This window comes from Streptomyces sp. NPDC060035, from assembly GCF_042736635.1.
GTDB lineage: Bacteria > Actinomycetota > Actinomycetes > Streptomycetales > Streptomycetaceae > Streptomyces.
The window spans coordinates 1-112,662 of record NZ_JBHWVO010000021.1 but is presented as its reverse complement, the minus strand read 5'-3'; the positions used below and the strand labels follow the sequence as shown (position 1 = coordinate 112,662).

Annotated in this window: 101 protein-coding genes and 3 pseudogenes (1 of these 104 only partly in view); 48 read left to right on the top strand and 56 right to left on the bottom strand. The window is 70.7% G+C overall.

Annotation, left to right across the window (positions count from 1 at the left end):
• Window positions 1-883 carry the 5' portion of a polyprenyl synthetase family protein gene (locus ACFWBQ_RS28520; RefSeq protein WP_385501570.1) on the bottom strand. The gene continues 128 nt to the left of window position 1, outside the view, so only the first 883 of its 1,011 coding nucleotides appear in the window; it begins with the start codon at window positions 881-883; its stop codon lies off the left edge, out of view.
• A 442-nt stretch (window positions 884-1,325) separates the two neighbouring features.
• Here ACFWBQ_RS28520 and ACFWBQ_RS28515 point away from each other — a divergent pair.
• The 12 genes and pseudogenes from ACFWBQ_RS28515 to ACFWBQ_RS28460 all read left to right on the top strand — a co-directional run.
• Window positions 1,326-1,487, top strand: a pseudogene (locus tag ACFWBQ_RS28515) (MFS transporter); the annotation flags it as partial.
• 9 nt (window positions 1,488-1,496) lie between these two features.
• Window positions 1,497-3,491, top strand: a complete 1,995-nt coding sequence (locus ACFWBQ_RS28510; protein ID WP_385501567.1) for a CocE/NonD family hydrolase — start codon at window positions 1,497-1,499, stop codon at window positions 3,489-3,491.
• A gap of 126 nt (window positions 3,492-3,617) precedes the next feature.
• Window positions 3,618-4,847: a fumarylacetoacetase gene (fahA, locus tag ACFWBQ_RS28505; protein WP_385501564.1), complete on the top strand. Its 1,230-nt coding sequence runs from the start codon at window positions 3,618-3,620 to the stop codon at window positions 4,845-4,847.
• Entirely contained in the window at window positions 4,844-5,011 is a 168-nt protein-coding gene (locus ACFWBQ_RS28500) for a GPP34 family phosphoprotein (RefSeq protein ID WP_385501561.1), read from the top strand. Before fahA ends, ACFWBQ_RS28500 begins: the two co-directional genes overlap by 4 nt.
• The gene (locus tag ACFWBQ_RS28495) at window positions 5,011-5,472 is read left to right on the top strand and encodes a GPP34 family phosphoprotein (RefSeq protein ID WP_385501559.1); all 462 of its coding nucleotides are present in this window, start codon (window positions 5,011-5,013) and stop codon (window positions 5,470-5,472) included. The genes ACFWBQ_RS28500 and ACFWBQ_RS28495 overlap by 1 nt, the downstream gene beginning before the upstream one ends.
• A 190-nt stretch (window positions 5,473-5,662) precedes the next feature.
• On the top strand, window positions 5,663-6,433 hold the full coding sequence (locus tag ACFWBQ_RS28490) for a GntR family transcriptional regulator (RefSeq protein ID WP_385501557.1): 771 nt from the start codon (window positions 5,663-5,665) through the stop codon (window positions 6,431-6,433).
• A gap of 33 nt (window positions 6,434-6,466) precedes the next feature.
• Window positions 6,467-6,694 carry a ferredoxin family protein gene (locus ACFWBQ_RS28485; RefSeq protein ID WP_266533934.1) on the top strand — a complete coding sequence of 76 codons (228 nt, stop codon included), beginning with the start codon at window positions 6,467-6,469 and terminating at the stop codon, window positions 6,692-6,694.
• 15 nt (window positions 6,695-6,709) lie between these two features.
• Complete coding sequence (locus ACFWBQ_RS28480) at window positions 6,710-8,080, top strand: ABC transporter substrate-binding protein (protein WP_385501550.1); 1,371 nt, start codon at window positions 6,710-6,712, stop codon at window positions 8,078-8,080.
• Window positions 8,077-8,934, top strand: a complete 858-nt coding sequence (locus tag ACFWBQ_RS28475; RefSeq protein WP_385501540.1) for an ABC transporter permease — start codon at window positions 8,077-8,079, stop codon at window positions 8,932-8,934. The genes ACFWBQ_RS28480 and ACFWBQ_RS28475 overlap by 4 nt, the downstream gene beginning before the upstream one ends.
• Window positions 8,931-9,677 carry an ABC transporter ATP-binding protein gene (locus ACFWBQ_RS28470; RefSeq protein ID WP_385501533.1) on the top strand — a complete coding sequence of 249 codons (747 nt, stop codon included), beginning with the start codon at window positions 8,931-8,933 and terminating at the stop codon, window positions 9,675-9,677. Before ACFWBQ_RS28475 ends, ACFWBQ_RS28470 begins: the two co-directional genes overlap by 4 nt.
• A 5-nt stretch (window positions 9,678-9,682) precedes the next feature.
• A complete protein-coding gene (locus tag ACFWBQ_RS28465; RefSeq protein ID WP_385501528.1) occupies window positions 9,683-12,418 on the top strand; it encodes a fumarate reductase/succinate dehydrogenase flavoprotein subunit in 2,736 nt (911 codons plus the stop codon).
• An 85-nt stretch (window positions 12,419-12,503) separates the two neighbouring features.
• A complete protein-coding gene (locus ACFWBQ_RS28460; protein ID WP_385501606.1) occupies window positions 12,504-13,109 on the top strand; it encodes a Uma2 family endonuclease in 606 nt (201 codons plus the stop codon).
• Between the two features lie 23 nt (window positions 13,110-13,132).
• On the opposite strand, the gene recQ is transcribed toward ACFWBQ_RS28460, so the two are convergent.
• From recQ to ACFWBQ_RS28385, 15 genes are all read right to left on the bottom strand, one after another.
• Window positions 13,133-15,175, bottom strand: coding sequence for a DNA helicase RecQ (gene recQ, locus ACFWBQ_RS28455; protein WP_385501521.1), 2,043 nt, complete (start codon window positions 15,173-15,175; stop codon window positions 13,133-13,135).
• 120 nt (window positions 15,176-15,295) lie between these two features.
• Window positions 15,296-16,963, bottom strand: a complete 1,668-nt coding sequence (gene nuoN / locus ACFWBQ_RS28450; RefSeq protein WP_385501515.1) for an NADH-quinone oxidoreductase subunit NuoN — start codon at window positions 16,961-16,963, stop codon at window positions 15,296-15,298.
• Window positions 16,960-18,531, bottom strand: coding sequence for an NADH-quinone oxidoreductase subunit M (locus ACFWBQ_RS28445; protein WP_385501508.1), 1,572 nt, complete (start codon window positions 18,529-18,531; stop codon window positions 16,960-16,962). The genes nuoN and ACFWBQ_RS28445 overlap by 4 nt, the downstream gene beginning before the upstream one ends.
• 4 nt (window positions 18,532-18,535) lie before the next feature.
• Window positions 18,536-20,431 (bottom strand): NADH-quinone oxidoreductase subunit L, encoded by a 1,896-nt coding sequence (gene nuoL, locus ACFWBQ_RS28440; RefSeq protein ID WP_385501502.1) that lies wholly within the window; start codon window positions 20,429-20,431, stop codon window positions 18,536-18,538.
• Window positions 20,432-20,443: 12 nt separating this feature from the next.
• Window positions 20,444-20,743 (bottom strand): NADH-quinone oxidoreductase subunit NuoK, encoded by a 300-nt coding sequence (gene nuoK / locus ACFWBQ_RS28435; RefSeq protein WP_307539564.1) that lies wholly within the window; start codon window positions 20,741-20,743, stop codon window positions 20,444-20,446.
• A complete protein-coding gene (locus ACFWBQ_RS28430; protein WP_385501493.1) occupies window positions 20,740-21,576 on the bottom strand; it encodes an NADH-quinone oxidoreductase subunit J in 837 nt (278 codons plus the stop codon). The genes nuoK and ACFWBQ_RS28430 overlap by 4 nt, the downstream gene beginning before the upstream one ends.
• The gene (nuoI, locus tag ACFWBQ_RS28425) at window positions 21,573-22,169 is read right to left on the bottom strand and encodes an NADH-quinone oxidoreductase subunit NuoI (RefSeq protein ID WP_385501489.1); all 597 of its coding nucleotides are present in this window, start codon (window positions 22,167-22,169) and stop codon (window positions 21,573-21,575) included. Before nuoI ends, ACFWBQ_RS28430 begins: the two co-directional genes overlap by 4 nt.
• Complete coding sequence (gene nuoH, locus ACFWBQ_RS28420) at window positions 22,162-23,562, bottom strand: NADH-quinone oxidoreductase subunit NuoH (RefSeq protein ID WP_385501486.1); 1,401 nt, start codon at window positions 23,560-23,562, stop codon at window positions 22,162-22,164. Before nuoH ends, nuoI begins: the two co-directional genes overlap by 8 nt.
• The gene (locus ACFWBQ_RS28415) at window positions 23,559-26,066 is read right to left on the bottom strand and encodes an NADH-quinone oxidoreductase subunit G (RefSeq protein ID WP_385501480.1); all 2,508 of its coding nucleotides are present in this window, start codon (window positions 26,064-26,066) and stop codon (window positions 23,559-23,561) included. Before ACFWBQ_RS28415 ends, nuoH begins: the two co-directional genes overlap by 4 nt.
• Window positions 26,063-27,430 (bottom strand): NADH-quinone oxidoreductase subunit NuoF, encoded by a 1,368-nt coding sequence (gene nuoF, locus ACFWBQ_RS28410; protein WP_385501471.1) that lies wholly within the window; start codon window positions 27,428-27,430, stop codon window positions 26,063-26,065. Before nuoF ends, ACFWBQ_RS28415 begins: the two co-directional genes overlap by 4 nt.
• A complete protein-coding gene (gene nuoE, locus ACFWBQ_RS28405) occupies window positions 27,427-28,242 on the bottom strand; it encodes an NADH-quinone oxidoreductase subunit NuoE (RefSeq protein WP_385501603.1) in 816 nt (271 codons plus the stop codon). The genes nuoF and nuoE overlap by 4 nt, the downstream gene beginning before the upstream one ends.
• 29 nt (window positions 28,243-28,271) lie before the next feature.
• Window positions 28,272-29,648, bottom strand: a complete 1,377-nt coding sequence (locus ACFWBQ_RS28400) for an NADH-quinone oxidoreductase subunit D (RefSeq protein WP_385501466.1) — start codon at window positions 29,646-29,648, stop codon at window positions 28,272-28,274.
• Window positions 29,648-30,364, bottom strand: a complete 717-nt coding sequence (locus ACFWBQ_RS28395) for an NADH-quinone oxidoreductase subunit C (RefSeq protein WP_385501461.1) — start codon at window positions 30,362-30,364, stop codon at window positions 29,648-29,650. Before ACFWBQ_RS28395 ends, ACFWBQ_RS28400 begins: the two co-directional genes overlap by 1 nt.
• Window positions 30,361-30,915, bottom strand: coding sequence for an NADH-quinone oxidoreductase subunit B family protein (locus ACFWBQ_RS28390; RefSeq protein WP_145804190.1), 555 nt, complete (start codon window positions 30,913-30,915; stop codon window positions 30,361-30,363). The genes ACFWBQ_RS28395 and ACFWBQ_RS28390 overlap by 4 nt, the downstream gene beginning before the upstream one ends.
• 18 nt (window positions 30,916-30,933) lie before the next feature.
• The gene (locus ACFWBQ_RS28385) at window positions 30,934-31,293 is read right to left on the bottom strand and encodes an NADH-quinone oxidoreductase subunit A (RefSeq protein ID WP_003992243.1); all 360 of its coding nucleotides are present in this window, start codon (window positions 31,291-31,293) and stop codon (window positions 30,934-30,936) included.
• Between the two features lie 881 nt (window positions 31,294-32,174).
• On the opposite strand from ACFWBQ_RS28385, the gene ACFWBQ_RS28380 reads away from it, so the two are divergent.
• Window positions 32,175-32,984, top strand: a complete 810-nt coding sequence (locus ACFWBQ_RS28380) for a C40 family peptidase (RefSeq protein ID WP_385501446.1) — start codon at window positions 32,175-32,177, stop codon at window positions 32,982-32,984.
• Window positions 32,985-33,099: 115 nt separating this feature from the next.
• Here ACFWBQ_RS28380 and mptB read toward each other — a convergent pair whose 3' ends face one another.
• A complete protein-coding gene (gene mptB, locus ACFWBQ_RS28375) occupies window positions 33,100-34,575 on the bottom strand; it encodes a polyprenol phosphomannose-dependent alpha 1,6 mannosyltransferase MptB (RefSeq protein WP_385501438.1) in 1,476 nt (491 codons plus the stop codon).
• 66 nt (window positions 34,576-34,641) lie between these two features.
• On the bottom strand, window positions 34,642-35,928 hold the full coding sequence (locus ACFWBQ_RS28370; protein ID WP_385501431.1) for a geranylgeranyl reductase family protein: 1,287 nt from the start codon (window positions 35,926-35,928) through the stop codon (window positions 34,642-34,644).
• A gap of 99 nt (window positions 35,929-36,027) precedes the next feature.
• On the opposite strand from ACFWBQ_RS28370, the pseudogene ACFWBQ_RS28365 reads away from it, so the two are divergent.
• Window positions 36,028-36,581 (top strand): annotated as a pseudogene (locus tag ACFWBQ_RS28365) (GNAT family N-acetyltransferase).
• A 56-nt stretch (window positions 36,582-36,637) separates the two neighbouring features.
• On the opposite strand, the gene ACFWBQ_RS28360 reads toward ACFWBQ_RS28365, so the two are convergent.
• Window positions 36,638-37,330 carry a demethylmenaquinone methyltransferase gene (locus ACFWBQ_RS28360; protein ID WP_385501426.1) on the bottom strand — a complete coding sequence of 231 codons (693 nt, stop codon included), beginning with the start codon at window positions 37,328-37,330 and terminating at the stop codon, window positions 36,638-36,640.
• Window positions 37,331-37,454: 124 nt separating this feature from the next.
• On the opposite strand from ACFWBQ_RS28360, the pseudogene ACFWBQ_RS28355 reads away from it, so the two are divergent.
• Both ACFWBQ_RS28355 and ACFWBQ_RS28350 read left to right on the top strand, forming a co-directional pair.
• Window positions 37,455-37,964, top strand: a pseudogene (locus ACFWBQ_RS28355) (SigE family RNA polymerase sigma factor); the annotation flags it as partial.
• A gap of 186 nt (window positions 37,965-38,150) precedes the next feature.
• Entirely contained in the window at window positions 38,151-38,717 is a 567-nt protein-coding gene (locus ACFWBQ_RS28350; RefSeq protein WP_385501600.1) for a DUF3152 domain-containing protein, read from the top strand.
• A 27-nt stretch (window positions 38,718-38,744) separates the two neighbouring features.
• On the opposite strand, the gene ACFWBQ_RS28345 is transcribed toward ACFWBQ_RS28350, so the two are convergent.
• The 4 genes from ACFWBQ_RS28345 to ACFWBQ_RS28330 all read right to left on the bottom strand — a co-directional run bounded on the left by ACFWBQ_RS28345 (window position 38,745) and on the right by ACFWBQ_RS28330 (window position 43,614).
• Window positions 38,745-39,377 (bottom strand): hypothetical protein, encoded by a 633-nt coding sequence (locus tag ACFWBQ_RS28345; protein ID WP_385501424.1) that lies wholly within the window; start codon window positions 39,375-39,377, stop codon window positions 38,745-38,747.
• 7 nt (window positions 39,378-39,384) lie between these two features.
• Complete coding sequence (mqnC, locus tag ACFWBQ_RS28340) at window positions 39,385-40,584, bottom strand: cyclic dehypoxanthinyl futalosine synthase (protein WP_385501419.1); 1,200 nt, start codon at window positions 40,582-40,584, stop codon at window positions 39,385-39,387.
• 72 nt (window positions 40,585-40,656) lie between these two features.
• Window positions 40,657-42,378: a serine/threonine-protein kinase gene (locus ACFWBQ_RS28335; protein ID WP_385501415.1), complete on the bottom strand. Its 1,722-nt coding sequence runs from the start codon at window positions 42,376-42,378 to the stop codon at window positions 40,657-40,659.
• 357 nt (window positions 42,379-42,735) lie between these two features.
• Entirely contained in the window at window positions 42,736-43,614 is an 879-nt protein-coding gene (locus ACFWBQ_RS28330) for a menaquinone biosynthetic enzyme MqnA/MqnD family protein (protein WP_385501410.1), read from the bottom strand.
• A 307-nt stretch (window positions 43,615-43,921) separates the two neighbouring features.
• Between ACFWBQ_RS28330 and ACFWBQ_RS28325 the strand changes: the two genes are divergently transcribed.
• The 3 genes from ACFWBQ_RS28325 to ACFWBQ_RS28315 all read left to right on the top strand — a co-directional run bounded on the left by ACFWBQ_RS28325 (window position 43,922) and on the right by ACFWBQ_RS28315 (window position 47,835).
• Window positions 43,922-44,125 (top strand): cold-shock protein, encoded by a 204-nt coding sequence (locus ACFWBQ_RS28325; RefSeq protein WP_003967102.1) that lies wholly within the window; start codon window positions 43,922-43,924, stop codon window positions 44,123-44,125.
• Between the two features lie 348 nt (window positions 44,126-44,473).
• On the top strand, window positions 44,474-47,431 hold the full coding sequence (locus ACFWBQ_RS28320) for a BTAD domain-containing putative transcriptional regulator (protein ID WP_385501399.1): 2,958 nt from the start codon (window positions 44,474-44,476) through the stop codon (window positions 47,429-47,431).
• 194 nt (window positions 47,432-47,625) lie between these two features.
• The gene (locus ACFWBQ_RS28315) at window positions 47,626-47,835 is read left to right on the top strand and encodes a hypothetical protein (protein ID WP_385501392.1); all 210 of its coding nucleotides are present in this window, start codon (window positions 47,626-47,628) and stop codon (window positions 47,833-47,835) included.
• Between the two features lie 172 nt (window positions 47,836-48,007).
• On the opposite strand, the gene ACFWBQ_RS28310 is transcribed toward ACFWBQ_RS28315, so the two are convergent.
• Window positions 48,008-48,541: a hypothetical protein gene (locus ACFWBQ_RS28310; protein WP_385501387.1), complete on the bottom strand. Its 534-nt coding sequence runs from the start codon at window positions 48,539-48,541 to the stop codon at window positions 48,008-48,010.
• Window positions 48,542-48,755: 214 nt separating this feature from the next.
• Between ACFWBQ_RS28310 and ACFWBQ_RS28305 the strand changes: the two genes are divergently transcribed.
• Window positions 48,756-49,406 carry a hypothetical protein gene (locus ACFWBQ_RS28305; protein WP_385501383.1) on the top strand — a complete coding sequence of 217 codons (651 nt, stop codon included), beginning with the start codon at window positions 48,756-48,758 and terminating at the stop codon, window positions 49,404-49,406.
• Between the two features lie 58 nt (window positions 49,407-49,464).
• On the opposite strand, the gene ACFWBQ_RS28300 is transcribed toward ACFWBQ_RS28305, so the two are convergent.
• Together ACFWBQ_RS28300 and ACFWBQ_RS28295 are read right to left on the bottom strand one after the other, a co-directional pair.
• A complete protein-coding gene (locus tag ACFWBQ_RS28300) occupies window positions 49,465-51,852 on the bottom strand; it encodes a PQQ-binding-like beta-propeller repeat protein (RefSeq protein WP_385501379.1) in 2,388 nt (795 codons plus the stop codon).
• A gap of 178 nt (window positions 51,853-52,030) precedes the next feature.
• Window positions 52,031-52,840 carry a VOC family protein gene (locus ACFWBQ_RS28295; RefSeq protein WP_385501377.1) on the bottom strand — a complete coding sequence of 270 codons (810 nt, stop codon included), beginning with the start codon at window positions 52,838-52,840 and terminating at the stop codon, window positions 52,031-52,033.
• A 392-nt stretch (window positions 52,841-53,232) separates the two neighbouring features.
• Here ACFWBQ_RS28295 and ACFWBQ_RS28290 point away from each other — a divergent pair, with 392 nt between their 5' ends.
• The 3 genes from ACFWBQ_RS28290 (at window position 53,233) to ACFWBQ_RS28280 (ending at window position 56,010) form a co-directional block, all read left to right on the top strand.
• Window positions 53,233-53,880: a TetR family transcriptional regulator gene (locus tag ACFWBQ_RS28290; protein ID WP_385501372.1), complete on the top strand. Its 648-nt coding sequence runs from the start codon at window positions 53,233-53,235 to the stop codon at window positions 53,878-53,880.
• 154 nt (window positions 53,881-54,034) lie between these two features.
• On the top strand, window positions 54,035-54,700 hold the full coding sequence (locus ACFWBQ_RS28285) for a pyridoxal 5'-phosphate synthase (RefSeq protein ID WP_385501370.1): 666 nt from the start codon (window positions 54,035-54,037) through the stop codon (window positions 54,698-54,700).
• A gap of 119 nt (window positions 54,701-54,819) precedes the next feature.
• Window positions 54,820-56,010 (top strand): flavin-containing monooxygenase, encoded by a 1,191-nt coding sequence (locus ACFWBQ_RS28280; protein WP_385501367.1) that lies wholly within the window; start codon window positions 54,820-54,822, stop codon window positions 56,008-56,010.
• Window positions 56,011-56,194: 184 nt separating this feature from the next.
• Here the strand turns inward: ACFWBQ_RS28280 and ACFWBQ_RS28275 are convergent, their stop codons facing one another.
• On the bottom strand, window positions 56,195-57,532 hold the full coding sequence (locus tag ACFWBQ_RS28275; protein ID WP_385501364.1) for an MFS transporter: 1,338 nt from the start codon (window positions 57,530-57,532) through the stop codon (window positions 56,195-56,197).
• Window positions 57,533-57,618: 86 nt separating this feature from the next.
• Window positions 57,619-57,996, bottom strand: a complete 378-nt coding sequence (locus ACFWBQ_RS28270) for a DUF2809 domain-containing protein (protein WP_385501361.1) — start codon at window positions 57,994-57,996, stop codon at window positions 57,619-57,621.
• A 98-nt stretch (window positions 57,997-58,094) separates the two neighbouring features.
• Between ACFWBQ_RS28270 and ACFWBQ_RS28265 the strand changes: the two genes are divergently transcribed.
• Entirely contained in the window at window positions 58,095-59,090 is a 996-nt protein-coding gene (locus tag ACFWBQ_RS28265; RefSeq protein WP_385501358.1) for a GlxA family transcriptional regulator, read from the top strand.
• 36 nt (window positions 59,091-59,126) lie between these two features.
• On the opposite strand, the gene ACFWBQ_RS28260 is transcribed toward ACFWBQ_RS28265, so the two are convergent.
• The 3 genes from ACFWBQ_RS28260 to ACFWBQ_RS28250 form a co-directional block, all read right to left on the bottom strand.
• On the bottom strand, window positions 59,127-59,588 hold the full coding sequence (locus tag ACFWBQ_RS28260; protein WP_385501355.1) for an ATP-binding protein: 462 nt from the start codon (window positions 59,586-59,588) through the stop codon (window positions 59,127-59,129).
• 641 nt (window positions 59,589-60,229) lie between these two features.
• Window positions 60,230-60,760, bottom strand: a complete 531-nt coding sequence (locus ACFWBQ_RS28255) for an EF-hand domain-containing protein (RefSeq protein WP_385501351.1) — start codon at window positions 60,758-60,760, stop codon at window positions 60,230-60,232.
• A gap of 83 nt (window positions 60,761-60,843) precedes the next feature.
• Complete coding sequence (locus ACFWBQ_RS28250; protein WP_385501347.1) at window positions 60,844-61,218, bottom strand: STAS domain-containing protein; 375 nt, start codon at window positions 61,216-61,218, stop codon at window positions 60,844-60,846.
• A 290-nt stretch (window positions 61,219-61,508) separates the two neighbouring features.
• Here ACFWBQ_RS28250 and ACFWBQ_RS28245 point away from each other — a divergent pair, with 290 nt between their 5' ends.
• Window positions 61,509-62,105: an RNA polymerase sigma factor gene (locus tag ACFWBQ_RS28245; protein WP_385501346.1), complete on the top strand. Its 597-nt coding sequence runs from the start codon at window positions 61,509-61,511 to the stop codon at window positions 62,103-62,105.
• Window positions 62,102-63,343 (top strand): zf-HC2 domain-containing protein, encoded by a 1,242-nt coding sequence (locus ACFWBQ_RS28240; protein ID WP_385501344.1) that lies wholly within the window; start codon window positions 62,102-62,104, stop codon window positions 63,341-63,343. The genes ACFWBQ_RS28245 and ACFWBQ_RS28240 overlap by 4 nt, the downstream gene beginning before the upstream one ends.
• A gap of 6 nt (window positions 63,344-63,349) precedes the next feature.
• Here the strand turns inward: ACFWBQ_RS28240 and purU are convergent, their stop codons facing one another.
• Together purU and ACFWBQ_RS28230 are read right to left on the bottom strand one after the other, a co-directional pair.
• Window positions 63,350-64,252 (bottom strand): formyltetrahydrofolate deformylase, encoded by a 903-nt coding sequence (gene purU, locus ACFWBQ_RS28235; RefSeq protein WP_385501342.1) that lies wholly within the window; start codon window positions 64,250-64,252, stop codon window positions 63,350-63,352.
• A 28-nt stretch (window positions 64,253-64,280) separates the two neighbouring features.
• The gene (locus ACFWBQ_RS28230) at window positions 64,281-64,727 is read right to left on the bottom strand and encodes a hypothetical protein (RefSeq protein ID WP_385501597.1); all 447 of its coding nucleotides are present in this window, start codon (window positions 64,725-64,727) and stop codon (window positions 64,281-64,283) included.
• A gap of 174 nt (window positions 64,728-64,901) precedes the next feature.
• On the opposite strand from ACFWBQ_RS28230, the gene ACFWBQ_RS28225 reads away from it, so the two are divergent.
• Window positions 64,902-66,173, top strand: coding sequence for an ABC transporter substrate-binding protein (locus ACFWBQ_RS28225; protein WP_385501339.1), 1,272 nt, complete (start codon window positions 64,902-64,904; stop codon window positions 66,171-66,173).
• A 54-nt stretch (window positions 66,174-66,227) separates the two neighbouring features.
• Here ACFWBQ_RS28225 and ACFWBQ_RS28220 read toward each other — a convergent pair whose 3' ends face one another.
• Together ACFWBQ_RS28220 and ACFWBQ_RS28215 are read right to left on the bottom strand one after the other, a co-directional pair.
• Window positions 66,228-67,715 carry a hypothetical protein gene (locus tag ACFWBQ_RS28220; RefSeq protein ID WP_385501337.1) on the bottom strand — a complete coding sequence of 496 codons (1,488 nt, stop codon included), beginning with the start codon at window positions 67,713-67,715 and terminating at the stop codon, window positions 66,228-66,230.
• 160 nt (window positions 67,716-67,875) lie between these two features.
• The gene (locus ACFWBQ_RS28215; protein WP_385501335.1) at window positions 67,876-69,258 is read right to left on the bottom strand and encodes a transcriptional regulator; all 1,383 of its coding nucleotides are present in this window, start codon (window positions 69,256-69,258) and stop codon (window positions 67,876-67,878) included.
• A 255-nt stretch (window positions 69,259-69,513) separates the two neighbouring features.
• Between ACFWBQ_RS28215 and ACFWBQ_RS28210 the strand changes: the two genes are divergently transcribed.
• Genes ACFWBQ_RS28210 through ACFWBQ_RS28200 form a run of 3 tightly spaced genes read left to right on the top strand, consistent with a single transcriptional unit; the run spans window position 69,514 to window position 72,703 of the window.
• Window positions 69,514-70,191, top strand: a complete 678-nt coding sequence (locus ACFWBQ_RS28210) for a bifunctional DNA primase/polymerase (RefSeq protein ID WP_385501333.1) — start codon at window positions 69,514-69,516, stop codon at window positions 70,189-70,191.
• A gap of 38 nt (window positions 70,192-70,229) precedes the next feature.
• Entirely contained in the window at window positions 70,230-71,063 is an 834-nt protein-coding gene (locus tag ACFWBQ_RS28205) for an ABC transporter ATP-binding protein (RefSeq protein WP_385501332.1), read from the top strand.
• Window positions 71,060-72,703: a transporter gene (locus ACFWBQ_RS28200; protein WP_385501330.1), complete on the top strand. Its 1,644-nt coding sequence runs from the start codon at window positions 71,060-71,062 to the stop codon at window positions 72,701-72,703. Before ACFWBQ_RS28205 ends, ACFWBQ_RS28200 begins: the two co-directional genes overlap by 4 nt.
• Before the next feature lie 33 nt (window positions 72,704-72,736).
• Here the strand turns inward: ACFWBQ_RS28200 and ACFWBQ_RS28195 are convergent, their stop codons facing one another.
• Both ACFWBQ_RS28195 and ACFWBQ_RS28190 read right to left on the bottom strand, forming a co-directional pair.
• Window positions 72,737-73,630 carry an alpha/beta fold hydrolase gene (locus ACFWBQ_RS28195; protein WP_385501594.1) on the bottom strand — a complete coding sequence of 298 codons (894 nt, stop codon included), beginning with the start codon at window positions 73,628-73,630 and terminating at the stop codon, window positions 72,737-72,739.
• A gap of 625 nt (window positions 73,631-74,255) precedes the next feature.
• Complete coding sequence (locus ACFWBQ_RS28190) at window positions 74,256-74,948, bottom strand: metal-dependent transcriptional regulator (RefSeq protein ID WP_385501328.1); 693 nt, start codon at window positions 74,946-74,948, stop codon at window positions 74,256-74,258.
• A gap of 189 nt (window positions 74,949-75,137) precedes the next feature.
• On the opposite strand from ACFWBQ_RS28190, the gene ACFWBQ_RS28185 reads away from it, so the two are divergent.
• Window positions 75,138-75,893 carry an SIS domain-containing protein gene (locus ACFWBQ_RS28185; protein ID WP_385501325.1) on the top strand — a complete coding sequence of 252 codons (756 nt, stop codon included), beginning with the start codon at window positions 75,138-75,140 and terminating at the stop codon, window positions 75,891-75,893.
• A gap of 128 nt (window positions 75,894-76,021) precedes the next feature.
• Here ACFWBQ_RS28185 and ACFWBQ_RS28180 read toward each other — a convergent pair whose 3' ends face one another.
• Both ACFWBQ_RS28180 and pdxH read right to left on the bottom strand, forming a co-directional pair.
• Window positions 76,022-77,413 (bottom strand): PAS domain-containing protein, encoded by a 1,392-nt coding sequence (locus tag ACFWBQ_RS28180; protein WP_385501321.1) that lies wholly within the window; start codon window positions 77,411-77,413, stop codon window positions 76,022-76,024.
• Window positions 77,414-77,788: 375 nt separating this feature from the next.
• A complete protein-coding gene (pdxH, locus tag ACFWBQ_RS28175; RefSeq protein WP_385501316.1) occupies window positions 77,789-78,421 on the bottom strand; it encodes a pyridoxamine 5'-phosphate oxidase in 633 nt (210 codons plus the stop codon).
• Window positions 78,422-78,680: 259 nt separating this feature from the next.
• Between pdxH and ACFWBQ_RS28170 the strand changes: the two genes are divergently transcribed.
• Together ACFWBQ_RS28170 and ACFWBQ_RS28165 are read left to right on the top strand one after the other, a co-directional pair.
• Window positions 78,681-79,790 (top strand): citrate synthase 2, encoded by a 1,110-nt coding sequence (locus ACFWBQ_RS28170; protein ID WP_385501313.1) that lies wholly within the window; start codon window positions 78,681-78,683, stop codon window positions 79,788-79,790.
• Between the two features lie 178 nt (window positions 79,791-79,968).
• Window positions 79,969-80,871, top strand: a complete 903-nt coding sequence (locus tag ACFWBQ_RS28165; protein WP_385501308.1) for an isocitrate lyase/phosphoenolpyruvate mutase family protein — start codon at window positions 79,969-79,971, stop codon at window positions 80,869-80,871.
• Here the strand turns inward: ACFWBQ_RS28165 and ACFWBQ_RS28160 are convergent.
• Window positions 80,817-81,353 carry a DUF4145 domain-containing protein gene (locus ACFWBQ_RS28160; RefSeq protein ID WP_385501302.1) on the bottom strand — a complete coding sequence of 179 codons (537 nt, stop codon included), beginning with the start codon at window positions 81,351-81,353 and terminating at the stop codon, window positions 80,817-80,819. The genes ACFWBQ_RS28165 and ACFWBQ_RS28160 overlap by 55 nt on opposite strands.
• A gap of 294 nt (window positions 81,354-81,647) precedes the next feature.
• Here ACFWBQ_RS28160 and ACFWBQ_RS28155 point away from each other — a divergent pair, with 294 nt between their 5' ends.
• On the top strand, window positions 81,648-83,657 hold the full coding sequence (locus ACFWBQ_RS28155; RefSeq protein ID WP_385501300.1) for an Ig-like domain repeat protein: 2,010 nt from the start codon (window positions 81,648-81,650) through the stop codon (window positions 83,655-83,657).
• An 87-nt stretch (window positions 83,658-83,744) separates the two neighbouring features.
• On the opposite strand, the gene ACFWBQ_RS28150 is transcribed toward ACFWBQ_RS28155, so the two are convergent.
• Window positions 83,745-83,960, bottom strand: coding sequence for a hypothetical protein (locus ACFWBQ_RS28150; RefSeq protein ID WP_385501298.1), 216 nt, complete (start codon window positions 83,958-83,960; stop codon window positions 83,745-83,747).
• Window positions 83,961-84,480: 520 nt separating this feature from the next.
• On the opposite strand from ACFWBQ_RS28150, the gene ACFWBQ_RS28145 reads away from it, so the two are divergent.
• Complete coding sequence (locus ACFWBQ_RS28145) at window positions 84,481-85,479, top strand: MarR family transcriptional regulator (RefSeq protein WP_385501295.1); 999 nt, start codon at window positions 84,481-84,483, stop codon at window positions 85,477-85,479.
• Between the two features lie 21 nt (window positions 85,480-85,500).
• Here the strand turns inward: ACFWBQ_RS28145 and ACFWBQ_RS28140 are convergent, their stop codons facing one another.
• The 12 genes from ACFWBQ_RS28140 to ACFWBQ_RS28085 all read right to left on the bottom strand — a co-directional run bounded on the left by ACFWBQ_RS28140 (window position 85,501) and on the right by ACFWBQ_RS28085 (window position 97,936).
• Window positions 85,501-86,214, bottom strand: a complete 714-nt coding sequence (locus tag ACFWBQ_RS28140) for an HAD family hydrolase (protein ID WP_385501293.1) — start codon at window positions 86,212-86,214, stop codon at window positions 85,501-85,503.
• Window positions 86,211-86,351, bottom strand: a complete 141-nt coding sequence (locus ACFWBQ_RS28135; protein ID WP_385501290.1) for a hypothetical protein — start codon at window positions 86,349-86,351, stop codon at window positions 86,211-86,213. Before ACFWBQ_RS28135 ends, ACFWBQ_RS28140 begins: the two co-directional genes overlap by 4 nt.
• A 136-nt stretch (window positions 86,352-86,487) precedes the next feature.
• Window positions 86,488-87,081, bottom strand: coding sequence for a TetR/AcrR family transcriptional regulator (locus ACFWBQ_RS28130; protein WP_385501289.1), 594 nt, complete (start codon window positions 87,079-87,081; stop codon window positions 86,488-86,490).
• Window positions 87,069-87,803, bottom strand: coding sequence for an enoyl-CoA hydratase family protein (locus ACFWBQ_RS28125; RefSeq protein WP_385501287.1), 735 nt, complete (start codon window positions 87,801-87,803; stop codon window positions 87,069-87,071). The genes ACFWBQ_RS28130 and ACFWBQ_RS28125 overlap by 13 nt, the downstream gene beginning before the upstream one ends.
• Entirely contained in the window at window positions 87,800-89,377 is a 1,578-nt protein-coding gene (locus ACFWBQ_RS28120; protein ID WP_385501285.1) for a 4-coumarate--CoA ligase family protein, read from the bottom strand. Before ACFWBQ_RS28120 ends, ACFWBQ_RS28125 begins: the two co-directional genes overlap by 4 nt.
• A 130-nt stretch (window positions 89,378-89,507) precedes the next feature.
• Window positions 89,508-90,707, bottom strand: coding sequence for an acyl-CoA dehydrogenase family protein (locus ACFWBQ_RS28115; protein WP_385501283.1), 1,200 nt, complete (start codon window positions 90,705-90,707; stop codon window positions 89,508-89,510).
• Entirely contained in the window at window positions 90,704-92,692 is a 1,989-nt protein-coding gene (locus ACFWBQ_RS28110; RefSeq protein ID WP_385501281.1) for an acetyl/propionyl/methylcrotonyl-CoA carboxylase subunit alpha, read from the bottom strand. Before ACFWBQ_RS28110 ends, ACFWBQ_RS28115 begins: the two co-directional genes overlap by 4 nt.
• Window positions 92,693-92,809: 117 nt before the next feature.
• Complete coding sequence (locus ACFWBQ_RS28105) at window positions 92,810-94,408, bottom strand: acyl-CoA carboxylase subunit beta (RefSeq protein ID WP_385501279.1); 1,599 nt, start codon at window positions 94,406-94,408, stop codon at window positions 92,810-92,812.
• Entirely contained in the window at window positions 94,405-96,108 is a 1,704-nt protein-coding gene (locus ACFWBQ_RS28100) for an acyclic terpene utilization AtuA family protein (RefSeq protein ID WP_385501278.1), read from the bottom strand. Before ACFWBQ_RS28100 ends, ACFWBQ_RS28105 begins: the two co-directional genes overlap by 4 nt.
• A complete protein-coding gene (locus tag ACFWBQ_RS28095; protein ID WP_385501277.1) occupies window positions 96,105-96,911 on the bottom strand; it encodes a TIGR03084 family metal-binding protein in 807 nt (268 codons plus the stop codon). Before ACFWBQ_RS28095 ends, ACFWBQ_RS28100 begins: the two co-directional genes overlap by 4 nt.
• Before the next feature lie 118 nt (window positions 96,912-97,029).
• The gene (locus ACFWBQ_RS28090; protein ID WP_385501276.1) at window positions 97,030-97,425 is read right to left on the bottom strand and encodes a cupin domain-containing protein; all 396 of its coding nucleotides are present in this window, start codon (window positions 97,423-97,425) and stop codon (window positions 97,030-97,032) included.
• Window positions 97,426-97,564: 139 nt separating this feature from the next.
• Window positions 97,565-97,936, bottom strand: coding sequence for a signal peptidase I (locus ACFWBQ_RS28085; RefSeq protein ID WP_385501275.1), 372 nt, complete (start codon window positions 97,934-97,936; stop codon window positions 97,565-97,567).
• 118 nt (window positions 97,937-98,054) lie between these two features.
• Here ACFWBQ_RS28085 and ACFWBQ_RS28080 point away from each other — a divergent pair, with 118 nt between their 5' ends.
• From ACFWBQ_RS28080 to ACFWBQ_RS28070, 3 genes are all read left to right on the top strand, one after another.
• Entirely contained in the window at window positions 98,055-98,582 is a 528-nt protein-coding gene (locus ACFWBQ_RS28080) for a hypothetical protein (protein ID WP_385501273.1), read from the top strand.
• Window positions 98,583-98,680: 98 nt separating this feature from the next.
• Window positions 98,681-98,923, top strand: a complete 243-nt coding sequence (locus ACFWBQ_RS28075) for a ribbon-helix-helix domain-containing protein (RefSeq protein WP_385501270.1) — start codon at window positions 98,681-98,683, stop codon at window positions 98,921-98,923.
• On the top strand, window positions 98,920-99,354 hold the full coding sequence (locus ACFWBQ_RS28070) for a PIN domain-containing protein (protein ID WP_385501267.1): 435 nt from the start codon (window positions 98,920-98,922) through the stop codon (window positions 99,352-99,354). The genes ACFWBQ_RS28075 and ACFWBQ_RS28070 overlap by 4 nt, the downstream gene beginning before the upstream one ends.
• Window positions 99,355-99,362: 8 nt before the next feature.
• On the opposite strand, the gene ACFWBQ_RS28065 is transcribed toward ACFWBQ_RS28070, so the two are convergent.
• The gene (locus tag ACFWBQ_RS28065) at window positions 99,363-99,530 is read right to left on the bottom strand and encodes a hypothetical protein (RefSeq protein WP_385501266.1); all 168 of its coding nucleotides are present in this window, start codon (window positions 99,528-99,530) and stop codon (window positions 99,363-99,365) included.
• Window positions 99,531-99,546: 16 nt separating this feature from the next.
• Window positions 99,547-100,512, bottom strand: coding sequence for a DMT family transporter (locus ACFWBQ_RS28060; RefSeq protein WP_385501265.1), 966 nt, complete (start codon window positions 100,510-100,512; stop codon window positions 99,547-99,549).
• 141 nt (window positions 100,513-100,653) lie between these two features.
• Between ACFWBQ_RS28060 and ACFWBQ_RS28055 the strand changes: the two genes are divergently transcribed.
• Both ACFWBQ_RS28055 and ACFWBQ_RS28050 read left to right on the top strand, forming a co-directional pair.
• The gene (locus ACFWBQ_RS28055) at window positions 100,654-101,550 is read left to right on the top strand and encodes a LysR family transcriptional regulator (protein ID WP_385501264.1); all 897 of its coding nucleotides are present in this window, start codon (window positions 100,654-100,656) and stop codon (window positions 101,548-101,550) included.
• A gap of 69 nt (window positions 101,551-101,619) precedes the next feature.
• Window positions 101,620-102,789 (top strand): serine hydrolase domain-containing protein, encoded by a 1,170-nt coding sequence (locus ACFWBQ_RS28050; RefSeq protein ID WP_385501263.1) that lies wholly within the window; start codon window positions 101,620-101,622, stop codon window positions 102,787-102,789.
• Window positions 102,790-102,834: 45 nt separating this feature from the next.
• Here the strand turns inward: ACFWBQ_RS28050 and ACFWBQ_RS28045 are convergent, their stop codons facing one another.
• Window positions 102,835-104,643 carry an LCP family protein gene (locus tag ACFWBQ_RS28045; RefSeq protein ID WP_385501260.1) on the bottom strand — a complete coding sequence of 603 codons (1,809 nt, stop codon included), beginning with the start codon at window positions 104,641-104,643 and terminating at the stop codon, window positions 102,835-102,837.
• Window positions 104,644-105,080: 437 nt separating this feature from the next.
• Here ACFWBQ_RS28045 and ACFWBQ_RS28040 point away from each other — a divergent pair, with 437 nt between their 5' ends.
• The 8 genes from ACFWBQ_RS28040 (at window position 105,081) to ACFWBQ_RS28005 (ending at window position 112,522) form a co-directional block, all read left to right on the top strand.
• Window positions 105,081-106,586 (top strand): sensor histidine kinase, encoded by a 1,506-nt coding sequence (locus ACFWBQ_RS28040; RefSeq protein ID WP_385501252.1) that lies wholly within the window; start codon window positions 105,081-105,083, stop codon window positions 106,584-106,586.
• Window positions 106,583-107,035 carry a roadblock/LC7 domain-containing protein gene (locus ACFWBQ_RS28035; protein WP_385501248.1) on the top strand — a complete coding sequence of 151 codons (453 nt, stop codon included), beginning with the start codon at window positions 106,583-106,585 and terminating at the stop codon, window positions 107,033-107,035. Before ACFWBQ_RS28040 ends, ACFWBQ_RS28035 begins: the two co-directional genes overlap by 4 nt.
• A complete protein-coding gene (locus ACFWBQ_RS28030; RefSeq protein ID WP_351165367.1) occupies window positions 107,032-107,403 on the top strand; it encodes a DUF742 domain-containing protein in 372 nt (123 codons plus the stop codon). The genes ACFWBQ_RS28035 and ACFWBQ_RS28030 overlap by 4 nt, the downstream gene beginning before the upstream one ends.
• A complete protein-coding gene (locus tag ACFWBQ_RS28025) occupies window positions 107,384-108,046 on the top strand; it encodes an ATP/GTP-binding protein (protein WP_385501242.1) in 663 nt (220 codons plus the stop codon). The genes ACFWBQ_RS28030 and ACFWBQ_RS28025 overlap by 20 nt, the downstream gene beginning before the upstream one ends.
• Window positions 108,043-109,278 (top strand): cytochrome P450, encoded by a 1,236-nt coding sequence (locus ACFWBQ_RS28020; protein ID WP_385501241.1) that lies wholly within the window; start codon window positions 108,043-108,045, stop codon window positions 109,276-109,278. Before ACFWBQ_RS28025 ends, ACFWBQ_RS28020 begins: the two co-directional genes overlap by 4 nt.
• On the top strand, window positions 109,275-110,483 hold the full coding sequence (locus tag ACFWBQ_RS28015; protein ID WP_385501237.1) for a cytochrome P450: 1,209 nt from the start codon (window positions 109,275-109,277) through the stop codon (window positions 110,481-110,483). The genes ACFWBQ_RS28020 and ACFWBQ_RS28015 overlap by 4 nt, the downstream gene beginning before the upstream one ends.
• 97 nt (window positions 110,484-110,580) lie before the next feature.
• A complete protein-coding gene (serC, locus tag ACFWBQ_RS28010) occupies window positions 110,581-111,699 on the top strand; it encodes a phosphoserine transaminase (protein ID WP_385501230.1) in 1,119 nt (372 codons plus the stop codon).
• Between the two features lie 451 nt (window positions 111,700-112,150).
• Window positions 112,151-112,522: a hypothetical protein gene (locus ACFWBQ_RS28005; protein WP_385501224.1), complete on the top strand. Its 372-nt coding sequence runs from the start codon at window positions 112,151-112,153 to the stop codon at window positions 112,520-112,522.
• The last annotated feature ends 140 nt before the right edge of the window (window positions 112,523-112,662 follow it).

Here is a 112,662-nt window from a genome sequence, read left to right as displayed (position 1 = left end):
CCAGCGCGGGGTGGGCGCGCAGCCTGCGCAGCGCCTCCGCGAGCCGGTCATCGTCGCCGAGGTCGCCGTCCAGGAGCTCGACGAGCTCCAGGTCGTCCGGCTTGCCCTCGGCCGCCGCCTGCGCGCGCAGCAGGAGTACGGGGAGCGTGGGGATGCCTTCGCGCAGGTCCGTGCCGGGCGTCTTGCCCGACTCGTGGGAGTCGGAGGCGATGTCGAGTACGTCGTCGGCGAGCTGGAAGGCGATGCCGAGCCGCTCCCCGTACTGGGTGAGGATGTCGACGACCGACTCGTCGGCGCCCGCCATCAGCGCGCCGAACCGTCCGGACACGGCGACCAGCGAGCCGGTCTTGCCGCCGAGCACGTCCATGTAGTGGTCGACCGGGTCGCGGCCGTCGCGCGGGCCCGCGGTCTCCAGGATCTGGCCGGTGACCAGCCGTTCGAACGCCTCCGCCTGGATGCGTACGGCTTCGGGTCCCAGGTCGGCCAGGATGTGCGAGGCGCGGGCGAAGAGGAAGTCACCTGTCAGGACGGCGACGGAGTTGCCCCAGCGGGTGTTCGCGCTGTCCACCCCGCGGCGTACGTCCGCCTCGTCCATCACGTCGTCGTGGTACAGCGTCGCCAGGTGCGTCAGCTCGACGACCACGGCCGCGGGAACGACTCCCGGCGCGTCCGGGTCACCGAACTGGGCCGCCAGCATCACCAGCAGCGGACGGAACCGCTTGCCCCCCGCGCTCACGAGGTGCTGTGCGGCCTCCGTGATGAAGGGGACCTCGCTCTTGGTGGCGTCCAGCAGCCCCGCCTCGACACCGGCCAAACCGGTCTGGACATCGGCCTCAAGAGCCTGGTCCCGCACGCGCAGTCCGAACGGCCCGACGACGGTCACGAGGGGATCTCCTGTCTGCTGACGATCACACGGAATGTCGATGTGTCGCTGTCCTCACTCAACTCAGCGTATCCGGTCGCGTTTGGATCACCGTGGGCGCCTTCCCGCCATCGCCGGTATGTTCGGGATCAGGTCATACGATCAGGAGTTGTCGCTTTGTCCCACACCGCGACCGACGTCGAGCCGGCCCCGCCGCCGCCCGGGGACGACCACGCCTTCTTCGGCCATCCTCGGGGCCCGATGACCCTGTCCGGACCGGAGGTCCGGGAGCGGTTCTCGTTCCTCGGGACGCAGGCCGTCCTGGTCGTCTTCTTCGCCGACACGGTCGCGAACGGCGGCATGGGCATGAACCCGGGCACCGCGGCCTCGGTGTCCGCCGCCTGCGGCACACTCGCGGTGGGCCTCGGCCTGATCAGCGCGGGAACGGGCCCGCTCGAGCCCACTGGCCCTCGCCAACGGCATCCAGGCACAGATCGTGAAGCTGTACGGCGAGGTCTCCAACCCCGCCTACTTCGGTGTCAATGGCGCAATCGCGGTGGCAGCCGGTGTGGCCGTCATCGCCGCCGCTCCCTGGCTCAAGCGCACCATGCACCCCGTCCACTGAGGTACCGCCATGCAGATCCGCACCGAATTCCCGTACGAGACGACACACGAGGACCTCTACATCCCTCTGTCGGACGGCACCCAGCTGTACGCGCGGATCTGGCGGCCGGTCACCGACGAACCGGTGCCCGCGCTGCTGGAGTACCTGCCCTACCGGCTGAGCGACTGGACGGCCCCGCGGGACCGGCAGCGCCACCCCTGGTACGCGGGCCACGGCTACGCCTCCGTACGGGTCGATGTGCGCGGGCACGGCAACAGCGAGGGCATGCCGGGCGACGAGTACGACGCGACGGAGCTCGCCGACGGGGTGGCCGTGGTGCACTGGCTCGCCCAGCAGGAGTGGTGCTCGGGCCGGGTCGGTATGTTCGGCATCTCCTGGGGCGGCTTCAACTCCCTCCAGATCGCCGCCCTGGCCCCGGAGCCCCTGAAGGCGATCGTCACCGTCTGCTCGGCCGACGACCGCTACGACAACGACGTCCACTACATGGGCGGCTCCGTTCTCGCCGTCGACATGCACGCCTGGGCCGCCACCATGCTGGCCTTCGTCTCCCGTCCGCCGGACCCGGCGGACGTCGGCGACGACTGGAAGGACATGTGGCTGAAGCGGCTCGAGACCGTCGACCCGTTCATCCATACGTGGCTGGCGCACCAGACCCGTGACGACTACTGGAAGCACGGCAGCGTCTGCGAGGACTACGGCGCCATCAAGGCCAGCGTCCTGGCGGTCGGCGGCTGGCACGACCCGTACCGCGACACCGTCCTGAGGCTCGTGGAGCACCTGGACCCGGCGAAGGTGCGCGGGCTGATCGGCCCCTGGTCGCACCAGTACCCGGACCGGGGGCTGCCCCCGGGGCCCGCGATCGGCTTCCTGCAGGAGACCCTGCGCTGGTGGGACCAGCACCTCAAGAACAAGGACACCGGGGTGATGAACGAGCCGCTGCTGCGGTCCTGGATCAGCGGCTCGCACCGTCCCGCCACGGTCTACGAGACGCTGCCCGGCCGGTGGGTCGGCGACGCGCAGTGGCCTTCGGAGAACGTCGTGCCGGTGGCGTACGCCCTCCAGGGCGGTCCGCAGATCGTCCGCTCGCCGCAGCAGACCGGGCTGGACGCGGGCCGTTTCTTCCCCTTCGGCAACGATGCCGACCTGCCCCCCGACCAGCGCGACGAGGACGCCAAGTCGGTGTGCTTCGAATTCCCCGTCGCAGCCGCCCCCATCGAGATCCTCGGCAGGCCCCGGGTGAAGCTCCGCATCCTGATGGACGTGCCGCGCGGCCAGGCGATCGCCCGGCTGTGCGACGTGGCCCCGGACGGCGCCTCGACCCTGGTGACCCGTGGCGTCCTGAATCTGTCGGCGCGCCACGGGCGGGACCGGTCGGAGGACTGGCCCGTCGGCGAGACCGAGGACGTGACCTTCGAGCTGAACGGCGTCGGGCACACCTTCCCGCCCGGCCACCGGATCAGGCTCGCCGTCTCGTCCTCGTACTGGCCGTGGATCTGGCCCCAGGCCGGCTCGGCGGGCTTCACCCTCGACGCGGACGGCAGCCTCGTCGAACTCCCGGTGCGCAGGCACACCGAGGACCCGGCGATCACCTTCGGCGAACCGGAGCAGTCGGAGCCGCTCGGTGTCGTCTTCCCGGTCACCCTCGACGAGCAGCGCCCGGAGCGTGTGGTGGTCCGCGATGTCGCCAAGGGCGAATGGCGCCTGGACGTCGACCCGCGCTACGGCGGTACGCGTGTCTACCCGGACGGACTCGAGTTCACCGAGGAAGCGGTCGAGACGTACACGATCCGCGAGGACGACCCGCTCTCGGCCGGTGCCAGATCGGACTGGAGGATCCGGCTGCACCGGCCGGAGATGTCCTGGGACGTGCGGATCGAGTCGCGTTCGGAAACGAGCGCGGACGAGGACGACTTCATCACGTCCAACGAGGTGGTGTGCAAGGACGGGGACGAGATCGTCTTCCACCGGACCTGGGAGAAGAGGATCCCGCGCACGGCAGGGTGAAGGTGGCGGCCATACGGGAGTACGACGGAACTTTCCGGGCATTACGCACAGTTGAGACACTGCCGTCGGGTGTCACCGCCGACGTAACGTGTCCCCCAAGCGACCTGGAAAGCGAGGCAGCAACAGATGCCCGAGCAGAGCAGCCCGCTCGAACTGGCCGAGGGTGACCCCTTCGGTCCGCACAACCTTCCGTACGGAGTGTTCTCCACCCCCGAGCACCCGGACGACCGCAGGGTCGGTGTCCGCATCGGTGCCCATGTGCTGGACGCCGGAGCCGCCGCGCACGCGCTCGGTTCGCCGTATGCCCAGCTGCTGGCCAGGCCCAGCCTGATGCCGCTCCTCGCGGCGGGCCGCACCGCCTGGCGGGACGTGCGCCGCGCGCTCACCGCCTGGGTGACGGTCCCGGCGCACCGAGCGGACATAGAGCCCCTGCTGCACCCGGTGGACGCGGTGACGATGCACCTGCCGTACGAGGTCGCGGACTACGTCGACTTCTACGCCAGCGAGCACCACGCCACCAACGTCGGGAGGATCTTCCGGCCCGACGGTGTGGCCCTCACCCCCAACTGGAAGCACCTGCCGATCGGTTACCACGGGCGGGCGGGCACGGTCGTCGTCTCCGGTACGGAGGTGGTGCGCCCCTGCGGGCAGCGCAAGGCGCCCACCGACCCGGCCCCCGTCTTCGGACCTTCGGTGAAGCTGGACATCGAGGCCGAGGTCGGTTTCGTCGTCGGCGTGCCCTCGCAGCAGGGCGCCCCGGTCGCACTCGCCGACTTCCGCGAGCACGTCTTCGGTCTCTGCCTGCTCAACGACTGGTCGGCGCGGGACATCCAGGCCTGGGAGTACGTGCCGCTCGGCCCGTTCCTGGGCAAGTCCTTCGCCACCTCCGTCTCGGCGTGGGTGACCCCGCTGGAGGCCCTGGACGCGGCCCGTACGACGCCGCCCGCCCGGGACTTCGAGCTGCTCCCCTACCTGGACGACGCGGGCGACGAGGAGCCGGGCGGCTTCGACATCCGCATCTCGGTCGCGATCAACGGACAGCCGGTCTCCGAACCGCCGTTCTCCTCCATGTACTGGACCGCGGCCCAGCAGCTGGCGCAGATGACGGTGAACGGCGCGTCTCTGCGCACGGGTGACCTGTACGGCTCCGGCACCGTCAGCGGCGCCGAGCCCGGCGAGCGCGGCTCCCTGCTCGAACTCACCTGGAACGGCCGCGATCCGCTGGACCTCCCCGAGGGCAAGCGGACGTTCCTGGAGGACGGCGACACGGTCACGCTGACCGCATGGGCCCCCGGGCCGCACGGAACGCGCGTCGGCCTCGGGGAGGTCACCGGCCGGATCGTGCCCGCGCTGTGAACGACCGGCCGACGCTCCCCGAGGAACTGTTGCTGCTCGCCCTGGACCCCGTGCGGGGCAAGCCGCTGCGCTCCGGGAAGTTCCTGGAGTACGGCATGGCCGGTGCCGTTCCGGCCGAGCTGGAGCTGCAGGGACGGATCACGGAGGAGCGCGGCCGGGTGTAATGGTGAATCCGCCGGACCCGCTGCTCGCGGTGTTCCTGCGCAGCCTGCCGCCGCCGGGCAGGAGCCGGTTCCGCGCGGGCCTGTCCGCCAGGCGCCGGGTCCGGCGGTCCGGGCGGCAGGCCGAGGGCCTCTGTCTCGACGACCTGGTCGAGCGCGGCGTCCTGCGCAGACAGACCCGCCGGTTCCTCGGGCTGCTGCCGTACCACCGCCACCCCGCGGGCCCCGGAGGCCTGTCGGCACACATACGGGAACACTTCGCAGCGGCCGGCGAGGCGGGCTGCCCCGACCGCCGCGACAGGCTGCCGGCGGCTCCGGCCGCGGCGGTCGGGCTGCCGTCGGTGGTCGCGCGCGGGGAGCGACGGGCCCGCTCGGCGACGCGGGCACTGGCCCGCCAGTGGTGTCCGGCACTGGCCGTGTACCGCAATGCAAGCCAGGACAAGGCCGGTCGGAACGCGGGCTGAGGTGCGGCGACGGAGGCCGGGGCGAGGACCGCGACTGACGCCCCGGGTGTCCGAGGGGTGGTCGTCCCGGGTGGCAGATCTTCGTCACCCAGGAGAAAAGCCACAGGTCACAGCCTTACGCCCCGACGTCCCAAGTGGCGCAACACTGCGGCAACACCATCGCGTGGACCCCGTCGGTATGGTCCAGCGCATGCCAGCCGATCGCATCCGTGAGCACACCGTGCCCGTCGCCGCCGCCCGCCGGCGCCGGCTGCGCGCGGACCATGCCCGGCTGCTGGCCGACCTGCTGCGCCACCAGGTGCGCACCGGCGGATTTCCCGGTGGCGTGCTGCCCTTCGAGGACACCATCGGCGCCGACTACCGCGTCTCCCGCAACACCGTCCGCCAGGCCCTTGATCTGCTGCGCGCCGAGGGTCTGGTGGAACGGCAGCCCGGCGTCGGCACCGTCGTCGTCAGCGAGAAGTACTCGCACGGCCTGGACCGGCTCCAGGGTCTGGCCGAGACCCTGCACGAGCACGGCCGGGTCACCAACGAGGTCCGTACCGTCGGCCCTGTGGCCGCCCCCGGACCCGTCGCGCGGCGGCTCGGGATCGCCGAGCACACGGACGTTCTCTACATCGAGCGGCGCCGGCTTCTGAACGGGCTGCCGCTGTCCCTCGACCTCACGTACATCCCGATGGACATCGGCGCCGGGCTGCTCGGCTGCGACCTGGAGAACACCGACGTCTTCCGGCTGCTGGAGTCCCTGACCGGCCAGGCGCTCGGCACCGCCGAGATCACCCTGGAGGCCGTCAACGCCGACGCGCACTCCGCCGCCGTCCTGGAGACGCCGCACGGCGCCGCCGTCCTGATGCTGGAACGGCTCACTCATCTCTGTGACGGGCGGCCCGTGGACCTGGAGTTCATCCGGTTCCGCGGTGACCGCATCAGCATGAGCGGCCTGCTGCACAGGTCCGACTGAGACCCCTCCTCCCCTTCCATCCTGGAGACCGCCATGCCTTTGGCGCCCCAGCGGGCCGACGTGCCCGTGACCATCGACGAGTCGAAGTGCATCGACGGCTGCACCCTCTGCGTCGACATGTGCCCCCTCGACTCCCTGGCCATCAACCCGGACAGCGGCAAGGCGTTCATGCATGTCGACGAGTGCTGGTACTGCGGCCCGTGCGCGGCCCGGTGTCCCACCGACGCGGTCACGGTCAACATGCCCTATCTCCTCCGGTGAAAGGCCCCTCCTCCCATGCGAAGCACGGTAATCCGCGCCGGCGCCCTGCTCACCACCACCCTGCTCGTCCCGCTCACCGCGGGCTGCGGCGGCGAGGCGAGCGCGGGTGACGGCGACACGGTCACGGTGACCGTCGGCTATCAGTCCAGGACGATCAACACCGTCACGGCCGGCACCCTGCTGCGGTCCCTCGGCTACTTCGAGGACGAACTCCGGGCCCGCGGCGAGCGGGACGGTGTCACGTACAAGGTGAAGTGGCAGGACTACGCGACCGGCGCGCCGATCACCGCCCAGATGACCGCCGGGAAGATCGACATCGGCTCGATGGGCGACTTCCCCCTGCTGATCAACGCGGCGCGCGGCAAGCAGCTGAAACGCCCCACCAAGCTCGTCTCGGTCACCGGGTACAACCTGCGCGGCGGCCTCAACACCGTGGTGACCGCGCCCGGTTCGGACCTCGACTCGCTGGAGGACCTGCGCGGCAAGAAGGTCTCCACGAGCGTCGGGTCGGCCGCGGACGGGACCCTCGTCCGCGCGCTCCAGCAGGCCGGGATCGACGCGGAGAAGGACATCCGCAAGCTCAACCAGCAGCCTGCGGTGGGTGCGTCCGCCCTCCAGGCAGGCAGCGTGGACGCCCTGTCGCAGTTCGTGGCCTGGCCCGGACTGCTGGCCTTCCAGGGCCGGGCGAAGGCCCTCTACGACGGGGCGGAACTGAATCTTCCGACCTTCCACGGGGTCACCGTCCGCGAGGAGTTCGCGAAGAGCCGGCCCGCCGTGCTCGAGGACTTCCTGCGGGCGCAGGGCCGGGCGACCGACTACCTGCACGAGCACCCCGTGGCGTCGTCCGAATCGGTCGCGAAGGCCACCGGACTGCCGGCCGAGGTCGTGCACCTCTACAACGGCTCCCAGGGCATCGCGACGTTCGACACGACGGTGAAGCCCGCACTGGTGGCGGCGCTCAAGAAGGACGTCCCCGTGCTGCGCTCGGCGAAGCTGGTCGGTGACGTGGACGTGGACGACTTCGTCGACGAGCAGTACGTGAAGCGGGCGTACGGCTCCGCCTACGCGAAGGCGCGGGCGGCCGGTCCGCCCGCCGCGCGGGGCGGCGAGGTCTGGCTGAAGGGCAAGGACACCACGTCGGCGTTCGCCACCCCCACGGAGGTCCTGCGGTTCGCCGCCGCACACCGGGGGCAGGTCCGCGCCGCGTACGTCCCCGACGCGTCGACCGGGACGCTGTGGTTCGCCGACCGGGCGGTCTGGGTGTCCGAGGGCGACGGACTGCGGCCGTACGTCACCGGGTCCGCGGCCCGCGCCGACATCGCCGCGCACCCCGGCGCCCGGATCGTCCCGTACGCCGCCGCGCTCGAACGGGCCCGCGTCTCATGAGCGGCCGGTGGTCGATCGTGCTGCGGGCCCTGTCGCTGGTGGCCGCACTGGGGATCTGGCAGCTGCTGACGGCCTACGACATCAATCTGTGGCTGCGCTTCGAGCAGTTCCCGACGGTCACCGATGTGGCCCGCGCCTTCGGCGACCGGCTCGGCAGCGACGCGTACTGGCAGGACCTCACCGACAGCCTGACCCGGATCGTCACCGGCTTCGCCCTGGCCGCCGTCCTGGGCATCACGGTCGGTACGGCCGTCGCCCGCTCCCGGCTGGCCTCCGATCTTCTGGGCCCCGTCCTCGAAGTGATACGCCCGGTCCCGGCCATCGCGCTGGTGCCGGTGGCGATCCTGCTGTTCCCCAGCAACGAGCAGGGGATCGTCTTCATCACGTGCACCGCGGCGTTCTTCCCCGTCATGGTCTCCACCCGGCACGCGGTGCGTGCGCTCACCCCGGTGTGGGAGGAGGCGGTCCTGACGATGGGCGGCGGCCGGTGGCGGATCCTGGGATCCGTCGTCCTGCCCGGCGCGCTCCCCGGCATCCTGGGCGGGCTCTCCGTCGGCATCGGGGTGTCGTGGATCTGTGTGATCTCCGCCGAGATGATCTCCGGCGAGTACGGAGTCGGGTACCGCACCTGGCAGGACTACACGGTCGTCGACTACCCGGGTGTCTTCGTCGGCATGGCCACGATCGGCCTGCTCGGCTGGATCACCTCGACGGCGGTGGAACTGCTGGGCCGCAGGCTCACGCGGTGGCTGCCGCGTACGGAGGGCCGTCCCCCGTCCCCCGTACGGCACCGGCCGGCCCTTCCCCCGGCGGCCGCGCCGTCCCCCCTGGCGAAGGAGCGGGTGCACCCATGACCACCACCACGTCCCCGGGCGTCAGGCTCACCCTGCGCGGTGCCGTGCTCGGCCGGGCCGGCGCCCCCGTGCTGGAGGGGATCGACCTCGATGTCGTACCCGGTGAGATCCTCGCCGTCGTCGGCCCGTCCGGCTGCGGCAAGTCCACACTGCTGCGCACCCTCGCCGGGCTGCTGCCCGCGCTGGGCGGCGAGGTCACCCAGGACGGCGAGGCGATCACCGCACCGCGCGCCGAGCGGGCCCTCGTCTTCCAGGACGACGCGCTGCTGCCGTGGCGCACGGTGCGGGCCAATGTCGAACTGCCCCTGGCCATCCGGGGCGTCGCCCGCGCCGAGCGCAGGCGCCGGGCCGAGTCCTGGCTGGCCCGGGTCGGCCTGGACGACCACGGGGCGAAGCTTCCGCACCGCGTCTCGGGCGGCCAGCGCCAGCGTGTGCAGCTGGCCCGCGCGCTGGCGGCCGAGCCTCGCGCGGTCCTGATGGACGAGCCCTTCGGCGCGCTGGACGCCCAGACCAGGTCCGGGATGCAGCAGCTGCTCGTCGACGTCCTGCACGGTACGGGCGCCACCGTCGTCTTCGTCACGCACGACGTGGACGAGGCCCTGTTCCTCGGCGACCGGGTGGCGCTGCTGCCCACCGGGCGCGTCCTGGACGTACCGCGTCCGCGCGAACGCGCCGCGCATGCCGACCCGGCGACCGTCGCGCTGCGCCGCGAGGTCCTCGAATCACTCACTCCCGCCCACTGAAAGGCATGACCGTGCAGATCCCCGCCCTCGCCGACGCCGAGGAACTCTCCTGCGACGTACTGGTCGTCGGGGGCGGCACGGCCGGCACCATGGCAGCCCTCACCGCCGCCGAGCACGGCGCGTCCGTCGTGCTGCTGGAGAAGGCGCACGTCCGGCACTCGGGCGCCCTCGCCATGGGCATGGACGGCGTCAACAACGCCGTGATCCCGGGCCGGGCCGAACCCGACGACTACGTCGCCGAGATCACCCGCGCCAACGACGGCATCGTCGACCAGTCCACCGTCCGCCGGACGGCGGAGCTCGGCTTCTCGATGGTGCAGCGGCTGGAGTCGTACGGGGTGAAGTTCGAGAAGGACGAGCACGGGGAGTACGCCGTCCGCCAGGTGCACCGCTCCGGTGCGTACGTGCTGCCGATGCCCGAGGGCAAGGACGTCAAGAAGGTCCTCTACCGGCAGCTGCGGCGCCGCGAGATGCGGGAGCGGATCCGGATCGAGAACCGGGTGATGCCGGTCCGGATCCTCACCGGCGACGACGGCCGGGCGATCGGGGCCGCGGGCTTCAACACCCGTACCGGAGCGTTCGTCACGGTCCGCGCCGGGGCCGTCGTCCTGGCCACCGGGCCGTGCGGACGGCTCGGACTGCCCGCGTCCGGCTATCTCTACGGGACGTACGAGAACCCCACCAACGCCGGTGACGGCTACGCGATGGCCTACCACGCGGGCGCCGAGCTGACCGGTATCGAGTGCTTCCAGATCAACCCGCTGATCAAGGACTACAACGGCCCGGCCTGCGCCTACGTCGCGAATCCGTTCGGCGGCTACCAGGTGAACCGGCACGGCGAACGCTTCGTCGACTCCGACTACTGGTCGGGGCAGATGATGGCGGAGTTCGCGGCGGAGGTCGCCTCGGACCGGGGGCCGGTGTACCTGAAGCTGAGCCACCTCCCCGAAGAGTCCGTCAGCGCGTTGGAGGACATCCTGCACACCACGGAACGGCCGACCCGCGGCACGTTCCACGCGAACCGGGGCCATGACTACCGCACCCACGACATCGAGATGCACATCTCCGAGATCGGCCTGTGCGGCGGCCATTCCGCCTCCGGCGTCCGGGTCGACGACCACGCCCGTACGACGGTGCCGCGCCTGTACGCCGCCGGGGACCTGGCCTGCGTCCCGCACAACTACATGATCGGCGCCTTCGTCTTCGGCGACCTCGCGGGGGCCGATGCCTCGCAGTTCACGGCGTACGAGGGTGAGCTGCCCGCGGAGCAGCTGCGCGAGGCCCACGACCTGATCTACCGGCCGCTGCACAACCCGGAGGGGCCGCCGCAGCCCCAGGTCGAGTACAAGCTGCGCCGCTTCGTGAACGACTACGTTGCCCCGCCCAAGTCGGGGGCGCGGCTCTCGCTCGCGCTGGAGGCGTTCGAGCGGATGCGGACCGACATCGCGGAGATGGGCGCGACGACCCCGCACGAGCTGATGCGGTGCGCCGAAGTGAGCTTCATCCGGGACTGCGCGGAGATGGCGGCGCGCTCCTCGCTGGCCCGCACGGAGTCCCGCTGGGGTCTGTACCACGAGCGTACGGACCATCCCGAGCGTGACGACGCGGACTGGTTCCACCACCTGGACCTGCGTAAGTCCGCTTCGGGGGCGATGGAGTTCACGGCCCGGCCGGTGGCTCCCTACCTCGTGCCCGTGGAGGGCTTCGCCCCGGTGGGCGGGGCCTCACGCGAGATCGGCGAGGTGGAGCCGGAGCAGGTCGCCACGGCGGGGCGGCGGGACGTGGCCCCGTCGTCCGGCTCCCGGACCGAGGCGGCCCCGGCGCCCTCCGCCACTGCCCCGGCGCCGTCCGGCCCCTCCCCCCGCATCCTGGAACTCCTCGCGCTCGCCGACGACCAGCCGGACCTGCCGGCCCTCGCCCCGTACCTGGCCGACGCGGACCCGGCGGTCCGCCGGGCCGCCGTGGCGGCGCTCACCGAGTCGACGCCACAGGGTGCGGGTCCGGCGCTGGCCGTGACACTCGCCGACCCGGCGCCGTCGGTGCGTGCGGCGGCCGCCGCCTCACTGCGGGAGCTGGTCGAGGTACTGCAGGCCGAACCGGCCCTGCGCGAACCGCTGGTGACGGCGCTGGGCTCGGACGACCCGGTCGTACGGTCCACCGCGCTGGACACCCTGCGGGCGCTGCGGCTGGGGGACGCGGACCTGTACGCGCGCACACTCGACGACCCGGTCATCGACGTGCGGCTGCACACCGTCCGGGCTCTCGTCTCGGTGGACGCGGTGGAGGCCCTGGCGGCGGCTGCGGCCGATCCGTCCCGCGAGGTCCGGGTGGCCGTCGCGAAGGGGCTGGCCGCCACGCACTCCCCCGCCCCCCAGCCGCTCGCCCCGCTGCTGGAGGACGGGGACGCGCTGGTCCGCGCCGCCGCCCTGGCCGCGCTCGCGGCGACGGGGTGCCCGGCGCCGTACGCCGCGACGGCGGTCACGGCCCTCTCCGATCCGGCCTGGCAGGTCCGCGCGGGGGCGGCGACGGCGCTCTCCTCGGCGGACCCGGGTTCCGCGATCGCCCCGCTGGCCGGGGCCCTGGGCGACCCGAACGCCGACGTACGCAAGGCGGCTGTGCTGGCTCTGCTCCACCACACGGTCCACGACGCCGCCCGGGAGGCCCTGGCCGGAGTACTCACCGACCCGGACGCGGACGTGCGCGCCTACGCGGCGAGGGGGGCGGTGGTCAACGACGCGTGAGTCGTGCACACGTTTGGGCGGCCTTGATCGGTTCCCGCCGGATACTCTGGACGGGCCCGCGAGACTCCTTCGCATGGGAGCACTGATGAGCGTCGAACCCGAGGCGTCCGAGCCGCGGTGGGCGGTCCCGCCCGCAGGCGGCTGGACCGCCGATGACCTGGACACACTCCCGAATCTGCCTCCCCACACGGAGCTGATCGACGGGAGCCTGGTTTTCGTGAGTCCGCAGACCGTTTTCCATGAGCGTGCGATCGACTACCTGAAGTGGCAGCTGCAGTCGCTCGCACCACCCGACCTGGAAGTCTTTCGCGAATTCACCATCGACGTCGACTTCCAGAACCGCCCCGAGCCCGATGTTGTCGTCGTGCATGCGGAGGCGGTCGAGAGTCTGCGGCAGACACGTTTCCCTTCGCACAGTGTGGTGCTGGCCGTCGAGGTCGTGTCCGACGAGTCCGTCACCCGTGACCGGGAGACCAAGCCCGTGAAGTACGCGCGGGCGAAGATTCCGCACTACTGGCGGGTGGAGAACCAGGACGGCCGAGCAGTCGTGTACGTCTTCGAGCTGGAACCCGCCACTGGCGCGTACACCTCCACCGGCATCTTCCACGACCGGATGAAGGTCTCCGCGCCCTTCTCCGTCGATCTCGACCTGACCGCGATCGTCACACGCCGCCGGGCGACGCCGGAGTAGACCCGTCGCCGCCCGTCACGCGCTCACTCGAACTCGGGCGGCTCCTCGTCCCAGCCGAAGTGCGTGTCCGTGTCCTGCTCCGCCCGTGCAGCCTGCACCGCCTGCGTCGGCTCAGCAGCCCGCGCGGCTTCCGGCCGCGGCGCGACCACGGCGGGCCGGGCAGCCGGTTCCGGCGCGGCGGGGGCAGGGTGGTCCGCGTCGGCGGCGACCGGCTCCGCCTCTCCCAGCCCGGCCAGCACCTCCAGGACGCCCTCCCCGTACGTCGCCAGCTTCTTCTCGCCCAGGCCGCTGATGCCGCCCAGCTCCGCGAGCGAACCGGGGCGCAGCGCGGCGATCTCCCGCAGTGTCGCGTCGTGGAAGATCACGTAGGCCGGGAGGCCCAGCTCCTTCGCCTGGGAACCGCGCCAGGCGCGCAGCGCCTCGAAGACCGGGACGGCCTCCGCCGGAAGGTCGGCCACCGCGGCGGCGGACTTGCCCTTGCGCTCGCCGCTCCTGGCCGACTTGGTCGTCGGCTTCTTCGGCTCCTTGCGCAGCAGTACCTCGCGCTCCCGGCCGAGCACGGAGCCGCTCTCCTCGGTCAGCACCAGCGTGCCGTACTCACCCTCCACCGCGAGCAGCCCCTGGGCCAGCAGCTGGCGCACCACGCCACGCCACTCCGCCTCGGCCAGCTCCTCGCCGATGCCGAAGACCGAGAGCTGGTCGTGGTCGAACTGGATGATCTTCGCGGTCTTGCGGCCCAGCAGGATGTCGATGATCTGGCCGGCCCCGAACTTCTGCCCGCGCTCCCGCTTCAGCCGGACCACGGTGGACAGCAGCTTCTGCGCGACCACCGTGCCGTCCCAGGTCTCGGGCGGGGTGAGGCAGGTGTCGCAGTTGCCGCAGCTCTCGGAGCCGGGCTCCTGGCCGAAGTACGTCAGGAGCTGGGCACGGCGGCACTGGACGGTCTCGCAGAGCGCCAGCATCGAGTCGAGGTGCGAGGCGGCCCGGCGCCGGAACGCCTCGTCGCCCTCACCGCCCTGGATCAGCTTGCGCTGCTGGACGACGTCCTGGAGTCCGTACGCCATCCAGGCCGTCGACGGCGCACCGTCACGGCCGGCACGTCCTGTCTCCTGGTAGTAGCCCTCGACGGACTTCGGCAGGTCGAGGTGGGCGACGAAGCGCACGTCGGGCTTGTCGATGCCCATGCCGAAGGCGATGGTCGCGACGACGACCAGGCCCTCCTCGCGCAGGAAGCGCGACTGGTGCTCCGCACGCATCGCCGCGTCCAGGCCGGCGTGGTACGGCACGGCCTCGATGCCGTTGCGGCAGAGGTACTCGGCGGTCTTCTCCGTCGAATTGCGCGAGAGGCAGTAGACGATGCCCGCGTCCCCCGCGTGCTCCTCCTTGAGGAAGGTGAGCAGCTGCTTCTTCGGGTCGGACTTCCCCACGACGCGGTACTGGATGTTGGGCCGGTCGAAGCTGGCCACGAAGTGCCTGGCCTCGGGCATGCCCAGGCGCTGGGTGATCTCCTGGTGGGTGGCGTCGGTCGCCGTGGCCGTGAGCGCGATGCGCGGTACGTCGGGCCAGCGCTCGCCCAGGACGGACAGGGCCAGATAGTCGGGGCGGAAGTCGTGGCCCCACTGGGCGACACAGTGCGCCTCGTCGATCGCGAAGACGGAGATCTCACCGCGGGCCAGCAGCGAGAGGGTGGAGTCCAGGCGCAGCCGCTCCGGGGCCAGATACAGCAGGTCCAGCTCGCCCGCCAGGAACTGGGCCTCCATCGAGCGGCGCTCGTCGAAGTCCTGCGTGGAGTTCATGAAGCCGGCACGGACGCCGAGCGCCCGCAGGGCATCCACCTGGTCCTGCATGAGCGCGATCAGCGGGGAGATCACGATGCCGGTACCCGGCCTGACCAGGGCGGGGATCTGGTAGCAGAGGGACTTGCCGCCGCCGGTGGGCATGAGCACGACCGCGTCGCCACCGGCGACCACATGGTCGATGACCGCACCTTGCTCGCCGCGGAACGTCTCGTACCCGAACACCCGGTGCAGCGTCTGCTGCGCCGCGCTCTCGGTCGTCACACCCATGGTTCCGCCCGTCCGTTCCGTCCTGCACCCGTCCACAGCAACCATAGGCGCCACCTACGACAACGCCGGACGGGCTTGACTTCCAGGGCCCGTCCGGCGTTGTCGTACTGCTCCTGTGCGCTACCGCACGAAGACTCCCGCCTGGCTCGCCAGGTCCAGGAAGTACTGCGGGGCCAGGCCCAGCACCAGGGTGACCGCGACACCGACCGCGATCGTCGTCATCGTCAGCGGGGACGGGACGGCGACCGTGGGGCCGTCGGCCTTCGGCTCGCTGAAGAACATCAGGACGATGACGCGGATGTAGAAGAACGCGGCGATGGCCGACGAGATCACACCCACCACCACCAGGCCGCCCGCACCGCCGTCCGCCGCCGCCTTGAAGACGGCGAACTTGCCGGAGAAGCCCGAGGTGAGCGGGATACCGGCGAAGGACAGCAGGAACACGGCGAAGACCGCCGCGGTCAGCGGCGAGCGCCGTCCGAGCCCGGCCCACTGCGACAGGTGCGTCGCCTCGCCCCCCGCGTCGCGCACCAGTGTGACGACGGCGAAGGCGCCGACGGTCACGAAGGAGTAGACGCCGAGGTAGAAGAGGACCGAGGAGATGCCCTCCGGGCTGGCCGCGATGACACCCGCGAGGATGAAGCCCGCGTGCGCGATCGAGGAGTAGGCCAGCAGCCGCTTGATGTCGGTCTGGGTGATCGCGACGATCGCCCCGCCCAGCATCGTGACGATCGCGACGCCCCACATGACGGGGCGCAGGTCCCAGGTGAGACCCGGCAGCACCACGTACAGCAGGCGCAGCAGAGCACCGAACGCGGCGACCTTCGTCGCTGCGGCCATGAAGCCGGTGACCGGGGTCGGTGCGCCCTGGTACACATCCGGGGTCCACATGTGGAACGGGACCGCGCCGACCTTGAACAGCAGGCCCATGAGGATCATCGCGCCGCCGATCAGCAGCAGCGCGTCGTTGCCCATCGTGTCGGCGAGCGCCGGGTCGATCTCCTGGACGGTGCCGTCCACGATGTTCGCGATACCGGCGTACGAGACGGTGCCCGCGTATCCGTAGAGCAGGGCGATCCCGAAGAGCAGGAACGCCGAGGAGAAGGCCCCGAGCAGGAAGTACTTCACCGCGGCCTCCTGCGACATCAGCCGCTTGCGGCGGGCGACGGCGCACAGGAGGTAGAGCGGGAGGGAGAAGACCTCGAGCGCGATGAAGAGGGTCAGCAGATCGTTGGCGGCCGGGAAGACCAGCATGCCCGCGACGGAGAAGAGGACCAGCGGAAAGACCTCGGTCGTGGTGAATCCGGCCTTGACCGCGGCCTTCTCGCCGTCACTGCCGGGAACCGTCCCGGCCTGTGCGGCGAAGGAGTCCACGCGGTTGCCGTGCGAAGCGGGGTCCAGGCGCCGCTCGGCGAAGGTGAAGACGGAGACCATCGAGACGAGCAGGATGGTGCCCTGCAGGAACAGGGCGGGGCCGTCGACGGCGATGGCACCCATCGCGGCGATGTGCGCGTTCTTCCCGGCGTATCCGTCGGCCGCGAGCCCCAGGACCGCGGCGAACGCGGCACCGAGGGCGACGACCGTCAGGAAGACCTGCGTGGTGTACCGGGCCCTGCGGGGGACGAAGGCCTCCACCAGGATGCCCAGAACGGCGACGCCGATCACGATCAGAACGGGCGCCAGTTGGGCGTACTCGATGGTCGGCGCGGTGAACTTGTCGCCCGTGGCAGCTGTGGTCACCCCGCCGCCCACCGTCGTCCACAGGTTGTGGACAGCTGTTGCGCTCACTTGGCGGCCTCCACCTCGGGCTGGGGGTCCTTCTTCTGTACGTCGTGCAAGGTGTGCTGCACCGCAGGGTTGACGACCTCGGTGAGCGGCTTCGGGAAGACACCCAGGAAGATCAGCAGGGCGATCAGCGGCAGGGCGACCGCCAGTTCACGGACCTTGAGGTCCGGCATGCTCCGGACCCCCTCCGTGACCGGTCCCGTCATCGTCCGCTGGTAGAGGACGAGGACGTAGAGCGCGGCGAGCACGATGCCGAGGGTGGCGACGATGCCGGCCGCCGGGTACGCGCTGAACGCGCCGACCAGGACGAGGAACTCACTGACGAACGGAGCGAGGCCGGGCAGCGAGAGCGTGGCGAGACCGCCGATCAGGAACGTCCCCGCCAGCACCGGTGCCACCTTCTGCACCCCGCCGTAGTCGGCGATGAGCCGCGAGCCGCGCCGCGTGATCAGGAATCCGGCGACCAGCATCAGCGCGGCCGTCGAGAGCCCGTGGTTGACCATGTAGAGCGTGGCACCCGACTGGCCCTGGCTCGTCATCGCGAAGATGCCGAGCACGATGAAGCCGAAGTGCGAGATCGACGCGTAGGCGATGAGCCGCTTGATGTCGCGCTGGCCGACGGCGAGCAGTGCCCCGTAGATGATGGAGATCAGCGCCAGGACGAGGATCACGGGCGTCGCCCACTTGCTGGCCTCCGGGAAGAGCTGGAGGCAGAAGCGGAGCATCGCGAAGGTGCCGACCTTGTCGACGACCGCGGTGATCAGGACGGCCACCGGGGTGGTGGCCTCGCCCATCGCGTTGGGCAGCCAGGTGTGCAGCGGCCACAGCGGGGCCTTCACCGCGAAGGCGAAGAAGAAGCCGAGGAACAGCCACCGCTCGGTGCTGCTCGCCATCTCCAGCGAGCCGTTGGCCCGGGCCTCGACGATCTCGGCGAGCGAGAAGCTCCCCGCGACCACGTAGAGCCCGATGACGGCGGCCAGCATGATGAGCCCGCCGACCAGGTTGTAGAGGAGGAACTTCACGGCCGCGTAGCTGCGTTGCGCCGCCGCGTTCTCGTCGCTGCCCGCGTGCGCCCGGTCCCCGAAGCCGCCGATGAGGAAGTACATCGGGATGAGCATGGCTTCGAAGAGGATGTAGAAGAGGAAGACGTCGGTGGCCTCGAAGGAGAGGATCACCATCGCTTCGACCATCAGGATGAGGGCGAAGAAGCCCTGGGTGGGCCTCCAGCGGGAGGATTTCGTCTCCAGGGGATCGGCGTCGTGCCAGCCGGCCAGGATGACGAAGGGGATCAGCAGCGCGGTGAGCGCGAGGAGCGCCACTCCGATGCCGTCGACCCCCAGCTCGTACCGGACGCCGAAGTCCTTGATCCAGGCGTGCGATTCGGTCAGCTGGTAGCGGTCGCCGCCCGGTTCGAAGCGGGCGAACACGATGCCCGCGAGGACGAGCGTGCCGAGCGAGACGATCAGCGCGAGCCATTTGGCCGCGGTGCGCTGTGCGGCAGGGACGGCGGCGGTGGCGATCGCGCCGATCGCCGGGAGCGCCGCCGTCGCTGTCAGGAGGGGAAAGGACATGGGATCAGACCGCCCTCATCAGCAGGGTTGCGGCGATGAGGACCGCCGCACCGCCGAACATCGAGACCGCGTAGGAGCGGGCATAGCCGTTCTGCAGCTTGCGCAGCCGGCCGGAGAGCCCGCCCATCGAGGCGGCCGTGCCGTTGACGACGCCGTCGACCAGGGTGTGGTCGACGTAGACCAGGGAGCGTGTGAGGTGCTCGCCGCCACGGACCAGGACCACGTGGTTGAAGTCGTCCTGGAGGAGGTCGCGGCGGGCGGCCCTGGTGAGCAGCGAGCCGCGCGGGGCGACGACGGGGACGGGCTTGCGCCCGTACATGGACCAGGCGATGGCGACACCGATGACGAGCACCACCATGGTGGCGGCGGTGACGGTGGTCGCGCTGACCGGTGCGTGTCCGTGGTCGTGTCCGGTGACGGGCTCCAGCCAGTGCATGAACCGGTCGCCGATGGAGAAGAAGCCTCCGGCGAAGACCGACCCGAAGGCCAGCACGATCATCGGGATCGTCATCGACTTCGGTGACTCGTGCGGGTGCGGCTCATGGCCTTCGGCATCGGGCTGCCAGCGCTTCTCGCCGAAGAACGTCAGCAGCATCACGCGCGTCATGTAGAACGCGGTGATCGCGGCGCCGAGCAGGGCGACGGAGCCGAGGATCCAGCCCTCTGTGCCGCCCTTGGCGAAGGCCGCCTCGATGATCTTGTCCTTGGAGAAGAAGCCGGACAGACCGGGGAAGCCGATGATCGCGAGGTAGCCGAGACCGAAGGTGATGAAGGTGACCGGCATGTACGTCCGCAGGCCGCCGTACTTCCGCATGTCGACCTCGTCGTTCATGCCGTGCATGACCGAACCGGCACCGAGGAAGAGACCGGCCTTGAAGAAGCCGTGCGTCACCAGGTGCATGATCGCGAAGACGTAACCGATGGGGCCGAGGCCCGCGGCCAGGATCATGTAACCGATCTGCGACATCGTCGACCCGGCGAGGGCCTTCTTGATGTCGTCCTTGGCGCAACCGACGATCGCACCGAAGAGGAGCGTGACCGCACCGACGACCACGACGACCAGCTGGGCGTCGGGTGCTCCGTCGAAGATCGCGCCGGAGCGGACGATGAGATAGACGCCCGCGGTCACCATGGTGGCGGCGTGGATGAGGGCGGAGACCGGGGTCGGGCCCTCCATCGCGTCACCGAGCCACGACTGCAGCGGCACCTGGGCGGACTTGCCGCAGGCCGCGAGGAGCAGCATCAGGCCGATCGCCGTGAGCTTGCCCTCGCCGGTGTCCTCGGCGGCTCCGAGTACCGGCCCGAAGGCGAAGGTGCCGAAGGTGGTGAACATCAGCATGATCGCGATCGACAGACCCATGTCGCCTACCCGGTTGACCAGGAAGGCCTTCTTGGCGGCGGTGGCCGCGCTGGGCTTGTGCTGCCAGAAGCCGATGAGGAGATACGACGCCAGACCGACGCCCTCCCACCCGACGTACAGAAGCAGGTAGTTGTCGGCGATGACCAGCAGGAGCATCGCCGCGAGGAACAGGTTCAGATAACCGAAGAAGCGGCGTCGGCGCTCGTCGTGCTCCATGTAGCCGATCGAGTAGATGTGGATCAGCGTGCCCACACCCGTGATCAGCAGGACGAACGTCATCGACAACTGGTCGAGCTGGAAGGCCACATCGGCCTGGAAGCCCTCGACGGGGATCCAGCTGTACAGCTTCTGGTGCAGGGCGCGGTCGCCGGCGCCCTTGCCCAGCATGTCGACGAACAGCACGACACCGACGACGAAGGACGCGGCGGCGAGCAGGGTGCCGATCCAGTGGCCGGCCCGGTCGAGCCGACGGCCACCGCACAGCAGGACCGCCGCTCCGAGCAGGGGCGCCGCGACCAGCAGCGCAATCAGGTTTTCCACGATTCCGACCCCTTACAGCTTCATCAGGCTGGCATCGTCGACCGAGGCCGAGTGGCGGGAGCGGAACAGCGACACGATGATCGCGAGCCCGACGACGACCTCAGCGGCGGCGACGACCATCGTGAAGAAGGCGATGATCTGGCCGTCGAGGTTTCCGTGCATCCGGGAGAACGCGACGAACGCGAGGTTGCAGGCATTGAGCATCAGCTCCACGCACATGAACACCACGATCGCGTTCCGCCTGATCAACACGCCGGAGGCACCGATCGTGAACAAAAGGGCCGCGAGGTAGAGGTAGTTGACCGGATTCACTTGGCGACCTCCTCCCCTTCTTCTTCGTGGTCACGGCCCAGCCGTTCCCCGGAGCGCTGTTCCAGCGCCTTGAGGTCGGCGAGCGACTCGGTCGACACGTCCCGGATCTGACCGCGCCGGCGCAGCGTCTGCATGACGGTGAGCTCGGAAGCGGTGCCGTCCGGGAGGAGCCCGGCGATGTCCACCGCGTTGTGCCGGGCGTAGACACCCGGGGCGGGAAGCGGCGGAAGGTGGTTGCTGCGCACCCGGTCCTCGGACATCTCCCGCTGCGTCTTGGCGCGTTCGGTGCGCTCGCGGTGCGTGAGCAGCATCGCGCCGACGGTCGCCGTGATCAGCAGGGCACCCGTGATCTCGAATGCGAAGACGTACTTGGTGAAGATGAGGTTGGCGAGGCCCTCGACGTTTCCGCCGTGCTGGGCGTTCGCCGCACCGAGGCCGTTGAAGCTGGTCAGGGAGGCCTGACCGATGCCGGCGATCAGCAGGACACCGAAGCCGAGTCCGCAGGCCGCGGCCAGCCAGCGCTGGCCCTTGATGGTCTCCTTCAGCGAGTCGGCCGCCGTGACGCCGACGAGCATGACCACGAAGAGGAACAGCATCATGATCGCGCCGGTGTAGACGATGATCTGGACGACGCCCAGGAAGTAGGCGCCGTTGGCGAGGTAGAAGACCGCCAGCACGATCATGGTGCCGGCGAGCGACAGTGCGCTGTGCACCGCCTTCTTCATCAGGACGGTGGAGAGCGCGCCGATGACGGCGACGGTGCCGAGCAGCCAGAACTGGACGGCCTCGGCGGTCGAGGTGGTGGAGGCCGCTGCGGCCAGACCGGAGGTCATGCGTCCACCTCCTTTTCCACTTCGCCCTTGGAGACGGCGGTCTGACGCTTCGTACCGGGCGCGGCCTCGCCCACCAGACCGCGGTAGTAGTCCTGCTCGTCCATGCCGGGGAAGATCGCGTGCGGGCTGTCGACCATGCCTTCCTCCAGCCCCGCGAGCAGCTCGTCCTTGGTGTAGATGAGGCTCTCGCGGGTGGTGTTGGCGAGCTCGAACTCGTTCGTCATCGTGAGCGCCCGGGTGGGGCACGCCTCGATGCAGAGCCCGCACAGAATGCAGCGCGCGTAGTTGATCTGGTAGACGCGGCCGTAGCGCTCCCCCGGGGAGTAGCGCTCCTCCTCGGTGTTGTCCGCGCCCTCCACGTAGATGGCGTCCGCCGGACACGCCCAGGCGCACAGCTCGCAGCCGATGCACTTCTCCAGGCCGTCGGGGTGACGGTTGAGCTGGTGCCGGCCGTGGAAGCGCGGCGCCGTCACCTTCTGCGTCTCCGGGTACTGCTCGGTCAGCCGCTTCTTGAACATGGCCTTGAAGGTCACGCCGAAGCCGGCCACAGGATTCTGGAACTTCTCCCCTGAGGGTTCTGATGACTCAGACACCGTCAGCCTCCTTTCCGTCACTCGCGTGTTCGTCACTCTGAGTATCGGGTCCGCCACTGACAACGAGCTCCCGCTCACGGCGTGGCCTGCGGCGCGGCACCGGCGGCAGGCTCTGTCCTGGCAGCGGCGGCACCGGGAATCCGCCCGCCATCGGGTCGAACGCCGGCGCCGGCCCGGCAGCCGCTTCGGCTTCCTTGGCCTTGCGGTCGCGGAAGATGTCGACGACGAAGGAGATCAGCAGGATCGCGATCACGGCCCCTGCGACGTACAGCACGATCCTCGAGAAGTCGTAGCCCTCGTTGCGCAGCGCCCTGACCGTGGCCACCAGCATCAGCCAGACCACGGAGACCGGGATCAGGACCTTCCAGCCGAGCTTCATCAGCTGGTCGTAGCGGACCCTGGGCAGGGTGCCGCGCAGCCAGATGAAGAAGAAGAGCAGCAGCTGGACCTTGATGACGAACCAGAGCATCGGCCACCAGCCGTGGTTCGCGCCCTCCCAGAAGGTGCTGATCGGGTACGGAGCCCGCCAGCCGCCCAGGAAGAGGGTCACGGAGACCGCGGAGACGGTGACCATGTTGACGTACTCGGCGAGCATGAACATCGCGAACTTGATCGAGGAGTACTCGGTGTTGAAGCCGCCGACCAGGTCGCCCTCGGACTCCGGCATGTCGAACGGGGCGCGGTTGGTCTCCCCGACCATCGTGACGATGTAGATGATGAAGGAGACCGGCAGCAGGATGATGAACCAGCGGTCCTCCTGCGCCTCCACGATCTTCGAGGTCGACATCGACCCGGAGTAGAGGAACACCGAGGCGAAGGCGGCGCCCATCGCGATCTCGTAGCTGATCATCTGGGCGCACGAGCGCAGACCGCCGAGCAGCGGGTACGTCGACCCGGAGGACCAGCCGGCCAGCACGATGCCGTAGATACCGACGGAGGCGACCGCGAGGATGTACAGCATCGCGATCGGCAGGTCGGTCAGCTGCATCGTCGTACGGTGGCCGAAGATCGAGACCTCGTTGCCGGACGGCCCGAACGGGATCACCGCGATCGCCATGAACGCCGGTGCGGCGGCAATGATCGGGGCCAGGATGTAGACGACCTTGTCGGCCCGCTTGACGATGACGTCTTCCTTCAGCATCAGCTTGATGCCGTCGGCGAGCGACTGGAGCATTCCCCAGGGGCCGTGCCGGTTCGGGCCGATGCGCAGCTGCATCCAGGCGACGACCTTGCGCTCCCACACGATGGAGAAGAGCACGGTCACCATCAGGAACGCGAAGCAGAAGACCGCCTTGACGAGGACGAGCCACCACGGGTCCGTGCCGAACATCGAGAGATCCTCGGCGGCGAGGACCGTGTCCGGTGCCGCGGCGAGTTGAGCGAGGCCGGTCACTCTCCTACCTCCGTTGTCACGACGTGGGAGCCCGGGGCGGCCGGACCGATCCGGACCAGGCCACCCGGCTGTGCTCCGGTGTCGGCGGGTACGCCCCGGCCGACGGAGTTGAGCGGCACCCACACCACCCGGTCGGGCATGTCGGTGACCGCCAGCGGGAGTTCGGTGGTGCCGGCGGGGCCGGTGACGGCCAGCAGATCGCCGTCCTTCACTCCGCTCTCGGCGGCGGTGGTGGCGGAGAGCCGTGCGACGGCCGCGTGCCGGGTTCCGGCCAGCGCCTCGTCGCCCTCCTGCAGCCGACCGCGGTCGAGCAGCATCCGGTGGCCCGCGAGTACGGCCTCGCCGTCACCGGGCCGGGGCACCGGGCGGGACGTCGCCCGCGGGTCCTCGGCGTGGGTGCCCTCCCAGCCGCCGAGCCGGTCCAGCTCGCGGCGGGCCGCCCTCAGGTCCGGCAGGGCGAGGTGTACATCGAGGGCGTCGGCCAGCATGTGCAGCACCCGCGCGTCGGTCGGGCAGAGTGTGCGCGGCAGCTGCTCGGGCTTCAGCGCCGCCTCGAACATCCGCGCCCTGCCCTCCCAGTTGAGGAACGTGCCGGACTTCTCCGCGACTGCGGCGACGGGAAGGACCACGTCGGCGCGCTCGGTGACCGCGCCGGGGCGCAGCTCCAGCGAGACCAGGAAGCCGACCTCGTCCAGCGCCTGCAGGGCCCGGGCCGGGTCGGGCAGGTCCTCGGGGTCCACACCCGCGACCAGCAGTGCGGCCAGCTCTCCCGTGACCGCGGCCTCGACCATCTGGCCGGTGTCACGGCCGAAGCGGGCGGGGAGTTCGGCGACGCCCCAGACGGACGCCACCTCCTCCCTGGCCCGCGGGTCGGTCACCGGACGGCCGCCGGGCAGCAGCGACGGGAGCGCGCCCGCCTCCACCGCGCCGCGTTCGCCGGCCCGCCGCGGAATCCACACGAGCGTGGCACCGGTGGCGGCGGCGGTCCGTACGGCGGCGGTCAGCGCTCCGGGCACCCCGGCGAGCCGTTCGCCCACCACGATCAGGGAGCCTTCGCCGCGCAGCGCCTCGGCGGCGAGGGCCCCGTCACCCTCCAGGCCGACACCGCCCGCGAGCGCGTCCAGCCACTCGGTTTCGGTGCCGGGGGCAGCGGGAAGCAGTGTGCCGCCCGCCTTCTCCAGGCCGCGCGTGGCGTGCGAGGCGAGCGCGAACGTCCGCTGCCCGTGCTTGCGGTGGGCCTTGCGGAGCCGCAGGAAGACGCCGGGCGCCTCCTCCTCGGACTCGAAGCCGGCCAGCAGGACCGCCGGAGCCTTCTCCAGCGAGGTGTACGTGACTCCGCTGCCGTCCAGGTCGCGCCCGCGTCCGGCCACCCGCGCGGCCAGGAAGTCCGCTTCCTCGTTGCTGTGGATCCGGGCGCGGAAGTCGATGTCGTTCGTGCCGAGGGCGATCCGCGCGAACTTGCTGTACGCGTAGGCGTCCTCGACGGTCAGCCGGCCGCCGGTGAGGACACCGGCCCTGCCACGGGCTGCCGCGAGACCGGTTGCCGCGGCCTCCAGTGCCTCGGGCCAGCTCGCCGCTTCGAGGACACCGTCCGCGTTGCGTACGAGCGGAGTGGTGAGCCGGTCGCGCTGCTGGGCGTAGCGGAAACCGAAACGGCCCTTGTCGCAGAGCCATTCCTCGTTGACCTCGGGGTCGTTGGAGGCGAGCCGCCGCATGACCTTGCCGCGCCGGTGGTCGGTGCGGGTCGCGCAGCCGCCCGCGCAGTGCTCGCACACCGACGGCGTCGACACGAGGTCGAAGGGCCGGGAGCGGAACCGGTACGCCGCCGAGGTGAGCGCGCCGACGGGGCAGATCTGGATGGTGTTGCCGGAGAAGTACGACTCGAAGGGGTCGCCCTGCCCGGTACCGACCTGCTGGAGCGCGCCGCGCTCGATGAGTTCGATCATCGGGTCGCCCGCCACCTGGTTGGAGAACCGGGTGCAGCGCGCGCAGAGCACGCACCGCTCGCGGTCCAGCAGCACCTGGGTGGAGATCGGCACGGGCTTCTCGAACGTGCGCTTCTTCCCGTCGAAGCGGGAGTCGGTGCCGCCGTGCGACATCGCCTGGTTCTGCAGGGGGCATTCGCCGCCCTTGTCGCAGACCGGGCAGTCCAGCGGGTGGTTGATGAGCAGAAGCTCCATCACACCCTTCTGGGCCTTCTCCGCGACCGGCGAGGTGATCTGCGACTTCACGACCATGCCGTCGGTGCACGTGATGGTGCAGGACGCCATCGGCTTGCGCTGGCCCTCGACCTCGACGATGCACTGCCGGCAGGCGCCGACCGGGTCGAGGAGCGGGTGGTCGCAGAAGCGCGGGATCTCGATGCCGAGGAGCTCGGCGGCACGGATGACCAGGGTGCCCTTGGGGACGCTGATCTCGATGCCGTCGATGGTCAGCGTGACCAGGTCCTCGGGCGGGATGGCCGCCTCGCCGCCCCCGGAGGGCGCACTCGTGGTGACTGTCATGCGTTCACCCCCCGGTGAGCGTTCTTGTCGTCGGCCCAGAGGGTCGACTTGGCGGGATCGAAGGGGCAGCCCTTGCCGGTGATGTGCTGCTCGTACTCCTCGCGGAAGTACTTCAGCGAGGAGAAGATCGGCGAGGCGGCACCGTCACCGAGGGCGCAGAAGGACTTGCCGTTGATGTTGTCGGCGATGTCGTTCAGCTTGTCGAGGTCGGCCATCTCGCCCTTGCCGGCCTCGATGTCGCGGAGCAGCTGGACGAGCCAGTAGGTGCCCTCACGGCACGGCGTGCACTTGCCGCAGGACTCGTGGGCGTAGAACTCGGTCCAGCGGGTGACCGCCCGCACCACGCAGGTGGTCTCGTCGAAGCACTGGAGCGCCTTGGTGCCCAGCATTGATCCGGCGGCGCCGACGCCCTCGTAGTCCAGCGGGACGTCGAGGTGTTCGTCGGTGAACATCGGGGTGGAGGAGCCGCCGGGGGTCCAGAACTTCAGGCGGTGGCCTTTCCGGATGCCGCCGCTCATGTCGAGCAGCTGGCGCAGGGTGATGCCGAGCGGGGCCTCGTACTGGCCGGGGCTGGTGACGTGCCCGCTGAGCGAATACAGCGTGAAGCCCGGGGACTTCTCGCTGCCCATCGACTTGAACCAGTCCTTGCCCTTGTTCAGGATCGCGGGAACCGAGGCGATGGACTCGACGTTGTTCACCACCGTGGGACAGGCGTACAGACCGGCGACCGCAGGGAAGGGGGGACGCAGCCGGGGCTGGCCGCGCCGTCCTTCGAGCGAGTCGAGCAGCGCGGTTTCCTCACCGCAGATGTACGCACCGGCACCGGCGTGCACGGTGAGTTCCAGGTCGAGCCCCGAACCCAGGACGTTCGCCCCCAGATATCCCGCCTCGTACGCCTCACGCACGGCTTCGTGCAGCCTCCGCAGCACGGGGACGACTTCACCCCGCAGATAGATGAAGGCATGCGAGGACCTGATCGCGTAACAGGCGATCACGATGCCCTCGATGAGGCTGTGCGGGTTCGCGAAGAGCAGCGGGATGTCCTTGCAGGTTCCCGGCTCCGACTCGTCGGCGTTGACGACCAGATAGTGCGGCTTGCCGTCGCCCTGCGGGATGAACTGCCACTTCATCCCGGTGGGGAAGCCGGCGCCGCCGCGCCCGCGCAGACCGGAGTCCTTGACGTACGCGATGAGGTCGTCCGGCGACATCGCCAGCGCCTTGCGCAGGCCCTCGTAGCCCTCGTGGCGCCGGTAGGTGTCCAGCGTCCAGGACTCCGGCTCGTCCCAGAAGGCGGAGAGGACCGGGGCCAGGAGTTTCTCCGGGCTGGTCCCGTTCTTGTCGATCTCGGCTGCCAAGGTCATCACTCCCCCTCCTCGGCTGCGGGCCCGGCCGGGTGCTCCGGGTCGGAGGCCGAGGTCTGCTGTGGTGCGTCATGGGAGCTGAGGTGCTCGGCGCCCTTCTGCGGCTGGTCGCGCGGCGCCTCGCCCCGCGGGGCGACCACGCGCGGCTGCGGAGCGGCCTCGCCCTTGGCCAGCTTCAGGCCGACCAGCGAGGCGGCACCCGCTCCCCCGGTCGCCGCGACGGCACCGGGGCGCTCGTCGGGGAAGCCGGCCAGGATCCGGGCCGTCTCCTTGTACGTACACAGGGGGGCGCCGCGGGTGGGTTCGACGGTCCGGCCGGCGATCAGGTCGTCGACGAGCTGCGTTGCGCTCTCCGGCGTCTGGTTGTCGAAGAACTCCCAGTTCACCATCACGACGGGCGCGAAGTCGCAGGCCGCGTTGCACTCGATGTGCTCGAGGGTGACCTTGCCGTCCTCGGTCGTCTCGTCGTTGCCGACGCCGAGGTGGTCCTTGAGCCGGTCGAAGATGGCGTCGCCGCCCATGACCGCGCACAGGGTGTTGGTGCAGACCCCGACCTGGTAGTCGCCGCTCGGCCGACGCCTGTACATCGAGTAGAAGGTGGCGACCGCGGTGACCTCGGCGGTGGTGAGGCCGAGCAGTTCGGCGCAGAACGTCATGCCCGTACGGGAGACGTACCCCTCCTCGGACTGCACGAGGTGCAGCAGCGGCAGCAGCGCGGAGCGGCTGCCGGGGTAGCGGGCGATCACCTCCTTCGCATCCGCTTCGAGCCGGGTGCGCACCTCGGCCGGGTAGGCGGGGGCGGGGAGCTGCGGCATCCCCAGGCTGACTTCTTGGTTGGATGCGGTCACCGGTCGACGCCTCCCATCACGGGGTCGATGGACGCGACAGCGACGATGACGTCGGCGACCTGGCCGCCCTCGCACATCGCCGCCATGGCCTGCAGGTTGGTGAAGGACGGGTCGCGGAAGTGGACCCGGTAGGGGCGGGTGCCGCCGTCCGAGACGACATGCACGCCGAGCTCGCCCTTGGGGGACTCTATGGCGGTGTAGGTCTGTCCGGCCGGGACCCGGAAGCCCTCGGTCACCAGCTTGAAGTGGTGGATCAGGGCCTCCATGGAGGTGCCCATGATCTTCTTGATGTGGTCGAGCGAGTTGCCGAGTCCGTCGGGTCCGAGCGCGAGCTGCGCGGGCCAGGCGATCTTCTTGTCGGCAACCATGACCGGGCCCGGCTCCAGCCGGTCCAGGCACTGCTCGACGATCCTGAGCGACTGCCGCATCTCCTCCAGGCGGATGAGGAAGCGGCCGTAGGCGTCGCAGGTGTCCGTGGTGGGCACGTCGAACTCGTAGTTCTCGTAGCCGCAGTACGGGTCGGTCTTGCGCAGGTCGTGCGGGAGTCCGGCGGACCTCAGGACCGGGCCGGTGGCGCCGAGCGCCATGCAGCCGGTCAGGTCGAGGTAGCCGACATCCTGCATACGGGCCTTGAAGATGGGGTTGCCGGTCGCGAGCTTGTCGTACTCCGGCAGGTTCTTCTTCATGGTCTTGATGAAGGCGCGGATCTGGTCGACCGCGCCCGGGGGCAGGTCCTGCGCCAGGCCGCCGGGCCGGATGAACGCGTGGTTCATCCGGAGGCCGGTGATCAGCTCGAAGAGATCGAGAACGAGTTCACGATCACGGAAGCCGTAGATCATGATCGTCGTGGCGCCGAGTTCCATGCCGCCGGTGGCGATGCACACCAGGTGCGAGGAGATCCGGTTGAGCTCCATCAGGAGCACGCGCAGGACGGTGGCCCGGTCGGGGATCTGGTCCTCGATACCGAGGAGCTTCTCGGTCCCGAGGCAGTACGCCGCCTCGTTGAAGAACGGGGTCAGGTAGTCCATGCGCGTGACGAAGGTGGTGCCCTGTGTCCAGTTCCGGAATTCGAGGTTCTTCTCGATGCCGGTGTGGAGATAGCCGATGCCGCAGCGGGCCTCTTTGACGGTCTCGCCGTCGATCTCCAGGATCAGCCGCAGCACGCCGTGCGTGGACGGGTGCTGGGGGCCCATGTTGACGATGATGCGTTCGTCGTCCGCCTTGGCCGCGGACTCGACGACCTCGTCCCAGTCGCCGCCGGTGACTGTATATACAGTCCCCTCGGTCGTGGCACGGGCATCCGAAAGGTGCGTCCCGGAGGGACCCGATGAGGGGTGGTGGCCGGGCGACGGGTGGGAATGGGGAGTGGTCATCAGCTGTACGACCTCCGCTGGTCCGGAGCCGGGATCTGGGCGCCCTTGTACTCGACGGCGATGCCGCCGAGCGGATAGTCCTTGCGCTGCGGGAAGCCCTGCCAGTCGTCCGGCATCATGATCCGGGTCAGGGCGGGGTGCCCGTCGAAGATCAGCCCGAAGAAGTCGTAGGTCTCGCGCTCGTGCCAGTCGTTGGTCGGGTAGACCGCGACGAGGGACGGGACATGCGGATCACTGTCCGGGGCGGACACCTCCAGGCGGATCAGCCGCCCGTGGGTGAGCGACCTCAGGTGGTAGACCGCGTGCAGCTCGCGGCCCTTGTCCCCGAGGAAGTGCACGCCGCTGACGCCCGTACAGAGCTCGAACCGCAGGGCGGGATCGTCGCGCAGGGTGCGGGCCACGGTGAGCAGATGCTCGCGTGCGATGTGGAAGGTGAGTTCGTCCCTGTCGACGACCGTCTTCTCGATGGCGTTGACGGGCAGCAGGTCCTGTTCCTCCAGGGCACCTTCCAGCTCGTCGGCCACTTCGTCGAACCAGCCGCCGTAGGGGCGGGGCGAGGCGCCCGGCAGGGTCACGGTGCGGACGAGTCCGCCGTAGCCCGAGGTGTCGCCGCCGTTGTTGGCCCCGAACATGCCCTTGCGTACGCCGATGACCTCGCCGGTGTCGTCGCGCGGGGCGGGCACCTGGCCGCTGTTCGTGTTCTTGTCGTCGCTCACCGCAGCAGCCCCTTCATCTCGATGAGGGGGAGTGCCTTGAGGGCCGCCTCCTCCGCCTCGCGGGCGGCCTCCTCCGCGTTGACCCCGAGCTTGGTGCCCTGGATCTTCTGGTGGAGCTTGAGGATGGCGTCGATCAGCATCTCGGGACGTGGCGGGCATCCCGGCAAATAGATATCGACCGGGACAATATGATCAACACCTTGCACAATGGCGTAATTATTGAACATTCCACCCGATGACGCACAAACCCCCATGGAGATGACCCACTTGGGGCTCGGCATCTGGTCGTAGACCTGCCTCAGGACGGGCGCCATCTTCTGGCTGACCCGCCCCGCGACGATCATCAGATCCGCCTGCCGCGGCGATCCGCGGAAGACCTCCATCCCGAAACGGGCCAGGTCGTACCGCCCGGCTCCGGTCGTCATCATCTCGATGGCGCAGCAGGCGAGGCCGAAGGTGGCAGGGAAGACGGACGACTTCCGTACCCAGCCGGCGGCCTGCTCGACAGTGGTCAGCACAAAGCCGCTTGGCAGCTTCTCTTCGAGTCCCATGGTGTGCCCCTCAGCCCCTCAGTCCCATTCCAGGCCGCCCCGGCGCCACACATACGCGTAGGCGACGAAGACGGTGAGCACGAAGAGCAGCATCTCCACGAGCCCGAAGATCCCCAGGGCGTCGAAGGTGACCGCCCAGGGATAGAGGAAGACGATCTCGATGTCGAAGACGATGAACAGCATCGCCGTCAGGTAGTACTTGATCGGGAAACGGCCGCCTCCGGCTGGAGTGGGGGTGGGTTCGATACCGCACTCGTACGCTTCCAGCTTTGCTCGGTTGTACCGCTTTGGCCCGATAAGCGTGGCCATGACCACGGAGAAGATCGCAAAGCCTGCCCCGAGGGCGCCGAGCACGAGGATGGGCGCGTAGGCATTCACGCTCCTCGCTCCTTCCAGTCGTCCTTGACCGTTGGACCGCATCGGGCGGACGGCTCGCCACCTCACCAAGATCGTGCACATGTGAGGCAGTTCACAAGCCCGACTGCCCCGCATCCTATGCCTGCCGTCCTGTGATCTGCGACACGGGGTACGTCACCGTCTTTGTGATCTCCACCACCCGACGAACGATCATGAAGTCGGATGAGCGGTGATCTTCGTACGCGAAGCGGCCGAGTAGCTACGAGACGTGACATCCGGTGGCGTTACCGCTGGTCAAAGGCGCGCGGCTCTATCAATCGACAGCCACTACAAGCAAATTGGCGATGGACGCTCTGCCGGTGATATAGCGATCGGCCCCACGGGGCAGCCACCCGGCAGCCACCCGGACGTGGGGCCCGGGGTACCGATGTGGACAATGCGCACGCATTCACGAACTTCCGGACGCACGGCCTTCGGACAGCAGTCGGACCACCGACGGGACACCCGGCCGGACACCAAAGGTGTGCCGACCGGTCCCCGGACAACCGGACATGACTCACCAATAGGTCATGGGGCCGGGACGGGCCGGCCTGCTGCGCCCCCCACTCGGGACGCGGTCGCGCGGTTGCCTCTCACGCGAGAGTCATGCTGTGACCTGCATCACTCCACCAACGCTTCAACAAAAGCGGGCTTGGCCATCGGTGTGAACGGATGGTAAGCGACGGGCAATTCGGGCGTATTGCTGAAACTCCGTGATCACGGCCGTATTCACGGGTGCCCGGTTTGCCCGTTACGGCGTCAATAAAGGCCCCGAATAAGCGGATTCACAGATTCCGAACGTAACTGTGTCGCAACACACGTTTCTTGATGGGACCCCTACAGCCCTGATAGCGCTAGTACCCATGTCCCACACCGCTCACATACCCAGCCACCGGAAGCCCCGCCAAAGAGCCTCCAAGACGGCGCTGCGCGCCGGAGTTGCCGGTGGCGTCCTCAGCACCATCGCGGTCGCAGGCGCCGCCGGCCCGGCCCAGGCCGAGCCGGTGACCCAGACCATCGAGATGCCCACGATCACCGCCGGGCTCTCCACCACCGTCGCCGCGTCCGCTCAGGCCACGCAGCAGGTCGCCCTCGACCTCGAGACGCAGGCCGACGAGGACGCCGCAGCGGCCACCGCGGCCAAGACCGCCAAGAAGGCCAAGGCCGAGGCAGTCCGCAAGGCAGAGGCCAAGAAGAAGGCCGAGGCGGCCGCCAAGGCCAAGGCGGAGGCCGCCGAGCGTGCCTCCCGTACCGCCGAGCGCACCACGCTCAGCGCCTCCTCGGGCTCCTCCTCGCCTTCGTACTCGTCGAACGCCACAGGCTCCGCAGCGTCCGTCATCGCGTTCGCGCAGTCGCAGGTCGGCGACGCGTACGTCTCCGGCGGCACCGGCCCCAACTCGTGGGACTGCTCCGGCCTCGTCCAGGCCGCCTTCCGCACGGTGGGTGTCGACCTGCCGCGCGTCTCCCAGAGCCAGTCGACGGCCGGCACCCAGGTCTCGCTCGACAACCTGCAGCCGGGCGACATCCTGTACTGGGGCAGCGCGGGCAGCGCGTACCACGTCGGGATCTACGTGGGCGGCGGCCAGTTCGTCGGTGCGCAGAACTCCAGCACCGGTGTGGTGCAGAAGTCCCTGGACTACGACCCGCCGTCGGGCGCGGTCCGCGTTCTCTGATTCACAAGCTCCGGCAGGCGCCGGACACCTGAGTACGGCTGCGGGCCGTCACTCCCCGCTCGGGAGTGGCGGCCCGTCCGTGTGAAGCGGTGCGCTCGGCGTGAAGCGGTGCCCGTCAGTGTGAAGCGGTCCGCATGTCCGCCTCCGCCCCGGCGTCCTTCGGCCTGCGCTGCTCCGGCACGCGGGGCAGCTCCCGCGTGGCCGCCTCGCGGCGCAGGAGCAGCACCGCGGCCACGCAGGTGAGACCCGCCAGCACGAAGCCGTACACCGGGGTCGAGCCGGAAGGCTGCGTCTCGTACACGAGTGCCGCCGACAGCACGGTCACCACCTTCCGGGCCCGGCCCTCGCACGCGGTGGCGGCAAGCACCGCCGTACCCCACAGCAGGTACCACGGCTGCACCATCGGGGAGAGGGCCACCAGGGCGACCAGCGCGATCCCCAGGGCGTGGACCGGCTGCGTACGGCCGGCCGCGGAGCGCCACGCGAGGCCGGCGATCAGCACGAGGGCTACCAGCAGACCCAGGTACTGCACGGCGGACCTGACCGGGTCCGGATCGGTGCCGATGAGCAGCCGCAGCAGTTCGCCGAGCCCGAGGCCGAGGTCGCTGCTGACCGACAGTGCGGTGTGTATGCGCCCGGCGACGCCCTGGGTGCCCAGCCAGCCGAAGCCGGTGCCTCCGAGAAGCGTCACCAGCACCACGACCGCCCCGGCGACGAGTCCGGGCGCCAGCAGCCCCTTCGCGGCCCGGCGTACGAGGGAACCGGTCGCCGCCCTGCCCACGACGACGCCGACGAACAACAGCGCCACGGCCGCCGGGGACTTCACCATCATGGCGAGTCCGATGAGCACCGCGCCGGCGATCCACCTCCCGCGCAGGGCGAGTACCGCGCCCGCCAGCATGAGGCCGATCATCAGTCCGTCGTTGTGGATGCCGCCGACGACGTGCACGAGCAGCAGCGGGTTGAGCGCACCCAGCCAGAGGGCCGCACTCTCGCTGCGGCCGTGCTCCCGGGCGAGGTGCCGCAGGCCCCACACGATCAGCACGAGCGCGCCCAGGGCGATGATCCGCATTCCCAGCACGGCGGGAACGATCGTTCCGCCCGTGGCCCACGCCACGCCCCGCGCGAGGAGGAGGAAGAACGGTCCGTACGGTGCCGGGGTGTCGGTCCAGTGTCCGCCGACGCTCGCCGCCGCGTCGGCGCCGGGCCCGGCGGGGTCGAGTACCGACGGCCCGACGCTGTAGACGTCGTGGCCTTCGAGGACCATCGCGCCCTGGGCTATGTAGCTGTACACATCGGCGCTGTACAGCGGAGGGGCCAGTGCGAGCGGGACCGCCCACCAGACAAGGGTGAGGAGTGTGTCGCGGACGGATGCTCCGGCCCTGCCGTACAGCCACCAGGAGACGACGAGCAGCGTCAGGCCGCCGTACGCCAGCACGTAGCCCGCAGCGGTCACCGCGGGCCCGTGCGGGACCCACAGCCCCCACGGGTCATGGGCCGGCAGTGTGCCGACGGCCCAGCCGCCCAAGGCGGCGGCCGAAGACCCGGCCGCACCCAGCCGACGGTATCCGTCGGCGCTCCACTCCCCCATGGCCCGCATGGTCCGCAACCTACCTCAGGCCCACGAACTGCCACAGGGACGGAGTCGCACCCTGGTTCAGGCCTTCGGGGCGACCTTCGAGAGCCCGTTGATGATGCGGTCCATCGCGTCGCCGCCCGTCGGGTCGGTGAGGTTGGCGAGCATCTTCAGCGTGAACTTCATCAGGAGGGGGTGGGTCAGCCCCCGCTGGGTCGCGATCTTCATGATCTTCGGGTTGCCGATCAGCTTCACGAAGGCGCGGCCCATCGTGTAGTAACCGCCGTAGGTCTCTTTCAGCACCTTCGGGTAGTTGTTCAGGGCCAGTTCGCGCTGGGCGGGGGTCGCACGGGCGTGGGCCTGGACGATGACGTCCGCGGCGATCTGGCCCGACTCCATGGCGTACGCGATGCCCTCGCCGTTGAACGGGTTGATCATGCCTCCCGCGTCACCGACGAGCAGCAGGCCCTTGGTGTAGTGCGGCTGGCGGTTGAAGGCCATCGGGAGCGCGGCGCCACGGATCGGCATCGTCATGTTGTCCGGGGTGTAGCCCCAGTCCTCCGGCATGGAGGCGCACCACGCCTTGAGCACCTCGCGCCAGTCGAGCTCCTTGAAGGCGGAGGAGGAGTTGAGGATGCCGAGGCCGACGTTGGACGTGCCGTCGCCCATACCGAAGATCCAGCCGTAGCCGGGCAGCAGGCGGTCCTCGGCGCCGCGGCGGTCCCACAGCTCCAGCCAGGACTCCAGGTAGTCGTCGTCGTGGCGGGGCGAGGTGAAGTACGTACGGACCGCGACGCCCATCGGACGGTCCTCGCGGCGGTGCAGACCCATGGCGAGGGAGAGCCGGGTGGAGTTTCCGTCGGCGGCGACGACGAGCGGGGCGTGGAAGGTGACCGGGGTCTTCTCCTCGCCGACCTTGGCGGTCACGCCGGTGATGCGTCCGGTGCGCTCGTCGAGGACCGGCGCGCCGACGTTGCAGCGCTCATGCAGCCGCGCGCCCGCCTTCTGCGCCTGGCGGGCCAGCTGCTCGTCGAAGTCGTCGCGCTTGCGGACCAGTCCGTAGTCCGGGAACGAGGCGAGATCCGGCCAGTCCAGCTGGAGGCGGACGCCGCCGCCGATGATGCGCAGGCCCTTGTTGCGCATCCAGCCGGCCTCTTCGGAGATGTCGATCCCCATGGCCACGAGCTGCTTGGTGGCGCGCGGCGTGAGGCCGTCGCCACAGACCTTCTCCCTCGGGAACGCCGTCTTCTCCAGGAGGAGTACGTCGAGTCCGGCCTTGGCGAGGTAGTAGGCCGTCGTGGAGCCGGCTGGGCCCGCCCCGACGACGATCACGTCCGCGCTGTGTTCGGAGAGGGGCTGCTCGGTCACGGTCGGATCTCCCGAAGACTCGAAATCGCGTGCCGCGCGGCACAGGTCGCGTGCAGTCTATGGGTGCCTGCTGATCAACCTCCCGAAGGGCTCCCCCCGATGCCTCACATGCCTGACCCGACCCCGTCCGTACATCTGCGCGTCCCCACCGACGAGGATGCCCTGGCCTGGTACCGGGTGTTCGACGACCCCGAGGTGATGGAGTTCCACGGCGGCCGGTCGGCGGAGTACTCCGTGTACGAGGAGTTGACCGCCCTTCCCCAAGCTCTCAACTCCGTTCGAGCAGGGGAGGCCCCATTCGCAGGCACGACGCCGAGCTCGGCCACTGCCTGTGGACGGTGCTGGACGACGCCGGTGAGGTGCTCGGCTTCACGGGCGCCCAGCCGTGGCCGCACGAGTCGTTCGGCCCGGTGGGCGAGATCGAGATCGGCCGGCGGCTGGGCCGGGCCTCGTGGGGGCACGGCTACGCGACCGCCGCACGCACCACGCTGGAGCGGACAAGGGCTCTCGGCGTGCGGGAGGTCGTGGCGATGATCAATGCGCGGAACGCCCGCTCGGTGGCGGTGGCCGTACGTCTCGGTATGCGGCAGGCCGAGACGTACACCATCCCGGTGTCGAAGCAGGAGGCGTACTGCTTCCGGCTGGAGCTCTGAGCCCCCGCCGGGTCAGGCGCGGGCTCCGAAGGCGCGGGCCCCGAGCCCCCGCCGGGTCAGGCGCGCACACCCCGGTGCAGTGCCACCACACCACCCGTGAGGTTGCGCCAGGCGACCTTCGACCAGCCGGCCTTCTGCAGGAGGGCGGCGAGACCGGCCTGGTCGGGCCAGGCACGGATCGACTCGGCGAGATAGACGTACGCGTCCGGGTTGGTGCACACGGTGCGGGCGACCGGCGGCAGCGCCCGCATCAGGTACTCGCTGTAGACCCTGCGGAACGGCGCCCAGGTCGGCTGCGAGAACTCGCAGATCACGACCCGGCCGCCGGGCTTGGTCACCCGGTACAGCTCACGCAGCGCCTGGTCGGTGTCCTGGATGTTGCGCAGCCCGAAGGAGATCGTGACGGCGTCGAACGTCTCGTCCTTGAACGGGAGTTTCGTACCGTCTCCCGCGGTGAACGGCATCCACGGGTGACGCTCCTTACCGACCCGCAGCATCCCGATCGAGAAGTCGCAGGGCACCACGTACGCGCCCGCCTGCGCGAACGGCTGCGAGGAGGTGGCGGTTCCGGCGGCCAGGTCGAGGATCTTCTGCGCCGGACGCGCGTCCACCGCCTTCGCGACCTCCTTGCGCCAGAGCCTGGCCTGCCCGAGGGAGATCACGTCGTTGGTGAGGTCGTAGTTCGCCGCCACGTCGTCGAACATCGAGGCGACTTCGTGCGGCTGCTTGTCCAGGGATGCTCGGGTCACCCTCCCATTCAAGCAGCCCCGGTGCCGGCGTCTCACGGCGGCGTGAGCCGGTCTTCAACCTTTCGGGCCCGGCAGCGCTCAGTAACAGGGTGAGACCGCCGAGAACCGGAGAGGGAGGGGGCAGATGCCTACCGTCGACAGCCGGGATTTTGCCGGCTCCGCGAGCTTCGAGGAATTCGCCCGGGCGAGCCAGCGACGTCTGTACCGGACGGCCTATCTGCTCTGCGGTGACGCGGAGGGCGCCCGCGATCTGACCCAGACGACGCCGGCGAAGCTGTTCCAGCACTGGCGGCGGGCGAGCACGGCCCAGTACCCGGAGGCCTATGCGCGCACGGTGCTGACGCGTACGTATCTCGCGGAGCGCCGACGCCGGCTCCGCGATCTCCTCGCCCATACCCGGGTCGACGCGCCGGGTGCCTCCGTCGGTCCCGAGCTGACGGTGACACTGCTGGCCGCGCTGGCCGAACTCCCGCCGCGGGCACGGGCGATGGTCGTGCTGCGCTACTGGGAGGACCTGAGCGTCGAGTCCGTCGCCGACCTGCTGCGGTGCAGCGAGTCCACGGTCAGGAGCCAGTGCTCACGATCACTTGCGCGGCTGCGGGAGCAGTTGGGGCCGGCCCACCTCTACACCACCCTCTACCTGGACCCCCCGTGGCAGCAGTCCGCCCCGGCAGCTGCCGCCACCCCCCGTGAGCCGGCCGCAACCGCACCCGCCCCGGCCGATCCGGCGACGACACCCGCGGTATCGGCCGGCCCTGCGACAACGCCCCCTGCCTCGGACAGTCCCCGGGCCCCTGCTCCCCCTCCGCGCGACATTCCGGTGCCCGCCCGAGGGCCGGGCACGTTCGTCGCCTCGCGGACCGGGGGCGAGGCACAGGGCCGCGGACCGGTACGCCGGTACACGGTCGAAGTGGAGGACGGTGTCGAACTGGATCCGGACGACGCGGCCCGGGCCGTCTCCGAGATCCTGGGCGATCCGCGGGGCTGGACCGCCGACGCGGCGTACGGATTCCGGCTGGTCTCCTCCGGCACGGCGGACTTCACCGTACGGATCGCCACTCCCGGCACCACGGACCGGATCTGCCACGTGACCACTCCGAGCAGCAGGGGAAACGTGAACTGCCGTACCGGTCATACCGTCGTGGTGAACCTCAGGTTGTGGGTGCGCGGTTCACCGCAGTTCGACGGCCCCATCGAGGAGTACCGCGCGCTGATCATCAACCATGAAGTGGGGCACGAGATCGGCCGCGGCCACGAGTCGTGTCCCGGCCGGGGACAGCCGGCTCCTGCCATGATGCAGCAGATCAAGGGGCTCCTGGGCTGTGCGGCCAACGCGTGGCCGTACGACAGGCGGGGACGTTGTCTGGCGGGCCCGCCCGTCCCCTGAACCCCGCCGGCGGTGTCCGCTCGCGGCTCAGGAGCTGCGGAAGACCAGGCGCCCGCCGAGAACGGTCGCGACGCAGCTGCCCGTGCCCGCCGCTATCAGTCCCGCCACGTCCCGCACGTCGAAAACCGCCAGGTCTGCGGCGCCGCCGACGGCCGGCGGGCCGCCGAGTGCGTCCGCCGGCTCCTGTACCCCCGCGAGCGGATCGAGTGAGACGAGCCGGTTCGCATCCTCCTCGGCCGGCGGGTGGACGCGCAGTCCCGAGCGAGTCACGGCAGTGCGCACGGCGGGGCGGGTGAAGGTCCCGGCGACGGCGGTCGTGCCGTGCCGGAGCATCCGCTGCAGCCCGCGCCGGGCACTCGCGCCCCATCGGGCGTCGTCCGGCGCGAGCGCGGTGAGCGCCTCACCCGTCAGCGGCTCCGTGCCCAGCTCGTCCGCCTCGCGCGGGTCGGGGTGGTAGGCCGTCTCCAGCAGGGCCGTTGCCCCGACGTTCACCAGGCCCGGGGTGATGAGCCCGGACCAGCGCCGCACCCTGGCCTGCGGGAAGGCCGCGGTGACGTCCCCGTACCGGCCCACGGCGACGACGAAGCCGCCGTCCACGGCCACGGCGTCCACCCCTTCGGGGGCTCCGATGACCGCGTCGGCGGCGTGAATCGTCAGCATGGCGAAACTAGTTGGCGCTCAGCAGCTTCAGCTCGGGGTGCGCTGTGCCGCCCGCGATCGCCGTGGACGAGATGTGCGAGGCGACCCGCTCGTCGACCGGGTCGTTCGCCGGGTCGTCGTGGACGACGAGGTGCTCGTACGTCGTGGCGCGCTGCGCCGGCACCCGGCCCGCCTTGCGGATCAGGTCGATGATCTCCAGGCGGTTCGAGCGGTGCTTGGCGCCGGCCGAGGAGACGACGTTCTCCTCCAGCATGATCGAGCCGAGGTCGTCCGCGCCGTAGTGCAGCGACAGCTGGCCGACCTCCTTGCCGGTGGTCAGCCAGGAGCCCTGGATGTGGGCGACGTTGTCGAGGAAGAGCCGGGCGATGGCGATCATCCGCAGGTACTCGAAGAGCGTGGCCTGCGTCCTGCCCTTCAGCTTGTTGTTCTCCGGCTGGTACGTGTACGGGATGAAGGCGCGGAAGCCGCCCGTCCGGTCCTGTACGTCGCGGATCATCCGCAGGTGCTCGATGCGCTCGGCGTTGGTCTCGCCGGTGCCCATCAGCATGGTGGAGGTGGACTCGACACCGAGGCCGTGGGCGATCTCCATGATCTCCAGCCAGCGCTCGCCCGACTCCTTGAGCGGAGCGATCGCGTTGCGCGGCCGGGCCGGCAGCAGCTCGGCGCCGGCACCGGCGAAGGAGTCGAGGCCGGCGGCGTGGATCCGCTGGATGGCCTCCTTCGCGGAGACGTTGGAGATGCGCGCCATGTGCTCGATCTCGGAGGCGCCGAGCGAGTGGATGACCAGCTGCGGGAACGCCTTCTTGATCGCGGAGAAGTGTTCCTCGTAGTACTCGACGCCGTAGTCCGGGTGGTGACCGCCCTGGAACATGATCTGCGTACCGCCCAGCTCGACGGTCTCCGCGCAGCGGCGCAGGATGTCGTCGAGATCGCGGGACCAGCCCTTGGCGGTGTCCTTGGGCGCTGCGTAGAAGGCGCAGAACTTGCAGGCCGTGACACACACGTTGGTGTAGTTGATGTTGCGCTCGATGATGTACGTCGCGATGTGCTCCGTACCCGCGTAGCGACGGCGGCGTACGGCATCGGCTGCCACCCCCAGCGCGTGCAGCGGTGCCGACCGGTACAGGTCGAGCGCCTCCTCCGGGGAGATCCGCCCGCCTTCGGCGGCGCGGTCGAGGACGGGCTGAAGGTCGGCCTTCTCGGTCACCGGGCTGTCACCTTTCGGCGGTTTCTCTACGGATCCACGGACCGATCCAGCGTACGCCAGCCCCTGCCGCGGTCAGTCGTCGGACCGGGTGAGCGTGCCCTTCGGGGTGCCGGCGGCCTCCTCGTCGGAGCGATAGCCGAGCGTGCCGCCCGTGAGGGTGAAGACCAGATCGGCATCGTCGCCGGTGCACAGGACGCCGTCGGCGTTGTCCGGGTCGGTGCGTTCCCGGATCTTCACCTCCGTGGCCGTACCGGAGACGAGTCTGCCGATGCCCTTGCACACGACGGTCACGCCGATCGCATCGAGCCGGTACGAAAGGCGGACCACGTCCTCGCCCTTCCTCCCTTCGGTGAACACGGCGGTGAGCGTGCCGTGCGACACCCCGCTGCGTTCGGTGGTGGGGCCCTGCCAGGTGCCGGCGAACGCCTTGGGCAGCGTGCTCACCGAACTGCCGCCCGGAGCGGTCGGCTCCGGGGCGGTCGTCCCCGGGCTTTCCGAGTGGGTGGCGGCCGGGGGATGCGCGGCTCCGTCGCGGCGGTTGTCGTCGCCGCCGCCCTGCAGCAGGTCCTGGAGCATCCCCGTGCCGAGCGTCACGGCGGCGAGTGCTCCGGCCACGGCCAGCGCGACGGTGCAGCTCACCCGCCGCCCCCGGCGCGTCCCGGGCTGCGACTCGGCGCTCACGCCGACGGCGATGCGGCCGCCGGATCCGCGCTGCCCGGGAACGCCGGTCCCCTCACTGCCGCCCGTACCGGCCGAACTCTCCCTGCCGGCCCTGCCGTCGGACCCGCCGGTGGGCGGTGGCAGGGGCGGTGCGAGGGGCGGGCCGAACGTGCCGAGCGCCGCGCTCCCCAGTGACGCGTTGCTGAACGGCACCGGGCCCGACTGGACCGGGGCTTCCTGCGGCTCCAGGTCGAGCAGTGCCACCGCGGCCCGGCTGACCTCGCGTACCAGGGAGTTCGGCAGCCAGCCCGACGCCACCAGCGCGGCGGCCCCGCCCGGGGCGAGTCTGCGGGCCAGCTCCGCCGGGGCGAGCCGGTCCCGGGGGTTCTTCGCGAGACACCCGGCCACCAGCTCGCGCAGTTCGCCCTCCAGGTCGCCCAGTTCGGGTTCCTCGTGCACCACCTTGTAGAGGAGTACGGCGGAGGAGTCGCCCGCGAAGGGGGCGTTGCCCGTCGCCGCGTACGCGAGGACCGCACCGAGCGAGAAGACGTCGGCCGCGCCGGAGATGTCCAGGCCCCGGATCTGTTCCGGGGCCATGTAGCCGGGCGAGCCGACCGAGACCCCGGTGGAGGTGAGGGAGACGGTCGCGCCGAGGGCACGGGCGATGCCGAAGTCGATCAGCCGGGGGCCGTCGAGTGCCAGCAGGACGTTGGACGGTTTCACGTCCCGGTGGATGAGGCCGTGGGCGTGCACGGCGTCGAGCGCCTCGCCGAGACCGGCCCCCAGGGTCCGTACCGCGTACTCGGGCAGCGGGCCGTGCCGGGTGACCGCGTCCGACAGTGGCGGCCCGGCGACGTAACCGGTGGCCACCCAGGGCACGGGCGCGTCCGGGTCGGCGTCCAGGACGGGGGCTGTCCACTGCGCCCCGAGCCGCCGGGCGGCTTCGACCTCACGCCGGAATCTGGCACGGAACTGCTCGTCGAGGGCGAAGTGGGGGTGGACGACTTTGACCGCGACGGTACGTCCGCCCGCGCTGCGGCCCAGATAGACCCGGCCCATTCCGCCGGCCCCGAGCCGGCCGAGCAGCCGGTAGGCACCGATGGTGTGCGGTTCGCCGGCTTCCAGCGGCTGCATACGGTCTCCCCCTGTGGGCCTTTGGGACCTCCGACCGCAGCCTAGGGCGCACAGGTCACGCGGTCACTGAGAACCCTTCTGCCGATTTCGCCCCTAAGGGCACGAAGGGCGGTTTTCGCCACAGCGAAAGGCGCGAATACGCCGTTCATCCGCGCGATTCCGGGACGCCGGCCGGATGCGTTCCGGGCGATGTCCGCTATTCGGCTTCGGATGCACGGGACAGGCACCGTCCATTCGTCCCTTTACCGGAACGGAATGCCGACGACGGCCGTCGCGCGAGGAGACCGATAAAGGACCGGCGGGCCCGGGAAAGGTACGGGATTCATCTATTCCCGCACCATTCCCGTTGTGTCCGGCTCAGCCGCCGAGCAGCTCGACCGTCACGTCCGCGGGGAAGCCGGTGGTCGGTCCCGTCCTGCGGGCGAACTCGCGCACCCCGGCCAGCTGGTCCCGGCCGAAGCGGAAGTCCAGGGTCGTGAAGTAGCGCTCCAGCACCTCGGCGTCGAACGCCTCCCAGCGGGCCGCCTGCTCGGCCACCTTCGTGACCTCCTCCAGCGAGACGTCGCGCGAGGCCAGGAAGGCCTCATGGACCTTCTCGACGTAGAGGGGGTGCGCGGCCAGATAGTCCTTGCGGACCGCCCAGAGCGCGAAGACGAACGGGAGTCCCGTCCACTCCTTCCACATCTGGCCCAGGTCGTGCACCTGCAGCCCGAGCCGGGGGGCGTCGTGCAGATTGGCGCGCAGCGCGGCGTCGCCGATCAGCACCGCCGCGTCGGCCTCCTGCATCATCAGGCCGAGATCCGGCGGGCAGGTGTAGTAGTCGGGCGTGACTCCGTAGCGCTCGGCGAGCAGCAGCTGGGCGAGCCGTACGGAGGTGCGCGAGGTCGAGCCGAGTGCCACCCGGGCCCCGTCGAGTCGGTCGAGCGGAAGCTGCGACACGATCACGCACGACATCACGGGCCCGTCGCAGCCGACCGCGATATCGGGGAGGGCGACCAGGTCGTCGGCGTTACGCAGGAACTCGACCAGGGTGACGGGACCGATGTCGAGGTCGCCCCTGATCAGCTGCTCGCTGAGCCTCTCCGGGGTGTCCTTCGAGAGCTCCAGATCGAGCAGGGTTCCCGTCCGTGCCAGCCCCCAGTAGAGGGGAAGGCAGTTGAGGAACTGGATGTGGCCGACGCGCGGCCTGCTGCGACGGTCGTCGCCTTCTACGGGAGAGACGGTTGAATTGTCCACATCGCGAGGCTAGACCTGTGCCCGCGGGCGGGCACCATCGGGGCGCCCCGGCGGCTCCCCGACCCTCGTCCGGCACCCCTCCGGACCCTTCTCCGCCACCTCATGTGCTCGTCCGCCAAACGTTCGACCGAGGTGATCTTTCCCTCTACCGCTCCCCGCAGACTGCGTGCTAGGCTCGCCCGCAAGTTGCAGTTTGGTTTCCCTTGCAGTACAGAGCCTGCGGAGCATGTAACCCGCAGGCTTTTGTAGTTTTCAGACTTGTTTGCAGGTTCTGGAGCAGGGCAACCCTTTGGCCCAAGGAGGGCTTATGGCTACCGGAACCGTCAAGTGGTTCAACGCTGAAAAGGGCTTCGGCTTCATCGCCCAGGACGGCGGCGGCCCGGATGTCTTCGTCCACTATTCCGCGATCAACGCGTCCGGGTTCCGCTCCCTCGAGGAGAACCAGGTCGTGAACTTCGACGTCACTCAGGGACCCAAGGGTCCGCAGGCTGAGAACGTCACCCCGGCCTAGTTGCCCGGGTCGGCCGATCGCGGCTGGCTAGCAGTACCCAAGGAGCCCCGCTCCCCCGCCTCGGCGGGGAAGCGGGGCTCCTGCCTTGCAACCGGACGCCCCTGCCTCGCGGTCGGGCGCCCCGTAGGTCCGCGGCCACCCGGACGGCGGCCGTGTCCCGCCGGATTCCTGACACAGCGACACTTCCCCGCACAATCCCTCTCCCCCGTAACGATGTCGAGGGCCTGTGCAGAGCGTCACCCAATGCTGACGAGTCCACCCGGAACAAGGCAGACTGTTGAGCGCGATACCAGCAGCGCCATGAAGCAGAGCACGACCGGCGGGGCAAGCAGGACAGGGGGAGCATCAATGGGCCGCGACAACGGACCTCGTGTGCGCGTTCCGGAGCAGCGTGCTGCACAAGAACGGGCGGCCGGCACCGAACTGCGCTTCGCCGTGCTGGGTCCCGTACGTGCCTGGCGGGGCGGAGATGCCCTGGCGTCCGGGTCGCCGCAGCAACGGGCCCTGCTGATCGCGCTGCTCCTGCGCGACGGCCGCACGGCCACCGCCGCCGAGCTCATCGACGCCCTCTGGGGCGACGACCCTCCCTCGCAGGCACTCGCGGCGGTACGCACGTACGCGTCCCGGCTCCGCAAGATCCTCGGCCAGGACACCCTGGTCAGCGAGTCGGGCGGCTACGCGATCCGGATCGGCCGCGAGGCGCTCGACCTCACTCTCGCGCAGGACCTCGCCGCCGAGGCGGAGAAGGCGCGCGGCAGCGGGGACCGCGGCCGGGCCCGCACACTGATCAACAAGCTGCTCGGCCTGTGGGACGGCGAGGCGCTCGCTTCCGTACCCGGCCCGTACGCGGAGAACCAGCGCACCAGCCTGGAGGAGTGGCGTCTCCAGCTGACCGAGACCCGGCTCGACCTGGACCTGGAGGTCGGCTGCCACGCCGAGGCGGTCTCGGAGCTGACCGCACTCACCGCCGCGCACCCGCTGCGCGAGCGGCTGCGCGAACTGCTGATGGTCGCCCTGTACCGCAGCGGCCGCCAGGCCGAGGCACTCGCGGTGTACGCGGACACCCGGCGGCTGCTCGCCGAGGAGCTGGGTGTCGACCCGCGCCCCGAACTGGCCCAGCTCCAGCAGCGGATCCTGCAGGCCGACGAGGAGCTGGCCCGCTCGCCCGACGAGCCGTCCCCGGCCCCTGCCCCGGTCCGCCCCGCCCAGCTCCCGGCCACCGTCCCGGACTTCACCGGCCGCTCCTCCTTCGTACGCGAGCTGGGCGACCGGCTCGCCACCGCCGACGGCTCCGTCATGGCCGTCTCCGCCCTGGCCGGCATCGGCGGCGTCGGCAAGACGACGCTGGCCGTGCACGTCGCCCACCAGTCGCGCCCGCACTTCCCCGACGGCCAGCTGTACGTGGACCTCCAGGGCGCCGAACCGGAGACGGTCCTCGGGGCGTTCCTGCGCGCCCTGGGCACGCCCGATCCGGCGATCCCGGACTCCCTGGACGAACGGGCGGCCCTGTACCGCTCCACCCTGGACGGCCGCCGCATCCTCGTCCTCCTGGACAACGCCCATGACGCGGCCCAGATCCGCCCTCTGCTGCCGGGTACGGCGGGCTGCGCGGCGCTGGTCACCAGCCGGGTCCGGATGGTCGACCTGGCGGGGGCGCACCTGGTGGACCTGGACGTGATGTCACCCGAGGAAGCACTGCAGCTCTTCACCCGCATCGTCGGCGCCGAACGCGTCAACTCCGAACGCGAGGCCGCCCTCGACGTGGTCGCCTCGTGCGGGTTCCTGCCCCTGGCCATCCGTATCGCCGCGTCCCGGCTGGCCGCCCGCCGCACCTGGACGGTCTCGGTGCTGGCCTCGAAGCTCGCCGACGAACGCCGCAGGCTGGACGAACTGCAGGCGGGCGACCTCGCGGTGAAGGCCACCTTCGAGCTCGGCTACGGCCAGCTGGAGCCCCAGCAGGCCCGCGCCTTCCGCCTCCTGGGCCTGGCGGACGGACCGGACATCTCCCTCGCGGCCGCGGCTGCCCTTTTGAACCTGGAGATCCACGCGGCGGAGGACCTGCTGGAGGCCCTGGTCGACACGAGCCTGCTGGAGTCGGCGGCCCCGGGCCGCTATCGCTACCACGACCTGGTACGCCTCTACGCGCGTGCATGCGCGGAACGCGACGAACAGCCTCCGGTGGAGAGGGAACTGGCGCTGTCGCGACTGCTGGACTTCTATCTGGCGACGGCGGCGGGGGTGTACGCGCTGGAGCGGCCGGGGGAGCGCGTGCTCGACCACTTCTCGCGCACCGAGTACCCCGGGCTCACCTTCCAGGTCCGCGAGACCGCCCTGGACTGGCTCTTCTCGGAGTCCAGCGGGCTGCTGGCCTGCGCACGCCAGTCGGCGGGATCCGGCATGCCCCGGCGAGCTTCCGACCTGCTCATGGCCGTGGTGGACCTGGGCGAATCCGGCGCGAACTCACACCAGTTCGCCACTGCGGCCAAAGCGGTGAGCGAAGCCGCCCAGGCAGCGGGAGACGCGCGGGCCGAAGGCCGTGCCCGCACGATGCTGACCCATGTCCTCAGCGTCTCCGGGCGGTTCGCCGAGGCGGAGAGCGAGGCCAAGCGCGCTCTCGATCTCGGTCGGCTGGCCGACGACCCGGTTTCGCTGGCACAGGTCCCCAATCAACGGGGCATCATCGCCCTCTACGAGAACCGGCACACCGATGCCGAGACACACCTGACACAGGCGCTGGCCGCCTTCCGTTCCGACGGCAACAAGCCGGGCGAGGCATCGGCCCTGTGCAACCTGTCCCGGGTCCACCTGGCCACCGGGCGAACGGCAAGTGCGGTGGATCTCGCCCAGCAGGGCGTCGGCATCTACGAGGCGGACACCTCGGGTCTGGCCCTGCGCCTCGCCAACGGAAAGTACGCCCTGGGACTGGCCCTCAGCGGTACGGGCCGAACGAGCCTCGCCCAGCAGGCGCTCACCGAAGCCATGTCGATATTCCGCGACAGCCGTCAGCAGTTGTGGCACGGAATGACCCTGTTCCGGCTGGCCGAGCTGCACCTCGCCATCCGCCAGCCGGCTCACGCGGCGTCACATGCGGAGCAGGCACTGGCGATCCTGCGGGGCATCGGCGGCGAATGGCGGCGCGCGAACGTCCTCACCGCACTGGGACGCGGACTGGCGGGCATCGGCCAGACCGACCGCGCACAGGTCTGCTGGAACGAGGCTCTCTCGATGTTCGACGAACTGGGTTCCCCGGAGGCCGACTCGGTGCGCGCAATGCTGGACCCGGCACCGGTTGCCAGGGCCTCCTGACCCGCGTTCATCAATCGTTTATCGCCTCACGGCACTCTCTTACTCATCGATCCGTCGCGTCGGGGGGCAGACGGATTGCCGAGTGGCCTCACCACTAAGGTGAACGGCCCTGGAAGGCCCGCCCGGCGATCCACGGGGGAACCGCCGGGCGGGCCCATCCATCCGCTGTCAGACCTTTTCAGGAGTTGAACTTCATGGCCGACAAGAGCGACATCCTCAAGCCGACGGACGCGCACGCCACCGGCGAGGAGATCACCACTCAGGACGCCCACGCCACCGGCTCGCCGCTCAAGCCGACGGATGCGCACGCCACGGGCGGGGAGATCACCACTCTGGACGCCCACGCAACGGGTTCGCCGCTCAAGCCGGCCGATGCCCACGCCACCGGCGAGCCGGCCAACTAGACCTCACCCGCACGGGGAGCGGCCGCGGCGGCGCGGAGGGGGTGCCGTCGCGGCCGCTGTATTTCTGCGAACAGGGCCTGAGCCGATCGGCTCGGGCCCTCCTTCGTGCTCCCCGCCCCACCGCCCCGACCTGTACCTCCGGCGGCCACGGTTTCCGGTCATGCCGGGGAATTCAGTAGCGCAGTTCCGCCGTGACCAGGCAGCGCTTCACCCGGGAGACCGTGCGCGGGCTGTCCATGCGGACCGCCAGGGTCCTGGCCTCGTCGTAGTCGAGGTCGACCGTGGTCTCGCCCGTGTCGACGATGCTGCCGCTCGCGTCGAGGAACGTCACATCCACGTCGTACGTGTGGGAGCCCGCCACCGTCGACCGGATCTCGACCGTCGATGTGGTGACGGCCTTGCGCTTGCCCTTGCGGGGCTGGGCGCAGCGGATGACGCGGGCGTCGGGGGCGTCGGTCGCGGTCGCGGTGGGGGTCGGCGTGGAGTAGGTGGAGCCACCGGACGAGCCGCTCGACGAGCTGTCGTAGTCATCGTCGTCGTAATCCCGGTAACTTCCGTTGCTCTTCTTCGAGTTGGAGCAGCCGCCGCCCGAGCTGTGGCTCTTGCCGCTGCGGCTCTTCCCGCCGCTGCTGGAGGTCGAGAATCCGGTGAGTGCGAGCACCACCACGACCAGGACCGCTGCGAACCTCATGCGTCGCTGCATCATCGATGCCGCCTCCCTTGTTGCTGTCCCTCTTCGGCCGTCGCACAGGCGCGCGACACCGTAACGCACAGCATCCCCGCCGCAGACCCGCAGTCCAGTCATGACCCTGTCACGGTCTGGCAATGGTCTCCGGATGGCACGGGTGAGGGGCCGGGCGTAGCGTCGAGGCCGAGAGCGGTGTGAGTGTGTGCGTGCGCGCAGGCCCGGGAGGCTGACGATGATCCGCAATGTTCTCGGCTCCGTCCTCGCTCTCCTGGGAGCGGCGGCCGCCGTCCAGAGCCCCTTCCAGAATTGGTACGACGGCCGCCTCGGGCGGGACTACCGCATCCAGGACCTGTTCAACGGCATCAGCGGCACGTCGTCGTCCGTGCTGGGCTCGATCCTGCTGCCGTTCCTCTTCGCCGCCCTGGTGGCCCTCGTGGGCGTGGTGTTCCGTTCGCGCTGGGTGGTGGCCGTGGCCGGCCTGATCGTGCTGGGCTTCACCGTGCTGTGGATGGTCCGTCAGGGGCAGGCGACGGGCAGCCTGACCGTGGGCGGCGACGGGTCCGGGCTGCGGATGGGCGTGGCGCAGGCAGCCGCGGGCGGTGTGCTGCTCGTGCTGGGTGCCCTGGTGATGTCGGGGCGGCGGGGCGTACGGGCACGACGCTCCCCCGCCCCGTATCCCGTACCGCCCGACGACCGTCCGGACACCTGGCCTCCGACACAGGAGCCGGGGCCGTCGGCGCATACGACGCCGTGGCCGGAGCCGGAGGCGGACCCCTACACGGGGCCGGGGCCGGGCCAGCACCGGGGCCGGTCCGACGAGGACACCGCCCCGTATCCGGTCCAGGACGAGGACCGCGACCGCTACCACCCTCCACCCCCTTGAGACCGCCGCACTCCCCCGCCGGGGTTCCGTCCCCGAGCGCGGGGCGGGCCCGGGTGGCTCACGTCCGTGCCGCGCGGCTCCCCGTACCCGTCCCCTTCAGAGCGTCCAGCGCGTACACACACCGGTCCTTGCTGCAGGCGTAGACGACTCCCGCCTGCGCGACCGGCGAGCCGGTGATCTCGCCTCCCGTGGCGAGCTTCCAGCGCAGCTGACCGCCCGCCGCGTCCAGCGTGTACAGCACGTGGTCCGCCGAGCCGAAGTGGACCCGGCCGTCCGCGACCACCGGTGCGCCCACCACCTCGCCGCCCGCCGCGAACCGCCACTTCGGGGTGCCGGTCACCGCGTCCAGCGTGTACAGCGCACTGCCACTGCCGACGTGCACGTTCCCCGCCGTGACCAGCACGGGTTCGATGGACTGCCGGGCCTCCGTCGCGATCCGCCACCGGTCCTTGCCGGTCGACGCATCCAGCGCGTACACGGTGCCGAGGTAGTCGGCGAGGTAGACCCCGCCCCCGGTGACCGCGGGTCCGGGCGCGAAGGACGGCGGCGACAGGAAGGCGGCCGGCGACTCGAAGCGCCAGCGCACCCTGCCCGAGACCGTGTCCATGGCCAGCACCCGGGTTCCGGCGGCGACGTACACGAAGCCGTCCGGCGCCGGGGCCACCCGCACGGGCACACCGCCGCAGGAGGCCGCGTCGCCGATGGGGTAGGACCACCGCTCCGTGCCGGTGCGGGCGTCGACGGCCCGCAGTCGCGCGTCCTGCCAGAGATAGACCGTGCCGTCATGGATCACGGGCCCGGCCTCGGGCGTCTCGAAGTCGCTCTGGACGCCTCCGGTCTCCCACAGCTTCTCGCCGCTGGACGCCTCCCACGCCTGTACGCCACCGCCGCGCGTCCCGGTCAGGACGGTGCCGCGGTCGGCCTTCAGCGAGTACACCCACGCATCCGTCTGCAGCCGCCACCGCTCGGCGCCGGTCGCCGCGTCCAGCGCGTACAGGGACGGCCCGTCCGAGGCATGGATCCTGCCCCCCTCGACGGCCATCGACCAGGCCACGTCCCGGGTCTTGAACTGGCGGCGCCCGTTGCCCACATCCAGCGCGTGGACCTCGAAGGACGTCACGTACAGCAGATCACCGACCACGACGGGCGTGCCCCACACATCGTTCGACATGCGGAAACGCCACGGCCGCCAGCGGTCCGGCGCTGCGGGCGCCGTGTCCGGGGAGGGCGCGGGGGCGGGCACCGGCGCCGACGGAGCGATCCCACCGTTCAGCCCGGCGGGCGGGCGCACCCAGCCGGTGGCCGGGTCCGCGTGTGCGGCGGCCGCACCCCGTACGTCCACGGGGCGCGGGCCCGGACCGATCGCCACGTGCGCGCCGGCCAGCCGTACCGGGCCGCCGTCGGGCGCGGGCGCCACCGGTGACGGCGCGGGTGCGGTGCGGACGTCGCCGCCGCTGCGCCAGGCCCCGTCCCAGTCCGCGCCCGGCGGCGGGCCGGGCGGCTGGGGCGGCGCGGCCACAGGAGCGGGCGCGGGCGCGGCAACGGTACGGCCGCCGCCCCTCCGCTGCTCGATCATCGCGGTCGCCGGGATCGGCAGCCAGGCCGACGCCGTACCGCTGTCGTCGCTGCCGGAGGCGAACAGGTGCGGGGCGAGCTGGGCCTGCAGATCGGCCGGACTGGGCCGCCGCGTCGCGTCCATCTGCATGCAGGACTCGATCAGCGGACGCAGGTCGTCGGGCAGCCCCTCCGTGTCGGGCCCCTCCCGCAGCAGCATGAACACGGTCTCGACGGGATTGGCCCCGTGGAACGGCGCGTGTCCGGTCGCCGCGAAGACCAGCGTCGAGCCGAGCGAGAACACATCGCTGGCCCCCGTCACGCTGCGCGAGTCGCGGGCCTGTTCCGGAGACATGTACGCGGGTGTGCCCACCGCGACGTTCGTCATGGTCAGCCGGGTGTTGGAGACACCGGAGGCGATACCGAAGTCGATCACCCGCGGCCCGTCCTCGACCACCAGCACATTGGACGGCTTCAGGTCGCGGTGGACGAGTCCGGCCCCGTGGATCGACTGCAGGGCCTCGGCGATGCCCGCGGCCAGCCACCGTACGGCCTGCGTCGGCATCGGCCCGCACTCACTCACTATCTCCTCGAGCGAGGGAGCGGGGACATAGGCGGTGGCCAGCCATGGCACGGCCGCACGCGGATCGGCGTCGACCACGGCGGCGGTGTAGAAGCCGCTCACCGCACGGGCGGCTTCCACCTCACGCGTGAAACGGACCCGGAACAGCTGGTCCTCGGCCAATTCCGTACGCACCGTCTTGATCGCCACCCGCCGGCCCGACGCCGAGCGCGCGAGATAGACCAGCCCCATGCCGCCGGCCCCGAGTCGTCCCAGCACCTCGAACGGGCCGATCCGCCTCGGGTCATGCTGCGTCAGCTGCTCCACCACTTGCCACCTCCCCGTACGGACCTCAGGAACAGAAGCCCGCGAAATCCCGCCCTGTGCAGCGTCTCACCACTGGGCACCACCTGGCGGTGCGCACCCTGATTCTTCCTGTCTCAGGCCCTGGTTGCGAACCCGGGGGCGGATCGGGGTGTCTTGTGGCACTCCACCCCTTTCAGGACACCTACGGCAACAGCTCGGTCGGCTGCAGCACGGCGAAGGCGGCACCCTGGTCGTCCTGGAGGACCGCCATGCGCCCGTACGGAATGTCGAACGGCGGAGCCGAGATCCGGCCACCCAGCCGTGCGGCGGTCTCGACGGTCCGGACGCAGTCGGCTACGGCGAAGTAGTTGAGGAAGTAACTGGGCATCATCTCGGGGAAGGCGTCCGTGATGACGCTGCGCCCGCCGATCGCGGTGTCCGGCCCCGGATCGCTGCCGGCCGGGGACCACATGCGGAAGTCCGCGCCGAGTACGTCGCTGCCCGCGTCCCCGCCGCCGGTCTCGTCGAGGTCGGTGCCCCGGAAGCCGAAGACCTCCTCGTAGAAGGCGTCCACGCGCTCCGGCTGCCGGGTGTAGACCTCGGTCCAGCAGAAGGCCCCCGGCTCGTTCTGCTTCTCGAAACCGGCGCGATCGCCCGCCTGCCACAGCCCGAAGACCGCACCGCCGGGATCGGCCGCCTGGGCAAGGACTCCGGCCCGGCCCGCCCGCACCGGTTCGGTGATCATCTGGCCGCCCGCCTTACGGATCAGGGCGACGGTGGCGAGGATGTCGTCGGTGGAGAAGTAGACGCCCCAGGTGGTCGGCATACGGCCGTCCTGCTTGGCGGCGAGTGCGGCGACGAGCTTGCCGTCGCTGAAGGCGTCCGCGAAGGGCATGCCGTCGCCCGCCCGGAAGGTCCAGCCGAAGAGCCCGCCGTAGAAGCGCTTGCCGGCTTCGAGGTCGGAGAGCTGCACATCCACCCAGCACGGCGCGGATTGCGCGAATGCGGCCATGGGCCCGGGTCCTTCCGTAGCGGTGACGCCCGTCACAGTCAACGTAACGTCGGCCGCCGCGTGGCGCGCCCCGAGCATCCCGACACGCCCAAATAGAACATTCGCCCGAATCGTGAAGGTTCCGCGTCCCTCGTGGACAAGAGTTGTCCACCGAAGTTATCCACAGGCTGTTGATAAGACCATCACTCCGGAGCGGGCAACAGCGGCCCTCTGCGCGGCTTCCGCCGCGACTCCCACCCGTCGGGCCGGTTCCGCACCGCCCCGGATCGCTCACCCCGAACCGGCCCACGACCCCGTGGAACACATGCGCCGTGCACCCCGTCCGCACTGGGCCGTTCCCCATTTGCAGTCGGTCAAATCGCGCTCCGATCACCCCTCGGTAAGCTGACGGCATGACAGGACAAGTGCGCACCGTCGACGGCCGCGTGGCTGGTCGGCGCGGTCAGGCGACGCGGCAGAAGCTGCTCGACTGCCTCAGCGAGATGCTCAGCTCCTCGCCGTACCGGGACGTCAAAGTCATCGACGTGGCCCGGAAGGCGGGGACTTCACCCGCGACCTTCTACCAGTATTTCCCCGACGTCGAGGGCGCCGTCCTCGAAGTCGCCGAGGAAATGGCCAAGGAGGGTGCCGGACTGACCGAACTGGTCGCAGGCCGCTCCTGGATCGGCAAGGCCGGCTGGCAGACAGCCGAAGAACTCGTCGAGGGCTTCCTCGACTTCTGGCGGCGCAACGACGCGATCCTCCGCGTCGTCGACCTCGGTGCGGCCGAGGGCGACAAACGGTTCAACAAGATCCGCATGAAGATCCTGAACTCGGTCACCAACTCCCTGACGGATTCGGTCAAGGAGCTGCAGTCCAAGGGCAAGGTCGACAAGGACGTCAGCCCCGCCGCGGTGGCGGGCTCCCTGGTCGTGATGCTTGCCGCGGTCGCCTCGCACCAGAAGGGCTTCACCACCTGGGGCGTGAAGCAGGCCGAACTCCGGCCGAACCTCGCCCTGTTGGTACACCTCGGCATCACCGGCAAGAAGCCGGCCAGGTAGGCGCCGGCCAGGACCCCCCGCACACGCCGGGCACCCACGGTCACCCCGGGCTCCCCACGTCCTGTCTCACCGACGGCGGACCACCCACGTGGTCCGCCGTCGGCGTTCCCGCACACACCGTGCGAACGGCCCCGCGACCCTGTGGAATGGATCCATGAGCGATACACAGAAGGCCTTCCGCGACCTGCTCCACACCCAGCGCGTCTGGGACGTCACCCTCCCCGGCTTCGACCCGTCCACCGCACCCGCCGCCCCCCTCGCCCTCTTCCACACCTGGTTCGCCGAGGCGGTGGCCGCCGGGCAGACGGAGCCGCACACCCTGACCCTGGCGACCGTGGACGCCGAGGGCCGGCCCGATGTGCGGACGCTGATGCTGCACGACGCGGACGAGCGCGGCTGGCACTTCGCCACCCACGCCACCAGCGAGAAGGGCCGCCAGCTCGCGGCCCGCCCGCACGCGGCCCTCAACTTCTACTGGCCCGCCCAGGGGCGCCAGATCCGGGTACGGGGCACGGTCACCCCCGTGGGCCGTGCGGAAAGCCTGGCCGATCTGCACGCCCGCTCGACGGGTGCGCTGGCCGCCGCGCTGACCGGTTCGCAGAGCGAGGTGCTGCCCTCCTACGAGGACCTCGTCCGGGCCTCCGAGGCGGCCCTGGAACGCGCACGGGCCGAGCCGGAGGCCGACGTGGAGACCTGGACGCGCTACGTGGTCGAGCCGCAGGAAGTGGAGTTCTTCCAGGGCGAAGCGCAGCGGCGGCACGTACGGCTGCGCTACCGCCGGGACGGTGCGGGCTGGACGCGGGAGCTCCTCTGGCCGTAGTCGCCGCCCGCGGCCGGGCACGTCGCCGTCCTCAAGTGGCCGCCGTCCGTGACCGATTCGCAACGGAACCCCCTCTCTGCCGAGACCCACCGAACGAACGCCCGATTACGCTCCGAACCATGTCAGAAAGCACATCCACCGCCGGTGGACCCGTTCTTCCCGCCTCCATCGACCGCACCGACGACCGGCCGGTCTATGTGATCGGCGGCGGCCCGGGCGGCCTCGCCGCCGCGGCGGCTCTGCGGGCCCAGGGCGTGCGGGCGGTGGTGCTGGAGAAGTCCCCGGGCGTCGCCGCGTCCTGGCGCCGCCACTACGACCGGCTGCACCTCCACACCACCCGGCGCTGGTCGGCGCTGCCGGGACTGGCGATACCGCGCCGGTTCGGACGCTGGGTCTCGCGCGACGACATGGTGCGCTACCTGGAGAAGTACGCCGAGCACCATGAGCTGGAGGTGGTGACGGGCGTCGAGGTGAACCGGATCGACCCGGCCGCCGACGGAACCGGCTGGCAGCTGACCGCGACCGGCGGACGGGTGCTCACCGGACGGGCGGTCGTCGTGGCGACCGGGTTCAACCACACCCCGCGGATCCCCGAGTGGTCCGGCCGCGCCGGCTTCACGGGCGAACTGGTGCACGCCGCGGAGTACCGCGCCCCGGCCCCGTACGCCGGCAAGGACGTCCTCGTGGCCGGCATCGGCAACACAGGCGCGGAGATAGCCGTGGATCTGGTCGAGGGCGGCGCTGCCCGGGTGCGGATCGCGGTGCGCACCACGCCGTACATCGTGCGCCGCTCGACGGCGGGCTGGCCCGCGCAGGCGACCGCCGTCCTGGTCCGCAGGCTGCCGGTCCGGCTCGTCGACCGCGCCGGGGCCCTGATGTGCCGCGTCGCCGTCCCCGACCTCTCGGGGCAGGGCCTGCCCCGTCCGGACACCGGCCTGTACTCCCGGGTCAAGGAGGGCGCCATCCCGGTCCAGGACGTCGGGCTGATCGACGCCGTGAAGCGCGGCCGGGTGGTCCCCGTGGCGGCCGTCGAGTCCTTCGACGAGGACGCGGTGGTGCTGGCCGACGGCTCCCGGATCACCCCGGACGCGGTGATCGCGGCGACGGGCTACCGGCGGGCCCTGGAGGGACTGGTGGGCCACCTGGGCGTCCTGGACGCCCGTGGCCGCCCCCTGGTGCAAGGAGCCCACACCCCACGTCAGGCACCCGGCCTCTACTTCACCGGGTTCACCAACCCGATCAGTGGCAACCTGCGCGAAATGGCCCTGGACGCCCGGAAGATCGCCAGGCGGCTGTCCACGACGGGCTGACGACGGGGGCAACGGGCCTCAGAAGGCTGCCTGTTCGGTCAGGCCCGGACATCTCCCACGTCCGGGTCGCCGAACGTCTCCCACGTCCGGGTCGCCGAACGGCCGTACAGCTCGGGCCGTTCGGCGGCTCCGCCCACCGTCCACGTACCGAGCGGGCAGCCCTCTCCGGCGACGCCGAAATCGATCAGGCGGGAACGGCCGGGGTCCCGGGCCGGTCGGTCGGCGTCCGGCGGATGACCAGAGCCATCAGGGCCGCCGTCGCGCAGAGCGCCCCCGCCGCGTACCAGACCACGTCGTACGAACCGAACACGTCACGTGCGACGCCACCCAGGAACGCCACCAGGGCCGCGCCCACCTGGTGCGAGGCCAGGACCCAGCCGAAGACGATCGCGCTGTCCTCGCCGTAGTGATCGCGGCACAGGGCCAGGGTCGGCGGGACCGTGGCGACCCAGTCCAGACCGTAGAAGACGATGAAGAAGAGCATCGAAGGGTGCACCGACGGCGCCATCAGAATCGGCAGGAACAGCAGGGAGATGCCCCGCAGTGCGTAGTAGACGGCGAGCAGTCTGCGGGCGTCGAAGCGGTCCGTGAGCCAGCCGCTGAAGACCGTGCCGATGATGTCGAAGATCCCGATGACCGCCAGCAGCGAGGCCGCCGCGGTGATCTCCATGCCGTGGTCCTGGGCCGAGGGCACGAAATGGGTGCGGATCAGGCCGTTGGTGGAGGCGCCGCAGATCGCGAACGAGCCGGCCAGCAGCCAGAACGGCCCCGTGCGGGCCGCGTCGATCAGGACCCGTACGGTACGGGTCGCCGCGCCCACCGCAGGGGCCGGCTTCTCCACGTACGTGCCGCCGTACGGGGCGAGGCCCACGTCGGCCGGGTGGTCGCGCATCAGGAGCCAGACGAACGGGACGACCACGAGGGCGGCGAGGGCTACCGTCACCGAGGCCGGGCGCCAGCCGTGCCGGTCGACGATCCAGGCGCAGAGCGGGAGGAAGACCAGCTGACCGGAAGCCCCGGCCGCCGTCAGGATGCCCGTGACCAGGCCCCGGCGGGCGACGAACCAGCGGTTGGTGACGGTCGCCGCGAAGGCCATGCCCATCGAGCCGGTGCCCAGGCCGACGAGCAGGCCCCAGTAGAGCATCAGCTGCCAGGACGCCGTCATCCAGATGCTCGCCAGCGCCCCGGCGGCCACCGCGCTCAACGCGACCGCCACGACCCGGCGGATGCCGAACCGGTCCATCAGCGCGGCGGCGAACGGCGCGGTCAGCCCGTACAGCGCCATGTCGATCGAGACGGCCAGACCGATCTCTCCGAACGACCAGCCGAACGTCGTGTGGAGGGGGTTGATGAGGAGGCCGGGGAGGGAGTTGAAGGCGGCCCCGCCGATGATCGTCACAAAGGTGACGGCGGCCACGATCCATGCCCGGTGGACCCGCGGGCGTGCGGGTCTGTGGAGCCCGGCGTCGGAAGTGGCCCGACGGTCGTCGTCCTTGGCGGCGCTTTCGGTTGTCTGTGTCACGCAGCCCAGCATCCGGGTCGCCGAGACCTCCGTACGAGTGGCTGGACAGACACCCTTCGCAGGGATCGGGCCATCCGCCCGTGCGGTCAGGTGCCGGATCCGTTCCGGTACGCGGTGTGGGCGGCTCCGGCCAGGGCCGCTCCCACCACGTACCAGAACAGATCCGGGGCGTTGAACGTCGAGCCCAGGACCAGCCGGGCCACCGCGCTGCGCCCGGACAGCTCCGCCGGCACCCCCGTCAGCTGCACCGCTTCGACCGCCCAGCTGAACGCCACTGCCGACCCCGCAGCCGTCAGTGGCCGCACCCTGGGCACGAGGAACAGGACCACGGCATGGATCAGCACCGTGTACAGCGCGTCCCCGGCGTACTTCGCGAGCTCGCCGCCCGCCACCGACCGCACGCCGAGCCCGGCCGCCACGGTCACCAGGGCTGCCGCCGCTGCCACCGCCCGGGGGCCTGCCACCGAGGGAATGAATGCACGGTCCGTCGACTTTTCCTTCACGTCGAAACCAACTATCAGCTTAAAGTCTGAAGAAGCCAGCGTGAGGGAGAGGAACTCGCATGCCGCACCGCGTCGTCGTCCTCGCCCTCGACGGGCTGCTCCCCTTCGAACTGGGCATTGCCCAGCGAATCTTCGGCCGTTCCCTGAGCTCCGAGCCGCTCAACAAGGGTCAGAAGCTGTACGACGTCGTGACGTGTTCCGTCCGTCCGCCCGGCCCGGTCGCCACCGACGCGGACTTCAGCATCGTCGTCGAGCACGGCCCCGAAGCCCTGGCCACCGCGGACACGGTCGTCATCCCCGCCTCGTACGAGCTCGGCCCCGTGTATGCGGAGGGCAGGCTCACCGACGAACTCGTCGCCGCGTTCGCGTACATCAGGCCGGGTACCCGGATGGTCTCCATCTGCACGGGAGGCTACGTGCTGGCCGCCGCCGGATATCTCGACGGCCGCCCCGCCACCACGCACTGGTCGTCCGCCGACCATTTCCAGAAGCTCTTCCCGAAGGTCCGCGTCGATCCGGACGTCCTGTTCATCGACGACGGCGACGTCCTGACCTCCGCCGGGGTCGCCGCCGGAATCGACCTCTGCCTGCACATCGTGCGCCGCGACCACGGCACCGCCGTCGCCAACGACGTCGCCCGCCGCACCGTCGTCCCCCCGCACCGCGACGGTGGTCAGGCCCAGTACATCCAGCGGCCCGTCCCCGAGACGCAGTTCGCCACGACGACCGGCGCGCGGGCCTGGGCGCTCGGACGGCTCGAGCAGCCGATCCTGCTCAGCGACATGGCGCACCAGGAGTCGATGAGCGTACGGACGTTCACCCGTCGCTTCCGCGAGGAGGTCGGCATGAGCCCTGGGCAGTGGCTCATCCAGCAGCGGGTGGAGCGTGCGCGGCAGCTGCTGGAGTCCACGGACCTTTCGGTCGACCAGGTGGCGCGGGACGCGGGGTTCGGTACGGCCACGTCCCTGCGGCAGCACGTGCAGGCGGCGCTGGGGGTGTCGCCGACGGTCTACCGGCGGACGTTCCGCTCGACGGTCTCCGGGCAGGGACGCTAAGGGCTGTCCCGTACTCACCGACGGCCCCGCCGGCCATCAGAGACGGGCCCGTTGGGCGAGGTCGCCCGACTGTTCCTGGATCACCGGGACCATCACCGGGCCGCCCCGGTCGATCTCGCACCAGATCCGCTTCCCGGCGCCCTCCGGCAGCCAGCCCCAGCGGTCCGCCAGGCCGTCGACCAGCTCCAGGCCACGGCCGTTGGTGTCCTCGCCCTCGGCGTGACGCGGCTGGGGAGGACAGCAGCTGGTGTCGGCCACCTCGACCCGTACCGTGCAGGTCGATCCCGAGGAGCCGAACAGCATCCGCAGCACGGCCGGGCAGCCCGTGTGGACCACCGCGTTCGTGACGAGCTCCGAGATCAGCAGGATGAGCGTCTCCGCGAGCGGCTCATCGTCCTCCATGCCCGACCCGACCAGTCGCGACCGCGCCCATCTGCGGGCACGCCCCACCTCTGCGGGATCCGGCCCGACCTCCAGCTGAACCTGAAGCACCTGCACCGCTCACACCATCCGAACCGGCGGACACATCGCCTCGCGCCTCCTCAGGGTCACGGAACGTGACTCCCCTGCAAGACAGCATGGTTGACGTACAGTCACCGCAACAAGCGCTTCGGGCATATTCCAGCGCGAAGGAGTACGCGTGGTGCATACTGTGCGACGCACGCTGCGGAGAGTCGAACAGGAGCGCCTCGGCGCCCCGGGAGCGGACTCCCCGGCAGGCCCGGCACCGCTCCGCGGGTCGCGAGCAGGGCACCGTTCCCGGCCCGGAGTCGCCGCACGGGCCACACCCGGATCCTCCGGTTCCACAACCACTCGCATCCAACGGAGCGTACCCGAGCCGGGTGGCCGACTCCGCCCGGTGACGAGTCGTGCCGGAGCACAACCCGGTATCGGCTGCGCTGCGTCACCCCTCGTCCCACGGTCCGCGCACTCCCGCTCCGTCCCCCACCAGCTCGGACCCCCGGGCCGGCCCACCGCGGCATGACGGCAGGCTCGGCGCGAACTACTTGGGCGGTTGGGCGTGTTGAGGAAGGTCCGCGGGTCCGGACGACAGGCAGTGTCAGGGCTTCTTGTCCGGATCGTGCCGGGCTCGCAGGGCCCGGCACGCACCCTGATCCGGCCTGATCCGAACGAAGACCCTAGGCGTCCGGCTCGATCACGGTGAAGTACGCCGAGAACGCGGCCACCGCGTCCGATTCGGCGATCCGGCCGTCCCCGTCGGCGTCCAGGCTCCGGGCCGCGAGGCCCGCGACGTCGTCCTCGGCGCCCAGGACCCGCAGGGCCCGCTCCACGGCCGCCACAGGGGCGGACGCCGAGCCGTCGGGCTCCGCGCCGTCGGCGACGACGATCGCCGCACGCAGGAACGGGCGGGCGATCTCCGCGAAGCGCTCGGGGTTGTCGCGCAGCCGCTTCACGGCCCCGCCCACGAACTCCTCACGGGTGACGCGCTGGTCCCCGTCCACATCGGCGATGCCCGCCATGCCCTGCCAGAAGGCCTCTGCGCCCGTATAGAGGGCCTGACCCTTGTCGCAGCGGGCCGTCGTACCGAATTCGGTGAGAAGACGGGATGCTGCGGCGTTGAAATCGGCGCGATCGATGTAGCCGTTGCCGTCCTGGTCAAAGGCGGCGAAGCGGTGCGCGATCTTGCGCTCGTACTCTGCGCTGTCCATGCGGGGAGCGTACGACGCCGAACGGCGTCACGTGTCACTAAAAGCCCCCTACCGGTGTTACAACCTGGTCTTAACTCAGGGGGTCACGCAGTGAGGGGCCGGGACTCCTCGTCCGTGGCGGACTCCGCGTCGGGGTAGACCTCGAAGAGCCGGCGCACCCCCAGCGCGCCGAGCACCTTGTTGACGTGCGAGCCGTCCTCCGCGCCCCTGGCCGGGAGGATGAGCCGCAGCCGGCCCCCGCAGGACTTCATCAGGCGGCGCGAGGCGATCAGCACACTGACACCGCTGGAGTCGCAGAAGAAGACGCCCGAGAGGTCGAGGACCACGTCGTGCTGCCCCTCGGCCACCGCCCCGTGGACGGACTGGCGTACGACGGGTGAGGTCACCAGATCGAGTTCACCCCGGATCCGCAACACGGTCCACTCGCCCTGCTCGGTCTCGTCCACCTTCAGCGTCACGCGACTGGGCCTCTCGTTCCGGGGGATCCCGAGGATGCGGAAGTTTCCGTTCCTCCTCGCGGCTGCCCCCGTCGGACGCCCGTGAAACACCGGCCTGGTCACCGGGCCGGCAAAGGTTTCATCCAGAAATGATCACTTGAAGTCCGTTTACCCGGCCAGGAAACGGCAACGCGTGAGCTATTCCTTATCATCCGGCGCCACTCGAGGGACGTACTTGGTGGAAAGGTGCGTGCACGGCCGAGAGCGCCGACTACATTCGACGTGACGAGGGGCACAGGGCTGGGGGCTCGATGGCGAAGGACGCACCACCCCGCTGGGACCGCCGGATGCAACAGCGGCTGGCGCGCGGCGAGGCGGCGGCTCTCGGCGAGCTGTACGACCGGTTCGCCGCGCTCGTCCACAGCCAGGCCCACCGCATGCTCGACGACGAGGACGCCGCGGACGTGGTGACCCGCGAGGTCTTCGGCTACGTCTGGGAGAACCCCGGCGCGTACGACCCCAAACAGGGCTCGATGAGGTCCTGGGTGACCCGGCTCACCCATCACCGGTCCGTGCAGTGGCTGCGCAGGGCACACACCGGGGCCGGCGCGGACAGCGAGGACAGCGAGGACGACACCCTGTCCTCGGAGGAGCTGGAGCACCGGGTGCGCAGGGCCACGGCCGCGGCCCGCGCCGACTACATCGTCGCGTCGATGCCCGCGCCGCTGCGCGCCGCGCTGGAGCTCGCGTACATCCAGCGCCGGGACTACCGGCAGGCCGCGGCCGACCTCGGCGTCACCGGTGACGAGGCCCGGCGGCGGCTGCGCCTGGGACTGCAGCTGCTCTCCACCGCGAACACCCGCCCGCTGGAAGGGTTCTCGCCACCCGGATACGGACGGGCGCTATGACCGGGGGCACCGGCGGAAACGGCGGAAACGGCCAGGACGGGGAGAACCTGGGCGCGCGGCGCATACCCGGACCGCGGGCCGCCGCCGACGACAGCGACGGCCTCACGACGATGACTCCCAAGGCGCCCGGGCCCCCGGTCCTCTCCCACAAGGTGCTCAAGTCCCTTCTCGGGGCCTGGGCCCTGGCTGCCTGTTCGGCCGAGGAGACCGCGGCGGTCGAGGACCACCTCACGGCGTGCGCCCCCTGCGCGGACGAGGCGCTGCGGCTGCGTGACGCCGTGGGGCTCCTGCACAGCGACGTCAGTCTGGACCTGGATCCCATGCTCCGGGCGAGAGTCCTGGAGGGCTGCCTGGGCCGCCGCCCGGCGAAGATTCCGGTCCCGGCCTGGGCTGCTCCGTACGACGCGGAGACCGCCAGGCTCGACGCCCTGCTCCGGGACATCGGCGACTCCGAGTGGCACGCACCGGTCCGGCTGAAGTGGTTCGAGGGTGAGCGGCAGGTCAACCGCAAGACGACGGTCGCCGGGGTGATCGGCCATTTGATGGCCGTGGACGGCCTCGTCTCCACGGCTCTCGGCCTCGACGACCCGCTCGGAAGCGGTGTGAAGCCCCTGTCGCCGACCGAGCGCACCGAAACGTATTGGTCAGCCGCTTTCAGGCCGCCCACACGGGCCGTGCGGGAACCCTGGCGCGACCAGAGCCACACCCTCATCCGTACGGTGTCCTTCGCCGGCCGCGGGTTCGCGGAGCAGTCCGTTCCGTACGGGGACTTCGCTCTTCCGCTGCAGGACTCCCTCCTGGAACGGGCCTTCGAGTGCTGGGTGCACGGCGGCGACATCGCGGACGCGGTGGACTACCCGTACGAGCCGCCCGCCGCCGCCCACCTCCACCGGATGATCGACCTGGCCGCCCGGCTGCTGCCCGCCACGCTCGCCGGGCGCCGCCGCGCGGGGCTGGCCGCGCCCGCCCGGCAGCTGGTCACGGCCGGGTCCCCGGGCCGGTCCCTCCACCTGGAGGTCGAGGGCCGGGGCGGTGGCAACTGGTACATCGCGCTGGACTCACCGGCCGCCGTCGGCTCCCCCGACCACACGGTCGCGCAGGTCGCACTCGACGGCGTGGAGTTCTGCCGGCTGGTCGCCGGACATGTCCCGCCGGTGGAAGCCGCGGCCGGGCAGGAGGGCGACCGCGAGGCGATCCGCGACGTCCTGTTCGCCGCGGCCTCCCTCAGCCGGCTGTGAACCCCGTTACGCGAAGACCACCGTACGGCGGCCGTTGAGCAGGATGCGCCGCTCCGCGTGCCACTTGACCGCGCGCGCCAGCGCCTGGCACTCCACATCGCGCCCGATGGCGACGAGCTGGTCGGGCGTGACACCGTGCCCCGCGCGCTCGACCTCCTGCTCGATGATCGGCCCCTCGTCGAGGTCGGCGGTCACATAGTGCGCCGTCGCACCGATCAGCTTCACGCCGCGCGCATGGGCCTGGTGGTACGGCTTCGCACCCTTGAAGCTCGGCAGGAAGGAGTGGTGGATGTTGATGATCCGGCCGCTCAGCTGCTTGCAGAGATCGTCGGAGAGCACCTGCATGTAGCGGGCCAGGACGACCAGCTCGACGTTCTCGCCGCGCACGAGCTCGAGCAACTGCGCCTCGGCGTCCGCCTTGTTCTCCCTGGACACGGGGATGTGCCGGAACGGAACGCCGTACGAGGCGACGAGCTCGGCGAAGTCCGTGTGGTTGGAGACGACGGCCACGATCTCGACCGGCAGCGCCCCCATGCCGGACCGGAAGAGCAGGTCGTTGAGGCAGTGCCCGAACTTGCTGACCATCAGCACGACCCGCATCCGGTCGGAGGAGCGGTGTATCTGCCAGTCCATCCGGAACGAGTCCCCGATCGCGGCGAAACTGGCCCGCAGCTTGTCCACGTTCACCGTGACGTCCGCGGAGAAGTGGACCCGCATGAAGAAGAGACCGGTGTCGTGGTCGCCGAACTGCTGGCTGTCCTCGATATTGCAGCCGGTCATGAAGAGATAGCTCGACACGGCGTGCACGATGCCCTGTTTGTCGGGGCACGAGAGTGTGAGGACGTACTGCTCGGCGGAAGCGTCCGGGACAGCGGCGGGGAAGGATTCGGCAGGCTGCGGCACGGTCATGCCCGTAGGGTGCCACACCCTCCCCGGGTCAGACCGATCTGGTCATGATGCGGAGCACGTCCAGGGAGCGCGGTGGAATGTCCGGATCCTCCGCATCGTTGGTGGCGAGCATCACATGGGCTTCGCGAGCGGCCGCGACAGCCTCCGGCCAGCCCTGGTGCTCCAGATAGACGGGGACGGGAGCGTCCGCGCCGACCTGGTGCATGATGCGCAGCACCCGCAGCGCGGCGACGTCCACGAGCGCGGCCTCGGCCGAGTCGCGGAAGATCGTCCCGACGTACTTCTCGGCGGACCAGTTGTCCAGCCAGGTGTCCTCGACCAGGCGGTACACGGCGTCGGTGACGTCGCCGTACCCTTCCCGGCCGGCCAGCCAGCACTCGTGGTGGAAGACGGGGTCGGAGAGCATGTGCAGCGCCGAGCGCACATTGCAGCGCCAGCGCCACCACGGCATGTCATTGAGCGGCATGTCGCCCATGGTGGAGGAGCGACGGCCGCGACGGGAAGTGTTCTCCGAACCTTGCTGCACGGTTGTCGATCGTACGTTCCCTCGGCCCGTGTGCACACAGCCCCCTGCAATTCACCTTCACGTCACCGAGCGTTGAGCAGAGCACACTGCAGCGTTACCCGTGAGGCGGAAAAGTTCATTCCCATGACCGGACGGCGACGCCTCACCTCCCCCCGCCCCTACAAAATCCTCACGTGTACGGCGGCGGCAGGGGCGCTGCTGATATCCGGCTGCGGTGTCATCCCTGGAGTCCCGGGGGGCTCCAGGGAGCCCGTCACCGTCATGACCTGGGCCCCCGACACGGCCGCGGCCGACTCGGTGAACATGGCGGGCATGCCGGCCATGGCCAGGACCTACGCCCGCTGGATCAACGAGCAGGGCGGGATCGACGGGCACGAGCTGCGGGTGATCACCTGCAACGAGGGCGACACCTCGCGCGGCGCGGCAAAGTGCGCCCGGCGCGCGGTCGAGGAGAACTCGGTCGCGGTCGTCGGCTCGTACAGCAGGTACGGCCGGTCCTTCCTTGCCCCCCTGGAGGCGGCCGGGATTCCGTACATCGGCGGTTACGGGGCCTCGGCTGACGAATTCGTCAGCTATCTCTCCTACCCGGTCAACGGCGGCCAGTCGGCCCTGCTCGCGGGCAACGGGAAGCAGCTGGCGGACACCTGCGAGGAGGTGTCGCTCGTGCGGCCGGACACGCTGATCGGTGACGGCATGCCGTCGCTCCTCGACGTGAGCCTCACCAAGGCCGACCGCCCCGCGTCCTACGACATCAGGGCGCCCGAGGAGGCCACGTCGTACGACTCGCAGGCGTCCAAGGCGCTGCAGAAGGCCGGCGACGGCTGTGTGACCGCGGTGCTGGGCAAGCGCACGGAGACGTTCTTCGACTCGTTCCGGCGCCTCGAGCCGGAGGACAGCAAGGTCCGCATCTCGTCCGTGCTCGGCAGCGTCGGGCAGCCGCTCATCGACCGTACGGGCGGCCGGAACAGCCCGTTCGAGGGCGCGTACGTCACCGGCTGGTACCCGGACTCGCGCGATGCCCGCTGGGGCGAGATGCGTCAGGTGATCAGGAAGTACGCGTTCGGCGACAACCGGGTCGACCCCGAGGACACCGGCGTGCAGACGACGTGGATCGCGTACACCGCGCTCAGGAAGGTCATCGAGGCGATCGACCGACCGGAGATCACGGCGATCGGCATCGCGGTCAGCCTCAACCGCGGCGCCGAGGTGGACACCGGTGGCCTGACACCGGTCCTGCGCTGGCGCTGGGAGGACATGCTCGGCTCGCCCGAGTATCCGCGCATCGTCAACGGGCAGGTGACGTTCCAGGTGGTGCGGGAAGGGCGGCTGGTCGCCCAGAAGAAGGGCTTCGTGGACGTCACGGAGACCTTGCTGGACGCCCGCCTCATGTACTGACGCACGGCCGGGGCCCCGGCCCCGGCCGGAAACCGGGGCCCGGGGCTCCTGCCCTCAGAGCTGGGTGGGGGCGCGCTTGGTCAGGCTGTACTTCTGGGCGATGGAGTTCCACAGCCCCGAGGCCTTCCGCTTCGCCGCGGTGGCCTCACCGCTGGACGCCTCGGCCCTGGCCGTCGCGTCGGTCGACCTGGCCCTGCCGCCCTTGCAGACCTTCTTGTCGTTCTTCGCCTGGCCGGCCCACGCGGCGTAGTGGTCATCGGCCTCGGCGGAGGCCTGCCAGGCCTTGGTCAGCGAGGACTTCAGCTCCGCGTGGCCCGGCAGCTGGTCGACGGAGAGCCCTTCGAGGCGGGTCACCAGATCGCGGCGCTGCGCGGCGGCGCCCTGGAGATCGGTGGCCGCCTGGTCCAGCGCCCGGCAGCTCTTGATCTTCTCCACGGCGCTGATCACCGCCGAGCGGCTGTTGTTGCTGTCGGCGAGCAGCTTGTCCAGCGCCCCGGCCTGCGGCTCCGCGGGGTCGGCCGCCTTGGCGGTCGGATCCCCGGTGGGTGAACTCTGAGCGGCCACCGGCTGCTTGTCGTCCTTGGCACCCTCGTCGCCGCCGCTCATCAGCGCACCCGAACCGAGCCCGATGACGGCACAGCCGACGACGACCGCGGCGATCAGCGGAATGTGCGAGGACCGTCCGCGCTGCGCCCCGCGCCCCTGGTGCTCCGGCGGCTCCTGCGCGCCCTGGAGCCCCTGCAGGCCCGACGCGAAGGGCTGTGGTGCCTGCGGCGGCTGCGGCTGCCCGTGCGCGCCCTGGTAGGGCTGCCCGGGCTGCTGGCGGCGCGGCTGCTGCTGCCCGGAGTCGAAGCGGGGCATCTGCTGGGTGGCGCCCGCGGGCTCCTCGCTGCGGAACAGGCTGTCGAACTCGGCGGGCGGCTGCCGGTCGCCCGGGGCCCCGGGCCGTATGCCGTACGGGGCGCCGCCGGGCACCGGCGGTATGTACTGGGTCGCGTCCGCGTCGCCCGCCTGGGCGGGCTGGGACGTCTGCCCCAGGTACTGGGTGGGCTCGGGCGGCAGCCCGCCGGGACCGGGCCCCCCGGGAACGGGCGCGATGTACTGCGTGGCGTCCGCGTCCCCGACCGTCCCCGCCCCGGGTGCCGCCTCGGGCGGCAGGGGCTGGGCGTACGGCTGCTGGTACGGGTCCTGCTGGTACGGGTCCTGCCGGTACGGGTCCTGCACGTGCGCATACGGGTCCTGCGGGGAGGCGTACGGCTGCTGCTGGGGCTGGTACGGCCCGTGCTGCGGCGCGTACGCACCCGGCTGGGGCTGCTCCGGCGGGAGCTGTCCCGGGGCCAGGCCGTCCTGGTGCGCGGCCTGCGGCCCCCAGGGCCCGCCCCACGGCTGCCCGCCCGCGGGGGCGGCCTGGTCGGCCGCCGGCCCTCCTGCGGGCCCTCCTGCGGCCCAGGGGGCACCGCCCTCTGCGGGCAGCACGACACCTTCGTGCGCGGGCCGTACAGCAGGAAGCTGCCGCTCGTCACCCTGTCCGCTCTGCGTCACCGGGACTCCTACGTGTGAACCTATGGAATCGTCGGCTCACGCTATCGGGTGGCTGCCGCCCCACGCCAAGCGCCCAGGAGCGCTCACCACCCCTTCACACAGCCCGTAACACGCAGCCCGCCTCCGGCGCTGTTCATGGTCAACTCGCAGAAGCGGCAGCTCAGGCGGCCTGAAGCTCCATCCGGGCGCCGAACTCCCGGACCGCGGGCGTCTCTCCGTACGGCTCGAGCCGCTGCTGGAGGTCATCGAGATATTCGGCACCCCGGCTGGAGCGCACCGTCCCCAGCAGCTCCATCGCCCGCAACCCCGTGTGGCACGCCTGCTCCACCTCGCGCTGCTGCACCTGCGCGGTGGCCAGCAGCACCAGCCCGATCCCGCGGCGGCGAATCCGGGACTCGGGGAGGGCCGCGAGGGCCTCCTTCGCCCGGCGCGCGGCCGGCTCCGCCTGCCCGAGGTCGCGGTGACAGTGCGCCAGCTCGTCCGCGAGGTAGCCCGCGTCGAAGTGGGCGATCCAGGACGGGTCGTCGCCCTTGCCCGGGTCGGCCTGCTCCAGCGCCGTCAACGCGCGGCCCGCCACCACCTGGCAGGTACGGGCATCCCCCATCAGCGCGTGCCCCCTGGCCTCCGCCGCGTGGAACATCGCCTCCGCGCGCGGGGTCACCCGGCCCCGCGCGCCCTCCTGTGCGGCCCGGGCCAGCTGCGCGATCTCGCGCGGATTGCCGAGCTGGGCCGCGAGATGGCTCATCGACGCGGCCAGCACGTAGCCGCCGTACGCCCGGTCGCCCGCGGCCTGGGCGAGGCGCAGCGCCTGGATGTAGTACCGCTGGGCCAGCCCCGGCTGACCGGTGTCGATGGCCATGTACCCGGCCAGTTCGGTGAGCCGGGCGGCCGCGCCGAACAGCTCACGGCCGACGGACTCGCGATACGACCCCGAAAGGAGCCCCGACACCACGCTGTTGAGGTAATGCACCAGGACGGGCCGCACATGCCCGCTGCCGAACCGGTGGTCCAGGTCGACGAGCGCGGCCGTCATCGCCCGCACCGCCTCCACGTCCGGCATGCCCACCCGGGCCCCCGCCGTCCGCGCCACCTGCGGGTCGGCGCCCGTGATCAGCCAGTCGCGGCTCGGCTCGACCAGCGCGGAGGCGGCCACGGCCGACCCGGACAGCAGATCCCGGCGCCCCACGTCGCTGCGCCACAGCTCGCAGACCTGCTCGATCGCGCCGAGCACGGTGGGCGCGAACTGCAGGCCGACACCCGAGGCCAGGTTCTTTCCGTTGGCCATGCCGATCTCGTCGATCGTGACCGTACGGCCGAGCTTGCGGCCGAGCGCCTCGGCGATGATTCCCGGTGCCCTGCCCCGCGGTTGCTGTCCGCGCAGCCAGCGGGCCACGGAGGTCTTGTCGTAGCGGAGGTCGAGTCCGCGCTCCGTCCCGACCATGTTGACGCGACGTGCGAGGCCCGCGTTGGAACAGGCGGCTTCCTGGATGAGCGTCTGAAGCCGTTCGTTCGGCTGACGGGCGACGAGAGGCCTGGCTGCCATATTTCCCCCTGAGACCGCAGTGATCAATGAAGGGATCACTGCCCGGCACATACACAAGAAATGCGCATATTCATCTGCATTGGGTACGAGCAGTAGCGAGTTGGCACAGTCGTGCAAGTGGTTACCCGCGTATCGGTGCACTGCCTCACGCGCGCCCCCACCCGTGCATCCGTGCGCCCCACATGCAGGATCGATCCGGCGTGTCCCACTGCCCCACGCCCGTAACCCCAGGTGGCGGCGGTAGTTGTGTTCATCGTGGAAAAGACCATTGGAGTGACGGAAGCCGCGCAGGTACCTCAACAGCGTGGTGAGCAGCTGCTCGACGCCGCAGCGCGGTACGCGGAGGAGCGGCACTGGGACGTGTTCCCCGGCACCTGGCTCGAAACGGTGGACGGGAGGGAACGCTGCTCGTGCGGCGAGGCCGGCTGCGCCTCCCCCGGAGCGCACCCCACCCGGCCGGACTGGGCCGGGCAGGCGACCGGCAGCGCCGCCGCCGCACGCCGGATGTGGGCCGAACACCCCAAGTCCTCGGTGCTCCTGCCGACGGGGCGCGCCTTCGACGTGCTCGACGCCCCGGAGTCCGCCGGTTTCCTGGCACTGGCCCGGATGGAGCGGATGGGTCTCACGCTCGGCCCGGTGACCTGCACCCCCGACCGCCGGATGCTCTTCTTCGTTCTGCCCGGTGCAGCGGTGAAGGCACCCGACGCCGTCGGGCACCTGGGCTGGGATGCCGCCGCGATCGACCTGGTGGGCCGCGGTGAGGGCCAGTACGTGGCCGGACCGCCGACCCGTGTCGGCGGGCGCGGTGCCGTGCAGTGGGCCCGCCGCCCGACCCGCACCAACCGGTGGCTGCCCGACGCGACGGAGCTCATCAGCCCGCTCGCCTACGCCTGCGCGCGGGAGGCGGCCGACGCCAGGACGCGCCTTTCGTAGGGTGGCCCCCACGAGCGGGGATACCGAAAGGCAGTGCCATGCCGGACCAGGCGGACGCGGACAGCGGAACCGTAACGGACAACGCGGACATCTCTGACGCGGTGGGGGCGCCCGCCGTGCGGGTGCAGGGGCTCTGGAAGCGGTTCGGAGAACAGGTGGCGGTCTCCGGGATCGATCTGGAGCTGCCCGCAGGCAAGTTCGTCGGCCTGGTGGGCCCCAACGGCGCGGGCAAGACCACGACGCTCTCGATGGTGACCGGACTGCTCAGGCCGGACATGGGGAAGATCGAGATCGGCGGGCACGACGTCTGGCGGGACCCGGTCGCGGTGAAGGCCAGGATCGGGGTGCTCCCGGAGGGGCTGCGGCTCTTCGAGCGGCTCTCGGGGCGCGAACTTCTCGCGTACACCGGGCGGTTGCGCGGCCTGCCCGGCACCGAGGTCGACAAACGGGCCACCCAGCTGCTCGACGTGCTCGATCTGGCGGGCGCGCAGCACAAACTGGTCGTGGACTACTCGACCGGGATGCGCAAGAAGATCGGCTTGGCGGCCGCGCTGCTGCACAACCCCGAAGTCCTCTTCCTCGACGAGCCGTTCGAGGGCGTCGACCCCGTGTCGGCGCAGACCATTCGCGGGGTGCTGGAGCGGTACACGCGCTCCGGCGCGACGGTCGTCTTCTCCAGCCATGTGATGGAGCTCGTCGAGTCGCTCTGCGACTGGGTGGCCGTCATGGCGGCGGGCCGGATCCGGGCCCACGGCACGCTGGCCGAGGTGCGCGGCGACGCGTCCTCGCTGCAGGACGCCTTCCTCGAACTGGTCGGCGCGGGCAGCCGGGACACCGGGGAGTCCCTGGACTGGCTGGGCGGCACCCGATGACCGTGCTCGACACCCCTGTGGGGCCCCCCGTTGCGGCCGTCGGGGGTTACAGCCTCGTCCCCGTCTTCGTACGGCTCAAGCTGACGTTGCTGCGCAACGGTCTGCGCCAGTCGTCCGGGCGGCGGGCCGCCTATGTCGCGTCCCTCGTCGTCACCGTGCTGCTCGCCGTGGGCCAGGTGATCGGGTTGGTCGCGCTGCGCGGCCATGCCCAGGCGGAGACCCTCGTGGTGCTGCTGACCGCGTTGGTCGCGCTCGGCTGGGCGGTGATGCCGCTGTTCTTCCCGAGCGGCGACGAGACCCTCGACCCGAGCCGGCTGGTCATGCTTCCACTGCGGCCCCGTCCGCTGATCGGGGCGCTGCTGGTGGCCTCGCTGATCGGCATCGGACCGCTCTTCACGCTCGCCCTGGCCCTCGGCTCGGTGATAGCGGTGGCGCGGGGCGCGGCCGCGGTGGTGGCCGCAGTCATCGCCGTACCGCTGGCTCTGCTGGTCTGCGTGGCGCTGGCCCGGTCCGTCGCCACGGCCAACATCCGGCTGCTGACCTCCCGCAAGGGCCGCGATCTCGCCGTGCTCAGCGGGCTGGTGATCGGGGTGGGCATCCAGTTCGTCAACTTCGGTGCGCAGCGCCTGGGCCGGACGGGAGGGCTGTCCTCGCTCGAACCGCTCGCGGACGTGGTGCGCTGGCTGCCGCCGGCCTCGGCTCTCGGCGCGGTGGGGTCCGCGTCCGAGGGGGCCTACGGAACGGCTGTCGTGCAGTTGCTGCTCTCCGTGCTCGCACTGGGTGCGCTGGGGTGGCTGTGGCATCGGAGCCTGGCGAAGCTGATGACGTCACCGGACGGTTCCACGATCGCCGCCGCCGAGCCGTCCTCCGACCGGTCCGGAGCCGGCCGCTCCGGACTCTTCGCGCTGCTTCCCGAGGGGCGTACGGGGACGGTGATGGAGCGGAGCCTGCGGTACGTCGCACGGGACCCGAAGACCAAGGCGGCCTGGGTGACGGCACTGGCGATCGGCTTGATCGTGCCGTTGCTCAACGCGGTACAGGGGACCGGCTCGGTCTACCTCGCCTCGTTCGCGACGGGCATGCTCGGCATGCAGATGTACAACCAGTTCGGGCAGGACACCTCCGCTTTCTGGATGGTGGCGCTGTCCATCTCCTCCACCCGGGACGCCTACCTCGAACTGCGGGCGCGGGCGCTGGCGCTGCTGGTGATCACACTGCCGTACACGGTCCTGGTGACCGCCGTGAACGCGGCGGTGCTCGGGGACTGGGCGATGCTGCCGGGGGCCATGGGGCTGTCGTTCGCCCTGCTGGGCGGGATGCTCGCGACGGGCGCCCTGGCCTCGGCGATGGTCCCGTACTCGATCCCGCAGGAGGGTGCCTTCAAGAACGTGGCGCCGGGGCAGGCGGGGCTGGCCTGGATCTCCATCCTCGGCGGGCTGGTGGCGGCCGGGCTGCTCAGCGGGCCCGTGATCGGGCTGACGATCTGGCTGCACACAGCTGATCTGCGGGACTGGCTGTGGCTGGTGCTGCCGGTGGGCGCGGTGTACGGGGCGTTCATCGGCCGGCTCGGGGTACGGCTGGCCGCGCGCCGCACGGCGGACCGGCTCCCGGAGATCCTGGCCGCGGTCAGCAAGGGCTGAGCGGCTGTCGGGGTCAGGGGCCGGCCGGTTCCGTCAGGGGCTGACCGGCTCCCTGTCGTCCCGGAAGTCCTCGGCGAGCTGCTCCAGGAACGGCTCGACCGCCGTGCGCCAGCCGTCCGGCCGGTCGTAGTGGACGAGATGGCCGGCATCGGCCACCTCCGCGTACTGCCCGCGCGGCAGGACCCGGACCATTTCCTGGGCCTCCGCCCGGCCGAGCTCGCCGTCGAGGCCGCGCAGGACGAGGGCGGGGCACCGGACCTGCGCCAGCTCCTCCCAGTGGGCGTCGTAGACCCAGGTCGCGCGGGACCGGAGCATCTGGCGGCGGGAGAAGACGGGGCGCCAGCCGTCGGACCGCTCGGCCATCACCTCGGCGAAGAACTCACCGCGGGACGGATTGGGCCGCTCCACCCAGGGATCGTCCTCGCCGAACCACTTCCGTACGTCGGAGAGGGTCGCGAAGGGGACCGGCCAGGCGTCGAACCAGTCCTCCCATTCCCGCTGCGAGGCCGCCCCGAGTGCGGAGGCCCGCATGTCGCAGATGATCAGGGCCTTGACGAGATCGGGGCGCTTGGCTGCGAGCTGCCACGCGGTGAGGGCACCCATCGAATGTCCGATGAGGGTGACGGGTGCGAGATCGAGCTGTTCGATCGCGGCCTCGGCATCGGCGACGTACGCGTCACGGGTGTACGGGCCCTCGGCCGGCTTCTCACTGCGGCCGTGCCCGCGCTGGTCGAGGCCGACGGGCCGGTGGCGCTCGGACAGCCAGCGGGCGGTGGAGGCCCAGTGCGCGGCGCGGCCCATCAGGCCGTGGAGCAATAAGATCCCGGGGGCACGGTCGGCCTCCCCGCGCCCTTTGGGCGGATCGGCGAAATCCCAGGCCGCGAGGCGTAGCCCGTCGGATCCGGTCACATCGATGCGCCGCACCATAGGTTCTGGCACCCCCTTCTGGTCCTCGATCACCGTGTGGTTCGCCTCAGCCAGACTATCGAACCTTTATTCGAAAATCGGGTTCCGACTCGTAACACCCCACGTTCGAGTGACAGCTCTCCAGGATTGACGCCCGCTGTCGCGGGGAGACCTTCTGCAGGAAGCGGACCGCTCGGGGACAGGGGTCCGTGGGGACTGACCTTGAGAGCTCGGGGCTCCAGGTCAGCGCAGGGGAGGACCAGCCCCGGCGCCCTCGGGCGCCGGGGCCTTCCGCTGTTCCTGAACAGATCGATCCGCGCTCGCACGGAGCCATCGGAGCGTGCCACCCGTGGCGTGCGGCCATCAGGGCGTCCGGGAGCACGGCTGCCACCTCCCGGTGCACATGCCAGTACGACGGGCGCATTCCCTGCTCCCTCCCCGACCGCGCGGCAGGCTCTGCCGACACCCTCAGGTCATATGCCTGGCCACAGCCTGGCACGCGATTCGCCCGGGCGCTGCGATTCCGGACGGAAAACAGAAAGCGGGCTTTACTGGTCCACTTCTGCACGTGCATCTGCATTTGCGGCTGCACCCTCGGCCGCTGCTGCCGTACCCGCCGAGGCCCTGGTGAGGCCCCGGTGAGGCTTTAGCGCTTGGCCACGAAGACGTGCGAAGCAACCTCGGAGTTCAGCTCCGCCGCCTCGCCGCTGGAACCGACCAGCACACCGCCGGGCGACTCCGTCACGCTGACCACCGAGCCGGGCTGCACGCCCGCCCGCCGCAGCGTGTACATCAGCTGGGCGTCCGTCTGGATCGGCTCACCGATCCGGCGCACCACCACGGTCTTGCCCTCCGCGCCCGGGTCGAGCTCGGACAGGCTCACCATGCCCTCGTCCAGGAACGGATCGGCCCCGGCCTGCTCGCCCAGCTCCTCCAGGCCCGGGATCGGATTCCCGTACGGAGACTCCGTCGGGTGCCGCAGCAGCTCCAGCACCCGGCGCTCCACGGCCTCACTCATCACGTGCTCCCAGCGACAGGCCTCGGCGTGGACCTGCTCCCACTCCAGGCCGATCACGTCGACGAGCAGGCACTCTGCGAGGCGGTGCTTGCGCATCACGCGCGTCGCGAGGCGGCGCCCCTCGTCGGTCAGCTCCAGATGACGGTCGCCCGCGACCTGGACGAGCCCGTCCCGCTCCATGCGCGCCACCGTCTGGCTGACCGTCGGACCGCTCTGGTCCAGCCGTTCCGCGATCCGGGCGCGCATCGGGACCACGCCCTCCTCTTCGAGCTCGAGGATGGTGCGGAGATACATCTCCGTTGTATCGATCAGTCCGGACATACGTGCCCCTCGATGCTGTGACGTGAAGTCGTCGTGCGATGGCCCTGCACCAATTCTGACGCATAGCACCGACAACCGTGCCGCCACGGCAGAAGCCCGTGCACCGGAACGGTATTGACAACGCATTGGTCCAGACCGCAACGTGATCCGCGGCACAAAGACCCCCACCCCGCAGGAAAGGCCTCCTCGATGAGCGACAGCAAGCTTGCCGGTCAGTTCTTCGACGCAGCAATCGGCCTGCTGGAGCGTGTGCGCGACGAGGAGTCCGGCGCCATCGCGGCCGCCGGTGCCGCGATCGCCGACACGGTCGCCGCCGGCGGGCGGCTCTTCGCCTTCGGCGCGGGGCACTCCTCCCTCGCCGCACAGGACGTCGTCTACCGGGCGGGCGGATTCGCCCTGATGAACCTGCTGGCCGTCCCCGGCACCGTCGGCGTCGACGTCATGCCGGCCACGCTCGGCTCGGCTCTGGAGCGGGTGGACGGTCTCGCGAGTGCCGTGCTCGACTCCAGCCCCGCGCGGTCCGGCGACCTCCTCGTGATCATCTCCCTGTCCGGGCGCAACGCGTTGCCGGTGGAAATGGCACAGAACGCCCGGGCACTCGGCCTGACGGTCATCGGCGTCACCTCGGTCGCGTACACGACGGGCACCCGGTCGCGGCACTCCTCGGGGGGATTCCTGCGGGACCACTGCGACATCGTGCTCGACAGCAAGATCTCGATCGGCGACGCGGAACTGACGACGGACGGAATCGAGGCGCCGTTCGCGCCCGCGTCGACCGTGGTCACCAGTGCGCTGATGCAGGCGATGATGGCCACCGCCGCGGAGGAGCTGGTCGCCCGGGGCATCGAGCCGCCACTGCTGCGGTCCGGGAACGTGGACGGCGGGCACGAGTGGAACGGGCGCGTGATGCGGGAGTACGGGGACCGGATCTTCTACCGGCACTGAGCGGCACCCCGGACGGGGGCCACGGTTCCGTCCTCAAACGCCGGACGGGCCGAAGTCGCCGGCCCCGGGCCGGAGTCGCCGGACGGGCCGGAGTCGCCGGACGGGCCGAAGATGCCGGACGGGCCGCCTCACGGGCTTGAGCCGGCGTTGCCCGGGGTGGCGGTCAGGTGGGCCAGGTCCACCGCCGAGGCGACCCGGACCGCCACGCTCTCCGCGTACGACGCGTCCGGGCGTTCGAACGCGCTGCGGCTCCCCGCGCGCAGGAACGTCACCACGCCCAGCGTCCGCCCCCGGCTCCGCAGCACCGCGCACAGCACGTGCACCGAGTCCCGCGGCCACTGCCGCTCCACCGCCCACTCCTCCCCCGCCCCGGCCCGCGCGCTGGCCCGCACCGACCCCGTACGCTCCACCGCCTGCAGAGCGGGGTGCCCCGCCCCGTACCGCACCGGGATCGAGCCGCCCGACACCGGCAGGCACGGGCCCGGCGCGTCGGCCGGCGTCGCTGCGGCCCGCACCAGCCGCTCCCCCGCCAGCAGGTCGACCACCACATGGTCGGCGAACCCGGCCAGTGCGTAGTCCAGCGACGAGGTCGCCGCCTCCATGGGGTCCTCGCACTCGGCTGCCTGGCGGGCCGCCCGGTGCAGCTGATTCGACCGGAAGCGCACCCGGTCCGCCTCCTGCTCCGCGAGCTTCGCCGCCGTCACGTCGCGGAACAGCCAGCCGACCCCCAGCGGAACCGGTTCCTCGGCGAGGGGCGACGCCAGCCGCAGGAACCCGCTGCGCCAGCAGCGCCGCCGGTCGCCCTCCGCTGTCCGCAGCGTCACCCAGAGCTCCGCGGGCGCGGGCGGCGCCCCCTCGGCGAGCACGTGCTGCAGCGCACCCTCCAGATCCTCCACCCCCTGGACGATCAGCTCGCCCAGCGGACGTCCCAGCAGCGCCGTACGCCCGCCGCCCAGAGACCGCGCGGCGTAGGAGTTGACGACGGTCGGCCGCAGATCGACATCGACCAGGACCACACCCCACGACGGGTCCTCGAACAACGCCTCGCTCAGCGCGATGGACCGCTCCAGATCGATCTGCGCGTGCACCTCGCTGAACGCGCAGTACACCCCGGCCGGCTTCCCGTCCTCACCGCGCACCCCGGACGACTGCGTCCGTACGAGCACCCGCCCGCCGTCCTTGCGCAGCAGTGCGAACTCGTGCACCTGCCGCCCGGGGGCGTCCATGGCGGCCATCAGCCGCCCCTGCACGTCCCCCGCATCCGCGCTGCGCACCGCCCACCCGGCGAATCCGCTCCGCCCGACGGCTTCCCCGGCGGACCAGCCGAGAATCCGCTCGGCCTCGCGGTTCCAGTGGGTGATCGTGCCCAGCGCGTCGAACGCGCAGAGCGCGGCGTCCATCCCGTCGAGCAGCGCCGCGAGCAACTGGGACCCGGGGATCGCCCCCGCGGGCGGTTCGCGCTCGGGGTCCTCGTCGGGTCCGAGCGCATCTGTGGTTCCACTGCTCCTGGAAGCACTCACTCCGTACCCCCCGCAGGACGTATTCCGCATAGCCGCACGTCAGATCATTGAACTCGAACGTGAGCCACCACACAGCCACTTCTCCGAAATCCGGCGGCCATCCGATCCCCGATAAATCGCTTGTGCCTCGCGGGACGGGTTTTCTAGGCTGTGGTCACACGGCGAAAGGAGGTGATCCGAAAAGTGCAGTCTTATCGGATTCGTGAGGTGGCTGCGGGCTGACAGCCCGTCGTCGCACACTGTGCACCTCGGCAGGCTGTCTGCCGAAAACCCAAGCAGTCACCGACCCGCAGGCTCGCCGGTAAGTCCGGCCGGCCCCTCCGCAAGGAGGGACCAGAGCCTGCGGGTTTCTGCATGGAGGGGGCCCTACGGGACTTACGGGCAGAGCCGCTCCACGCTCCAGTCCTCACCCTCGCCCTCGCGTACGTACCGCAACCGGTCGTGCAGCCTGTTCTCCCGGCCCTGCCAGAATTCGATCGTGTCCGGCACCACGCGGAAGCCGCCCCACTGCGGGGGTGCCGGGACCTTCTCGCCCTCGGGGTAGCGGGCGGCCAGCTCCTCGTAGCGCCCCACCAGCTCCTCGCGCGAGCCGATCACCGTGGACTGCTCGCTCGCCCAGGCACCGAGCTGGGAGCCGTGCGGGCGGCTACGGAAGTAGGCGACCGTCTCCTCGCGGCCGACGCGGGACGCGGTGCCGGTGACGATGACCTGGCGGGCCAGCGGGTGCCAGGGGAAGAGCAGCGAGACGTAGCGGTTCGCGGTCAGCTCGCGGCCCTTGCGGGAGCCGTAGTTGGTGAAGAAGACGAAACCGCGGTCGTCGTAGTGCTTCAGCAGCACCGTGCGGGAGGACGGCCGCCCCTCGGGCGAGGCCGTGGAGACCACCATCGCGTTCGGCTCGTGGAGCGCGCCGCCCCCGGCGACCTGGCGGAACCAGTGGGCGAACTGGTCCATGGGGTCGGCGGCGAGGTCCTTCTCGGTGAAGTCCTCGGAGCGGTACTGCTCGCGCATCGCGGCCGGATCGGTGGTGCAATCGGAAGCAGAGGCGTGAGAGGAGGCGGAAGCGGAAGACGGAGTGGCATCAGCTGTGGGCACGGGGGCCATCCTGCCGCAGCGGGCCGGTGTGCCCGGCCGGGAGGGGGCACAACCGCCCGCCGGACAGCGGGAGGCTGTGCCGGATGTCACCCTTCCCCGCGTCGTGGGAACCCGCCAATATCGTGAGCGGGCCTCTGTGGCCTGCATACAGCCGCCGAGCCGAGGGAGCCGCCCCATGTCCGACTTCGTACCCGGACTTGAAGGAGTCGTCGCGTTCGAGACGGAGATCGCCGAGCCCGACAAGGAAGGCGGCTCGCTCCGCTACCGCGGCGTCGACATCGAGGACCTCGTCGGCCATGTGTCGTTCGGCAACGTCTGGGGTCTGCTGGTGGACGGGGCGTTCAACCCCGGCCTGCCGCCCGCCGAGCCGTTCCCGATCCCCGTGCACTCCGGCGACATCCGTGTCGACGTGCAGTCCGCGCTCGCCATGCTGGCGCCCGTGTGGGGTCTCAAGCCGCTGCTCGACATCGACGAGGAGACCGCGCGCAACGACCTGGCGCGGGCCGCCGTGATGGCCCTGTCGTACGTGGCGCAGTCGGCACGCGGCCAGGGTCTGCCGATGGTTCCGCAGAGCGAGATCGACAAGGCACAGTCCGTGGTGGAACGGTTCATGATCCGCTGGCGCGGTGAGCCGGACCCCAAGCACGTGAAGGCCGTCGACGCCTACTGGACGTCGGCCGCCGAGCACGGCATGAACGCCTCGACGTTCACCGCCCGCGTCATCGCGTCGACCGGCGCGGACGTGTCGGCGGCACTGTCCGGCGCGGTGGGCGCGATGTCGGGTCCGCTGCACGGCGGCGCCCCGTCCCGGGTCCTCGGCATGATCGAGGAGATCGAGCGGACCGGCGACGCCACGGCGTACGTGAAGCAGGCGCTGGACAAGGGCGAGCGCCTGATGGGCTTCGGCCACCGGGTCTACCGTGCCGAGGACCCCCGGGCCCGCGTCCTGCGGCGTACGGCGCGGGAGCTGGCGGCGCCGCGCTTCGAGGTGGCGGAGGCGCTGGAGAAGGCCGCGCTGGAGGAGCTGCACGCCCGGCGGCCCGACCGCGTGCTGGCGACGAACGTCGAGTTCTGGGCGGCGATCGTGCTGGACTTCGCCGAGGTCCCGGCGCACATGTTCACGTCGATGTTCAGCTGCGCCCGTACGGCGGGCTGGTCGGCGCACATCCTGGAGCAGAAGCGGACGGGTCGGCTGGTGCGCCCCTCGGCGACGTACGTCGGTCCCGGCACGCGCAACCCGCGGGAGATCCCGGGGTACGAGCAGCTCGCGGACCTGGGCAACTGACGGGCACCGGGCCGGGGTCCAGGAGCGTGACGCGCCCCGGAGCGCGTCGGCCAGGACTCTCGGCGCCGGGCGCGTCGTTGCTCCGCCCATCGAACGCGAGGGCGACGCCGCGCTCGCCCACCGACCCGCAGAGATGGTTCGGGCGGCGCCGAACTGTTCCGGCTCTAGCGTCAGGGCCATGACGCACACGATGCATGAGTTCGGCCTCCCTGCGGACGTGCCCCGGGTCTGCCCCGGCCGGGCCCACGCCCTCGCCCTGGCCGATGGCGTGCTCCAGCGTCCGCTGACCGCTTTCGCCCGCCTGCATCACCGGACCAGCACCCCGCTCCTGCTGCCCAACGCCTGGGACTACGCCTCCGCCGCCGCTCTGGCGGCACAGGGCTTCCGGGCGATCGGCACCACAAGCCTGGGCGTGGCCGCGGCCGTCGGCCTGCCGGACGGGGAGGCAGCCACCGCCGACGCGACCTTGGCGCTGGCCCAACGGCTCGGACAGGGCTCCTTCCTGTTCACCATCGACGCCGAAGGGGGCTTCAGCGATGACCCGGAGGACGTGGCAGAGCTGGCCCGAAGGCTGTACGACGCAGGCGCTGCGGGGATCAACCTCGAGGACGGCCGCCCGGACGGCACCCTCGCCCCCACGGAACTTCACGCCGCGAAGATCGCTGCCGTCAGGACCGCCGTGCCCGCGCTGTTCGTGAACGCCCGCGCCGACACCCACTGGCTCGGACGCCAGGAGGAAGAGACCGCGGCGCGCCTCGCGATCTACGAACAGGCCGGTGCGGACGGAGTGTTCGTACCGGGGCTGTCGGATCCGGACGGGATCGCCGCCCTGACGGCAACCCTCGTCGTCCCGCTGAACATCCTGTACACGCCGACCGGACCCACCCTCACCGAACTGGCCGCGCTGGGCGTGCGCAGGGTCAGCCTCGGCTCGCTTCTCTACCGCAGCGCCCTGGCGGCGGCCGTGACCACCGCGACCGCCATCCGTGACGGCCGTCGGCCGCCCGCGGACCTCAAGGCCCCCTCCTACGCCGAGGTGCAGGCACTCGGGGCGCCCGGGGCACCCCGAGGATCCGTGTGATGCTCCCGGCCGCCCTGTCGCCGTGCGGCGGTTGCCGCACTCACGCGTCGAGGACGTGAGCGATGGCCGGCGCCACCCGGTCGATCCAGTCGATCGCGGTGGTGGAAGACACCGAGCTCGTATGCGAGGCGGACCGCTTCGAGGGCGCGGGTGGTGTCGAACAAGTGCGCGTGAGCCGCCAGGTTGCGGTCACGGCGGAGCCGGTCGAAGGCGTCGTGCACTTCCGGGGTGAGTGCTCCGGTGTCGGTGAGCGCCCTCAGCCGGTCGACCTGGCGGCACCCCGCCACCCGGAGCCCCGTGCGGGTGACCAGCTCCTCCGCCAGGACGTCGCCGAACCGACCTGCCTGGACCTGGGCCGCGTTCGAGTTGCTGAAGACGTTGAGCTCGGCCAGGGCTCCGTACAGCGCGAGGAGAGGCTGATGCCGGTAGAGGATCCCGCAGTTCGGCGATGCCTTCGCCAGGTCTCGAAGCCGGTCATCCACTTCGTACCCACGCCGCCCTGCGCAGATCACGATGAAAGATCGAGTCCAGGGGCCCTGGGCGAACAGGCGTTGAGTTTTTCGAATTCGAGCGATCCCGTGGCCACCCTGCACCCTGGCGCCGCCCCTGAAGGCGTGGAAACCCCGGGCCCAACCAGCAGCATCAGGCACTGGACGGTGCCCTTTCACTACGTCCCGGAGCTAACCCGCTGCCCAACTGTCACAGCCGTCACATACGCTGCGACCCGGCGGGGGCGCTCACACAATCATCACATCACCCTGGGGGTACAGGTCACGGTGCGCAGACAGAAGCACAGACGCATACTCACGACCGCGACGGCTCTTGCGGTCCTTTTCAGCTCGGCATCGCTGAGCGTCGCGGCGGCCGGCTCGGCTGCGGCCGACACGTCGAAGGTCCTCTCCCTGAAGTCCGTGGGAGACGTCGTGGTGGACGGCGTCCACCAGCGGGTTTACCTATCGGACCCGACCGCCGGCAAGATCGTCGTCACCGACTACGCGGCAACCGTCGTCGCCACGCTCACCGGCCTGTCCGGTGTGAACGGCCTCGAACTCTCGGCCGACTCGGGCCAGGTGTACGCGGCCGTCACAGGCGGCAGCCGGATCATCGCGGTCGACACGCAGACGTACACGCAGAGCGCGAGCTACGCCCTCGGCGGCCTCGACGGGGTCAGCACGCTCGCCCAGGCCGGCGGCAAACTGTGGTTCGGGTACGCGGCGAACTACTCCGGCCACATCGGTTCGCTGGACCTGTCGGGTCCCGAACCCGTCGTCCAACTCTCCCAGCAGATCTCTCAGGGCCACAGCGGCTCAGTGGCCCCGGAGTTCGGCTCCGACCCGGCCGCCCCCGGCGTGCTGGCCGTCGGTGTGCGGGAAAGTGACGTCGTCGGCATCTACGACGTGTCGGACTCCGGGCTGACGCTGCGTGTCAGCAAGTCGGTGGCCGGGAACCTCCGGGAACTGGACATCACCCCGGACGGCAAGGAAGTCATCACCGCCAGCGGCTCGCCGTACGTGCACCCGGCGTTCTCCACGGCCGACCTCTCGCCGGTCGTGACCTACCAGTCGTCCGACTACCCCAACGCCGTGGATGTCGCCCCGGGCGGCGAGGTCGCGGGCGGCACCTTCTCCTGGTACGGGCCGGACGTCCATGTCTTCTCGCACGGCGGTCCGAACGCGGTCCGGACCTTCGAGTTCCCCAACACGGGCAACTCCTCGGGCGGGGACACCCTCGTGCCAGGGGCCTTGGCCTGGGCTCCGGACAGCAGCCGGGTGTTCGCGGTGTCGGAGAACAGCGAAGGAGTGTTCTCCCTGCGCGTCCTGGGCGACCCCGCGAAGTCGCTCCCGTCGATCACGGTGAGCGCGCCCTCCAGCGCGACGCGCGCCAAGGCCCTGGCGGTCACCGGAAAAATCACCGCGAGCGTGGCGCTCCCGGCCGGGACCCCCCTGACGGTGACGCGCACCGACCTCGACTTCCCCAAGGGCAAGTCGCTGGCCGCCGTCGTCACCAAGGCGGGCGGCGCGTTCTCCTTCTCCGACACCCCGTCGGCCGGCGGCAGAGTGACGTACAAGGTCTCGTACACGGGCGACGCCACGCACGCCCCGGCGAGCGGCTCCGACACCGTCGCGGTGTCACGGACCGCGGTCACCCTCACGCTGAACAACAACAAGAAAGTCTTCTCCTACGGGACGTCGGTCGCATTCACCGCTGTCCTCGGCAAGACGTACAAGAACCGCACGGTGAAGATCTACGCGGACCCGGCCGGCGACGGCAAGGGCAAGTACCTGATCAAATCGGGCACGGTGAACAGCACGGGCAAGATCTCCGGCACCTTGAAGATGTACCGGAACTCCTCCGTCTACGCCGTGTACGACGGCGACGCACGAACCGCGGCGAAGACCGTGACGGTGTCGGCGGGAGGCAAGGCCAAGGTGGCCACGTCCGTCTCCCGGCACTACAAGACGGGGAGGATCGGCGCGACGACGTACCACTATGTCCACAAGACGTCGCAGCCGTACTTCAACACCACGATGAACCCCTATCCCGGCCGCAAGCTGCGGCTGGACATCCAGACGTATTACAAAGGCGCCTGGCACAACGGCGGCGCGCAGTACTTCAAGCTCAGCTCGGCCGGCAAGTCGGTCGTCAACCTGGGCAAGCCGGGGTCGAGTTCCGTCGGCTACAAGTTCCGGTTCCGGGCGGCGTACATCAAGGGAGCCGACCGCTCCGGTGACAGTGTGAACTCGACGGCCTACGGCTCTTGGAAGTACATGTACGTCACCAACTGACGTCTCACAGTACGCGCGGAGTCCCGACCTCACCGGTGCTGCCATCTCCGCAGGGGATCTTCCCGGGCCCCTTCGGCTGCATCGGCCTCAGCGCCCCACCCCGTCGACGTCGGCCTTCAAGACCTCACATCGGGTTTTGAAGGCCGAAGTGACTCTGCTGCGCCATTCGTTCAGGCGGAAGTCGAGGTAGTGCTCGCCGCGCTTCACCCCGTGCGCGGCGAGCTTGCGCCGGATCGGGGCAGTCACCTTCACATCCACCACGGTCGCGTCGGTGGTGTGCACGTCGGTGATCAGATTCGGCATCATCCCTGTCCCGCGTCGGTGTCGGTGTCAGTGTCAGTGTCAGTGGTGCAGGTTTCCGTGAAATGGACCTTGTGGTCCATCCAGAACAGGTCGTCGCCCTCGGGCGCCCTGCGTGCGTCGGAATCGCAGGGGGAGGCCAGGCGGAGTTGACGCCTGGCGCAACGGTGACGCGCAATACTTCAAGCTCGGCGACCGGCCGATGCTCGGATCTCGGATCCCGAGCTTCGGAGACACCCGGTTCACTCTTCCGGGTGTACACGGAGAAAGCCGCGTCCGAAGCTTGAGCTTCGGGATCCGGGCTTCGGGATTCGAGCACCTTCTTGTAACCGGTAAGGAAAAGAAGGGTTTTGGGAAAACCTCCCCCACCTCCCAGACCCGTCACTGCCAGCAAGTATGACTAATCGTGATCAGCTTGCGGCGAAGGGTCACGGCTGCTTACGGTGCGACCGAACGAACGACCCCGACACGGTGTTGTCGCACCAGGCCGGGGTCTCACCTCAAGATCGAAACAGGCGATCCCGTGGCTACCAAGCACATTAGTCCTGCCCCTTGCGCCCCCGCACTCTCCCGCCCGTACCCGATGGCGAATCCCGGTTACGGCAAGCGGCCCATGCCGGACCAACGCCCCGCAGGCGCAGACGATTTCGCGCTCCTGCCCGTACGCGAGCGGTGCATCGCGGGATTCATCGACCATCTCCCCGACGGCGCGGCCATGGACGTGAAGAGCCTGGCCAAGCAGCTGCCGCTCTACGGCCAGCAGGCGGTCGGCTCGGCGTTGAATGCCCTGTCCGTCGCCGGGTATCTGCGGCGCGTACGGTGCCTGGTCGGCGAGGGTGACCAGGTCCGCTGGGTCTTCCGGACCTTCTGGTCCCGTACCGCCCACGACAACGAGTGGTGGGCCTCCCACCTCGTCGCCGAGGGCAGAGAAGCGGCACCGACCACCGCCGCGCCCCCGCCGCCGCCCTGGGCACCTGTCGAGGAACCGGCGCCCGTGGAGGAACCGCCCGCTTCTTCGGCCGTACCGCAACAGCGAGCCCCGGAGCCCACCCCGGCGCCACATACCCCCTCGCCCGCCTATCTGGCCCTGGCGCAGCTCGGCCGCACCGACCCCCGCCTGGCCCTCTCGGCCGCCGACTGCGCGGTCCTGGAGGCACGGGCCGCCGAGTGGCTGGCCCGGGGCGTGAACGCCGACTACCTGACGCAGGCCCTCACCGCCGGGCTCCCCGCGCAGGTCGACTCCCCCGTCGGCTTCCTCCGCCGCCGCCTCCAGGACAAGATCCCGCCGCGCGTGCCCTCGGCCGTCGTGACGCCCGCGCCGGGCGAGCCTGCCCACCGCTCGATGCTGGAGTGCACCAAGTGCGGTGTACCCGGACGCCCCGAGGCCCTCCCCGACGGCCTCTGCCGCTCCTGCCACCAGCCCGACGCCTCGGCGCCGGTAGCCGTTCCCGCAAGTGGCCTTGTCGAGGCCGACGTCCATACCCGTGCGGGCCACGTTCGCGAGCTGCTCAGGTCGCGCTGAGCACCGTATTCCTGCGACGGCTCAACCGGTAAGCGAGTGGATCGACTCGATGAGCCGCCCCGGATCAGTCAGGTCCTCCAGTACGAGGTCCGCCCCGGCGGCGGTGAGATCGTCAGCGTCCGTTGTGCCGGAAGCCACCGCGATGACCACCGCGCCGCCCTCCCGTCCGGTCCGCACGTCTTCGAGCGAGTCGCCGATGATCACGGTGTCGGTGCGATCGAACGGCTGGCCCATACACACCTCGGCCCGCTTCTGCGCGACACCGACCAGGGCCGGGCGGTGCATGTCGTCCGAGGCATACCCGCCGATGTCCGGGACCACGTACCGCGTGAGCTCGAAGGCGTCGAGTTTCACCAGGGCATTGGGCTTGAGATTCCCGGTGACGATCGTCGGCAAGAGAGATGGATCAGAGCGCACAGCTCGTAGCGCGGCGACGGCACCTGGCATGAGGACGCCGTCGCGCCGGATGTCGTCAGTGTGCCGACGCAGGACCTGCGGCAGGAGCTCGACCATCGTCGGCAGGAACGTGACTGCCTCGTCCTCCGGGATGCCGTTGTCCAGAAGCAGATCGCGGATCGCCAAGGGCATCGTCATGCCGGTGCCACGCTTGGGGAACCTCTCGGCGGTACGGCCCGTGACCTCGTAGAACGTCTCCCGGTAGACCTGCCGATCGATGTCCCCGACGTAGAGCAACGTCCGGTCGATGTCCCACAGCACGAGTACCTGTGCGCTCACGTCACGTCTCCCGTCCGGGTCATGTCCGCCACAGCGTCCTTCAGATCCTGAGCGTACGGGGCGGGGTTGATGTCGAGCTCGGCAGCGAGGGAGTGCACGTGCTCGTCGAGGCGTGCGGACTGGAGATCCAGTGCCATCGCCAGCGCCTGATGCCCCGCGGCGGCGCCTGCCCCCGCGTCGCCGATTCGGAAGTGCGCGGTGGATTCCCGAGTGAGAATGAGGACTCGGGTGCGCCTCTCGGTACCGCCCGCGCAGGTCGCGCGCGGCGGGGCGTCAGCCCAGCGCCTCGTCCAGCAGCGCCGCCCACTGGGCGACCACCCTGCGGCGCCTGGCCGTGTCGTCGGTCAGCAGGTTGGCGAGGCCGAGGCCGCGGGCCATGTCGAGGAGGCCCTGGACCGTTTCGCGGACTCCGGGGCGGTTCTCGTCGGCGGCGAGGAGCTCGACGGCGATGCGGTGGGTCTCGCGGCCGACGCGGGCTTCGAGTTCGGTGACGCGGGGGCGGAGCTGCTCCTCGTTGGAGGCGGCGACCCAGAGCTGGAGCGCGGCACGGAAGAGCGGTCCCGTGTAGAGGTCGACGATGGCGGCGAGCACCGCCGGGCGGCCCTGGACGGGCAGGGCGCGCAGGGCGGCCGAGCGTTCCTCGGCGACGTACTCGACGGCGCCGGTGAACAGGTCCTCGCGGGTCGGGAAGTGGTGCTGCGCGGCGCCGCGCGAGACCCCGGCGCGTTCGGCGACGACGGAGACGGTGGAGCCTGCCCAGCCGTGTTCGGCGAGGCAGGCCACCGCGGCTTCCAGCAGCCGTTGACGGGTGGCGCGGCTGCGGTCCTGTTTGGGGGACTTGGGGGCCGTGGGAGTCACAGCAGCCATGCGGGATCCCGTCGTTCCAGGAAGGCCGTCATCCCCTCCCGTGCCTCGTCGGAGGCGAAGAGTGCCGCGGAGCGGGCGATGAGGTCTTCGGCGTACTGGTCGAAAGTCTCCAGCACAGTAGCCGTGACCAGCTCCTTCGAAGCGGCCAGCCCCTGGGGTGATGCCCTGCGCAGTCCGTCCAGTACCGGTACGAGCGCCTTGTCCACGTCCTCGGCGGCGAGGCTCACGAGACCGATCCGCGCGGCTTCCGCCGCGTCGAAGCGTTCCCCGGTGAGGTAGTAGCGGGATGCCGCGCGGGGATCCAGGCGGGGCAGCAGGGGCATGGAGATGACGGCGGGGGCGAGTCCCAGGCGTGATTCGGTGAGGGCGAAGGAGGAGTCGGGGCCCGCGACCGAGATGTCGCAGGATCCGAGCAGTCCGAGGCCGCCGGCCCGGACGTGCCCGGTGACCCGGGCGACGACCGGTTTGGGCAGGGCGACGATGCGCCGCATGAGGGCGACGAAGACCTGCGGGTCGGCCGGTGCGGTGAGGTCGGCGCCCGCGCAGAAGGTGTTGCCCGTGTGGGTGAGGACGACGGCCCGTACGGTGTCGTCCGCCGCGCAGGCGTCGAGGGCCTCGGCCAGTTCGGTCACGAGCCGTGCGCTCAGGGCGTTGCGGTTGGCCGGGGAGTCGAGCGTGAGGGTGGTGATGCCCCGGTCGTGGGCGGGTTGGGCGAGGGTCATTGCTGCTTCTCCCTGTCGCGCAGTTCCCGGCGCAGGATTTTGCCGGAGGCCGCACGCGGTACGGCCTCGATGAATTCGGCCTGTCTGATCTTCTTGTACGGGGCGACGCGCTCGGCCACGTACGCCATGACGTCGTCGGCGGTGAGGTCCTGGGCGGCCGGCTGGCGTACGAGGTAGGCCTTGGGGACCTCGTTGCCGTCGGAGTCGTACACCCCGATGACGGCTGCGTCCGCGACCGACTCGTGGGTGAGGAGGAGTGCTTCGAGTTCGGCGGGGGCGACCTGGTAGCCCTTGTACTTGATGAGTTCCTTGACCCGGTCGACGACGAAGAGCCAGCCGTCCGCGTCGACGCGGCCGATGTCCCCGGTGTGCACCCAGCCGTCCGCGTCGATCATCTCGGCGGTGGCTTCGGGGCGTCCGAGGTAGCCCTTCATCACCTGGGGGCCGCGGATGAGGATCTCGCCGTCGGTGTCGATGCCGAGGTCCGTCCCGGGGTCCTCGATGGACGCGATCCGCATCTCGGTGCTGGGCAGCAGCTTCCCGACGGCTCCGGGCGGCGGGTTCTCGGCCTCGAGGGGCACGACGTGGGTGCCGGGCGAGAGTTCCGTCATGCCGTAGGCCTGGCGTACGGGCGGCAGGCCCAGGCGGGCGGAGCAGGCCGCGGCGAGTTCGGCGTCCAGGGGGGCGGCGGCGCTGACGATGTACTGCAGCGAGGAGAGGTCGTAGGTGCCGACGGCCGGGTGCTTGGCGAGGGCCAGGACGATGGGCGGGGCCACGTACAGCCCGCTGATGCGGTGTTCCTGGATGGCGCCGAGGAACTGGTCGAGGTCGAAGCGGGGCAGGACGACGACGGTGGCGCCGCAGCGCAGGGGGACGTTCATCAGGGCGGTCAGCCCGTAGATGTGGAAGAAGGGCAGAACGGCCAGGATGCTGTCGCCGGGGCCCATGGGGATGAAGGGGCGCAGCTGCTCCAGGTTGGTGCCGATGGAGCGGTGGGTGAGCATGACGCCCTTGGGTGTGCCCGTGGTCCCGGAGGAGTAGGGGAGGGCGGCGATGTCCTCGGCCGGGTCGAACGCGAGGTCGGGTTCCGGGGCGGTGGAGCCCAGCATGTCGAGTACCGAGGTGTGTCCCTCGGCCTGGTCGCAGACGAAGATCTCCTCGATGCCGCCCGCGAGTTCGGCCGCCTGACGGGCGATGTCGAGGAACAGGGACACGGTGACGATCCAGCGGGCGCCGGAGTCCTTCAGCTGCTTGGCGAACTCCTCGGCCGTGGCGAGCGGGTGGACGGTGGTGACGGAGGCTCCGGCGCGCGTGGCCCCGTAGAAGACGGCGGGGTAGGCGATCGTGTTGGGGCTGTGCAGGGCGAGGACGTCGCCCTTGCGCAGTCCCGCTCCGGCGAGGTGCGCGGCGATGCGGCGGTGAAAGGTGTCGAGCTGGGCGTAGGTGACGGAGAGGCCGTTCGTGCCGTCGATCAGGGCGACGGTGTCTCCGAATGCTGCGGCCTCGCCGAGTACCGCTTCGTGGATGGGTGTGTCGAGGGCCGGAACGTCTGCGTACTCGCTGCGGAACACCATGGCGGTCCCCTGTCGTCGCGGTGCGGCGGGCACGGCGCCCCTCTCTGTGGAGCGGGGCGCCGTGCGGGTGTGGAGAGTCAGAATCGCCCCTGTCGGTACGGAATGGGGAGACCCTGGACCAAGAGCGTCCTCAGTACGACTTCGGCAGTCCCAGCGACTGGTGGGACACGTAGTTGAGGATCATCTCCCGGCTGACGGGCGCGATGCGGGCCACGCGTGCCGCAGTGACCAGGGAGGCGAGTCCGTATTCGCGGGTGAGGCCGTTGCCGCCGAGGGTGTGGACGGCTTGGTCGACGGCCTTCACGCAGGCTTCGGCGGCGGCGTACTTCGCCATGTTGGCGGCCTCGCCCGCGCCTGTGTCGTCGCCGTCGTCGTAGAGCTTCGCGGCCTTCTGCATCATCAGCCGGGCGAGCTCCAGCTCGATGTGCGCCTGGGCGAGCGGATGGGCGATCGCCTGGTGGGAGCCGATGGGCGCGCCCTTCCAGACGGTGCGGGTCTTCGCGTAGTCCACCGCCCGTTCGAGGGCGTAGCGGCCCATGCCGATGGCGAAGGCGGCGCCCATGATGCGTTCCGGGTTCAGGCCGGCGAAGAGCTGGAGCAGGCCGGCGTCCTCTCCCCCGCTCTCGGTTCCGCTCGAGCGGGAGGCACCCCCTCCGACGAGCGCGTCGGCGGGCAGCCGTACGTCGTCGAGTACCAGCTCGAACTGCTTCTCGGCGGCGTGCAGCTCCATGTCGATCGCGGTGCGCTCGAAGCCCGGGGCGTCGCGGGGGACGATGAAGAGGCAGGGCTTGAGGCTGCCGGACCTGGCGTCCTCGGTGCGGCCGACGATGAGCGTCGCGTCGGAGATGTCGACGCCGGAGATGAAGACCTTGCGTCCGCTGAGGATCCAGCCGTCCCCGTCGCGGCGTGCGGTGGTCGTGATGCGGTGCGAGTTGGATCCGGCGTCGGGCTCGGTGATGCCGAACGACATGCTCAGGGATCCGTCGGAGAGTCCGGGGAGCCACTTCCGCTTCTGGGCCTCGGTGCCGAAGCGGGCGATGACGGTGCCGCAGATGGCGGGCGAGACGACCATCATCAGCAGGGGCGATCCGGCTGCGCCCAGCTCCTCCAGGACGATGGAGAGTTCGGCCATGCCGCCGCCTCCACCGCCGTACTCCTCGGGGAGGTTGACGCCGAGGTAGCCGAGCTTGCCCGCCTCGTCCCACAGCTCCTGGGGGTGTTCGCCCTTGCGGGCGAGGGCGAGGGAGTATGCGCGGCCGTACCGCTTGCCGAGCGCGGCGACGGCGGCGCGCAGCGCCTTGTGCTCTTCGGTTTCGAGGACGGTGCTCATGCGTTCTCCTCCGGTGCGGCGGAATCCTGTGCGGCGGAATCCTGTGCGGCGGGATCGGTGACGACGGGATCGGTGACGACGGCGAGCAGGGCGCCGACCTCGACCTGGAGGCCGGGGGCGGCGTGGAGCACGGTGAGGGTGCCGGAGGCGGGGGCGAGGATGCGGTGCTCCATCTTCATCGCCTCCAGCCAGATCAGCGGCTGCCCGGCCTTCACGGCCGCGCCCGGAGCGAGCCCGTCCGCGAGGCGGACGACGGTGCCGGGCATGGGGGCGAGCAGGGAGCCGGGGTCGGTGCGTTCGGTGGGGTCGGTGAAGCGGGGCAGGGCGGTGAAGGTGTACGAGCCACGGTCGCCGTCGACGTACACGCGCCCGTCGTGGACGGCGACGGCGAAGTGCCGGGTGACGCCGCCCGTTTCGAGGCGGACGCGGCCGGGTGCGGCGGAGACGACCCGTTCGCCGGATTCCGGCAGGAGTCCGGCGCGCCCGGTCCGGTAGGTGATCTCGTGCTCGCTGCCGTCGGGTTCGCCGCGGTAGCTCCTGGCCTGGGGCTGCGAGGCGAGGTTGCGCCACGCGCCGAAGCGGGCGGGGCACGAATCGGGCCGGGTGGCGGCCCGGGCGAGGGCGGCGGCGGTGGCGGCGAGGCGCTGCTCCCCGGCGTCGGGCTCCGGGGTGAGGGCGGCGAGGTGCCGGTCGTAGAAGCCGGTGTCCGGGCGGGCCGCGGTGAACTCCGGGTGGCGCAGGGACCGTACGAGCAGCTCCCGGTTGGTGACCGGCCCGTGGATACGGGCGCGTTCGAGGGCGCGGGCGAGGAGACGTACGGCTTCGGTACGGGTGGGTGCGTGGGCGATGACCTTGGCGAGCATCGGGTCGTAGTGCACCCCGATGGTGTCGCCGCCGGTGTATCCGGTGTCGAGGCGCAGGCCGGGCTCGTCCGGCACTTCCAGGGTGTGCAGGGCCCCGGTCTGCGGCTGCCAGCCGGCAGCGGGGTCCTCGGCGTAGAGCCGGGCCTCGACGGCGTGCCCGTGCGGCTGCGGGGGCACGGCGGCGGGCAGCGGTTCGCCCTCCGCGACGCGGAGCTGCAGGGCGACGAGGTCGAGCCCGAACACCGCTTCCGTTACGGGGTGTTCGACCTGGAGGCGGGTGTTCATCTCCAGGAAGTACGGGCGTCCTTCGGCCGATACGAGGAACTCGACGGTCCCCGCGCCCCGGTAGCCCACTGTCTGCGCGGCCGCGATGGCGGCGTCGTGCAGCCGCTGTCGCAGCGCGTCGTCGAGGCCGGGCGCGGGGGCCTCCTCGATGACCTTCTGGTGGCGGCGCTGGAGCGAGCAGTCGCGGGTGCCGAGCGCCCACACCGTGCCCCGGTCGTCCGCCATGACCTGGACCTCGATGTGCCGGCCGCGTTCGACGTACGGCTCGGCGAAGACCTCGCCGTCCCCGAAGGCGGAGGTGGCCTCGGCGCGGGCGGCCGTCAACTCGGCGGGCAGGTCGCTGAGTTCCCGTACGATCCGCATCCCGCGTCCGCCGCCGCCCGCCGCCGCCTTGAGCAGCAGCGGAAGGTCCTCGGCGGTGGCGCTCGCCGGGTCGACGGGGGCGAGGAGGGGCACCTCGGCTGCGGCCATCAGCTCCTTGGCCCGGGTCTTGGACGCCATCAGCTCGATGGCCTTCACCGGCGGCCCCACCCACACGAGGCCCGCGTCCTGCACGGCCTGGGCGAACCCGGCGTTCTCGGAGAGGAACCCGTAGCCCGGGTGCACGGCGTCGGCGCCCGCCGCGAGGGCGGCGGCCACGACGAGGTCGCCGCGCAGATACGTATCGGCGGGTGCGGCCCCGGGGAGGCGGACGGCGGTGTCGGCCTCCCGGACGTGCAGGGCGCCCGCGTCCGCGTCCGAGTACACGGCCACGGTGGCGATGCCCAGTTCACGGCAGGTGCGGAAGATCCGGCAGGCGATCTCGCCCCGGTTGGCGACAAGGAGCACACGAATCATGGCTGGCAAAGGAGGACCCTTTCCACTAGAACAACCGCAACCATCAATTGAGGAACCCCCGCGGCGAGCAACCACCTCCGCGAGAACGGCGGCGGTTCAGCCGCAAAGGGGGGGCCCTCACATCCGGAAGACGCCGAAGCCGCCACGGGCGCCTTCGACCGGTGCCGTGTGGATCGCGGACAGGCACATCCCGAGGACGGTCCTGGTGTCGCGCGGGTCGATGACCCCGTCGTCGTACAGCCGCCCCGACAGGAACATGGGCAGCGACTCCGACTCGATCTGCTGCTCCACCATGGCGCGCAGACCCGCGTCGGCCTCGTCGTCGTAGGGCAGCCCCTTCGCGGCGGAGGAGGCGCGGGCGACGATCGACAGCACGCCCGCGAGCTGCTGGGGGCCCATGACGGCGGACTTGCTGCTCGGCCAGGCGAAGAGGAAGCGGGGGTCGTAGGCGCGGCCGCACATGCCGTAGTGACCGGCGCCGTAGGAGGCGCCCATCAGTACGGACAGGTGCGGGACCTTGGAGTTCGACACCGCGTTGATCATCATCGCGCCGTGCTTGATGATGCCGCCCTGCTCGTACTCCTTGCCGACCATGTAGCCGGTGGTGTTGTGCAGGAACAGGAGCGGGATGTCGCGCTGGTTGGCGAGCTGGATGAACTGGGCGGCCTTCTGCGACTCCTCGCTGAACAGCACGCCCTGCGCGTTGGCGAGGATGCCGACCGGATAGCCGTGCAGGCGCGCCCACCCGGTGACGAGGCTGCTCCCGTACAGCGGCTTGAACGCGTCGAAGTCCGATCCGTCGACGAGCCGGGCGATGACCTCGCGCGGGTCGAAGGGGACCTTGAGGTCGCCCGGGACGATCCCGACGAGCTCGTCCTGGTCGTACTTCGGCGACTCCGCGACCCCCGGGTCGGCGTGCGCCTTGCGCCAGTTGAGCCGGGCGACGATCCGCCGGGCCTGGCGCAGCGCGTCGTGCTCGTCGAGCGCGAAGTGGTCGGCGAGCCCGGAGGTCCGGGCGTGCATCTCGGCGCCGCCGAGCGATTCGTCGTCGCTCTCCTCGCCGGTGGCCATCTTCACCAGCGGCGGCCCACCGAGGAAGACCTTCGACTGCTCCTTGATCATCACGGTGTGGTCGGACATGCCGGGGACGTACGCGCCACCGGCGGTGGAGTTCCCGAAGACGACGGCGACGGTGGGGATCCCGGCCGCCGACAAGCGGGTGAGGTCGCGGAACAACGCGCCCCCGGGGATGAAGATCTCCTTCTGCGAGGGCAGGTCGGCACCCCCCGACTCGACGAGGCTGAGGCAGGGCAGCCGGTTGGCGAAGGCGATCTCGTTCGCGCGCAGGGCCTTCTTCAGGGTCCACGGGTTGGAAGCGCCGCCGCGTACGGTCGGGTCGTTGGCGGTGATCAGGCACTCCACCCCCTCCACGACCCCGATCCCGGTGACGAGCGAGGCACCGACCGCGTAGTCGCTGCCCCAGGCGGCGAGCGGGGACAGCTCCAGGAACGGGGTGTCCGGGTCGATCAGCAGCTCGATCCGCTCCCGGGCCAGCAGCTTGCCGCGCTTCCTGTGCCGTGCCACGTACTTCTCGCCGCCGCCCGCCAGGGCCTTGACGTGCTCGGTGTCGAGCTCGGCGAGCTTCGCGAGCATGGCCTCGCGGTGGGCGGCGTATTCGGGGCCGGCGGTGTCGAGTGCGGTGGGCAGGACGGTCATGCGGTCACCTCCGTTGTTTCCAGCAGCGCCACGGGGACGGACAGGCACCGGGACCGCAGCCACTCCCCCACCGCCTTGGCCTGCGGATCGAAGCGGGCCTGCGCGGCGACGCCCTCGCCGAGGAGGCCGTGGACGACGAAGTTGAGCGCCCTCAGATTCGGCAGCACATGGCGTACGACGGTGAGCCCGGCGGTCTCCGGGAGCAGTTCCTGGAAACGGGCGACGGTCAGCTCATGGGCCAGCCACCGCCAGGCGTCGTCGCTCCGTACCCACACACCGACGTTGGCGTCACCGCCCTTGTCGCCGCTGCGGGCTCCGGCGATGCGGCCGAGAGGCGCGGAGCGGGTGGGGCCGGGCGGGAGGGGCTCCGGAAGCTCGGGCTCCTCGACCGCTTCGAGCTCCCTGCACCGGGGGGCGGGGGGCACGGTCTCCCGCTCCCCGTCCGGCAGGACGGCCTCGTGTCTGACCTCCCCGGCCGGTACGTACATGGCCTCGAACACCCCGTACGGCGCACCCTTTCCGGGCGGGGCGGTCACATGGAAGCCGGGGTAGCTGCCGAGCGCGAGCTCGACGGCCGCCCCCGACACCGCGCGCCCGACCGCTTCGGCGTCCTGGTCGCGGACGACGAGCCGCAGCAGGGCACTGGCGGTCTCCTCGCTCGCGGCGTCGGCCCGGTCGGTACGGGCCAGCTCCCACCGCACCTCGGCGGGCCGCCGCCCGCCCCGGGCGAGGGCGTCGGCGAACTGGTCCTGCACGAGCTGCGCCTTGGCCTCGATGTCGAGCCCGGTCAGCACGAAGACGACCTCGTTGCGCCAGCCGCCGAGCCGGTTGAGCCCGACCTTGAGCGTGGGCGGCGGGTCCTCTCCCCGTACCCCGGAGATCCGTACGCGGTCCGGCCCGTCCTCGGTCAGCCGTACGGTGTCGAGCCGGGCGGTGACATCCGGCCCGGCGTACCTGGCCCCGGCGGTCTCGTACAGCAGCTGGGCGGTGACGGTGCCGACGTCGACGACACCGCCCGTACCGTCGTGCTTGGTGATGACGCTCGACCCGTCCTGGTGGATCTCGGCGAGCGGAAACCCGGGCCTGCGGATGTCATGGTCACCGAAGAACGCGTAGTTCCCTCCGGTGGCCTGGGTCCCGCACTCCAGCACGTGCCCGGCGACGACGGCCCCGGCGAGGGCGTCGTGGTCCTCGCTGCTCCAGCCGAAGTGGGCGGCGGCGGGCCCGGTGACGAGGGCGGCGTCGGTGACGCGTCCGGTGACGACGATGTCGGCCCCGGCGCGCAGGCAGGCGGCGATGCCGGCGCCGCCGAGGTAGGCGTTGGCGGTGAGGAACCCGTCGGGCACGGGCAGGCCGTCGCCCTCGACATGCGCGACGCGCACGGGCACGCCCACCTTGTCGGCCAACTCCCTTACGGCGTCGGCGAGCCCGGCCGGGTTGAGGCCTCCGGCGTTGGCGACGATCTTCACACCGCGCTCGTGGGCGAGCCCGAGGTTCTCCTCCAACTGCCGCAGAAAGGTGGAGGCGTACCCCCGCTCGGGGTCCTTGAGGCGGCTGCGCCCCAGGATGAGCATGGTGAGCTCGGCGAGGTAGTCCCCGGTCAGGACGTCGAGGGGGCCGCCGGTGAGCATGTCGTGTACGGCGTCGAAGCGGTCGCCGTAGAAGCCGGAGGCATTGCCGATGCGCAGCGGCCGCGTCATCGCTCCCCCTTCCGGGGGCGCCCGGGACCGGCGGGCCCGGCGAAGGCCTGCGCGATGTCCAGCCACCGGTCGGCGTCGGCCCCCACGGCGTGCAGGGCGAGGTCGTCGCGGTGGGCGCGCTGGGTGACGAGCAGGCAGAAGTCGAGCAGGGGCCCGGTGACGCGCTGGGCGGCGTCCTCGGGGCCGTAGGCGACGACCTCGCCGTCCGGTCCCTTCAGTTCCACCCGGAACTGCTCGCCGGGCGGCTGTTCCCCGCGCACGAAGTAGGCGTAGTCCCGCGCCCGCACCCCGATCCTGGCCACATGTCGCAGCCGCGCGGTCGGCTTGCGCGTCACACCGAGCGCGTCGGCGACGTCCTGCCCGTGCGCCCAGGTCTCCATGAGCCGCGCGGTCGCCATCGAGGCGACGCTCATGGGCGGCCCGTACCAGGGGAATCTGGCCCCGGGGGGCGCCGCCCACAGCGCCGCGTGAAGCCGCGCCCGGCCCTCCCGCCACTGCACGAGCAGGGCATCGGGCGGCAGGAGCGCCACCATTTCGGCGGCTGCCTGATCGACGAAGGTCTCAGGCCCGGCAAGCGCCTTGTCGACCTCGGCGGCGAAGGCGTCGGGTTCGGTGACCGCGATCAGCGCGACCTCGTCGGTCCAGTTCAGGTGGGCGATCTGATGGGCGACGGTCCATCCGTCGGCGGGCGTCGGCCCGGCCCATCCTTCCGCACTCAACCCGGCGACCAGCAGGTCGAGTTCGGCGCTCTCCCGACGCAGATCGTCGAGTACGGCGACGGTCACGGCCGATACATCGGACACGGTGCGCTCCCTCGGGGCGTGGCGGTGTGCCCCGGAGCATGCCAGCGCCCCAGAAAACAAGCAAGCATGCTTGCATGATTTCTTTCACGGAAGGGATCGAGCCCCAAAGCCCGCCTCTTCAGGTGGTGAGCGGATGCCCGGTGGTCGCGTCCACGTGGTCAGGGATGTCGTCGTGGCGATCGCCCACGGTCGGTGTCCCGGCGGGCTCGAACATCAGGATGGCGGCGCCGGACGGAGCGTACGGCTTGTGCTCCACGCCTCGGGGGACGGTGAAGACCGCACCCTGGGGGAGGAGGACCGTACGCTCCCCTGCGGACTCCCTCAAGGCGATGTGCAACTCTCCGTCGAGAACCAGGAAGAACTCGTCGGTGTCGTCGTGGACGTGCCAGACGTGTTCGCCCTCGACCTTGGCGATGCGGACGTCGTAGTCGTTGACGCGCGTGACGATGCGGGGGCTCCACAGGGCGTCGAAGGAGGCCAGGGCCTTGGCGAGGGAAATGGGTTCGCTGCTCATGGGTTCATCGTCGACCGACACGACGGGCGACACGAGTGCCAGGCATCGCATACGGCTGAAAATACTTCGGGCCGTGCTCCCCCGAACCGCTCGCAACCCTGTAGGGGCACCAGGCATTCCCGGAGAGATGATCCCTCGATCAGGCGCCGCCGGTGACCCGGTAGCCGGGGACGGACGGCCAGCGGACGGTCAGCACCACGGACTCCTCCTCCGCGTACCAGGAGTGGTCGACGCCCCGGCCCCATACGACGTAGTCACCCTGTTGGGCCAGCAGGACGCTTCGCCCGGGGAGCTCCACACGGAACCGGCCGCTGATGAGGACCAGCAGCGCCGTACGCTCCTCGCCGGTCACCCACCGGGCCCGCTCGTCGCCGCTCGGGTGCACACCCCACTTGATCTCCAGAGCCTCACTGCGCCGGGGATCACCGGCGTCCTTGAAATGCCCGAGCAGCCATCCCTGGTCGAGTGCCGCGTCCTGACCGGCATTGCCCACGTACACACTGTCGCTCATGACCTCGGAACGTAGCCGACCGTCGGAGGCGCCGGACGCACGGCCTCATCGGGTCCAACTTGGGGCTGCCCGCCACTCGACGCGGGGACACGGAACGGGAATTCGGGGGCTGATGTTCATGAAGCGGTCGAATGGAGTGAGCCGGAGGGCGTGGCTCGCGCTGGGGATCGGGGCCGGTGCCGCCGTTGTTGTCGGCGTCGGTGTGTACGCCTTCGGTGGGCCGACGCAGGCGCAGCAGGACGCCGAGCGGGTGCTCACGGATGTCGCCCCGCTGCAGGAGCGGTTCGGCGAGGCGGGGCGGCTGTCGGATCCGCATTGGCTGGTGTACGACCCGGACGAGGCCGAGCGGAGCCGGGAGCTTCTGCCGAACCCGGATGCGCGTTACCGGGTGGTGGGCGTCGCCCGGCTGCCCGCCGGGACGGGCGCGTCGATCGTGGCGACGCCTTCGTACGCCTTCGCGCCCGCCGATCCGGTGGACGTGCCGGACGTACTGACGGAGTTCCTGCCCGGGAAGGCGCGGTGGATGAGCAGTACTGCCTTCGACGAACACCTCCTGGCTTCCACTTCGGAGGGCCTCACAGGTGGCCGGTTCTTCCTCGACCCGTCGACGGACAGCCTGTACTTCGACACGGTCGATCCCACGTAGGACGTGCGGCAACACGGCCGAGCCCGATCCTCGGGTCGGCCGGCCACACCGAGGCGTACCCAGGTGCCCTACGTATGGCAGGTGGTACCCTGTAAGGCATGATAAAGACGACGGTGTACCTTCCGGAGGACCTGGAAGTGCGGCTGGACGCCGAGTCGTCGGCCACCGGGATCAGCAAGGCCGAGCTCATCAGGCGGGGCATCGCGATGCTCCTGGAGAACGCGGAGCGCCCCAAGGGGACCCGCAGGCTTCCGGTCTTCGACAGTGGGCGCCCGCTCAGCCCCGAGGCGATGGACGACACCGTCTACGAGCACATCAAGGAACGAGCAGCGCGCCGTTGATCATCGTTGCTGACACGTCCGCTCTGTATGCCGCCTTCGACGCGGCACAACCGGAGCATCCCGAGGCTGCGGGGATTCTCGAGCACGAGCGGCTCGCCATCTCACCCCTCGTCGTCACCGAACTGGATCGCTTGGTGCACCGGGACCTCGGCTTCCCGGCAGCGATGCAGGTGATGGAGGCGCTGAACTCCCGCATAGCGGACGGCCAGTACAGGCTGGCCGAGCTGAAGCCCGCAGACCTCGGTGCGGCCCATCAGGTGCGCCAGAAGTACGAGGGGCTGCGGCTGGATCTCGCGGACGCGGTGGGCGTCGTCCTCGCGGACCGGTACAGGACCGATCGCCTCTTCACCCTCGACCAGCGGGACTTCCGGGCCATCACACCCCTGACACCCGGTTTCGCCGCGTTCCGCATCCTGCCCGTCGACGCCTGATTCCGCGCCTACTCCGTACGGTCGCCCTCGGCCTGCGAGGGTTCGGTCCGTGGGACGTCCGGGTGCACCTCGGAGGCCGGGCCGCGCTCGGCAGGTTCGTCGCGATCGCCCTCGGCCTGCGAGGGGGTGTGCGCGTACAGCCCGTCGTACTCATCGGTTCCCTTCATGGATCCCATGGGCGGGCCCCCTTCCTCAGCTCCCTTCCATCCTCCCTCTCGGCGACGCGGCGCGCACCGCGCCCATGCTGGCGCCGATGACCAGCGCGATGGCCAGGGCATCGATCGTGGAGAGTGCCTGGTCGAGGATGAGGAAGCCCGCCGTGGCGGCGATGGCGGGTTCCAGGCTCATCAGGATCGCGAAGGTGGGGGCGGGCAGACGGCGCAGGGCCATGAGTTCCAGGGTGTACGGGAGGACCGAGCTCAGCACGGCCACTGCCGCACCCAGGGCCAGCGTGGACGGCACCAGGAGCTTCGAGCCGGCTTCCATGATGCCGAGCGGCAGCGAGAGGACCGCCGCCACCACCATCGCCAGGGCCAGGCCGTCCGCCTGCGGGAAGCGGCGGCCGGTGCGCGCGCTGAAGACGATGTACGCCGCCCACATCGCGCCTGCCCCCAGGGCGTACGCCGCTCCGGCCGGGTCCAGGCGGTCGAAGCCTCCGCCGCTCAGCAGGACGACGCCGCCGAGCGCCAGGCCCGCCCAGACGAGGTTGACCAGGCGGCGGGACGCGATGACCGAAAGGGTCAGCGGGCCCAGCACCTCCAGGGTGACGGCGGCGCCCAGCGGGATGCGGTCAGCGGCCTGGTAGAAGAGCGTGTTCATGCCGCCCATCGCGATGCCGAACGCCACGACCGTGCCCCAGTCCGCACGCGAGTGCCCGCGCAGCTTCGGACGGCAGACGACCAGCAGGACGAGCGCGGCGGCGGCGAGGCGCAGTGTGACCACGCCGAGCGCGCCCGCCTTCGGCATGAGCAGGACCGCGACCGCCGCGCCGAACTGCACGGAGAGCCCGCCCGCGACGACCAGCGCGACCGGCCCCAGGGCCGCCCTGCGGGCACCGGGGCGGCCCGGGCGGCCGTGGCCCGGCTCGTCGAGCGCGGACACCGCCTCCGGTACGGCGACGGCTGCGGCCGGCTCTGCGGCACTGCGCGGGTCGTTCACCTGGGACCTTTCGAAAAGTTCACTGGAGTGCACTGAGGGGTCTACAGTACGGCACCGTTCTCGCGGGCCTCGTCCTCTCACCGTAGGGACGCGCGCGCCTCGCGTGAAATGCCGATTGCGCTCCCGTTATGCTCCCCACGCATGAGCACAGGACAGGGCAGCGGCGGGCGTGGCGGACGCGGTATCGAACTCCGGCATCTACGGGCCTTCCTCGCGATCGCCGACGAGGGCAGCGTCACCCGGGCAGCCACGAGACTCCGGCTCACCCAGCCCGTCGTCTCCCGGACACTCGCGGCCCTGGAGAAGCACCTGGGCATCCGGCTCGTCGACCGGTCCACGCACCATCTCGCCCTCACGACCGAGGGAGTCCTCTTCCGGGACAAGGCCGCCGCCGCGGTCGGCGCCTTCGACGAGGCCGTCGACCCCGGACGGCTGCGCCACCGGCCGCTGCGGCTCGGGCACGCCTGGTCGGCGTTCGGCCCTTACACCACACCCCTGCTGCGGACCTGGCAGCAGCGCCACCCGCAGACCCCGCTCGAACTGAGGCGGATCGACGACCGCACGGCCGGTCTCACCCGTGGCGAGGTGGACGCGGCGCTCCTGCGCGGGCCGGTGGACGCCCCGGGGCTCGTCACCGAGTTGCTGTTCACCGAGAACCGGGTGGCGGCCGTCGCCGCCGACGGACCGCTCGCCGCCCGCCGGTCGCTGTCGCTGGCGGACCTGACCGGCGGCGCCGTCGTCCTGAACACCGTCTCCGGGACCACCACGCCCGACCTGTGGCCCCCGCACGCGCGGCCCGTCGCCACGCTCACCGTCGCCAACACCGACGACTGGCTCACCGCCATCGCCGCGGGACGCGGGGCGGGAGTCTCCGCCGCGTCCACCGCCGATATGCACCCGCACGCCGGGGTCGCGTACAGGCCCCTCGACGACGCCCCGCCGCTGCCCGTCCTGCTGGCCCGGCGGGACGGGCCCGGCCACCCCGCCCTGCCCCAACTGTTCGCGCTCGCACGGGAGATCGTCGACCGCGGGGAATGAAGCGTCCGTTCCCGGCAGTTGGCAGCTGTGCACACACAGACCGAGCCGATCACTCCAGGGGGCATCACCATGTCGGACGAGGACGACACCATCACCGTGCAGGGCACCGTTGCGGCAGGCTTCGAGGGCGTACGGGAGGAGTTCGCCGCCGTACTCGCCGAGGACCATACCGAGCCGGGCGGTCAGCTCGCCGTCCACCACCACGGCCGCCTGGTGGTGGACCTGTGGGCCGGGGACGGGATCACCGGGGATTCGCTGCCCGCGGTGTACTCCTCCACCAAGGGCGCCGCGCACCTCGTGGTCGCCCTGCTCGTCCAGGACGGTGTCCTGGACCTGGACCGGACGGTCGCGTCGTACTGGCCCGAGTTCGCCGCCGAGGGCAAGGGCGAGCTGACCGTGCGCGAGCTGGTCTCGCACCGTTCCGGGGTGATCTGGGCGGACGGCGGACTCAGCGTCGCGGAGCTCGCGGACGACCGGGCCACAGCCGCGCGGCTGGCGGGCCAGCGGCCGTACTGGAAGCCGGGGGCCGAGGCCGGCTACCACGCACTGGTGATCGGCGCCCTCACCGGCGAGGTCGTGCGCAGGGCAACGGGGCGGTCGATCCAGGAGCTGTTCGAGGAGCGGGTCCGCGCCCCGTACGGGCTGGACTTCCACCTGGGCCTGCCGGAGGCGCTCGAACCTCGGTACGTGAGCATCCGGCCCGCCGTGCCCACGGCGGAGCAGGCCGCGGAGGCCGAGGCGAACCCCGTCGACCCGGAGGGCCTGATGGCGCTCGCGTTCGGCTGGACGTCAAACCCTCCGGTCGACCTGGTCGCCTTCGCCAACGACCGCGCCGTCCGTGCACTCGGCCAGGCGTCGGCCGGCGGTGTCGCGTCGGCGCGGGGGCTCTCGGGCATGTACGCGGCGGTGATCTCGGAGGTGGACGGGCGGGCGCCGCTGCTCAAGCCGGAGACGCTGGCCGAGGTCGGCCGGGTGCGGTGGACGGGCACCGATCTGGTGACCGGCGAGCCGGACCACTTCGCGCTCGGGTTCGAGGCGTCGCCGGTGCACTACCCGTCCCTGGGCGAGGGCGCGTTCGGGCACTCGGGGGCCGCCGGGTCCGAGGCGTTCGCGGATCCGGTCCACGGTGTCGCCTATGGCTACACCCGGCGCCGGTTCGCTTTTCCGGGCGGGGCCGCGCCGGAGAACGTGCGGCTGGCCGCGGCGGTGATCCGGGCGGTGGAGCGAGTGCCCGCGTAGCCAGGGGGTGGGGCCTCGCAAGGAGCGCCCCACCGTCCCGTGCCCCTACTTCGCGCAGACCGCCTTGTCCGCCTGGACCTGCTGGATGTCGTCCGGGGCCTTCTGCGGGGCCCCGAGCGGCGTGCCCGCTTCCTTGAAGTCCGGGCCCAGCGTCAGCACCATCGGGTCCATCGCGCCCGCGTCCGTCGTCGTCGGCTTCAGTGCCGCGGCCGACAGGCCCATGAGGTCGGCCAGCCGGCGTGCCTGGTCGGCCTGGTTGGGGCCGTAGACCAACTGGGTCTTCGCCACCTTCTCAGGTGCGTTGGCCTGGTTGGCGGACTTGAGTACGCCCTTCTCGTTCTGCAGCCAGTCCAGCGCCTCCTGCGCGGACCCGGCAGGGGCTCCGCCGTTGAAGACGTCGACCCGTACGTCGGCCGGGTCGGCCATCTCGCCCTTGAGCTTGGCGGCGTCCTTGGCCTTCGCCGCGGCCTTCTCCTTCTTCTCCACCGCGGTGAAGGAGACGTCCTCGCGCATCATCGAGAAGACCTGCGGCGCCTTGGACTCGTCGAGGATGACGGTGGCCTTGTCGTCCGGGTTGTCCAGGACCGGAACCGTGGTGAACGTGATGTTCTTGGGGTCGACCGAGGCCAGTTCCATGCCCAGTTTGCGCAGCTTGTTGATGTCGCCGATCTTGTCGTCGACGGTGAGCGCGCTGGTCGCCGCGTCCGCCAGCGTCCACATCTTGGTGGGGCTGGTCAGGGTGTCGTTGGACTTCAGCTTGCGCATCAGGGAGCCCAGGAACTGCTGCTGGATCTCGATGCGGCTGAGGTCGCTGCCGAATCCGACGGAGTGCCGGGTGCGCAGGAAGGACAGGGCCTGCTCGCCCTGCAGGGTGTGCTCGCCCTTGGACAGCTTCAGGTGCGAGTCCTTGTCGTTGATGTCCTTGGCGAGGCAGACGTTCACACCCCCGACGGCGCTCGTCAGGCTCTTGACCGCATTGAAGTCGGCCACCATGAAGTGGTCGGGCGTGATGCCGGTCAGCTCGGTGACGGTCCGCATCGTGCAGCTGGGGGTGCGCTCCGACTGTCCGAGACTGGTGTTGAAACGCCCGCCGGACGTCCCCGGGATGTCCTTCTCCGAGCCGTCCTCAAGCTTGGTCGGACACTCCGGGATGTCTGTTATCAGGTCGCGCGGGATACTCAGCGCGGTCGCGTTCGTACGGTCCTTGGAGACGTGGAAGAGGATGTTCGTGTCGGCGTGGCCGACGCTGCCCGCGTCGCCGTAGCCCTCGTTCCCCGCGCCGGTCCGCTTGTCGGTCCCGATCACCAGGATGTTGATGGCCCGGTCCTTGCTGAAGCCCCCGGTCCCGGCCCCGTCACTGGAGACGGACGAGATGTTGCCGTTGAAGTGCTGGTAGACGAGGTAGCCCGCGGTACCGACGCCGACCAGCAGGAACGCCAGCACACCGCCGGTCCACACCAGCGCCTTCTTCCTGCCCGACTTCTTCGGCTTCGGCCTGCGGCGCCCCGTCGAGGGCCCGCCCGCCCGGCCCGCGGCGCGCCCGCCCGGCTGCCGCGCGTCGTCCTTGTCCCCGCGACCACCGCCGGACCTGCGTCCACCGCGCTGTCCGGGTACGGAGGTCCCCTCGCCGTCCTGCGGCGTCGCCGGGTTCGAACGGCGGCGCGGGGAGGGCGCGGATGCGGTGCCGCCCGAGGAGGCGCTGCTTCCGGATGTGCTGCCTCTGGGGGAAGCCGGTGCGGATGATCGCCCTGTGGAGGGAGTCAGTCGCAGTTCGTAATCACCGGTGTCCGGGTTGAGTACCCACTGGTCTGCGGGGTCGATGCCCTCGTCCCGCCCACGGCCTTGCGCGTCCACGGTTCTGCGTCCTCCGTCGGGGCCCACGCGGCGCCTCCCCCTCAAGGCGCTCGGTGTGTCATACGGCGGTGCGTGACCTGGGGGTCAGCTGCACCGGAGCGCTCACACTAGCCGCCCGTTCGCCTGTGAGCGACGATCGTGACAAATCAAGCTTCACACAGGGGACATACCGTCACATTCACCACCACTTCACCACCCGTCACGCCGTTCCGTTCGACGGAAGGCGCTCGCAGGGCTCCGCCGCGGCCACTTTCGAATCAGATTTCAAACAGAAGTAACCACAAGGAATCCCCAAACAACTCGTCAATTCTCCTATAGTTGCCAAGACTTGATCAGGAACAATCAGCTCCAGTTGTGGTTCTTTCAGCACAGCCGCACCGTAGCGTCCGCATTGTCCCTTCCCCCCGCCCCGAACCGTCCGCCCCCGAGGACTCCGATTGCGCCCTTCACTCCGGCCAACCGCACTCGCCCTGCTGATCTCGGCAGCCGTCACCGGTTCCCTGTGCCTGTGGGCGGTCGCCGCCGCGCCCACCTCGGTACGGAGCCCGGTCATCTGGGGGGCGAGCACCGCTGCCGTGCTGCTGTGCGCCGCGGTGACCATCACGGTCCGTACGCTCGCCGCCGCGCGCAATCTGCGTGCCCTGCGGGCCGCCGACGCCGAACGCTTCACCGCCGAGACCTCCCGCCTCGTCTCGACCTCCGCGTCGGAGGCCCAGCGCTTCACCGCGGAGACCGCCCGCATCAGAGCCACAGCCGCCGCCGAGACCGCCCGGGTCACCACCGAGGCGCGCGACCGGGTCGCCCAGGTCACCGCCGAGGCCTCCGAACAGAGCGCCCGCCTGACCGCCGAGGCCGAGCGGCTCACCGCCCGCGCCCGGCGCAGTGAGACCGAGCGCTCGGCTGCGATCGCCGCCTGCGCCAACGCCGCGGGCCGGATGCAGGCCCTCGCCACGAGCATGCTGGCCGACCTGCGCGAGATGGAGCACCGGCACACCGCCGAGGACGTGCTCGGCGATCTGCTGCACCTGGACCACCGCACCGCCCAGGCGGGCCGCCTGGCCGACTCCATCGCCGTGCTGACCGGCGCGCGCTCCGGACGCCGCTGGGCGAAGCCGATCGTCATGGAGTCGATCCTGCGCGGCGCCATGGGCCGTATCGGCAGTTACCAGCGCATCCGCCTGCACTCCACCAGTGATGTGGCGATCGCCGGTCACGCCGCCGAGGGCGTCATGCACGCCCTCGCGGAACTCCTCGACAACGCCGCCAACTTCTCGCCGCCCACCGCCGAAGTGCATGTGTACGTCGAGGAGGTCCCGGCCGGCATCGTCGTCACCGTCGAGGACAGCGGTCTGGTGATGAGCGATGTGCAGCTGCGCCGCGCGGAGCGCGCCGTGTCCGCCGAGAACCAGGACCTCACGGCCCTGTCCGGCACCCGGCTCGGCCTCGCCGTCGTCGGCCGGCTGGCCCGCAAGCACGGCCTCACCGTCTCCTTCCGGCCGTCCGCGCGCGGCGGCACGGGCGCGCTGATGATGCTGCCGCAGGAGCTCATCTCCCGTGCTCCGGCTCCCGCGCCCGTTCCGGCTCCCGCGCCCGCCGCCCGACCCGAGCCGGAGCCCGACCACGCAACGGCGGCGACGCCGTCCGCCGCCCCCACGGCGGACACACAGGACCAGGGCTCCCCCGGACCCGTGCCGGGGTCCTCGCCGGAATCCGCATCCGAATCCACCGGTGCCGTCCCCCAGTTCGGTGACAGCGGTCTGCCCAGGCGCCGCCGGGGCCGCACCCTGGCCGCCGCCGAATCCCGTACCGGCAATGCCACCCCCGGCGGAGCCGATTCCCCCAGGCCCCGTACCACCGACCCGAAGGTCCAGGCAGCGCGCTTCAGCACCTTCAGCCAGGCGGTACGAGCCAACTCCCCGCACCCGGAAGGCAACACCCGATGACCGCGACCACCGACGAGAAGCTCAACTGGCTGCTGGAGGGGCTGCTCGACCGCACGCCCGGCGCCCGGCACGCCCTCGTCCTGTCCCGGGACGGCCTCAAGCTGTGCCGTACCCCCGAGCTCTCCGTCGACCAGGCCGACCAGCTGGCCGCGATCTCCGCCGGGATCCAGAGCCTGTCGCACGGAGCGTCCATCGAGTTCGGTGACGGCACGGGTGGCGTACGGTCAGCGATGGCCGAGTTCTACGGCGGTGTGCTGTTCATCGTCGAGGCGGGTGCCGGCGCCCATCTCGCGGTCGTGGCCGCCGAGGAATCCGACGTCGGCCTCGTCGGCCACAACATGAGCGAACTCGTCGAACAGCTCGGCGAGTACCTCGTCGCCCCGCCGCGCACTCCCGCCGAAGCGGTGGACGACGCAGCGGCCACGGCCGTGGAAACCGCGGACGTATGACGTCGGCGCCGCGCCCCCGCCCCGGACGCGACGACGACCCGGACCGGCTGTACACCCTCACCGGTGGCCGCAGCCGGTCCGACTCGGCCGCGTTCGACCTCGTGACGCTCGTGGTGGCCGAGTGCGATCCGAACCCCGGTATGCAGTCGGAGCACGTCGCGATCCTGCGGATGTGCCGGCGCCCCACCGCGGTCGTCGAAATCTCGGCAACCCTGAATCTGCCCGTCAGCATCGTCCGCATCATGCTCTGCGACCTGCTCGACACCGGCCGGATCAGCGCCCGCCATCCCCGTACTGCCCGTGTCGAGGACCGGTTCCCCGACACCGACACCCTGGAACAGGTGCTCGTTGGACTCCGCAACCTCTGACCGTGCCGCCCTGCAGGCGACAGCCGACAACGGACTGAAGATCGTCGTTGTGGGCGGCTTCGGGGTCGGCAAGACCACCATGGTCCGTTCCGTGAGCGAGATCCGTCCGCTCAACACCGAAGAGACCATGACCCGTGCGGGCGAGGCCGTCGACCACCTCGACGGTGTGCAGTCCAAGACGTCCACCACGGTCGCCTTCGACTTCGGCCGGATCACGCTCGACGCGCGCTCGGTCCTCTATCTCTTCGGCGCACCCGGCCAGGAACGCTTCTGGTTCCTGTGGGACCGCCTCTTCTCCGGGACCCTGGGTGCCGTCGTGCTCGTCGACACCCGGCGGCTCGCCGACTCCTGGTACGCGATCGACCGGCTGGAACACCACGGCACGCCGTTCATCGTCGCGTGCAACGACTTCGGCGGCCCGCTCCACACCGAGCAGCAGATCCGCGAGGCGCTGGACCTCTCCCCCGATGTTCCGCTCGTCGAGTGCGACGCCCGGGACCGGTCCTCCAGCAAGTACGTCCTGATCACGCTCGTCGAACACCTCCACGCACTCTCCGTCGCCCGTTCCCGGACCGCCGAGGCGGCCCTGGCAGGAAGCCCGGCTTCGGCGGCGGCCGCAAAGACCCCGGAGCCCACGCCGTGACCCAGTGCCCCGTGTCCCACGGTTCCGTACCCCTGTCCGGGGAGCGGTTCCAGACCGACCCCGTGCAGCTGTACCGGGACCTGCGGCGCGACCACGGCGCCGTGGCTCCGGTCGTGCTCGACGGCGACGTACCCGCCTGGCTGATCCTCGGCTACCGCGAGCTGCACCAGGTCACCAACGACCCGGTGCTCTTCAGCCGGGACTCCGACCTGTGGAACCAGTGGGACAACATCCCCGACACGTGGCCGCTGCTCCCGATGATCGGCCGCAAGCAGCCCTCGATCCTCTACACGGTCGGCGAACGGCACAGCGTCCGGGCCGCGATGATCAGCAACGCGCTGGAAGCCGTCGATCCGTTCGCGCTGAAGCGGTACGCGGAGGAGTTCGCGGACGGCCTCATCGACCGGTTCTGCTCCACCGGCCGGACCGACATCATCGCCGAGTACGCCATGCTGCTCCCCGCCCTGATCCTCGCGAAGCTCTACGGCTTCAGCAACGAGGTCGGCTCCGCCCTCGTCGGCGCGCTCAACGACATGATCGACGGCCGCGAGCGGGCCCTGGCCGGCCAGCAGCTCCTCGGCGCGTCCATGTTCCAGCTCCTGGCCGACAAGCACGCCGAGCCCGGCGACGACGTCGCGACCAGGATGCTGAACGACCCCGGCGGCTTCACCGACGAGGAGGTCGCCCAGGACCTCATGGTCATGATGGCCGCGGGCCACCAGCCGACCGCCGACTGGATGGGCAACTCGCTGCGGCTGATGCTGACCGACGACCGTTTCGCCGCGTCGCTGGCCGGCGGCCGCCACAGCGTCGCCGAGGCCATGAACGAGGTGCTCTGGGAGGACACCCCCACCCAGAACGTGGCAGGCCGCTGGGTCTCCCGCGACACCCATCTCGGCGGACGGCACATCCGCTCCGGTGACCTGCTGCTCCTCGGCATCGCCGCCGCGAACGGCGACCCGCAGGTGCGCACCGACGGCTCCACGCTCACCGGCGGCAACAACGCCTTCCTCTCCTTCGGCCACGGGGAGCACCGCTGCCCGTTCCCCGCGCAGGAGACGGCCGAGGTCGTCGCCCGTACGGGGATCGAGGTGCTCCTGGACCGGCTTCCGGACGTGGACCTCGCCGTCCCCGCGGACCGGCTCACCCGGCGCCCGTCCCCGTGGCTGCGGGGGCTGACGGACCTGCCGGTGCAGTTCACGCCCACTCCCGCCCTTGGAGGACAGAAATGACCCGGATCGTCCTCGATCCCTTTGTCGCCGACCTCGATGCGGAGAGCTCCGCGCTGCGCGCCGCCGGACCGCTGGCCGAGGTGGAGCTGCCCGGCGGGGTGCACTGCTACGCGGTGACGCATCACGCCGAGGCGCGCCAGCTGCTCACCGACAGCCGTGTGGTCAAGGACATCAACGTCTGGAACGCGTGGCAGCGCGGCGAGATACCGATGGACTGGCCGCTGATCGGCCTCGCCAACCCGGGCCGCTCGATGCTCACGGTGGACGGCACCGAGCACCGCAGGCTGCGCGCCCTCGTCGCGCAGGCGCTGACCGTGAAGCGGGTGGAGCGGCTGCGGACGGGCATCGAGGCGCTGACGAACGCGAGCCTGGACCGGCTGGCGGCGCTCCCCAAGGGCGAACGCGTCGACCTGAAGGCCGAGTTCGCCTACCCCCTGCCGATGAACGTCATCAGCGAGCTGATGGGCGTGGACGCGGCCGACCACCCCCGGCTCAAGGAGTTGTTCGAGAAGTTCTTCTCGACGCAGACGCCGCCCCAGGAGGTCCCGCAGATGATGGCGGACCTCGGCGCCCTGTTCACGAAGATCGTCGACGACAAGCGGGCGAACCCGGGCGACGATCTGACGAGCGCCCTGATCGCGGCCTCCGAGGAGGGCGACCACCTCACCAACGAGGAGATCGTCAACACCCTGCAGCTGATCATCGCGGCCGGTCACGAGACCACGATCAGCCTGGTCGTCAACGTCGTCGAGGCGCTCCAGACGCACCCCGAGCAGCGCAAGCGGGTGCTGAGCGGGGAGATCCCGTGGGAGAACGTGATCGAGGAGACCCTGCGCTGGAACACGCCCACCTCGCACGTCCTGATCCGGTTCGCCACCGAGGACGTCGAGGTCGGCGACAAGGTGCTGCCCAAGGGTGAGGCACTCATCGTCTCCTTCGGCGCGCTGGGCCGGGACGAGAAGCAGTACGGGCCGACCGCGGGCGACTTCGACGCCACCCGCTCCCCGAACCGCCACATCGCGTTCGGTCACGGCCCGCACGTCTGCCCGGGTGCCGCACTGTCCCGGCTGGAGGCCGGGGTGGCACTCCCGGCGCTGTACGAGCGCTTCCCGGACCTGGACCTCGCGGTACCGACCTCGGAGCTCCGTAACAAGCCGATCGTGACCCAGAACGACCTGTACGAGCTCCCGGTCGACCTGGGCTGATCTTCCCCACCGCGTCGGCCGTCCGCGGGCCGGAGCGCGCGTCTCATCCGACGGACACGGTCCCGGACCGTGTCCCCGAGGGACTACGCTCCGGCGTGTGGCCGATATCCAGATTCCCGCTGACCTCAAGCCCGCCGACGGACGCTTCGGCGCCGGACCCTCCAAGGTGCGGACGGAGGCGGTCGACGCGCTGGCCGCCACCGGCACCTCTCTTCTCGGTACGTCCCATCGCCAGGCCCCGGTCAAGAACCTGGTCGGCGAGGTACGTGACGGCGTACGCAGCCTCTTCTCCCTCCCCGAGGGCTACGAGGTCATCCTGGGCAACGGCGGCTCCACCGCCTTCTGGGACGTGGCGACGCACGGTCTCATCGAGAACAAGTCCCAGCACCTGAACTTCGGCGAGTTCTCGTCGAAGTTCGCGAAGGCCGCCAAGCTCGCCCCGTGGCTGGCCGACCCCACCGTCATCGCCTCCGACCCGGGCACCCACCCGGACCCGAAGGCCGAGGCGGGCGTCGACGTCTACGCGTTCACCCACAACGAGACCTCCACCGGTGTCGCAGCCCCCATCAAGCGGGTCGCGGGCGCCGACGAGGGTTCACTCGTCCTGGTGGACGCCACCTCCGGTGCGGGCGGCCTGCCGGTCGACATCACCGAGACGGACGTCTACTACTTCGCCCCGCAGAAGTCCTTCGCCTCCGACGGCGGCCTGTGGATCGGCGTGTTCTCCCCGGCGGCCCTGGACCGCGCCGCGCGCGTCCACGCGTCCGGCCGGCACATCCCGGAGTTCTTCTCGCTGCCCACGGCGATCGACAACTCCCTGAAGAACCAGACGTACAACACCCCCGCCCTGGCCACGCTCTTCCTGCTGAACGAGCAGCTGAAGTGGATGAACACCCAGGGCGGCCTGGACTTCACCACCGGCCGCACGGCCGCCTCGTCGCAGAACCTGTACGGCTGGGCCGAGGAGTCCAAGTACGCGACCCCGTTCGTCACCGACCCCGCGAAGCGCTCGCAGGTCATCGGCACGATCGACTTCGCGGACGAGATCGACGCGGCGGCGGTCGCCAAGGTGCTGCGCGCCAACGGCATCGTCGACACGGAGCCCTACCGCAAGCTGGGCCGCAACCAGCTGCGCGTGGCGATGTTCCCGGCGATCGACCCGGCGGACGTCCAGGCGCTGACGGCCTGCATCGACTACGTGATCGAGAAGCTGTAGCGGTTACGCCTACGAGACGGCCCTGCACCCATCACGGGTGCGGGGCCGTTTCTGCTTCACTCGGCGGAATGGCGCATCGCCTGCGGGACGAACGAACCCGGGCACACCGTCCTACGATGATGTTCTCGACACCAGCGGCGTATTCGTCGGCGAAGGCGTCGTACGACGCGGGTGCTCTGGAGAAAGTCGGATCCGGTCACGGTCCGGCAGTGCAGTCGTGGCGTTCCCGTCGATGTGAATGTGCGCACCGGCACCCGAGGTTCGACCGCATACGGCGTTGGGGTGCCGGCGTACAGCCATGGGTACCGAGACACCACCGCAGGTCGGAGGATCCCTCTCCCCGATGGCGTTCGAACAGCACCACCACAGGACAGTTAAGCTCTCACTCGCAGCATGAACCCCTGTGTCAACACTCCGGGGGTTACCTCCCCCTCTCTTTCAGGAGGCCTTTGTGTCCATATACCTCAAGGCGCGCGGTTCTACGCGCCGCCTCGCCCGTACTGCCGCCACGTCGGCGGCAGTTGCCGTAGCTGTTCTCGGCACCACTCTCGCAACCGCGCCCACGGCATCGGCCCTGGACAGCAGCTACTGCACCAAGAACATCACCAACCAGTGGCGGACCGTGGAGGACCTTGCCGGGGCCGCAGTCCGCAGCGGCCCCGGCGAGACGTACTCCAAGCGATACGGCCTCGACTTCGCCGGCCACTTCTGGGCCGTGTGCCAGGCCACCAGCTCCGCGGGAAACACGTGGTACTACGGCAAGGACGACTACGACCGCAAGGGCTGGATCGTGGCCTACAAGACCGGCAAGGGCCGGTACTAGGGCGCGTATCGGGTGGTGATCAATGTGCGGGACTCGCTCTCGGCGATACCCCGTAGCCGTGCCCGGCGTCGACTGATCTGCCGCTGACGGCCCGACACGTGAAGGACCCCGCACCGGCTCCCGGTGCGGGGTCCTTCACG

What these genes read in the sequence shown, in the direction of transcription:
- ACFWBQ_RS28495 (WP_385501559.1), top strand. Translation starts at nt 5,011, where the DNA reads ATGGTGAATCCGCCGGACCCGCTGCTCGCGGTGTTCCTGCGCAGCCTG.
- ACFWBQ_RS28480 (WP_385501550.1), top strand. Translation starts at nt 6,710, where the DNA reads ATGCGAAGCACGGTAATCCGCGCCGGCGCCCTGCTCACCACCACCCTG.
- nuoE (WP_385501603.1), bottom strand. Translation starts at nt 28,242, where the DNA reads ATGCCGCAGCTCCCCGCCCCCGCCTACCCGGCCGAGGTGCGCACCCGG.
- ACFWBQ_RS28345 (WP_385501424.1), bottom strand. Translation starts at nt 39,377, where the DNA reads ATGCTGACGATTCACGCCGCCGACGCGGTCATCGGAGCCCCCGAAGGG.
- ACFWBQ_RS28390 (WP_145804190.1), bottom strand. Translation starts at nt 30,915, where the DNA reads ATGGGACTCGAAGAGAAGCTGCCAAGCGGCTTTGTGCTGACCACTGTC.
- ACFWBQ_RS28185 (WP_385501325.1), top strand. Translation starts at nt 75,138, where the DNA reads ATGAGCGACAGCAAGCTTGCCGGTCAGTTCTTCGACGCAGCAATCGGC.
- ACFWBQ_RS28445 (WP_385501508.1), bottom strand. Translation starts at nt 18,531, where the DNA reads ATGTCCTTTCCCCTCCTGACAGCGACGGCGGCGCTCCCGGCGATCGGC.
- ACFWBQ_RS28205 (WP_385501332.1), top strand. Translation starts at nt 70,230, where the DNA reads ATGCCGGACCAGGCGGACGCGGACAGCGGAACCGTAACGGACAACGCG.
- ACFWBQ_RS28150 (WP_385501298.1), bottom strand. Translation starts at nt 83,960, where the DNA reads ATGCCGAATCTGATCACCGACGTGCACACCACCGACGCGACCGTGGTG.
- ACFWBQ_RS28400 (WP_385501466.1), bottom strand. Translation starts at nt 29,648, where the DNA reads ATGACCACTCCCCATTCCCACCCGTCGCCCGGCCACCACCCCTCATCG.
- fahA (WP_385501564.1), top strand. Translation starts at nt 3,618, where the DNA reads ATGCCCGAGCAGAGCAGCCCGCTCGAACTGGCCGAGGGTGACCCCTTC.
- ACFWBQ_RS28100 (WP_385501278.1), bottom strand. Translation starts at nt 96,108, where the DNA reads ATGACGCGGCCGCTGCGCATCGGCAATGCCTCCGGCTTCTACGGCGAC.
- ACFWBQ_RS28280 (WP_385501367.1), top strand. Translation starts at nt 54,820, where the DNA reads ATGTCAGAAAGCACATCCACCGCCGGTGGACCCGTTCTTCCCGCCTCC.
- ACFWBQ_RS28325 (WP_003967102.1), top strand. Translation starts at nt 43,922, where the DNA reads ATGGCTACCGGAACCGTCAAGTGGTTCAACGCTGAAAAGGGCTTCGGC.
- ACFWBQ_RS28295 (WP_385501377.1), bottom strand. Translation starts at nt 52,840, where the DNA reads ATGGCCGCATTCGCGCAATCCGCGCCGTGCTGGGTGGATGTGCAGCTC.
- ACFWBQ_RS28460 (WP_385501606.1), top strand. Translation starts at nt 12,504, where the DNA reads ATGAGCGTCGAACCCGAGGCGTCCGAGCCGCGGTGGGCGGTCCCGCCC.
- ACFWBQ_RS28315 (WP_385501392.1), top strand. Translation starts at nt 47,626, where the DNA reads ATGGCCGACAAGAGCGACATCCTCAAGCCGACGGACGCGCACGCCACC.
- ACFWBQ_RS28075 (WP_385501270.1), top strand. Translation starts at nt 98,681, where the DNA reads ATGATAAAGACGACGGTGTACCTTCCGGAGGACCTGGAAGTGCGGCTG.
- ACFWBQ_RS28190 (WP_385501328.1), bottom strand. Translation starts at nt 74,948, where the DNA reads ATGTCCGGACTGATCGATACAACGGAGATGTATCTCCGCACCATCCTC.
- ACFWBQ_RS28255 (WP_385501351.1), bottom strand. Translation starts at nt 60,760, where the DNA reads ATGGACAGCGCAGAGTACGAGCGCAAGATCGCGCACCGCTTCGCCGCC.
- ACFWBQ_RS28050 (WP_385501263.1), top strand. Translation starts at nt 101,620, where the DNA reads ATGTCGGACGAGGACGACACCATCACCGTGCAGGGCACCGTTGCGGCA.
- ACFWBQ_RS28310 (WP_385501387.1), bottom strand. Translation starts at nt 48,541, where the DNA reads ATGATGCAGCGACGCATGAGGTTCGCAGCGGTCCTGGTCGTGGTGGTG.
- ACFWBQ_RS28380 (WP_385501446.1), top strand. Translation starts at nt 32,175, where the DNA reads ATGTCCCACACCGCTCACATACCCAGCCACCGGAAGCCCCGCCAAAGA.
- ACFWBQ_RS28015 (WP_385501237.1), top strand. Translation starts at nt 109,275, where the DNA reads ATGACCCGGATCGTCCTCGATCCCTTTGTCGCCGACCTCGATGCGGAG.
- ACFWBQ_RS28215 (WP_385501335.1), bottom strand. Translation starts at nt 69,258, where the DNA reads ATGGCAGCCAGGCCTCTCGTCGCCCGTCAGCCGAACGAACGGCTTCAG.
- ACFWBQ_RS28065 (WP_385501266.1), bottom strand. Translation starts at nt 99,530, where the DNA reads ATGGGATCCATGAAGGGAACCGATGAGTACGACGGGCTGTACGCGCAC.
- ACFWBQ_RS28085 (WP_385501275.1), bottom strand. Translation starts at nt 97,936, where the DNA reads ATGAGCGACAGTGTGTACGTGGGCAATGCCGGTCAGGACGCGGCACTC.
- ACFWBQ_RS28170 (WP_385501313.1), top strand. Translation starts at nt 78,681, where the DNA reads ATGTCCGACTTCGTACCCGGACTTGAAGGAGTCGTCGCGTTCGAGACG.
- ACFWBQ_RS28195 (WP_385501594.1), bottom strand. Translation starts at nt 73,630, where the DNA reads ATGGTGCGGCGCATCGATGTGACCGGATCCGACGGGCTACGCCTCGCG.
- purU (WP_385501342.1), bottom strand. Translation starts at nt 64,252, where the DNA reads ATGACCGTGCCGCAGCCTGCCGAATCCTTCCCCGCCGCTGTCCCGGAC.
- ACFWBQ_RS28125 (WP_385501287.1), bottom strand. Translation starts at nt 87,803, where the DNA reads ATGACCCTCGCCCAACCCGCCCACGACCGGGGCATCACCACCCTCACG.
- ACFWBQ_RS28030 (WP_351165367.1), top strand. Translation starts at nt 107,032, where the DNA reads ATGACGTCGGCGCCGCGCCCCCGCCCCGGACGCGACGACGACCCGGAC.
- ACFWBQ_RS28285 (WP_385501370.1), top strand. Translation starts at nt 54,035, where the DNA reads ATGAGCGATACACAGAAGGCCTTCCGCGACCTGCTCCACACCCAGCGC.
- ACFWBQ_RS28240 (WP_385501344.1), top strand. Translation starts at nt 62,102, where the DNA reads ATGACCGGGGGCACCGGCGGAAACGGCGGAAACGGCCAGGACGGGGAG.
- ACFWBQ_RS28290 (WP_385501372.1), top strand. Translation starts at nt 53,233, where the DNA reads ATGACAGGACAAGTGCGCACCGTCGACGGCCGCGTGGCTGGTCGGCGC.
- ACFWBQ_RS28465 (WP_385501528.1), top strand. Translation starts at nt 9,683, where the DNA reads ATGACCGTGCAGATCCCCGCCCTCGCCGACGCCGAGGAACTCTCCTGC.
- ACFWBQ_RS28320 (WP_385501399.1), top strand. Translation starts at nt 44,474, where the DNA reads ATGGGCCGCGACAACGGACCTCGTGTGCGCGTTCCGGAGCAGCGTGCT.
- recQ (WP_385501521.1), bottom strand. Translation starts at nt 15,175, where the DNA reads ATGGGTGTGACGACCGAGAGCGCGGCGCAGCAGACGCTGCACCGGGTG.
- ACFWBQ_RS28055 (WP_385501264.1), top strand. Translation starts at nt 100,654, where the DNA reads ATGAGCACAGGACAGGGCAGCGGCGGGCGTGGCGGACGCGGTATCGAA.
- ACFWBQ_RS28105 (WP_385501279.1), bottom strand. Translation starts at nt 94,408, where the DNA reads ATGACCGTCCTGCCCACCGCACTCGACACCGCCGGCCCCGAATACGCC.
- ACFWBQ_RS28130 (WP_385501289.1), bottom strand. Translation starts at nt 87,081, where the DNA reads ATGGCTGCTGTGACTCCCACGGCCCCCAAGTCCCCCAAACAGGACCGC.
- ACFWBQ_RS28110 (WP_385501281.1), bottom strand. Translation starts at nt 92,692, where the DNA reads ATGATTCGTGTGCTCCTTGTCGCCAACCGGGGCGAGATCGCCTGCCGG.
- ACFWBQ_RS28265 (WP_385501358.1), top strand. Translation starts at nt 58,095, where the DNA reads ATGCCGCACCGCGTCGTCGTCCTCGCCCTCGACGGGCTGCTCCCCTTC.
- mptB (WP_385501438.1), bottom strand. Translation starts at nt 34,575, where the DNA reads ATGGGGGAGTGGAGCGCCGACGGATACCGTCGGCTGGGTGCGGCCGGG.
- ACFWBQ_RS28115 (WP_385501283.1), bottom strand. Translation starts at nt 90,707, where the DNA reads ATGAGCACCGTCCTCGAAACCGAAGAGCACAAGGCGCTGCGCGCCGCC.
- ACFWBQ_RS28225 (WP_385501339.1), top strand. Translation starts at nt 64,902, where the DNA reads ATGACCGGACGGCGACGCCTCACCTCCCCCCGCCCCTACAAAATCCTC.
- ACFWBQ_RS28120 (WP_385501285.1), bottom strand. Translation starts at nt 89,377, where the DNA reads ATGGTGTTCCGCAGCGAGTACGCAGACGTTCCGGCCCTCGACACACCC.
- ACFWBQ_RS28135 (WP_385501290.1), bottom strand. Translation starts at nt 86,351, where the DNA reads ATGGCACTGGATCTCCAGTCCGCACGCCTCGACGAGCACGTGCACTCC.
- ACFWBQ_RS28415 (WP_385501480.1), bottom strand. Translation starts at nt 26,066, where the DNA reads ATGACAGTCACCACGAGTGCGCCCTCCGGGGGCGGCGAGGCGGCCATC.
- ACFWBQ_RS28080 (WP_385501273.1), top strand. Translation starts at nt 98,055, where the DNA reads ATGAAGCGGTCGAATGGAGTGAGCCGGAGGGCGTGGCTCGCGCTGGGG.
- ACFWBQ_RS28485 (WP_266533934.1), top strand. Translation starts at nt 6,467, where the DNA reads ATGCCTTTGGCGCCCCAGCGGGCCGACGTGCCCGTGACCATCGACGAG.
- ACFWBQ_RS28510 (WP_385501567.1), top strand. Translation starts at nt 1,497, where the DNA reads ATGCAGATCCGCACCGAATTCCCGTACGAGACGACACACGAGGACCTC.
- ACFWBQ_RS28165 (WP_385501308.1), top strand. Translation starts at nt 79,969, where the DNA reads ATGACGCACACGATGCATGAGTTCGGCCTCCCTGCGGACGTGCCCCGG.
- ACFWBQ_RS28490 (WP_385501557.1), top strand. Translation starts at nt 5,663, where the DNA reads ATGCCAGCCGATCGCATCCGTGAGCACACCGTGCCCGTCGCCGCCGCC.
- ACFWBQ_RS28200 (WP_385501330.1), top strand. Translation starts at nt 71,060, where the DNA reads ATGACCGTGCTCGACACCCCTGTGGGGCCCCCCGTTGCGGCCGTCGGG.
- ACFWBQ_RS28470 (WP_385501533.1), top strand. Translation starts at nt 8,931, where the DNA reads ATGACCACCACCACGTCCCCGGGCGTCAGGCTCACCCTGCGCGGTGCC.
- ACFWBQ_RS28305 (WP_385501383.1), top strand. Translation starts at nt 48,756, where the DNA reads ATGATCCGCAATGTTCTCGGCTCCGTCCTCGCTCTCCTGGGAGCGGCG.
- pdxH (WP_385501316.1), bottom strand. Translation starts at nt 78,421, where the DNA reads ATGCGCGAGCAGTACCGCTCCGAGGACTTCACCGAGAAGGACCTCGCC.
- ACFWBQ_RS28035 (WP_385501248.1), top strand. Translation starts at nt 106,583, where the DNA reads ATGACCGCGACCACCGACGAGAAGCTCAACTGGCTGCTGGAGGGGCTG.
- ACFWBQ_RS28430 (WP_385501493.1), bottom strand. Translation starts at nt 21,576, where the DNA reads ATGACCTCCGGTCTGGCCGCAGCGGCCTCCACCACCTCGACCGCCGAG.
- ACFWBQ_RS28090 (WP_385501276.1), bottom strand. Translation starts at nt 97,425, where the DNA reads ATGAGCAGCGAACCCATTTCCCTCGCCAAGGCCCTGGCCTCCTTCGAC.
- ACFWBQ_RS28230 (WP_385501597.1), bottom strand. Translation starts at nt 64,727, where the DNA reads ATGGGCGACATGCCGCTCAATGACATGCCGTGGTGGCGCTGGCGCTGC.
- ACFWBQ_RS28245 (WP_385501346.1), top strand. Translation starts at nt 61,509, where the DNA reads ATGGCGAAGGACGCACCACCCCGCTGGGACCGCCGGATGCAACAGCGG.
- ACFWBQ_RS28335 (WP_385501415.1), bottom strand. Translation starts at nt 42,378, where the DNA reads ATGCAGCCGCTGGAAGCCGGCGAACCGCACACCATCGGTGCCTACCGG.
- ACFWBQ_RS28475 (WP_385501540.1), top strand. Translation starts at nt 8,077, where the DNA reads ATGAGCGGCCGGTGGTCGATCGTGCTGCGGGCCCTGTCGCTGGTGGCC.